Genomic DNA, 115,343 nt, shown 5'->3' with positions numbered 1-115,343 from the left:
ATGCCCGTACCGTCGAACAAAAAATTGAGAAGCACACGCAAAGGAACAGTCGTGGCCGTTCACAATAGTGAGATCGCTTCAACGGTACGTGAATACCTCACGCACTGGCCTGATGAGACGGAAGATCTGGCGCCCTTCACCGATGCGCTACAGGATGACGTATCGCTTTGCGGGCGGCACGCGTTCCAGGCAGGCGGGCACGTGACGTGTGGGGCAGCCGTGCTGAACACTTTTGGCGAAGTGCTGTTCATCCTCAATCGGCCGCTCGACAAGTGGCTGCTGCCGGGCGGTCACCTCGAACCCACCGACGCCTCTCTGCACGCCGCGGCGGTACGTGAGTTGGTCGAGGAGACCGGAATCCCGCAGAGCGCCATCGACGCGGAACTGAACCAACGGCGACCGCTGGACATCGGTCTTTACCATATTCCGGCGAACTCCAGGAAAGAGGAGCCGGCCCACTGGCACGCGGACTTCTGCTTCGGGTTCCTGGTGGACCGCCCCGAGCTCCATCTTCAAGTATCCGAAATCGGTGGCTTCGCATGGAAGAAGAGCTTCGACGACCTCATCCCGGGACTGACGCAGAAACTCAAAGCCATCGATCGATGACCGGCCTCACGTGAAGGACGTCATGAACCCACAGCAGCCCGCAGCATTAAGCGGCGATCCGAAGTCGGCGCGCTCCTTCGTCATCCGCAGCACAGGACACGACATTCAGGGGGCGCCTGTGGGCACCGCCTTCCCTCCCCTGCTGGACGTGATCATCGGGATCACACCGGGTGAGACGTCCGTGGAGACCGAGTTCGCGAAAGCCGAAGAGGCAGCGCGGCTCGGGGTCCGGATCGTCACGGACGTCTCGACATCCGGCGACGCCACACTGCGCCGTCAGATCGTGAAGTCGCTGCCGGTGGCCGTCCGGACGGTTCCGACCTACGACATCCACCGGGCGTTCAAAGCCGGTGAGGACGCCCGCACGGCAACGCTGCGCGTGGTGCGGGAGCACGTCAGGGACAGTGTCGACTGCATCACGATCCACGCCACCGGCACGAACGCGGGCGTGCGGGACGAGGAGGTCACCAGTCGGGTCATCCCCGTAACAAGCCGTGGCGGTGCCATGGTGAACGAGATCTCCATCCACACCGGACGGCCCAACTGCTACGAGGAGGTTTTCGACGAGATCCTGGACATCTGCGCGGAAGCACACGTCTCCATCAGCCTTGCGACGACCGCGCGACCGGGAAGCGTCGTGGACGCCCTCAGCGCGAGTCACGTCCACGAGATCCACCGGCAGGGAGAACTGGCGCGGCGCGCTCATCGGCGCGGAGTCGACGTCGTCGTCGAGCTCATGGGGCACGTACCGCTCCACCTCATAGCGGAGTACTGCGCGCTGGCGCGGACCGCGCTCGACGGCGCCCCCTTCGGCGCTCTGGGGCCCTGCGTCACCGACGTGGCCATGGGCCACGACGACGTGTCAGGAGCGATCGGCGCCGCGGTGGCCGCCATGCACGGTACGTCCTTCATCGCCTGCCTCACCGCCGGGGAACATTCACATCTGCCGACGCATGAGGAACTGTTGCAGTCGATCAGGTCATTCCAAGTGGCTCTGCACGCCGGGTGGATCGCCTTCAGCGGGGATCTTGCGCGCGACGCCGCCATGTCACGGGCCCGCAATGCCAACGACTGGCCGCGGATGGTGGAACTCTCCCTGCACCCAGAGGACTCCGAGCGCATCGTCGCCGCGGCCGGCTACCACGTCGGCCAGGTCTGCTCGATGTGCGGCAGCTCGTGCCCCATTGTCCGCACGGGCGCCGCCGTGCGCGAGCGAAGCTGAGATGCGGACCCCGCATGCCGAGAGTGTTCCATCGAATCCGCTGTAGCTCCTCCCTCATGGCCACGGGATGCGGTCAGCCGAAGTTCAGGTCACCGTTGATGATTCGGGCTTGGACCACCGGACCCTTTACCTCACCACCGCTGATGATGTTGTGCACGGAGCTCGTGTGATCAGCGGAGCGCTCTGTCAAGGCGCGCACCTGCTCAGCCATCGCCGGCTCGTGCTGCATCAGCACGAGTAGCCGTGCTTGCCACTGAGAGATGAGCTCGACGAGCCGCTCGTCGCCGCTTTGAACGGCAGCTGCGATGGCGTGCGTCTCGTCGAGCTGGGCCTCGATCGACTCCGTGCTGTTCGCCCTGCCGCTGAAGAGCGCCAGCACCCGAGCCTTGGCCGTGCTCCAGGCGTCCTGAGCCATCAGCTGCACGATTGTCGTGGCCCCTGATGCGGCCAACACTGCCAACTCTGCTTCCATGCCGCTCCCTCAACGCCGTCCGCACGCTCTGTTACCAGCAGACTACGCCGTGGGGACAGGGGATCAAGGCGGAGTCGTCAGCCCGCCTGAGGGTCGTCTCCGCCGAGAATCCCTCCGGTGAGCTGCTTGCCGCGAATGATCAGGGAGAGCGTCACGTAGAGGGCCATTCCGATGAGCAATCCGATGCTGTACCAGGCGAACATGGTGCCGTCCGCCGGGCCGTAGAGCGTCGTGACGACCCCGCCGCCGATGACACCGATCACGGTCGCCAGGTCGGTGATCGCAGCTTTGTCGGTGGTGCGCGCGAGCGTTCGGTAGGTGATGTAGCCGACGGCGACGCCGAAGCAGACCGTGCCTACCAAGACGATGGCGGACGGGTTCTGGATGGTGGTTATGGCGGTGATCATCGGTCCTCCTCGGAACTGGATGCGGTAGGCCTGAGGCGGAGGTTGGCCGAACAGTAGGCGGTGTAGGAGAACCCGAGAAGGTTGCCGCGGGCGAGGAGGCGCCAGCGCATTCGGCGGACTGCTTCTCCGACTCCACTTCCTGCCGAGAAGTCGGCAAGGAAGGATTCCATCGCGCAGGACGCAGCCTGCTGTTCGACGAGCGTCTCGGTGCCCACGACGCCGGCAGCACCTGCGGCCACGAAATTGGAGACGAAGCCCGCGATCGTGGTCTGTACGAGTTCTGCGGTGTAGCAGGCGTTGAGGACTACGAGTGGACGGCGTTCGTGCCAGTGGTCCTTCGGCCATACAGTGCGTGTCCACACCGAGATGTCGTCGCTGGTCAGGGGCTGGTCCGAGAAGATCAGAGCCGGCGTACGGAGGGTGGGTCCGGTCCGTTCGCAATGGCTGAGCACGTAGACGATATCCGTCGAGTCCGGTGAGAGGGCGTGGAGCAGTTCCCTGGCTTCTGGAAGCCGAACGGGCAGAGCAGGGCGGGCCGGTCGGGGCTCCCCATGGCCTGGTCGTGCTGGCCCTGGTGAGGGCAGAGGGCGGGCGGAGGCCAGGAGCCGTCGCCCCCTGGACCGTACTCGTCCACGGACGGACAGTACTGAAGTCGCTTGTCGGGGTTCTCCATCGGGAGCTCGTAGAGGACCTGCCAGGGGACCGCAAAGGGCCGTTGAACCGTTCGGGCGATCTGAATGATCGGGGCCGGTCGCGAACCCGTGCCTCGTGCTGGAGCAACGGTGTCAGTTGTCCCGACGCCGGCACCCGGACCTTCGAGGACCGACAACTCGACGATCTGTTTGTGCACGGCGGCAGCTCCGACGTAGATCAGCACCTCAAGGGTGATCAGCCCCGGGGTCGACTGGCCCGGGATCGTGAACTGCGCTAGATCGTGATGGCTGTCCGCGCAGGCTCGGTGGTCCAGGGAGCCCCAGCGGGTGTCGTCCGGTAGTTCGTCCGCGGCAGGGCATGTGAAGGCCGGTCCGCGTTCGGGGAGGTACAGGCGCCCGTGCTGGCGGTTCCGGCCCGGACGGTCGGCCGCCTCCACAAGGATGTCGAGCCGCCGGCCGCGTCGATCCAGCACCTCGTCGGGATAGGAGGCGTCACCTTCGAGGAGGCTGTCGGCTCTTCGTGGCCCGATCCCGATTCCGAGCCTGTGGCCGGTACCCGGTTCGAGCAATTCCCCGGACCTGACGGTCGCACCATCCCTGACGCGCTGGACGACTGTGTTGACACACCGCTGCGGGGTCTCGGCCGGCGAGGAGGTGTTGTCCAGCCCGAGAGGCAGGTCTTCGGCGTAGCGCACGTACCCGGTCTCGCCCAGTTGCACGTCGTCACTGGCGAGTGCGAGAACCCCAGGTGCGTTCCAGGTGTCGGCGATGGCAACGGCCCAGTCCCGGTCATCTGAACGCGACCCGGTTCGGCCTTCGATGACTACGACCTCCGGACTGTAGTAGTCGATATCGCGGCGTACTCGGTCGATGTCTGCGGGATCGAAGGAGCTGATCGGCTGGGTCATCACGGCACTACTCGGCAGGTGCAGACGGCCCTCAGGAACTCCGTGCTGGTTCGGTGCTGACCTGGAATCCCAGGTCAGCACCCCTCCCCACCCATGCGCGGGTTGGCTGAGCCGGGGGCTTCAGCCGGTCTGGGCGAACTCGTTCGCGAGGCGGGGGATGTAGTCGGCGAGGGCCGGGGCCCAGCAGGCGTAGGCGTGGTCGCCCTTGCAGGTGGGCGACAGGGCGGAGCCGTTGCCGTAGTTGACGAAGCGGTTCGGGATGCCCAGTTGGTTCAGGCGGTTCGCGACGTTGGTGGAGGCGACCGCCGTCTTGGCGTCGATCGGACCCTGGTCGCCGGTATAGAGGGTGACGCCGGTGTTGGCGAGCTTGCCCAGGTTGGCGAGCGAGGCGGGGTTGACCTCGTTCCAGATCCGGTCGTTGAAGATCGGGTACGGCGAGCCGAAGATCGCGTCGCTGTCCACCACCGGCCCGTAGCCGGTGCAGTTGCCGGTACCCGAGGTCGTGGAGGCGCACCAGGCGCCGGTCAGGTTGAGCTCCGTGGCCAGCACCGCGGCACGGACCTCCCACAGGCCGAAGTCGATGCCCCCGGACAAGGAGGCGACGCGCCCGAACAGGTCGGGGCGGGCCTGGGCGTAGTGCAGGGCCCCGAAGCCGCCCATGGACAGGCCGACGACCGCGCGGTGGCCGCGGTCGGGCAGGGTCCGCAGGTTGGCGTCGATGAAGGGGACCACCTGCAGGAGGTGGAAGGTCTCCCAGTTCGCGGCACCCTCGGCGGTGTTCTGCATGCGCCAGTTCGCGTACCAGCCCTTCAGGCCGCCGTCCGGTACGACGGTGATCATCCGGTCGTCCCGCAGGGCCGGGGCCGCGGCGGCGTCGTTCACGGTGCCGCCACCGCCGTGCAGGAAGTACGTCACCGGCCAGCGCTTGCCCGGCTCGGCGTAGTAGCCGCTCGGCAGGAAGACGCGTACCTTGTGCCGGCCGGAGAGCTGCGGCGTGGTGACGGTGAGGGTGAAGTCGGTCTCGGAGCGCACCTCGGTGGCTCCGGCGACCTGGATCAGACCCTGCCCGTCCGTGAAGGCCGGGATCGTGGGGGTGTCGCCGACGCCGACGGCGTGGGCCGCGGAGCCGGTGAGGGCGGTCGCCGCGACCGCCGCCACGGCGGCGGCGGTCAGCGCGGTGGCCCGGAGCGCGGCGCGGAGGCCGGCCGCGCCGGTGAGCAGGGATCGCACGGTGGTTCTCCTTTCTGTGAGGCTGGTCTTGTGGCGGCCTGGGGGCAGGGGCAGGGTCAGGACGGCGTCTCGCACAGGGCGCTGGTCAGGGTTTTGTACATCTGCGCGCCCGGGATGTTGGTGACGAGATGCGCGTTGGTCATGACGGAGGCGTGCCGCCCGTCCTCGGTCACGAGCGTCTGCGAGTAGTAGCCGGGGACGGCTCCGTCGTGTCCCCAGGCCGTGCCGCCGCAGGGCAGGGCGATCTTCAGCATCCCGAGGCCGTAGCCGTTCCCCGAGCCGGGCTGCCCGAGCTCGAAGGTCTTCTCCATCTCGGTGAGGTTCGCGGGCGAGAGCGCCGTGCCGTCGACGATCGCCTGGTAGAAGGCGGTCATGTCCCGCAGCGTGGAGATGACGGCGCCGGAGGCGTAGAAGGTGGACGGTTCGAACGCCGTCCCGTCCAACCAGAAGAAGAACGAGCCGATCCGGGTGCCCCGGTAGCCGTGGATCGCCGGGCTCGGCACGGCGCGGTCCGTGGGGGCGGGGAAGCGGGTGTGGGCCAGGCCGAGCGGCTGGATCACCTGCTGGGTGACGGCCTGGTGCACGGGCAGGCCGGTGATCTTCTCGATCAGCATGCCGAGGATCTCGTAGTTGGTGTTCGAGTACTGGAAGGCGGCGCCCGGCTGGGAGGCCGGGGCGAAGCGCAGCCCGTCCTTCACCAGGGCCGCGAGCGTGTACGAGCCGTCCGGGCGGGCCTGCGCGAGCGGGAGGCCGTTCACCGGTATGCCGCTGGTGTGCTGGAGGAGGTGCCGGATGGTGATCCGGTTCCCGTCGTAGCCGTTGACGGAGACCACGCCGGGCAGGTGCTGCTCGATGGGGTCGTCGAGGCCGATCCCGTTCGCCTCCGTGAGCTTCAGTACGGCGACGGCTGTGAAGGTCTTCGACTGGCTTCCGACGCGGTAGTACTCGTCCGGGCCGATCGGATCGTTGGTGTTGATGGTGGCCGTGCCGGTGGAGAGGTTCCACGAGGCGTCGCGGGTCCCCGCGTACACGCCCGCCCGGGACCGCCGCCCGCCTTCAGCTCGTTCAGGGCCGCGAGCGTGGCGGAGTGGTCCGCGGTCGCCTGGGCCTGGGCCGGGGTCTGCGCCTGGGCCCGTGCCTGTGCGGCCGTGGGCACCGCCAGGAGCGCACCGGCCACACCGAGGACGAGCGAGAACCGTAACGCGGTCAGCTTCAACTTCATCGAACCTGCTCCTCGTGGAGGGAATCGGCTGCCGGAATTACCGGAATTACCGGAACTACCGGAAGGGAAGGGGGGAAGGGGAAGGGGAAGAGGAAGGGCTTCGACGTACGTCGCCACCGGTCTCAGGACCAGCTCTGGTACGGAAGGCTGTTGCACGTCCAGGTACGGAGGCCCTGGGAGCTGTCGTCGATGCAGCGCGAGGTGTGCTGGTTCTGGAAGCGGACGGTGCCGTCGTCCCAGACCTTGATCCACCAGCTCTGCTCCGGGCTGGAGTTGCAGGCCGCGGTGTGGAAGCCGCTGTTGGTGTTCTCGATGCAGCGGCCGGTGTTGATGTTCATCAACTGGCGCGTCCCGTCACCCCAGACGTGCACGCTCCACCGCTGCGGATTCGAGCCGTTGCAGCTCCAGGCGCGGAAGCCGTTGTTGGTATCGTCCAGGCACAGGCCCGTGGCCTGGTTCTGGAAGGACTGGACGGCGTCGTACGTCCTCGCCTGGCCGGCCGGGCCGGAGGTGGCGGCCAGGGCGCCGGTCGCCGGGGTGAGGGAGGCGAGGGCGAGGGCCCCGCTGAGCAGAAGCGTTGTCGTGACGCGCATGTGATCCGTCGTCTCCTTCGTGTCCGTGGGACTGGATGGGCCACGAACAAACTAGGAGTCGAGGGAGGGGGCAGGGCACCCGGAACCATCCGGAGTGACAGGGCACCAGGGGTACCTACCGGCCGGCAGTGAACCGGAGCGCATGAAGCGAAGAGTGCGGGGCCGGAGCTACAGGCGCTGCCCCGGCCCCGCCGCCCACCACTGTCAGTTGATCGCGGGGCCGGGGCCGTTGAGCCACGCCCACTGGGCCCAGTCGGAGAAGCCGGTCTGCCAGGTGTGGTAGACGCCCGCATGGCTGGTCCCGAAGACCTCGATGCGGCCGTCGGCGTTGGTTGCGGCGGTGATGTCCGTGCCCCCGGTGCCGATGGTGACCCAGTCGCCGAAGGGGGCGTTGATCCCGCTCTGCCAAGCGTGGACGGCGATCTCATTGCTGATCGCGAAGACCTCCACCCGGCCGTCGGCGGTGCGCTCGCTGGTGAGCTTCGAGTTGGCCGGGCCGCCGGTTCTCACCCAGCCCGACCAGGATGTTGGGCTTTCCTGGTATCGGTGGAAAATGGCCTCCGGTCCGGAGGCGAATACCTCAAGACGCCCGTCGGCATTGTGGTCCACCGTCAGATCGTGGCCGCCCCCTCCGAAATGTTCCCACGCGGACCAGCCACCGTTGGGAGAGAGCTGGTACTGGTGCTCGAAAACCGTGCCGTTGAGAGCGAATACCTCGAGGCGCCCATCGGGGGACTTCGCCATTTCCAGACGGGCGTCGACGGGACCACCACCGGTGAACTCCCAGCCCGACCAGCCGGCGTTCGGCGCGGTCTGGTATCTGTGGTACACGCCCTTCGGGCCGGAGGCGAAGACCTCGATACGGCCGTCGGCATTCGTTCCGGCGGCGATATACCGACCACCGGTACCGAATCCCTGCCAGCCGGACCAGTCCCCGGACGGGCCGGTCTGATAGATGTGCTGGGCGGTATCGCCGTTGATCGCCAGCAGCTCCAGCCGACCGTCGGCGTTGGGCACGATCGCCATCTGCGCGTTCCGCGGACCGCCGAGCGGCCGCCAGGCCGACCAGCCGCCGTTCACCTCGGTCTGCCAGGCGTGGTACACCCCGTCAGCTCCGGCCGCGAAGGCCTCCAGCCGGCCGTCGGCCGACCGTGCCGAAACCACGCGGCCCGTCTCGGCCGGGCTGGCGGCGTGGTGGGAAGGAGCCTCGGCAACCCTCTTGTAGCGGTACGGAGCGGCGGTGAACAGGCCGCCGCTCGTGGTGTAGTTGATCGGCCGCTCATATCTGACGGACCCCGCCCCACCCATCTCCTCCATGGTGAAGAAGCGCGTGTGCTCGCGGTTGGCCCAGCCGGCGAACAGTACGACATGTCCCGCGTCGCCGCCGGTTCCCGGCCCGAGAGTGCCGACGGCGTCACCGGGCTTCAGATCCTCCCAGGCGATCAGGTCCAGGAACTCGGGCAGGGTGACCGTACTGGGGGACGAGGGCAAGTGCAGTGCCATGGAGACGAAGCCCGAGCAGTCGGTGCGGTAATGCCTGCCTTCCAGGTCCGGGTGGGAGTCGCCCTGGTTGTAGTAGACGTTCAGATCCACCCAGTTCTGGGCGCGGAGCAAGATCTCGTCGCGGGTGATCGGGCCGCCCACGTCCGACTGGACGGTCCGGGCGGAGCGGAGACCGATGCCGTTTCCGGCGGCACTGGCCCCGGATCCCGTCGCGAGGACGTTTGCGCCTGCGAGGGATATCGCAGCCGAAAGTCCACCGGCGGCTCTGAGAAGCGCTCTGCGGGAGGGATGGTGTGCGCTCACATCGGGCTCCTGGTCGGTAGCGGTACGAGGCACTTACGGAAATGGGGACCCGCCGCGGTCGCGCCGGGTCACAGCGTGATCGCGCCGAAAGCTACCGAGAGGGACACGGCCCGAGGATCCGGAGAATTACGGATGGTCACCCGCGGCCCCTCCCGCTAAGGCTCGCGACGCTTTGCCCCTCAGGCCCGCCGTATCTAGCGATCGGCAGCCACGGCTCGATGAACTTCCACTGAGCATCGGCGAGTTGCGGTCACGTCATCACACAGGCCCTAGAGGACGCGAGCTGGTTCTGTCAGTCCGTAAGGTTCCGGATACTCCTCCCGGGCGGGGCTCGCTAGCTTCCAAACCGCCGGTGCCGCTGGGGCGGCAGCCGGGTCACCAGCCAGCTCGCCCACAGGAGGTCACCTTGACCACGCAGGACCCCACCCGCAGGAGCATCCTCAAGTCCGCCGGCGGGCTCACCGCCGCGGTGGCCCTGGGAGCCGGCGGCGTTCTCGCGTCGGCGTCGGCGGCGTCGGCGGCCGACGACCTGCGCGTCACGGAACGCAACGAGCAGGATCACCGGATGTGGTACTACCGGTTCCAGACCTCCGCCATCGGCGGCTGGACCCCGGCCGTCAACGTGCTGCTCCCCGACGGCTACCACACCAGCGGGCGCCGCTACCCCGTCCTCTACCTGCTCCACGGTGGCCTGGAGGACTTCATCACCTTCGACGCGCACCACGACATCCGGGGTCTGACGGCCTGGAAGAACCTCATCGTCGTGATGCCCGACGGTGGGCGCGCCGGCTGGTACTCCAACGCTTTGAGCTCCAATATCGGCGCCCGGAACTGGGAGCACTTCCACATCGGGCAGCTGATCCCGTGGATCGACGCGAACTTCCGCACCTACGCCGAGTACGACGGCCGCGCCGTCTCCGGGTTCTCCATGGGCGGCTTCGGTGCCCTGAAGTACGCGGCCAAGTACTACGGGCACTTCGCCTCGGTCAGCGCCCACTCCGGCCCGGCCAACCTGCGCGGGGGCAATGGTGACCTGGTGACCCACTGGGCCAACGCCTCCTCCGCCGCTGTGGAACTGAACGGAGGGAGCATCTACGGCGTGCCCTTCTGGGACCAGGCCCGGGTCAGCGCGGACAACCCGTGCGAGCGCATCGAGAGCTACCGGCACAAGCGGGTCTTCCTGGTCGCCGGCACCAGCCCCCAGGACATCCAGGGTTACGCCAACGAGACCCTGGTGCTCGCCACCCAGCGGGAGTTCAAGTGGAACCTCGACCGCGCGGGCATCCCCTACGAGCAACACGAGGTGGACGGCGGCCACTGGGTGCGCCGGAATCTGCTGCAGGACGACATCAACGGCGTCATCGACCGCCTGCGCAAGGCGTGACGGGGGGACCTCGCGTGATGTCCGTGTCTACCCGAGGCACGTCCGGGCAGTTGCCCGGGCGGGTGCTCGGGATTCTTCTCGCGCTGACCGTGATCCTCGCACCGGGGCTCGCCGTCGCCTCACCGGCCGGGGCGCAGACCGCTTCCTCCCCGGTCCCGGCCGGGGCCGCCGGTTTCGCCGCCGCCTGCCCGGCCGCCGGTGACATCACCCAGTACTACAGCTGGGAGCACAACGGCATCGACATCGCCAACGACCGCGGCACCCCGATCTACGCGGTCGGTGACGGCGAGGTGACCATCTCGGGATACGAACCCGGCTACGGGCAGTGGATCCGCATCCTCCACCCCGACGGCACCATCACCGAGTACGGCCACATGTACCGGCGGGACGTCCAGGAGGGCGACCGTGTGAGCGCCGGGCAGCAGATCGCGCTGATGGGCAGCGAGGGCCAGTCCAGCGGGCCCCATCTCCACCTTCGGGTCTGGGGGAACGCGGGCGCGTCCGTGCGCGTCGACCCGATTCCCTACCTGGCGGAACGTGGCATCGACATGCCCTGCGTACCCGGCAACCCTCCTGGTCCTGCGCCGTTGGTGTATCCGGCGGAGTCGGGTCGTGTGGTGTCGGCGCGGTCGGTGGATGGGCGTCTTGAGGTGTTCGCGGCCGGGGCGGATGGTGTGCATCATGCCTGGCAGGAGAGCGCCAACGGTGCTTGGTCGGCGTGGGAGTTCATTGCGGGGCCCAAGGGTGCGGAGTTGGCGATCGGGCCGAACGCGGACGGCCGGCTTGAGCTGTTCGCGATCAATGGGCAGGTTCTTCAGCACCGTTATCAGAACCAGCCTTCGGGTGGTTGGTCGGGCTGGGAGAACTTCGGCGAGGGTGGTCGTGACGTCGCCGTGGGTTCCAATGGCGATGGGCGGCTTGAGGTCTTCGCTTCCGGTCCCGAGAACGTGTTCCACCGGTTCCAGACGGCCGCGAACGGTGGCTGGTCGGGCTGGGAGGGGACGGGCGTTGGCCCGGGGAAGAGCCGTATCGAGATGGCCAAGGCGCCGGACGGCCGGCTTGAGGTGTTCGCCCTGAACGGTGAGGTCTTCCGGCATCTGTACCAGGAGTCCGTGAATGGTGGTTGGTCGGCGTGGGAGGACTTCGGTATCGGTGGTCGTGATGTGACGGTCGATCACAATCTGGACGGGCGTCTTGAGGTGTTCGCTTCCGGGCCGGTCGGTGTCTTCCATCGGTATCAGACCGGCCCGACGAGTTGGTCGGGCTGGGAGGAGACCGGTGGTCTTGCGAACTCGCAGTTGACGAGTCAGCGCGCGGTGGACGGGCGGGTCGAGGTGTTCGCGATCAACGGGAGTGACGCCCAGCACATGTGGCAGACGGGGGTGAACGCCTCGTATCACCCGTGGGAGTCCTTCGGTGGTGGTGGCACGGAGATCACCGCCGTGGCCAACGCCGACGGCCGGATCGAGGTCTTCGGGACCAATCCCACCGGGGTCTACCACCGTTGGCAGACCGACTTCTCCACCTGGTCCCCGTGGGGCTGGCTCAAAGACACCGCCGGACCGGCAATCGACTGAGGAGACGGCAGATGAGAGCCACACAGTGCGCTCGAAGGAGAGCGCCCCACCGCGTCATTCTGTCCGCGTTCGTCTCCCTGTGCGTGGCGGCGGGAATCATGGGCGGCGTCACGCAGCCGGCCTCCGCCGCCGCCGCGAGCGATCTGTGTGCGGAGGTCGGGTACAACGCGGGCTTCCGGGGCGAGAGCCTGGTAACCGCCGTCGCCGTCGCCCTGGCGGAGTCCAGCTGCAATCCGCAGGCGTACAACGTCACGAACAACACGCCCCCGTCCACCGACCGTGGTCTGTGGCAGATCAACGACTACTGGCACGCCGAAGTCAGCGACGCCTGTGCCTACGACGCGCAGTGCAATGCGAACGAGACCTTCCGGATATCCTCCGGGGGCACGGACTGGAGCCCTTGGTCCACCTACAACCAGAGCCACCATCAGCGGCACATGGCCACGGCGCGCGCCGCCGTGGACCGTCTTGGTCACCCCGGGCCTGGTCCTGCGCCGTTGGTGTATCCCGCGGAGTCGGGTCGTGTGGTGTCGGCGCGGTCGGTGGACGGGCGTCTTGAGGTGTTCGCGGCGGGCATTGATGGTGTGCATCATGCTTGGCAGGAGAGCGTCAACGGTGCCTGGTCGGCTTGGGAGTTCATTGCGGGGCCCCAGGGCGCGGAGCTGGCGATCGGGCCGAATGCCGATGGCCGGCTGGAGGTGTTCGCGATCAACGGGCAGGTTCTTCAGCACCGTTATCAGAATCAGCCGTCGGGTGGTTGGTCGGGCTGGGAGAACTTCGGCGAGGGTGGTCGTGACGTCGCCGTGGGTTCCAATGGCGATGGGCGGCTTGAGGTCTTCGCTTCCGGTCCCGAGAACGTGTTCCACCGGTTCCAGACGGCTCCCAACGGTGGTTGGTCGGGCTGGGAGGGCACTGGCGGTGGCCCTGGGAAGAGCCGTATCGAGCTGGCGAAGGCGTCCGACGGCCGGCTTGAGGTGTTCGCTCTCAATGGCGAGGTCTTCCAGCATCTGTACCAGGAGTCCGTGAATGGTGGCTGGTCTGCCTGGGAGGACTTCGGTATCGGTGGTCATGACCTGACGGTGGATCACAACCTGGACGGCCGGCTCGAGGTGTTCGCTTCCGGGCCCGTCGGCGTCTTCCACAGATACCAGACCAGCCCGACCGGTTGGTCGGGTTGGGAGGACACCGGTGGTCTTGCGAACTCGCAGTTGACGAGTCAGCGCACGGTGGACGGACGGGTCGAGGTGTTCGCGATCAACGGCAGCGAGGCCCGGCACATGTGGCAGACCGGTGTGAACGCCCCTTACCACCCCTGGGAGTCCTTCGGCGGTGGTGGCACGGAGATCACCGCCGTGGCCAACGCCGACGGCCGGATCGAGGTCTTCGGGACCAATCCCACCGGGGTCTACCACCGTTGGCAGACCGACTTCTCCACCTGGTCCCCGTGGGGCTGGCTCAAAGACACCGCCGGACCGGCAATCAACTGACGGTAAACGTTCCATCTGGAGCCTTCTCGTGCATCCGTTCAGCAGGCGCCACCTGCTGCGCGCGGCCGGAGCGGGAGCCCTCGCGCTCCCGCTCTCGGGCCGTGCCGCAGCAGCGACCTCTGCCCCAGGGACGGCGTCCCAGTGGGTGGGCGCCGGTTCCTTCACCCACGTCTACGACCCCTCCACGCCCGGCCGGCGCCGCTACCTCAACGACCACACCCTGATCCGGGCGAACGGCCGGTGGCACCTGTTCAGCATCGTCGGCAACAGCGCGGCGCCCGGCGAGGCGCCGGACAGTGCCGCGGAGGTCTCCTTCGCGCACGCCTCCGCGCCCGCCCCGTACGGCCCCTGGACCACCCACGCCGACGCGCTGACCGTCGACCCGGGCTACCACGGCGAGGAGCACCTGTGGGCCCCGCATGTCATCGAGGCCGGCGGCAGGTTCTGGATGTTCTACGCGGGCGGCGGCGCGGACGGCGCCGCGATCAGCCTCGCCACGTCGGACGATCTGTTCACCTGGACGCGCGAGCCGTCCGGCCCGCTGTTCCGCGGGATCGCGGCCCGCGACCCGATGGTGCTGCGGGCCGGCGGCCAGTGGGTCATGTACTACACGGAACTTTCGAGCCCGGGCGGCCGGCACGTCGTGGCCCACAGGCGCTCCGCCGACCTGGTGCACTGGAGCGAGCCGGGCGTCGCCTTCACCGACACGACCACGTACGCGACCGTCTCGGTCACCGAGTCGCCGTACGTCGTCGAACGGGACGGCTGGTACTACCTGTTCATCGGCCCGAGGGGCGGCTACGAGGGTACGGACGTGCTGGCGTCCCGGGATCCCTTCCACTTCGACCTCACCGGGTACGCGGGCCACGTGGCCGGTCACGCCGTGGAGGTGATCGCCGACGGGGAGGCCTGGTACGCCTGCGCCGCGGGCTGGTTCCGCCACGGGTTGCACGTGGCGCCCCTCCAGTGGCGGGACACACCACCGCCGTGGCAGAGCGCGGACAACCCGGTGGCCGCACTCGACGCCGCCGGCCGCCTCACGGTGTTCGCGCTCGACGCCGCCGACCACTCGATGCTCCGGCGCGTCCAGCTCGACCCGGACACCGACACCTGGTCGCCGTGGGAGACGTTCGGCGGGCCGGCCGGTGCGGTGCCCACGCTCGGGCGCAACGCCGGCGGCGCGCTCGAGGTGTTCTCGCTCGCCCCGGAGGGTGCCAACCTGCACCACCGGGCCGAGCGGCCGGACGGCGGCTGGTACGACTGGGAGGAGTTCGGCGGGCCGGCCGGAGCCGCCCCCGCCGTCGCCCGCGACGCCGACGGCAGACTGGAGGCGTTCGCCCTGAGCCCCGGCGGCGCGTCCGTCGCCCGGCGGCGGCAAGCGGCGTCGGGGTCCCGGGCCTGGGACCCGTGGGAGGCGGGCTTCGGCGGCGCCGCGGGCGCGCCACCGGTGGTCGCGGCCAACGCCGACGGCCGGCTCGAGGTCTTCGCCCTCGCTCCCGGCGGCGCCGGGATCTTCCACCGGTGGCAGGAGACCCCGGGTGGCGCCTGGACCCCCGCGTGGCAGCGCTTCGGCACCGCGTCCGGTGCCGCGCCGCGCGTTGCCAGGGACGGTAGCGGCCGGCTCACCGTCGCCGCGATCGGACCGTCGGGCGTGGGAACCTTCAGCCGGCGGCAGTCCGTGCCGAACGGAGGCTGGGATGCATGGCTGCCGATGTTCGGCTGGAGCGCCGCCGCCCCGGCGTTCACCGCCAACGCCGACGGCCGCCTCGAGGCGTTCTCGCTGACGCCCGGAGGTGGCCGACTCGGCCACCGTTGGCAGACCACCCCCGGTGGAAGCTGGGATTCCGGCGGGGAGTTCGGGGAGCCCGGTATCGGGCTCGCCGCCACGCCCGCCGTCGCGTCCGACCCCACCGGGCGCACGCACGTCTTCGCCGTCACCACCGACGGCCGGATGCGCACCCGCGTCCAGGATCGGCCGAGCGGCGGGTGGCGGCCGTGGACGGCCTTCGGTGACCGGGCGGTCGCACCCGTCGTATCGGGCCGTCCCGCACTGTGAACCCGGAGTGCGGATCGCGCCAAGTGAAAGGGGCGAAAGGGCGGTTTCGTGGGGCCGCGACCCTGCGGGCACGGTGACCTTCCCCACCCCGGCAGGTCCCGTACGGGACGTCCGCTACGGGGGGCGCAAGGACGGGATCCCGTACGGCCGCCCGCGGTGGCGGTATGCCGCGCTCGCTCGCCGCGGCACGACAACTTCCCCCGAACCGCTCGTCAGAGAGTCGAAAACGACCCCAAACCGCCTTCGCCGCACGAGGATCGGAGTGACCGGGACCACAGGGGGAACCGCCCGCGAGGAGAGGGCCGGAGAGCCTCCCGGCAAGGGGCTCGAGGGGGCTCGAAGGGGCTCCCGGGGCAGCCGGTGCGGACTGTCCGACCCGGCGGGCCGTCCCGGCCGAAGTGGCTGAAGTGCGCCGATGAACTCCCTTGAGAGATGAGTATTGTTCAACTCGTCGGTCCGGCACGACGCGTGGAACGGGGGAGCGGTGAGCGGGGTGGTCGTCCATCTGCCGCAGGGGTGCAGTGGCGCCGACGGCGGCGAACCGTACGGCGATGCGGTGACGTTACGGCTCGGACCGGGCGAAGTCGCCCGCTTCGGACGCGGATCCGCGAAGATCCCCGTGGAGCTCCGCCTCGCCGACGCGGCGATCTCCCGCCTCGCCGGGGAGATCCGCGTCACCGACGACCACTGGCAGTTGACGAACCACAGCACCACCCACAGCTACCTCGTGGAGAACCCGGAGGGTGCCGGGGAGTACCTGAGGGTCCCGCCCCGCCGCGTCGGGGCACCCGTGCCGTTCGAGTTCTCGCGCGTCGTGCTGCCCACCCGCAGCGACGTCCCCGTCTCCTTCCAGGTGTTCGCTCCCGATCACGTCTACCTGGACCCGGAGGCCATGGGCGCCCCCTGGGGCCGCCTCACGGTCACCGCCTACTCGCTGGACGAGACGGCCACCTACTTCCTGGTACTCCTCGCGCTCTGCGAACCGCGCCTGCGCGACCAGTCCCGCGTCGCGGTCCCCACCACGCCTCAGATCGTCGAACGGCTCAGGGGCCACGCCGCCTGCGCCACCCTGACCGCGCGAGCGGTCAGCTCGCACATCGACTACCTCGCCGAGGAGAAGCTGCGCATCGGCGCCTCGGACCCGCGCGAACCCGGCAAGGGCGACCGCCGCAACGGCAAGCGGGAGGAGATCGTCGGGCTCGCCCTGCGGTTCGGGCTCGTGCGCGAGGAGCACCTGACGCTGCTGCCACCCCTGACGGGGGCCGGCGGGCGGGAGCGGCAGACCGCGCGATGACGACGCCCCACACCCTGCGCGACATCACGGACCGCGACGGTGCGGACGTGCTCCCGCCGGGCCACCGGGTGCGAGGCTGGACGATCACCGACCTGATCGGGGCCGGAGGCTGGTCCACGGTCTACTCCGCACGGCCTGCCGACCGGCAGCCGGACCGGACCGGCCGGGCCCCCGCGCACCCGTCCGCGGCACCCGCCGACATCGCTCTCAAAATCATGCCGACCGCCGGGTACGCCCCGCGCCAGACGCGCAGGATCGTGGAGTCCGCCCGCCGGGAGGTCGAACTGGGACGCAGAGCCGGGCATGCGCGGCTGATCCGCCTCCTGGACTCCTTCGTCCTCGAGGCACCGGACCGCCCCGCCCTGGACGGCGCGATCGTGCTGGTCATGGAGCGGGCCGCGGGCAGCCTGCGGGAACTCCTCGACGCCGGGGTGGCGGAGGCCGACCGCGCCCGGCTGATCGCGGGGATCTGCGAGGGACTCGCCCACCTCCACCGGTCGGGTTGGGTCCACGCCGACCTCAAGCCGGAGAACGTCCTGCTGGACGGCAGCCGCTGCGTGAAGCTCTCGGACTTCGGGCTCGCCACCCAGATGACGGGAACGCACGGGTACGCGCCCCCCATGGGCACCTTGGACTACCTTCCGCCCGAGCGCTGGCGGGCACCCCTCGGGGAGCTGGGCGTGGAGGTACGGCCGAGTGCCGACATCTGGGCCCTGGGCATCATCATCCACGAGGTGTTCGGCTCCGGCGCCTCCCCGTTCTCCGGCGCCACACCCATGGCGCGCGGCGCCGCCGTCCAGGAGTACGGCGAAGGGCGCGCGCCGCTGCGCATGGACCAGGCCGTGCCGCCGTTCTGGCGCGAGCTCGCCGCCGACTGCCTCGCCCCGACCCACGCGGCGCGTGCCCCGCACACCGCCGAGAGTCTGCTCGCCCGCATCACCGCCGAACAGGGGGCGCGCGGGAGGGGAGCGGGACGGCTGTGGGGCCGGGCCCGCGCCGCGATCCTCACCACCGCGTTCTGCGGGATCGCCGGTACGACCCTGTGGTCGGACGCGGCACGGGCGGGCTCCTCCGCACTGGACGGCCTGGAGGCCGCGGCGGCCGGCACGATCCGGGTGTTCAATGCGGAGAAGGGCTGCCAGGAGCGGGCCGACCGGGACCCGCAGTGCAGTCTGGGCCTGGCGATCGACCCGATGCGCCAGTACACCGCGGACAACGTCGTACCGTCCCGGGTGTGGCACGGCGACGTCCTCGCGGTGGACTGCCAGTTGCCCGACGGCCGGGCCGTCATCGACGAGGCGGACCTGCAGTCCACGCGCTGGTTCCACGTCCGCCTTCCGCCCGGCTCCACACCCGCCACAGCGTGGCTTCCCGCCGTCCGCACGAGGGACCGCCCGGCGCTGCAGGGGTGTCCGCACCCCGCGACCGGGCACTGACGCTCCCGGGAGCAGCCCATGGGCCGGCCCGTCTCGCAGGTTCCTACGGGGCCCCGAAGCGCATGGTGGTGCGCGATGTCCGGTCGTACCGGTCCCAGCGCGGCATGGCCGGGTGGTTGGGGTCGCCGGTGCGGATGAACGAGATCCATGCCCGGTGCACGGTACCGGCGAGTTCGTCCCTGATCCGGGTGTCCATCCCCGCCAGGAACGGCGCGTGCGACCACTTGTCGAAATTGTCGAAGACGAACGGCAGGTCCAGGCAGTGCGGGGCACCCAGGCGGCCCTCGTGCGCGGGGGTGGGGAGAGCGAACTCGTACGTCCAGACCGGGCGGCCCCGTACGGCCCGCGCTTCCGCGAACGCCAGGGTGGGTTTCTTGAACAGCTCGTCGGTGGTCAGGTCGATGAGGACGTCGATCGGCCGGCCGTCCGGACGGGCGGCCTCGTATGCCGCGTACGCTTCGGCCGCGCCGTCACCGAAGCTGTCCCGTGCCCGCCGGAGCACCTGTTCCTTGGTCGTCGACGCGTACGCCTCGCTCAGCGCGAAGACGAAGGCGGACTCTTCCGCGGTCCAGCCGATGAGTACGTCGATGTCCCTGCCAGGGCCGTCGAGCAGGTTCTCGACCGGTTGCCGCACCGCCGTCACGCCGTCGAGCACGGGCATGAAGGGCGCGGTCCAGTGTCCCCATTCCGCGGTGGCCGCGAGGAGTCCGGCGGTGGCCTCGACCAGTCGCGGCCACGGCACCGTGCGCAGCTCGTCCACGTCCTTCGCGCCGGCGATCTGCAGATAGGCGGCGGTGCGGGCCCGGGCCTCGGCCGGTGTGGCCAGCGGCATGGCGAGCGGGACGCTCTGGAGGATGGCCCGGCGGAAGAGCCGGTCGCCACCGGCGTGGCCCGCGAGCGCGGTTGCGGAGAGGGCGCCGGCGGACTGGCCGGCGACGGTGACGTGGGCGGGATCCCCGCCGAAGGCCGCGATGTTGTCCTGCACCCAACGCAGGGCCGCGAGTTGGTCGGTGAGCCAGACGTTGCCGCACTCCTCGCCGTCCTCCGAAGCGAAGGACAGCAGGCCGAGCGGTCCGAGCCGGTAGTTGAGGTTCACCACCACCAGGTCGCCGCTCCGCGCGAACGTCTCGCCCGAGTAGTTCGGCATCGCCCCGGACCCGGAGATGAAGGCGCCGCCGTGGATCCAGACCAGGACGGGACGTCGGGCGTCGTCGATGCCGGGCGTCCACACGTTGAGTGTCAGACAGTCTTCGTCGAAGGGGGCGAAGCCGTGGCCGCCGAGGATCGGGTCGCCCTCGCGGACGGCCTGCGGTGAACCGGGGCCGAAAGCCGTCGCGTCGAGGGTGCCGCTCCATCCCGGGTGCGGCTGAGCGGGCCGCCACCGTAGGGGCCCGACGGGCGGCGCCGCGTACGGCACGCCCTTGAACACGGCCAGGTCGTCTTCGGTGGCGCCGCGGATCGCGCCCGATCGCGTGTGCACGACGGGCGCGGTGCGGTTTTGGGCGAAACCCATCCAGTGCGTCCTTCCAGGCCGGTTTCGAGGGATCGAGGGATCGAGGTGTCCAGGGATCGAGGTGTCCAGGGACCGTGAGCCGACAGGTTATTGCGTATTTCTTGCGAGCGTCAATATTGTTCTATCTATCATCAAGTGGAGGTTCGCATGACGGCGTGGCGTATCGGTACGACGGTGATTCACAAGGTGCTGGAGGCGGAAGTCACCGTGTCTCTCGCGGGGGTCCTGCGGACGGACGACACCGCGCTCCTGAAGAGGTACCCGTGGCTCGCTCCCGACTTCGGCATGGCCGACGGCACCTTTGTCCTCTCGGTCCACGGGCTGGTCGTGGACACCGGTGCACGCCGGATCCTCGTGGACACGTGCGTGGGCAACGGCCGGGCGTCGGTGCCGTTCCTGCCCATGCTGGACTCGGCATGGCTCGAAGACCTCGCCGCCCTCGGCTACCCTCCGGAGTCGATCGACACGGTGGTGTGCACCCACCTCCACTTCGACCACATCGGGTGGAACACGCGCCGGGTCGACGGGAAGTGGGTGCCGACGTTCCCCCGTGCACGCCACCTCGTCACCCGGGCGGAATGGGACCACTGGGCCAGCGACGCGGACGCCGACCTCCACGACACGATGCAGCCCCTGCTCGATGAGGGGCTGGTCGACTTCGTGGGGAACGACCACCGCGTATGTGACGGCGTACGCCTGGAAGCCGCCCCCGGGCACACCCCGGGCCAGGTCGCGGTCGTGGTCGAATCCGGCGGCGAACGAGCCGTGATCACCGGTGACCTCGTGCACCATCCGGTGCAGTTCATCGAACCGGATGTAGCCGGCCTCGCCGACACCGACGCGGCGCGGGCCGCCGCCACTCGGCGGGCGTTCGTCGACCGGTACGCCGACACGGGAACCCTCGTGATCGGCACCCATTTCCCCGCCCCCACGGCCGGCCTGCTCCGGCGCGGCGGTGACGGGGGAGTGCGGTTCGTCGTGGACGGCCTGCGCTGACCGGCAGCCGGTCACCGGTGTTCCCGCCTCTCACGTGGCCAGTCTGAGGACTGCGTCGAGCAGGCATTTCCCGCCGAACATCAGGTCGGTGATCCGGGTGTGCTCGTCAGGCGCGTGGATGAGCCGCATGATGTCCGCGTCACTCGCGGAGGGAAAGAACCCGACGACCTTGGTGTCGGGGAAGGCGCGGGCATCCGTGGCGGCCGGATTGATGTACGGCAGCACCCGCGCACCCGGTTCGTGGGCTGCGACGGTATCGCCCAGGACGCGCAGGAGCTCTGGATCGTCGTGCACGCCGTGGCTCACTCTGCCGTGCAGCAGCGACACCTCGACACGGTCACCCACCGCCTTCTGGACCTGCGCCACCCACCGATCGGGCAGTTCTCCCGGCAGGAGACGACCGTCCAGCACCACGTCGGCTTCGACGGGCACCACGTTCTGGCGCTGCCCCGCGGACAGCATGGTCGGAGTCGCGGTGTTGTGGAGCCCGGCGACGACGAACTCCCGAAGGACGGGATCGATGGGCAGAGCGTGTGCCCGGTCCCAGGTCGGGTCCTTCAGCAGCTGCTCGATCGCCGCCGCGCCCGGGCCCGGATGCAGGTCCGCCAAGGTGGTGAGCATCCGCCGCGAGGCCGGATGCAGTACCGACTCCGGTGCGAACGCCCGCAGCCTCAGCAGGGCCTCGGCCAACGTGAAGACCGCCGACTCCGAGCGCGGGACGGAGGCGTGGCCGCCGGGCCCGCGCGCGGTGACCCGCATCCGGGCGCTGCCCTTCTCGGCCACCTGGACGGTGTAGACGGGGCCGCCGGGCGTCATGAAGCGCTGGCCGCCGCCTTCGTTGAACGCGAACTCGGCCTCGACGAGGCTGCGGTGGTTCTCCCACAGCCAGTACGCCCCCAGCCTGCTGCCGGCTTCCTCGTCGGCGGTGACCACCAGCAGCACGTCCCGACGGAGCGGGGTCCGGTGTGCGGCGAGGAGTTGCATGATCAGCAGGCTCGCGGCGACTTGGCCCTTCATGTCGAGTGCCCCGCGGCCCCACACGCAGCCGTCGGCGACCTCGCCCGAGAAGGGGGGACGGCTCCATCCGCCGGGTTGGGCGCCGACCACGTCGGCATGGCCCAGCAGCATGAGCGGCGGTTCCTGACCGGTCCCGGGCAGCCGGGCGACCAGGTTGGCCCGTCCGGGTTCGGACTCCAGGATCTTGTGCGCGATACCGGAGCCCGACAGCTCGCGGGAGAGGTGGCGTGCGACGGCGATCTCATGGCCCGGAGGGTTCGAGGTATCCAGGCGGATGAGCGCGGAAAGGTGGCTGACGAGGTGTCGTTCCTGTTCGGCCCAGGAGAAGGGCAGAGGCATCGGCCGAGGTGAGGTGGACATCTGGGCTTCGGAGCCTCCGTGGCTTGACGCTGAGTGTGCCGACGGAAAGATGATTACACGTGTAACTCCCTGAAGGTGTCCAGTCGAAGAAAATCCGTACGTTCACTCGGCGGGTGCAGGGCTGGCGTGCTCCCATGACGACCGCCAACGGCTATGAGAAGCGCATTGCGGAAGCCCAACAGGCGACCATGTCGGGCTGGGACTTCAGTTGGCTGAAGGGCCGGGCGGACGGCGAGGGCCCCTCGTGGGACTACGGACAACTCGCCCGAGGCTTGCTTCCGCGCGCGCGAAGCCTCCTGGACATCGACACCGGCGGCGGCGAACTCCTCGCCTCGCTCTCCCCGCTGCCACCGCAGAGCGTGGCCACCGAGAACTGGGCGCCCAACTTCCGCCTGGCGCGGCAACGTCTCGCACCGCTGGGCGTGGAGGTCCACCGGACATCGGGATCGAACCTGCCGCCCGGCCCCTTCGACTTGATCCTCAACCGACACGGATCGCTGGATGCGGCAGGCATCCGCACGGCCCTCGCGCCGGGTGGCCGGCTCCTCACCCAGCAGGTGGGCAGCCGAAACCAGTTGGAACTGAACGAAGCCCTCGGCATCCCCTCGCCGATCGACCCCGACGGTTGGACCCTGGGTGTCGCCGTACGGGCGCTGGAAGACGCGGGCCTTCACGTGACCGCAGCACGAGAGGAGATGAGCCCCTACACCTTCTACGACATCGGGTCGCTGGTCTTTCAAGTGCGCGCCATCCCATGGCAGTTCCCCGGATTCGTGCCCGCCGAGCATGAACCGGCACTACGCCGACTCGACCGGCACCTCGGAATCACAGGCGGATTCACCGTGCACGACCACCGGTTCCTGATCGAAGCGGCGCCGGCATCTTCCGGTCCGGCTCAAGGTTTTCCGCCGTGCCGCCCGCAAGGCCCGCTTCCAGGCCCCGATCCGCTTGGCACCGCGCACGCTCCCGGCCGAGCAGCTTCCACCTGAGCGGCCGGCTCCCACGTCCGGCCCGGATCCGCGTGTCTCATTTCACCGTCCGACAGCTGGACAGCAGGGTTCATCCTCGCGTGCGGCGGCCTAGTGTGTGCCTCGCAGCTGGTTCGCTCCCGTCCGCCAGGCGGGATGCGTCGTAAGAGGGAACCCGGTGGGAATCCGGGACTGCCCCGCAGCGGTGAGTGGGAACGACCGCCGTCATACGCACTGGGACCGGAACCGGTCCTGGGAAGCGACGGCCAGTAGGTGCGGGCCTTCGGGGTCCGCGTGCCCGCGAGTCCGAAGACCTGCCCGTTGCCCGTACGCGGACGATTCCGTGTGCGGAGATCCCGGTGACCTCGTGGGCGGGTCGGCGTACACATCGAGCGGCGCGAGCGGTCATTCCGCTGTGCGAGCCGTTCGTCGTGTCGTTCCTTCGCGTCCGCGTCCCGTTGCCGGGGCGTTCTGGACACATCTCGCGAAGGAGAGTTCCGTGACAGCGAAGCCCGCAGCCGCGGCCGCACGAGCCACCGTGTACGGCTACCCCCGTCAGGGGCAGAACCGTGAACTGAAGAAGGCCATCGAGGGCTTCTGGAAGGGCCGCGTCACCGCTGACGCCCTCCGGGAGACCGCGGCCGAACTGCGCCGCACGAACTGGCGGCAGCTGGCGGAGGCCGGCGTCCACGAGGTACCCACCGGTGACTTCTCGTACTACGACCACGTGCTGGACACCAGCGTCATGCTCGGAGCCGTCCCCGAGCGGCACCGGGAGGCCGTCGCCACCGACCCGCTCGACGGGTACTTCGCGATGGCGCGCGGCACGCAGGACGTGGCCCCGCTGGAGATGACCAAGTGGTTCGACACCAACTACCACCACCTGGTCCCGGAACTCGGCCCGGACACCGTCTTCACCGCGGACCCTTCCAAGCAGGTCGCCGAGGTGAAGGAAGCCCTCGCGCTCGGCCTCGTCGCCCGCCCCGTGCTCGTCGGCCCGATCACCTATCTCCTGCTGGCCAAGCCCGCCCCGGGCGTGGCGGCCGACTTCCAGCCGCTGACCCTTCTGGACCGGGTGCTCCCCGTCTACGCCGAGGTGCTCGCCGCCCTCAAGGCCGCCGGGGCCGAGTGGGTCCAACTCGACGAGCCGGCCCTGGTGCAGGACCGGACCCCGGCGGACCTGAACGCCGTGGCTCGGGCCTACCGCGACCTCGGCGCCCTGACCGACCGGTCAAAGCTGCTCGTCGCCTCGTACTTCGGCCGGCTCGGCGAAGCTCTCCAGGTCCTCGCCGCTGCGCCCGTCGAGGGCCTCGCACTCGACTTCACGGAGGCCGGCAGCGCGAATCTGAAGGACCTCGCGGCGGTCGGGGGTCTGCCCGGCAAGCGCCTGGTGGCCGGCGTCGTCAACGGCCGCAACATCTGGATCAACGACTACCAGAAGTCCCTCACCACCCTGGGCACGCTCCTCGGCCTCGCCGACCGGGTGGACGTGGCCGCCTCCTGCTCCCTGCTGCACGTCCCGATCGACGCCGCCGCCGAGCGGGACATCGACCCGCAGGTCCGCCGCTGGCTCGCCTTCGCCCGCCAGAAGACGCGGGAGATTTCCGTCTTGGCCCGAGGGCTGGCCCAGGGCACGGACTCCATCGCGCCCGAACTCGCCGCCAACCGGGCCGACCTGGCCTCCCGCGCCAACTCCGCGCTCACCCACGACCCGGCCGTCCGCACCCGCACCGCCGCCATCACCGGCACGGACGGCCGCCGCGCCCAGCCCTACGCGGAGCGCGCCGCCGCCCAGCGGGCGCATCTGGGCCTGCCGCTGCTGCCGACCACCACGATCGGGTCCTTCCCGCAGACCGACGAGCTGCGGGTCGCCCGCGCCGACCTGCGGGCCGGCCGGATCGACGTGGCCGGCTACGAGCAGCGGATCAAGGCGGAGATCGGCGAGGTGATCTCCTCCCAGGAGAAGACCGGCATCGACGTCCTGGTCCACGGCGAGCCCGAGCGCAACGACATGGTCCAGTACTTCGCGGAGCAACTGACCGGCTACCTCGCGACGCAGTACGGCTGGGTCCAGTCGTACGGAACCCGCTACGTGCGCCCGCCGGTCCTCGCCGGTGACATCTCGCGCCCTGAGCCGATGACGGTCCGCTGGACCTCGTACGCGCAGTCCCTGACCTCCAAGCCGGTCAAGGGGATGCTGACCGGGCCGGTCACCATGCTCGCCTGGTCCTTCGTACGCGACGACCGGCCCCTCGGCGACACCGCCCGTCAGGTGGCCCTGGCCCTGCGCGACGAGGTCAACGACCTCGAAGCAGCCGGCACTTCGGTGATCCAGGTCGACGAACCTGCCCTGCGCGAGACGCTCCCGCTGCGCGTCGACGACCATGCGGACTACCTGACGTGGGCCACCGAGTCCTTCCGGCTCACCGTCTCCGGGGTCCGGCCGGACACCCAGATCCACACCCACATGTGCTACGCGGAGTTCGGCGACATCGTCCAGGCCATCGACGACCTCGACGCCGACGTCATCAGCCTGGAAGCCGCCCGCTCCCACATGCAGGTCGCGCGCGAACTCGCCGCCCACCACTACCCGCGCGAGGCGGGCCCCGGCATCTGGGACATCCACTCGCCGCGCATCCCCTCCACACGAGAAGCGGCGTCCCTGCTCCGCAGGGGCCTGGACGCCATCCCGGCCGAGCGGCTCTGGGTCAACCCCGACTGCGGTCTGAAGACCCGCGGTTGGACCGAAACCCGCGCCTCCCTGGAGAACCTCGTCGCCGCCGCCCACGAGGTCCGCGCGGACCTGTCCGCCCACAACTCCTGACGCCCCCTGCTCCCCGGCCGACGGCCATCGAGGCCGTCGGTCCGGGAGCGCGAATCAGGGCCGGGCTCCGTACACCGTCGAGGCGGAAGCGTTCGCGGGAGCCCTTGAGGCCGGCCTGGACAGCGTACGGAAACTCGGTACGGCCGACATCATGGAGGTCAACGGCTACATCGCACTCGACGAGGACCTGCGGGGGCAGGCGGTCGAGCGGGCCCGTCGGGGGCTGCCCTCCTCCGTGGCGGCCCGCCAGGCCATCGACAGCTACGCCGCGGTCACCGGCTCGCTCGACGATCCCACCCTCGCGAAACGTGCGGCCGACGTGCGCCAGGTCGGCCGCCGGGTCCTGGCCCACCTGCACGGCGACAGAAGGTGTTCCTCTCCACGGAGGACGAGCAGTCCGTGGCCGCCAAGGCCGACTACGTCATGGACCAGGGCGCCGGTGGCACCATGATCTGGGAGCTCGCGGGCTCGCCGTCGTCCTCCCCGTCCTCGACGCCGGGCACCTGCACCGCGCCGAGCTGGAACGCCGACACCGTCTACCCGGACAAGGGCTTCCAGGTCTCCTGGAAGGGCCGGACCTACACGAACAGGTGGTGGAGCCTGAACGAGGACCCCTCCACCAGCGGCCCGGACGGAGTGTGGACCGACAACGGGCCCTGCTGATCCCACGCGCACGATCCCGGAAGTCCGGCTCGCATCCCGTGGGACGCAGGCCGGAGCCGGGAGCCAGGTGCGGTCGGCACTCCTCTAGACGGTCTAGCCGCGCGCCCGCCTGCGGCGCAGGAGGATGCCGACGGCCGCCCCGGCCAGGGCCGTTGCCGCCACTCCCGCCGTTGTCCACCAGACGGCGGGACCCGTGCCGGGTTCCGCCGGGGACTCGGAGGCCGTCGCAGGTGCCGGAATCGGGGTCTGAGCCTGCGTCCCGGTCGGCGTGGACGGCGTGGACGGCGCGGACGACGGGTCGGCGGGACGCGGATCCGGGGTGCCGGTGGTCGGGGCCGGGTCTACCACCGGTACGCCGACTTCGAGTTCGCCGTGGCCGAGGGCGGGGAAGCCCACGTCCACGCTGACCTTCCAGGCACCGGGCGGCAGGGACTCGACCGTGGTCCAGCCGGCCGGCGTCGCGGCGGGATCGCGCACCAGCCGCCAGGGCCCCAGCGTGCGGGCCCCGTCGGCGCTGACCGCGTTCACGGTGGCGGCGACCGCCTCTTCGACGGCGTCGCCGTCGTTCTCCCAGGTGACCTCCGCGGTGACGTGGCCTTCCCGCTGCCCGGTGACCACCACCTTCACGGTGTCGCCGTGGGCGTGCGCCACGGCCGGGGACAGGAGGATCAGACCGACGGCGGTCAGGGCGGCCTGGAAAGCGATTCGCATGCGCATCATGGCGTGCTCCGGGTGGGGTGAGGGGCCGGCGGACGGCCGCGCGACGCGGCCGTACGCCAGAGGGGACTTCAGAAGGCTGTCGGGGTCAGCCGACCTTCTGCACGGTCCAGACCTGCGGGGCCCGGCCGTCCGCGCGCTGGAGGTCGAGCAGCCAGTTCCCGTAGTAGGGACGGCTGCTCACGGTCAGCGCGAAGCCGCCGCTCGGGTCGGTGACGCTCACCGCGCCACCGCGGGTGGTCAGCTTCCAGCTCTGCGCACCGGCGCGGCCGCAGGGCTGCTGCGCGACCCACATGCCCGCGGCGGGAGTACCGCCCGGCTGCAGGCACTTGCCGGAGACCGCAGAGCGGATGCGGACCAGTCCGCTGCCCGCGTCGTCGAAGTACCACTGCTGCTGCGCGTACCCGTTGGCGCGCGCCCCGACGAGCACGGTGCCGTCGGCGCCGCGCCCGCCCCACACCTCGGCGGCCATGCCGGTGCTGCCGTTCCCGAGCAGGTACCGGGTCCCGGGGGTGGTCGCGCCGCCACCGGTGCCCTTGGTGCGGAAGGACGCGGCCTTGCCGGCTCCGCTGTCCCGGCCGGCGTTGTCGCGGACGGAGACGGCGACCGCGTAGGAGGTGTCGGGCCGGAGGTTGTAGACGCGCAGCACCGGGGACTGGACCCAGCCCAGGTGCTTGCCGTTCAACAGGACCTGGTACCAGGCTGCTCCCTCGACCTTGGGCCAGCTCACGACGGCGGAGTCCGACTGGATCTGGCCGACCGTCACGGCGGGTCCACCCGTGGGCTTCTTGGTCGGGCTGGGCGTCGGCTTCTTGGTCGGCGAGGGGCTCGGGTTCGGACCGGGGTCGGTGCCGCCGCCGCCCTTGTTCTTCATCAGGAACTGGTTGTCGGCGATGTTCCAGTGCGTGGCCAGGTAACTGCCGGCCTTGGGGCTGGTGTGGAAGTAGTCGTCGTGGTTGCAGTCCAGGATGTTCTCGGCGGCCTGGTTGGTGCAGATGTTGCGCATCTGCGGGTAGTACGGGGTGTCCGAATAGCACATGACGTCGAACTCGTCGGTGCAGTGCGCGCCGCGGCTGGTGTTCGGGGCGCTGTTGTTGACCGCGCCCAGGTTGTGGCCGAGTTCGTGCGCCGCGGTGTGGCCGCCCCAGCAGCCGGAGTCCGTACGCCCGTAGGAGGGACCGAAGTTGCTCAGGTTGGCCTGGCCGGGCCGCTCGTCGCCGTTGAAGGTGCCTATGCCGCAGTAGACCTGGGTGTCCGCGAAGATCATGTACTTGCGGTCGCGGCGGTCGAGCCCCTTGCCGGCGAGGGCGGCGTTGGTCGCGCTGAACTCCGCGAGCGCGGAGTCCGGGAGCTCGATGTTGAGCACGGCCGGGGTGCAGTCGGCGGCCGTCACGTAGCGGATGTGCCGGACGCCTCCGGTCTCTTGGGCGCTGGCGGAGTAGATGAGGTCGGCGTCGGCCGCCCATTTGCGGAACGAGGCCACGTACTGGGAGTAGCGGTCACGGCCGGGGCCGTGGACGTACACGACCTGGACGCGGTTGCCCGTGCTGCCGTCTCCGTCGCACTGGACGGTCTGGCCCGCGGGGCCGGCTGCGACGGCGGCGACGGACTGGCCGGCGGCGGAGGGCGCGGGCGCGGCGGACTTGTCGGCCGCGCGGTCGGCGTCGGCCGCGGGCGCGTCCTGAGGACGCCCGCCGCCTTCGCCGACCGCCGGGTCGTCGGCGGCGGGGCGGGCCGGATCGGCCGCCGGTGCCGAGGCCTTGACCGCGGGCGGGATGTCCTTCGTTATGTCGACGCCCTTGGGCGGGGCGTCGGGGCCGTGGGTACACAGACCCGCGCCGGTCCGGTAAACGCCGGCACACCGGTCGCCCTTCGGGGCGGGGGCCAGACCGTCGTAGACCATGCCGCGCGCGGTCTCGTTTGCGGGCGCGGCCGCGAGGGGTTCGGGCTCCTGGTCCCGGGCGGGCGCGGCGGCCGGTGCGGCGGCCTCCGTACCGGCTTGTACGGACACGGCCTGGGCACCATCACCCAGTCCGGAGTAGGCGATGCCGGCGGCGATCACCGCCGCCGAGGCCATGGCGGCGGTGAGGAGCATCAACCGCCGCGGTTTGCGGCGGTGTTCACGCCGTCTGCGTCGTTCTGTCATGGGCACCTCAAGTAAGCGTCGGATGAGTGGGTGCGCGGAAGCCTGCCAGACGAATACGGCGGAGAATTCGGACAAAGAGGGGTGCGGTTCGAGAAATCGTTCCGTTACCTGTCCGTCGGATCTGATGAACACTCAACAAGCAATAAAACAAGGCGAGTTACGCGCGTCAAGCGACATTGGTCCAGGCCTTATCAAGGTCAGTCGTTATCTAATCGAGATAACAAGTGGAGTCCTGTTGACGGGAATTCAGTCAAGGATTCACCTAATTACTACCTGTCGAATTCCCTTGGTCACGACCCGTGAGGAAGGCGCTGCCCGGTCGGCGCGGCGGAGCACGGAGGCGTGCTCCACGGCCCACTGACGGAGCGTCTGGCCCGCGGCGGCCCAGCGGCCGATGCGCGGGGCGGGATGAGCTCGGGCAAGGCGGCTGCCATCCCGCCGCACGGCAGGCGGGCGCCACGACCGCCGGTAGAGGTGTGGCTCCATGCGCGCATACCCATCGAGCCGCGCGCCCTGTGCCGTACGTCCGGCGGAGACGGCGGAACCAACGGAGACGGCGGAACCAACGGAGGCGGCGGAACCAACGGAGGGGGCGGGGCCGCCCGCCCGGAAGCACGGTCGAAGTGGACGAAGCCGCCCGTAGGAGGGGGCCGGCCGGGCGTGTCGGCAGCATGGCGTTGAGGGCGTGCCGCTCAGCTTGCGGGCACCGCTTCGGCGGATGCGGCGGCGCCACCGAGCAGGACTGCCGGGGGAGAGGGCTGGGCTACAGGGTGGGGCACCGCCGGCTTTGGCGAGGTGCTCACAGACCCCGGCACTGGACGGAGCCTGCGCGCCCACCTGATGGGCGCGCAGGCCTCCGTACCCATCCAGCCCCTCGTCCTGGCGGCGGCACCGGGCATCGACGCCGTCACCCTCGGACAGTCCTCGGGTACTGGAGCCATCCCGCGCTCACAGAGGTCGTGGAGAACGCACTCCTCGACCTCGGCTGTGACCCGGTGCCGGGAGAGTGTGCCTGCCGGTCGACAGTCCCGGCCACCCCGCCGGAGGCCGCGGAGCGCGACCCGCCGGGTCGGCGGCCCGGGCACGTGGCAAGGTGGCCGAATCGGTGGGGCGCCCGGCCTGGTCCGCTTCGGATACACGATGATGGCCGGACCATCGCCCTTCCTGGCTGGAGGCCCTCCGGCTGCCGCTGCTCGATGCCCGGCGATCCGCGATCGGATCAGCGGGTGGCGCCGAAGTCCTGTGTCCAGTACTGGCCGGGCTGCGCGAGGCCGATGCCGATCTCCTTGACGTTGCAGTCGAGGATGTTCCGCTTGTGGCCCGGGCTGTTCATCCAGCCCTCCATGACCTGGGCGGCGGTGGGGTAGCCGTACGCGACGTTCTCGGCGTACGTGCGCCACTGGTAGCCGGCCCGGGTGATCCGCTGGCCCGGGTCGGATCCGTCGGAGCCGGTGTGGGACATGTTGGAGTGGGCGGCCATGTCCTCACTGTGGTCCTGCGCGGCCTTCGTGAGCTTCTCGTTCACGGTGAGTACGGGGCACCCGACCGCGGCGCGCTCCTTGTTGACGAGCGCGAGGACCTCGGCCACGGCACCGGAGGGTGCCGCGGAGTCCGAGGGTTCGGGGGCTCCAGTCGGCTCGGCGGGCGGCTCCACCGGCTGCTGCGCCTCGGTCTGCGCGGGAGGCGCGTACTCGGCGGGCTGCTGGACGGGCGACTGCTCGACGATCACGGCGGGGGCGTCGGCCTGAACCGGGGCCTCCACGGGCTGCTGCACACCAGGGTCGCCGTGCCAGGGACGGCTGTCCCGCTCGGACACGACGGACCGCATCGGGCCGGTTCCCTGTGGGTCGAGGCAGGCACTAGCCGCGGTCGGTACGGCCACGAGGGCCAGTGCTCCGACAGCGACGGCTATTTTCCTGCGGTGCGTCTTCTTACGGTGCTTCTTCATGCGGGACCTCACTCGGTGATCGCGAAGCTCCCGGCGCCGGACCGCGAAGGCGCCGGAGGAATCGCCATTCTTAGAAGCCCTCCAGCGGCCTGGCAAGCCGCTGCCGCTCGGGCGCGCGGGGTGTTCGGGGCCGGGCTTGAAACGGCCGGAAGATCGTGCATCTCCGCGGCGCGGCCACGGCGGCGCCCACCTGGCCTGCCGCCAGAACCCAGCCCTGTCGGCCCTGTTGGAGCCGAGGGAAAGGGAGCGTCGAATTCCGTTTCCGGCGGAGTGAGGCATGTCAATCTCAAACAGGGACATGCGGTGAAATGTCCCAAGGCAATGGATCTCCACGGAGGGCCGCAGGGTGACATGCGGGCCGTGATGCATGTCACGGCCCGAAGGGGGAACCGGACGCCGTTCCCGTCGATCCGCGACGCTCGTCGAGCAGGCCGCCGGGGTTGCCCGGCGGCGCGCGACCGGGAGGGCCCTCGGGCCCGCCGAGTCGCGGACGGGCGAGTGCTTGCCTACGGGCCGGGCGAAGCCCCGGCGTCCCGAAGGCCCGCACGCTATCTGATCTTGAGGCCACGCCGAGACGGCCGCGTTCATGAATGTGGTCCATACCAAGCCCTTGACAGGGTTTTCGTTCACTACTTAAATCATTTTGTGATGGAAGGGTCCCCCGGGCTCGACTCCTCGCTCCCCATCCCTGTCGGTGCGACAACCGTGCGGGCCCCCACGCCCGGCGTTGTCATATGCATGCCATGGGGCGATATATCCGCCATGCTCCCTGGAAGGGAGAGTCATGCACCCCCCACACTTATCCCGACGCCTGCTGCTGTCTCTGGTCTCGGTCCTCACCCTCGCGTCGCTGTCCACCGGACTTGCGCAGGGTGCGCCCGCGCCGGCGCAGGCGCCGCGGACACCCGCGACTGCGGCCGCAGCAGCCGCTGTCACCTTCTCCGACGAATTCGACGGACCGGCGGGCTCCGCCGTGGACGGCGGGAAGTGGCAGATCGAGACGGGCGACAACGTCAACAACCACGAGCGGCAGTACTACACAGCGGGCAACCGCAACGCCGCCCTCGACGGCCAGGGCCACCTGGCCATCACCGCTCGCCGTGAGAACCCGGCCAACTACCAGTGTTGGTACGGAAGATGTGAGTACACCTCCGCACGGCTGAACACAGCCGACAAGTTCACGATGACGTACGGCCGCGTCGAGGCCCGGATGAAGATCCCGCGCGGACAGGGCATGTGGCCCGCGTTCTGGATGCTCGGCAGCGACATCGGCCAGGTCGGCTGGCCCAACTCCGGTGAGATCGACGTCATGGAGAACGTGGGCTTCGAACCGTCCACTGTCCACGGCACCCTGCACGGTCCCGGGTACTCCGGCGCCGGTGGAATCGGCGCCGGGTACGCCCTGCCCGGTGGGCAGGCGTTCGCCGACGCCTTCCACACCTTCGCCGTCGACTGGAGCCCCAACGCGATCACCTGGTCCGTCGACGGCACGGTCTACCAGCGCCGCACCCCCGCCGATCTCGGCGGAAAGCAATGGGTCTTCGACAAGCCCTTCTTCCTCATTCTCAACCTCGCGGTCGGCGGCTACTGGCCCGGAGACCCGGGCGGCAGCACGGTCTTCCCCCAGCAGCTCCTGGTCGACTACGTACGAGTCAGCACCGACAGCGCCCAGCCGGGCGGCGGCGGTCCCATCACCGGAACCGGCGGCAAGTGCGTGGACGTCGCGGCCGCCGGTACCGCCAACGGCACCCCCGTACAGCTCTACGACTGCAACGGCAGCGCCGCCCAGCGCTGGAGCGTGGGAACCGACGGCACCATCCGCGCACTCGGCAAGTGCCTGGACGTGGCCTCGGGAGGTACGGCCGACGGTACGCCGGTCCAGTTGTGGGAGTGCAACGGCAGCGCCGCCCAGCGGTGGGCGGTTCCCGCCGCTCAGGACATCGTCAACCCGCAGGCGAACAAGTGCCTGGACGCCTCGGGCGGCAGCTCGGCCAACGGCACCCGACTGCAGATATGGACCTGCACCGGGGCCGCCCATCAGAAGTGGACGGTGACCCGATGACCACGAGACTCCTGCGCAGGCCCACCGTGCGCGGTGTGCTGGGCACGGCGGCGGCGGCCGCCCTCGTCACCGGCCTGAGCGGCAATCCCGCGATCGGCGCGGCAGCGGCGACCGGCCGGATCACCGGCCTCGGCGGCAAGTGCGTCGACGTCGCCGGGGCGAGCGGCGCCAACGGAACCGCCGTACAGCTCTACGACTGCAACGGCACCACCGCACAGCAGTGGAACGTCGTCGGCGACGGCACGATCCGCGCGCTCGGCAAGTGCCTGGACGTGGCATCGGGCGGCGCCGCCGACGGAACCCGGATCCAGCTGTGGGACTGCAACGGCAGCGCCGCCCAGCAGTGGTCGGCCACCGCCGCCCGCGACATCGTCAACCCGCAGGCAGACAAGTGTCTGGACGCGACGGGCAACAGTCCGGCCAACGGCACCCGGCTGCAGATCTGGAGCTGCACCGGCGCCGCCAACCAGAAGTGGACGGCGCCGGGCGGCGGCGACACTCCGCCACCCGGGCCGGGGGCCATGGCCGTGGCGCCCTACCTGTACAACGGCTGGGGGAGCCCGCCGACCCCCACCACCGTGACGAACGCGACCGGCGTCAAGTGGTTCACGCTCGCCTTCGTCCTCAGCAACGGCTACTGCAACCCGCAGTGGGACGGTAGCCGACCGCTGACCGGAGGCGTCGATCAGCAGACGGTCAACACCGTGCGGACGAACGGCGGCGACGTCATCCCTTCCTTCGGCGGCTGGAGCGGCAACAAGCTGGAAAGCTCCTGCGGCAGCGCGGGCGAGCTTGCCGCGGCGTACCAGAAGGTCATCAACGCGTACGGGCTGAAGGCCATCGACATCGACATCGAGGCGGCGGCGTACGACAGCCCGACCGTCCAGCAGCGCACGGTCGACGCGCTGAAGACCGTCAAGGCCAACAACCCCGGCATCAAGCTGTACGTCACCTTCGGCACCGGGCAGAACGGCCCCGACAGCAGCCTGATCGGCAGGGCCGCCGCGTCAGGGCTGACCGTGGACAGTTGGACGATCATGCCGTTCAATTTCGGCGGCGCCGGCCAGAACATGGGCCGGCTCACCGTCCGTGCGGCCGAGGGCCTCAAGAACGCGGTCAAGAACGCCTACGGGTACTCGGACGACCTCGCCTACCGCCACACCGGCATCTCTTCGATGAACGGCATCACCGACAACGGCGAGACGGTGACCGTCGACGACTTCCGCACCATCCTCGGCTACGCCCAGCAGCGTCACCTCGCGCGGCTGACCTTCTGGTCGGTCAATCGTGACCGGCCCTGCACCGGCGGCGGAGCCGACACCTGCTCGGGCGTCGCCCAGCAGCCGTGGGACTTCACCCGCGTCTTCGCCCAGTACAACGGCTGACCCTTACAACGGCTGACCCTCCCGTCCCAGCCCACCCCCAACCCCCACCCCAACCCCCACCCCCACCCCCCACTCACGCCGTACAGCCGGCACAGGAGAGAACGTGCTCAGCTCCCCCCGCACGCCCCGAGCGGTTCGCCATGGCGCAAGCCGGGCCCGCGTCACACGGCCCTGGGTCGCGGCCTTCGTGGTCGCCGCCTCGGCCGCTTCGGTCCTCACCGCCCTTCATCCCAGCCAGGCCGCCACCCCACGGGCCGCCACCCCGAACGCCTCCGCGAAGGCGGCCGCCGATCTGCCGACGGGCTGGTCCACAGTCGTCAATGCCGGCAGCGGCAAGTGCCTGGACGCGCGGTCCGCCGCGACCGCGAACGGCACGGCGGTGCAGCAGTACTCCTGCAACAACAGCACCGCGCAGCAGTGGAGCTTCACGCCGACCAGCGACGGCTTCGTGCGGATCGGCAACCGCAACGCGAGCACCCAGGTCGTCGACGTGAGCGACACCTCCTCGGCCGACAACGCCGCCGTGCACCTCTGGGCGTACGGCGGGGGCAACAACCAGCAGTGGCAGGCCGTCGACGAGGGCGGCGGCGCGTACCACTTCGTCAGCCGCCACAGCGGCAAGTGCCTGGACGTCCCGGCGGCCTCGACGGCCGACAGCGTCCAGCTGGTGCAGTACACCTGCAACGGCACGGCGGCCCAGCGCTTCCAGGTGGCGCCCGTGAACACCGCGCCCGGGGATGTCGACCTCGGCCCGAACGTGGTCGTCTTCGACCCGTCCATGCCGTCGTCCACCATCCAGAGCCGGCTGAACTCCATCTTCCAGCAGCAGGAGACCAACCAGTTCGGCTCCCAGCGCTACGCCGTGATGTTCAAGCCGGGTACGTACGCCAACGATGTCAACGTCGGCTTCTACACCCAGGTCCTCGGCCTCGGCCAGTCGCCCGACTCGGTGACGATCAACGGCGCCGTGCACGTGGAGGCGGACTGGTTCCCGCCGCAGAACGCCACCCAGAACTTCTGGCGCGGTGCGGAGAACCTGTCGGTGAACCCGACCGGCGGCACCGACCGGTGGGCGGTCTCGCAGGCGTCCGGGTACCGGCGCATGCACGTCCGCGGCAACCTCGAGCTGAGCGACGGCGGCTGGTCCAGCGGCGGATTCATGGCCGACAGCAAGATCGACGGCCAGGTCCGGTCCGGCACCCAGCAGCAGTGGCTGACCCGCAACTCCCAGCTCGGCAGCTGGACCGGTTCCAACTGGAACATGGTGTTCGTCGGCAGCCAGGGCGTGCCGGGCAACACCTTCCCCAATCCGCCGTACACCACGGTGAACCAGACGCCGACGGTCCGGGAGAAGCCCTTCCTGTACGTGGACGGCGCGGGCGCGTACAAGGTGTTCGTACCGTCCCTGCGAACCAACTCCACGGCCACCAGCTGGGCGAACGGGAACGCGGCGGGCAGCTCGCTCGGCATGGAGCAGTTCTACATCGTCAAGTCCGGAGCAACGGCCGCACAGATCAACGCCGCACTGGCCGAGGGCAAGAACCTGCTGGTCACCCCCGGGGTCTACCACCTCAGCCAGACGTTGAAGGTGACCCGCCCCGACACCGTCGTCCTCGGTCTCGGCCTCGCCACTTTCATTCCTGACAACGGTGTCACCGCCATGACGGTCGCCGATGTCGACGGCGTGAAGGTCGCAGGTGTCCTCTTCGACGCCGGAACCACCAACTCCCAGACGCTGATGGAGATCGGCCCGGCCGGCGCTGCCGCGAACCACGCGGCGAACCCCACCTCCCTGCACGACGTCTACTTCCGGGTCGGGGGCGCCGCGGTCGGCAGGGCGACGACGAGCCTGGTGGTCAACAGTGATCACGTCATCGGCGACCACATGTGGATCTGGCGCGGCGACCACGGCAGCGGCATCGGCTGGAACAGCAATACGGCGGACACGGGTCTCGTCGTCAACGGCGACAACGTGACCATGTACGGCCTGTTCGTCGAGCACTACCAGAAGCACCAGACCATCTGGAACGGCAACGGCGGGCGGACGTACTTCTACCAGAACGAGATGCCGTACGACCCGCCGAACCAGGCCGCCTGGATGAACGGCTCCACCCAGGGCTACTCGGCGTACAAGGTCGCGAACTCGGTCACCAGCCACCAGGCCTACGGGCTCGGCAGCTACTGCTACTTCAACGTCAACCCGAGCGTGACCGCCGAGCGTGCCTTCGAGGCCCCCAACAACCCGAACGTGCGCTTCCAGAACATGGTGACCGTCTCGCTCGGCGGCACCGGGACCATCCGGCACGTCATCAACGATCGGGGCGGACCCTCCAACGCGTCCACCAACGTGGCCAACCTGGTGAGCCACCCGTGAGGCGGCTCGCAGCACGGCTGCTGATCCTGTTGGCCTTGGCACTGGGGCTGACCGCCCCGGCCCACGCCGGACTCAAGGCTTCCGCCGCACCCCAGGCCCCGGCCTTCAAGGTGATCGCCTTCTACAACGGCACCTGGGACGCCGCGCACATCGACTTCGTCAAGGAAGCCAACGAGTGGTTCCCGCGGACCGCCGCGCAGAACAACTTCACCTATACGCCGACCACGAACTGGGAACTGTTGGCGAACGGAGGGGTGAACGACTACCAGGTCGTCCTGTTCCTGGATGACGCACCCAAGACGGACGCCCAGCGGTCCGGCTTCGAGCGGTACGTGAGGGCCGGCGGCGGTTGGTTGGGCTTCCACTCCTCGGCGTTCACCACCAACGCCGGCTCATGGCCCTGGTACTACAACGGGTTCCTCGGCAGCGGGAACTTCAGGACCAACACCTGGGGGCCGACCACGGCGGTGCTGCGCACGGAGGACCGGACGCACACCTCGACCACCGGGCTGCCCGCGACGTTCACCTCGGCGGTCAGCGAGTGGTACGGCTGGTCGAACGACCTGCGCGCCAACGCGAACATCAAGGTCCTGGCATCGGTCGACCCGACGAGCTTCCCCCTGGGCACGGACCCGAACCAGTCCTGGTACAGCGGCTACTACCCGATACTCTGGACCAACACCCAGTACAAGATGCTGTACGCCAACTTCGGACACAACGCCATGGACTACGGCTCCAACACCCGGCTGTCCTCGACCTTCGCGAGCCCCACACAGAACCGCTTCCTGATCGACGGGCTCAAGTGGCTCGGCGGAGTGGCCGGCAGTCCCGCGCCGACCGACCCGATCTCGCAGACCGCGTGGTACTCACTGGCCGACAGCGCGAACGGCGCCTGCGTCGACGCGCGAGCGGCGGCCACGGCCAACGGCACGGCGATCCAGCAGTACACCTGCAACGGGACCACGGCCCAGCAGTTCCAGTTCCGCCCCACCGACGGCGGATACACCCGGATCGCGATCCGGGGCAATCCGCAGCAGGTCGTCGACGTCACAGGGGTCTCCACCGCCGACAACGCGCCGCTGCAGCTGTGGTCCTACGGCGGTGGCGGAAACCAGCAATGGCTGCCGGTACGGGAAGCCCCGGGCCGCTACCACTTCACCACGCGGCACAGCGGCAAGTGCCTGAGCACCACAGGTGGTGCGGCGAACGGCGTGCAACTGGTGCAGCGCGCCTGCGACAACTCCGTCGCCCAGAGCTTCCACCTGACCGCTCACCCCTGAGGCTCGGCCCCTCTTATATCCACGTTCGGAAGAACAGCCTGTACCGCCCGGGTCGTCCCCGGGCGGTACAGGTTCCGCCCTGCCTCCCGTGGCCGGCCGGGATCACGGGGGATGTCAATCGAGCGGTACGGCCGCGAGGCGGTCAACGGTCTGAGGGTAGAGCCGGCTGCCCCGCTGGACGACCAGCATGGAGACGTACGCACCCGGGTCGTGGGTCCACACCTTCTTCCCGGTCGACTCGTCGAAGGCCTGGAGCGCCCCGTCCGCGACGTACACCGTGCCGTTCACGCAGACGGGCGCGCTCAGCAGTTTCGTGCCCTCCGGCTCCAGCTTCCAGGCCACCGCGCCCGTCACCAGGTCCACCGCGGTGATCCGCTCCTCGAAGTCGAAGACGTGGCGGTCCGAGGCGACCGGGGGGTTGATGCCTCCCGACTGGTTGGGTGACGCCGCCTCCACGAGCTCCCAGGCCCCCGCAGCGAGCGAGGACGGTGACTGAGATGCCCCGGCATTTCGGCAACCCGCTCACCTCGCCGAGGCCGACCTCGTCATGGCCGTCGACGCAAACCGCACACCGGCGGACCTCAGGGCGCAGGGCGCCCTCCGCCGGGTCCGGTCCGCGGACGTGACCACCTAGGAGCCGGTCGTCCCGTCGAGCATCTCGCGCAGGATGTCCAGGTGGCCGTTGTGGCGGGCCGTCTCCTCGGTGAGGTGGAGGAGGATCCAGCGCAGGTCGACGTGGAGGCCGTTGCGGACGGCTCGTTCGGCCCGCTGGTCCAGGGCTGTCTTGGCGACCAGTTCGCGGTAGCGGGCGCTTTGCTCGGCGTATTCGTCGAGGAGCTGCGCGAGCGGGAAGTCGACGGCGACGCGCATCTCGCGGTCGGGGTCCTCGTCGGTCCAGGGGCCCTGGTCCTCCTCGCCGAGGAGGACCACCTGGAACCAGTAGTACTCGACCCAGCGCAGGTGGTTGATCAATCCGCTCAGGGTCATCAGCGGTGAGCCCGGCAGGAGCGCCTTGCGGGCGTTCTCATCGGAGACGCCCGCGCACTTGGAGAGGGCGGTGTCACGTGTGTAGTCGAGGAACGTGGTGAGCTGGGTGCGCTCGTCCCACGCGGGCGGTGTGTCGTTGATTCTGGTCATCCCGCGCAGCATCCCTGATCGGCGCGAGGGGTGTCGAGGCATTTACCGACGGGTCCGCACCGCTCCTCCTGGCTCGGTCCTCTTCCCTGCCGCGCCCGTCAGGGCTTCAGACCGGCCCGCCTGAGGGCGATCTCGGACAGGGCGGCGATGACGTGCCGGTCGCCGCGGCGCCAGGCATCGGCGAGGCCGCCCGCGGGGGTGGGGATCGTGGAGAGGGCGCCCGGAGGTCCGGTGAGGGCACGCAGGGCGAGCAGGTCGGCGCCTCCGGGTGCGTCGAGGAGGTCCCGGAGGGTGGCGCTGCGGCGGATCCAGCGCACGCGCAGGGGAAGCCACAGCAGCAGCACGAAGGCCACGGGGAGGATGATCAGGGCGAAGGTGGCCAGGGTGGCCACCTGGCTGACGACGTCCTGCAGCGATTGTCCCGCGTCGGCGAGTCCGGTGCCGGCGTCGGCCGCGGACCGGAACGGTTTCCTCAGGAGATCGCCGACGAGCGGCACGCCGGAGGCGGTGTCACCGGCTTCGGCGAGGGCGTGGGCGAGGCTTTCGCCGGAGCTCTCGACCTTGCGTCCGGGTTCGGCCAGCCGCATGATCGCGCCGCGGACGGTCAAGGCGAACTTCACCGTGGCGGCGATCAGCAGGACGGCGATCAGGTCCGCAAGGATCTGTCGGTTCCGCCGTGCTGGGGTCTGGGCGTAGAGAAGCATGGTCTGCTCCCGTTCCGGTGCTGGCGGCAGGGGTCGGCCGGTCACCCGACCGTATGCGGGACTCGGCCGTCACGTCGAAAGGCGCGAGCCCCGGGTCAGTCCTCGCCGGGAACGGCGGCGAACACCGGGCCGCCGACGGCCCGGGCCAGGCGGTATCGCCTGAGCGCCCGGTCGAAACGGGCGCGGCTGCCGGGCAGGACTCCGCGGAGGTCGGCGATCAGCGCGCCGTCCGGTACGCGGGCCGCGAGGCGGGCGACGACCGGGTCCGGGCTGCCGCGGAGTCCGGCTGCGGGGTGCAGCGGCAGATCGGGGCCGTCCAGCTGAAGGAGGTCCCAGAAGTCGTCGGCGTACGGCTGAACGCCCTCCTCGAAGCCGGTCTCCTCGACCAGTTCCTCGGCCGTGCCGATGATCCGGTCGAGCCAGTGCGGCAGCGAGTCGGCCTCGACGTGGAGGCCGCCCTCGCGGTACTGCATCAGGACCTGGCCCCACCGGCCGTCGGCCTCGATGTCGACCCAGGTGACGCCGCCGCCCCCGTCGTCGGTGACCAGCCAGTGGGGGTGCGGCAGGCCGTGGTCGCCGGACTGGCGGGGGTGGCCGGTCAGCGTGAATTCCACCGGCGGCACGGCGAAGCCGCCGATGCGGACCAGGAGTTCGCGGGCCTCGGCCGGCACCGGGACGGGCCAGCGGCCGAAGTCGGCAGCCGCGACGCCGGGTTGTACCGCGAGGTCGAACGGGACTCGGGCGGCCAGCTCCCGCAGCCGCTCGAGGAGGGTGTCACCGGAGATCACCCGGCCACGCTACCGGAGCGGCCACGGCTCCCGGCCGCAGGAGCCGGTGTGCCCGGCCCGCCCGTGTACGTACTCCCGACTTCAGCGGCGTCTTCCGCCGGTCGTCCCCACAGGCCCGGTGCGCCGGTGAGGCTTCACCCGGTCGGGCCAAGCGGGGGCGGGTGGCTGCCGCGAATGGCCCAGCATCGGGACACCGGGCAGGCCGTGCATCGGATGAGATGCCTAACGTCGCAGCCAGAGACATCGGTGCGCGCGGCTTGTGGAGGTGTCATGTCCCGTCGAACCGGCTTGCTGGCGGGCGTCTGCGCGACTGCGGTCGCCGTCGGCCTGCTCCTGACCGGGGGCGCCCGGGGCGGCCTGACCGCGCAGCCGCGGCAGGACTCCGGCAGGCATGCCGGGAGCGAGGTCGCGGTGGGTGCCTACCTGCACTACGGATCGCCCGGCGTCGAGCGGATGCAGGAGCTGTCGCGCTGGCTGGGGGGTACCGAGCTGCGCGCCGGGCACACCTACCTGCCGGGCGACACCTGGGCGAACATCGAGGGGGCACCCGATTCCTTGCGCACCTGGGCGCGGTGGCGCAACGCGAGTGCCGACCGGCTGTTCGTCCTGAACGTGCCCATGCAGGAGCGCAACGAGGCAGGCGTCCCCGACGCCAGGGTCGCCGAGCTGATCCGCACCGGTGCCCGGGGCACGTACGACCACCACTTCCGGCGGCTGGCCGAGCGGCTGGTCGCCCTCGACGTGCCGGACACGGTGATCGTGCTCGGCTGGGAGATGAACGGCTTCAACTACACGCACCGGTGCCGGCCCGACCCCGAGAACTGGAAGAAGTACTGGCGGCGCATCGTGGCCGCCATGCGCTCCGTGGAGGGGCAGGGCTTCCGTTTCGACTTCGCCCCCAACCGTGGCGGTGACGCGATCGCGTGGACCCGCTGCTACCCGGGTGATGACGTGGTCGATGTCGTCGGGATGGACTCGTACGACCAGGAACCCGGCCGGACCTTCGACGAGCAGGTCGCCCAGCCCTACGGATTGCAGCACCAGGTCGATTTCGCCAGGGACCACGGCAAGGAGACCTCGTACCCCGAGTGGGGGCTGTTCCGGCACGGCGACAACCCCGAGTACGTGCGGCGCATGCTGGCATGGATCGAGGAGCACCGGCCGCTCTACCACAGCATCACCGACTTCTGCCCGCACGGCGTATGGCAGTGCGGGCAGAATCCGCGCTCCTCGCGGGTGTTCCGGGACTTCTTTTCCGGCGGGCAGAGCCGTCGCTCGGCAGACCTTGCCCCAAGGGCCGGGCCGGAACATCGTGGTCGCCACCCAAGTGGCCGACTCACCCGCGCGGCGTTGCCGTGTCCTGCTCGCCCAGGTGGGTGTCCATGGCGGAGTTCAGGTCGGCCATGAACGAGTCGAACTCATCCAGGAGCTGCGGCGGGTAGTGCGACATCGCGGCGGCGAGGCGGTCGGCGAGCGGGCCGAAGAACTCGTCCGCTCGTGCCTGGATGTGCCCGCCACTGCGCAGGGTGATGACGCGCAGGTCGGAGTGTTCGCGGACGCGGGTGATGTGCCCCGCCGCTTCGAGACGGTTCAGGAGCGCGGTGGTGGCCCCCGTGGACAGGGGGATGCGCTCGCTCAGCCGCGCCGGAGACAGTGGGGTGCCGCGCTCTTCGGCGGCGGCGATCTCCGGTACGGCGGTCGCGTCGGTGGCTGATCCTGGTGGTGATGCTCGTCGCGGAGATCATGGATCTCCTGGACGCCTCGATCGTCAACGTCGCCGGTCCGGACCTGGAGAGGTCCCTCGGGGCCGGCTCCGTCGGCCTGCAGTGGGTGATCGGCGGCTACGCGCTCACCCTGGGCGCCGGGCTCGTGCTGGGCGGCCGGCTCGGCGACCGGTACGGGCGGCGCCGCATGTTCCTGCTCGGCCTGACCGCCTTCACCGTCACCTCGCTGCTGTGCGCGCTCGCGCCGAACATCGGGTCGCTGATCGCCTTCCGGCTGCTGCAGGGCGCCGCCGGGGCGATGCTCCCGCCCCAGGGGCTCGGCCTGCTGCGGGAGAACTTCTCCGGTCGCGAGCTCACGAAGGTCTTCGGGATCTTCGGGCCCGTACTGGGGCTCGGCGGCATCATCGGCCCGGTCCTCGGCGGCTTCCTCATCGAGGGCGACTTCTTCGGCCTGGGCTGGCGGTCGGTGTTCCTGGTCAACCTGCCCATCGGCATCGCGGCCCTGATCGTCGCCGCGAAGTGCGTGCCGAAGAAGCCCGGTGACCGGACGGTGAGCATCGACCTGGCCGGTGCGGCGCTGGTCGTGATGGCCTGCACGTTCCTGGTCCTGCCGCTGAACCAGGGGCAGGAGGCCGGCTGGCCGCTGTGGACCTGGCTGTCCATGGCCGCCTCGGCCATCGGGTTCGCCCTGTTCGCGCTGCGGCAGCGCCGTACGGCCGCGGCGGGCCGCGAGCCGCTGGTCACCCCCGGCCTGCTGCGCAAGCCCGCCTTCACCGTCGGGCTCGGCGCCATCGCCCTGTTCTTCGCCGGGCTCGTCGGCACGCAACTCGTGCTGACCCTCTACCTCCAGATCGGCCGCCACTTCACCGCCGGCGACGCGGGACTCGGCAACCTGCCGCTCGCGGTGGGCACGGCCATCGGCGGGGCGGTCAGCGGCGCCGTCCTCGCCGACAGGATCGGCCGCAAGGTCCTCCAGATCGGCCCGCTCGTCCAGCTCGCCGGCGCGACCCTGCTCTGGTTCGAACTCGACGGCCTGACCGACGCCTCGTTCTCGATCCGGGACATCGCCCCCGGCGTGGCCGTCTCGGGCATCGGCGCGGGCATGGTCATCGCCGCCCTGTTCAGTTTCATCCTGGCCGCCGTGGACGACGACGAGATCGGCTCCGCCTCCGGAGTCCTGTCCGCGGTCCAGTCCATCGGGGGCTCCATCGGTGTCGCCGTGTTCGGCTCCGTGTTCTTCGACCGGGCCAAGGCCGGCGAGTTCACCAGCGGCTTCCACCACGCCCTGGTCGTCCAGGCATGCCTGCTGGCCGCGTTCCTCGCCGTCACCTTCCTGCTGCCCCGGCAGGGACGCCCCGAGGAGGAGCACCACGGCGTCACCGCCGACACCCCGCAGGTCGCCGTGTGAAGGCGGGGACGATGAAGTCGGTCGTACGCGTTCGTGAGCGCTCAGCCCTCGGGGCGGAGCGGGCCGCGCTCGTACGCCTTCGTGCGTAGCCGGGGCGGGTGGAGCTCGCGCTCGTGGCTCTACCGGCTGCCGCCGTACGGCAGCAGGGCCATTTCGCGGGCGTTCGTCAGGAGGCGGGGGCGAGGAGCGAGTCGAAGGCGGCCGGCAGTCTCCGCCACTCCTCGGGCCCCGAGGCGTACTCGGCGTCGTTGAGCAGGCAGGACTCCAGGAGTCGCTCCAGCCCGTCGCGGTCGAGGCCGGGAGAGGTGAAGACGAGGTGCTGGCAGCAGTCGCCGTGCTCCGGATGCCAGTCGAGCGAGGCGGCCGCCCTGCGCATCGGCGGCACCATCTCCCAGGCGGCGTCCGGGAGGGAGGCCAGCCAGGGCCCCGCGTTTTCCACGCACAGAGCTCCGCCCGCGGCGTCCCAGGCCAGCAAGGTGTCGGGGCGGTCGGCGAGCCAGAACCGGCCGCGGCTGCGGGCGGCGGCGCAGCAGAGGTCCTCCAGGGCCTCGTAGAGCCGCTCGGGGTGGAAGGGGCGGCTGCGATGCCAGACGAAGGTGGCGACTCCCGCTTCCTCCGCCTCCTGCGGCAGCAAGGCGCAGGCCGGGTGCTGGGCGGCGGCCGCGGTCTCCACGTCGAAGCCGGCGAAGGCCGCCTGGGCCAGTTCCCCGGATCCGGCGGACACCCGGCGGGCGGTCGGATGGAGTTGGGCCAAGAGGGCAAGGTCGGTCTCGTCGGCGTCGATGGCGTCGTTGCCGTCCACGAGGGCCAGTACGGGGGCGTACTCCAGCTGCCGGGCCCAGGTGTCCCCGACCGTGCGCCGGTCCGAGGCGGCCGCCGCGAGGCCCACGTCCGCCAGATCGTCGCCGTTGACGAGATAGGGCAGGACGAGCGCGGGGTCCACGGCGGTGATCACGCCGGTGAGATCGAGTACGCCGCCGCCGTGCCCGGCGACGACCTCGGCCATCGCCTTGGGCTCGACGGAGTCCCACAGCTCGACGACGGCCAGGCGCGTCAATCCGCTGCCGGCCAGCCGTTCGAGCTCGGGAACCAGGTCCTCGCGGAGCGCGCAGCAGGCGCAGTCGTTGAAGAGCGGCGCCTCGCCTCGGGACAGTTCGCCCGAAGCGTCGCGCACGACGCGCAGCACGGTACCGGCGGGCGCTGTGGCCAGGTCGTGGTGGAGCGCGACGCTGCCCGGAACGGACCGGAGCAGCCGGTCCACGACTTCTTTGCGGGCGTCGCGGTGCAGCCCGCCGACGATGACGACGGGCAGTCTCACTTGCCGCCCCCGTAGCGGCGCTCGAAGCGCTCGACGCGGCCGGCGGTGTCCAGGACACGGGCGGTGCCGGTGTAGAAGGGGTGGCTCTGTGACGAGATCTCGACGTCGATGACGGGGTAGGTCGTGCCGTCCTCCCACTCCACCGTCTTGTCGCTGGTGGCGGTCGAGCGGGTGAGGAAGGCGAAGTCGGCGGCCTTGTCGCGGAAGACGACGGGTCCGTAGGCGGGGTGGATTCCAGGCTTCACGGCGTGTCCTTCAGGCAGGGGGAGCGGGGAGCGGGAGACGGGGTCAGCGTTCTTCGCGGAAGTCGACGTGCCGGAGGACCACCGGGTCGAACTTGCGCAGCACCATCCGATCGGGATCGTTCCGCCGGTTCTTGCGGGTGACGTAGGTGTAGCCGGTGCCCGCGGTGGAGCGGAGCTTGACGATCGGGCGTACTTCGTTGCGTGCCATGGGGCTACTATACGGGAATGGAAATCATTTCCAATAGTGATCCCCGTCCAGAGAGGCAGGTAACCCCTTGTCCGCCCACTGCCAGCTGACCGGCGCCCAGCCGGGCTTCGGCAACGCCATCTCCCACTCGCACCGGCGCACTTCCCGCCGCTTCGACCCCAACATCCAGAGCAAGCGGTACTGGCTTCCCGGTGAGGGGCGCCACGTCCGCCTCAAGCTGAGCGCCAAGGCGATCAAGACCGTCGACGCGATCGGTGTCGAGGCCGCGGTGGCACGCATCCGCGCCCGGGGGGTGAAGGTCTGATGGCGAAGCAGAGCAAGATCGCGCAGAACGAGAAGCGCAAGGCGATCGTCGAGCGCTACGCCACCCGGCGGGCGGGGCTGAAGGAGATCATCCGAAGGCCGTCGTCGACCGACGCCGAACGGGGAGCGGCCGTCGCCGAGCTGCGCGAGCAGCCGCGCGACGCGAGCGCGACCAGGGTGCGCAACCGGGACCGTGTCGACGGGCGGCCCCGCGGACACCTGCGGAAGTTCGGACTGTCCCGCGTGCGGATGCGTGAACAGGCGCACGCCGGTTTCCTGCCCGGAGTCACGAAGTCGTCCTGGTAGGGCCTGCGCGGCCGGCGGAAGCGAACGGGCCCACGTCTGCGGCGGGGTGTGGGCCCGCGTGGCTGCCGGACATCCCGTTGACGTTTCGACGGGTGCCCGGCAACCCTTCGGGCTCCGGCGGCAACTGAGGGGTGAACGGTGCACCTCGTCCCAAGGAGCCACCCCCATGCCCACTTCCCCCCACCGCCGCCCCGTCGGGCGCCGAAGGCTTGCCCTGGCCGGCGCGGCCACCCTGGTCGCCGCCGGTCTCGGCGCCGTACCGCTCGTCGTGAAGGCCGACGCCGTGGCACCCGCCGACCTCGCCCACGGTGTGCTGCCCGCCCGGGACGGTTGGGCCGCGAGCGGCTCGGGCACCACGGGCGGCCGGGCCGCGGCCGCGGCACGGGTCTTCACCGTCTCCACCCGCGCCGAACTGGCGAAGGCCCTGGCCGCGGGCCCGGCCGGCGCCCCGCGGATCGTCCGCGTCAAGGGCCTGATCGACGCGAGCACCGACGACAGCGGGAAGCGCCAGACCTGCGCCGACTACGCCGCGGGCACCGGCTATTCGCTCGACTCGTACCTCAAGGCCTACGATCCCGCCGTCTGGGGCCGTACCGAACTGCCGTCCGGAGCTCAGGAGAACGCCCGCAGGGCGGCCCAGGCCAAGCAGGCCGCCCGCATGGTGTTCACGGTCCCGGCGCGGACCACGGTCATCGGCGTGCCCGGCACCGGAGCGGGCATCCGGGGCGGCGGCCTGGTGGTGAAGAACGCCGACAACGTGATCATCCGCAACCTCTCGCTCACCGACGTCCGGGACTGCTTCCCGCAGTGGGATCCGACCGACGGTTCCACCGGCAACTGGAACTCCGCCTACGACGCCGTCAGCCTGCGCGGCGCGACCCACGTCTGGGTGGACCACAACAGCTTCTCCGACACCCCGCACCCGGACTCCGCCGAGCCGGTCCGCTTCGGCCGCCACTACCAGGTGCACGACGGCGCCCTCGACATCACCAACGCCTCCGACCTGGTGACCGTCGGGTACAACAGGTTCAGCAACCACGACAAGACGATGCTGATCGGCGGCAGCGACCAGGACACCAAACTCCGGGTGACGCTCCACCACAACGTCTTCCAGGGCGTGGTCCAGCGCGCCCCGCTCGCCCGGGTGGGCCGGATCCACCTGTACGACAACTACTACGACACCACGGCGTCCGAGGGCTACGCGCACAGCTACAGCGTCAACTCCCGCGCCGGAGCGCAGGTCGTCGCGCAGAACAACCACTGGAAGCTCTCCTCCGACCGGAAGGCCTCCCAGCTGTTCAGCGGCGACGGCACCGGAGCGATCGCCGGCAGCGGAAACCTCGTCGGCGGCGCCCCCGTGGACCTGGTCGCCGCCCACAACGCCGCCAACCCCGGCAAGAAGATCAAGACCACGGTCGACTGGAAGCCCACCCTCACCGCCGGACTGGAACCCGCCGCCGGACTGCCGACGAAACTCGCGGTGCAGGCGGGCGCGGGGGTCCTCACCGAGACCGGAGGCAAGGGGTCCGCCCCGTCCGCTCCCACTCCGTCCCCAACTGCCCCGTCCCGTCCCGCCGGCGGCCGTGCGCTGACGGTCGCCGCCGACGGCTCCGCCGCCCACCGTTCCGTGCAGGCCGCCATCGACGCCGCCACCGCGGGCGACACCGTCCTCGTGGCGCGCGGCACCTACCGGGAGACGGTGAACGTCCCCGCCTCCAAGCACGGACTGACGCTCAAGGGCGCCACCGGCAATGCCGAGGACGTCGTCATCAGCTACGACAACGCCTCCGGCACGCCGAAGCCGGGAGGCGGTACGTACGGAACCGCGGGCAGTGCCACCGCGACCTTCTCGGCGAACGACATCACCGTCACCGGTGTCACGGTCGAGAACACCTGGGAAAGGTCGGCGCACCCGGGCGTCAAGGACACCCAGGCGGTGGCTCTCAACGCGTCCGGCGACCGCCAGCAGTACCTCAACTCGCGTTTCATCGGGCACCAGGACACCGTCCTGAACTGGGCTCCCTCGGCCACCGGCCAGTACCGCCAGTACTTCCGCCACTGCTTCGTCACGGGCGACGTCGACTTCGTCTTCGGCAACGCCACCGCCGTCTATGACCACGTCAACATCACCCTGCGGGACCGGGGCGCCGCGGCCGGCGGTCACAACGGTTACCTCGCCGCACCGAACACCGACTCGGCCAAGCCGTACGGGATCCTCATCACCGACAGCACGATCAGCAGCCCCGCCCGGCCCCGGACCTACTACCTCGGCCGCCCCTGGCACCCCGGCGCGAGCGCGGTCGGCCGGCTGGTCGTCCGCAACACGAGCCTGCCCGCGGCCGTGAAGACGGACGGACCGTGGACCGACATGGGGGGCTTCTCCTGGAAGTCGGCCCGGTTCGCCGAGTACGCCAACACGGGCCCCGGCGCCGGAACCGGAGCCAACCGGCCCCAGCTCGGCCCGGACCAGGCGGCACGCCACACCGCCCGCACCTACCTGGCCGGTACCGACGGCTGGAACCCGACGGGCTGATGGGCGCCACCGTCCGTACCGAGGCCGTGTGGGGCGGGCTCGCGTAGAACGCGGGGACGGGTGACGGGTGTGTGCACACCACACCCGTCGCCGTGGTGTCACTCCTACTGGAGCCGCGATACGTCGACCGAGTCGGCGGGGGCGGGGGGCTTGGCCGGGACGGGCTCGTCGAAGGCGGAGAAGGATGCCTCGACCCGTTTGTCGGGCGCTTCGGTGCCCTGGAGCCGCAGGAGGTACGGCTTGTCCTCGGTGGAGACCTGGTAGGTGCCCGTTTCGTCGTCGTGCCGGCTCGTGACCGAGATGGCCGGGCGGCCGTCGACGGTGGTGCGCGAACCCTTGGCCAGCTGTTCGTTCACCGGTTTCGACGAGAACTCCTTCTTGAAGAAGTCCAGGTCGCACAATTCGGCGAAGTCCCGCAACAGGACGCTGTCCGTAGTGCCGTGCAGGTAACGGCCGTTGACGAGCGCGATGGCGTCCTCGGCCGCGGGGCCCGGTACCTGAGCGCGCAGAAGGGCGTCGTCGAGCTTCATCCAGACGTCCTCGCCGCGTTTGATGATGTCGGCCGTGCCCGAACTGCCGGGAGGCGTGACGGTGCCGACGCAGTCGCCCCGTTCGTCGAATCGGAGGTCCAGGGCGGTGGTGCCCGACTTGTCGGTCACCTCGGCGACCATGCGCATGGACGTGACGCCGGACATGGCCTCACGCGAGGCGTCCGCGATGGCCTGGGCGCTCTTGTCGGCGATGCCGTTGTCGTCGGCCCTGGCGGCTCCCGCGCCCACGAGGATCAACGAGGAGACGGCTCCGGCGGCCGCGCAGCGGACCACGACTGCCCGGGATGCGGACATCCGGCCTCACCTCCTTGCGGCCGGCTCCGACACGGCCGTCACCTGATCAGCGTAGGTCCGCGCCGCGGCGGGCGCAGTCCGGATGAGCCTCCGGGAGGCCCTGGCGGCTTCCGCGAGGCAGGCTGTTCCCATGAGGTCACATCCTCGGTCGCGCGTTCGGTCAGGAGCGTCCTCGCGGCCGGGAGCGGGCGGTCACGGCGAGGCTCTGTTCACGCTGGGGCGGGTTGTGCCCTTCGCGATCGCGCTGGGCGTGCTGGGGATCGAGCTCTCGCCCGCACACGACCTGGTCACCGGTCCCGTCCTCACCACGACGCCGGCGCTGGCCGCGCTGACGATGGGCCCGGTGGGCACGCTGTCCGTGGCAGCCCTCGCCGCGGGGGTGAACGCGACCTCCGCGACCTACAACCAGTCGTGGGGAACCCAGACCCAGCTGATCATCGGCAACTTCCTGGGGATCATCGTGGTGTCCGTGGCCAGTGTCATCCTGAGTAACGCCGTGCGCACGCGCAGGCAGAGCGAGCTCGACCAGGTCCGCCGGATCGCGGTGGCGGCCCAGGAGGTCGTCCTGCGGCCCGTCCCCGAGCTCCTGGGCCCGGTACGTGCGGCCAGTCTCTGCCTCGCGGCCGGGACGGGGGCACTGGTGGGCGGCGATCTGTACGAGGCCGTGCAGACGCGGTACGGCGTCCGGCTGATCGTGGGGGACGTCCGGGGGAAGGGCCTGTCCGCCATACGTGCGGTGGCGGTGGCCCTGGGCGCGTTCCGTGAGGCCGTTCACTACGAGGATGAAGTGCAGGAGGTCATGAACCACTGCGCGGCCGCGCTGCGGCGAGAAGCCGCGGTGCAGGGGACCTACTCCCAGGCAGAACTTCCGGAAGTCCTCATGGAGGGATTCACCACCGCCCTCATCGCCCAGGTGCCGGACGAACCGGTGGTGCACCTGGTCAACCGCGGCCATCCGCCCGCGCTGGTGCTGCGCGAGGGCAGGGTTCAGACCCTGATGCCCGCCTCGCCACTGCCACCGCTCGGTCTCGAAGACCTCTTCAGCGGCCCTCCTGCGCGGCCCGAGAGTTACCCGTTCCTGCCCGGCGACCGGCTCCTGCTCTACACCGACGGCGTCATCGAAGCCCGCAACCGTGACAACGACTTCCTCCCGCTGCCGGAGATCATGGAGCGGATACCCGCCGGTACCTCTCCGCAGGAGTTTCTGGAAGAAGTGCACAAGGCGTTGATCCGGCACACCGAGGGCCGCTTGACGGACGACGTGGCGATGATCCTCATCGACCGGTTCGCATGAGGCGGGAGCGTTGTCACTTCCCTTCCCCCCGCCTTCGCACCCCGATCCTGACGGCGCCGAAGAGCACTTTGGCGATCACTCCCACCACGATCAGGTCGGCGATCATCTGCACGGTGGTCAAGGCGCGGCCGACCTCGGTGGTGGGGGCGATGTCCCCGAAGCCCACGGTCGCGAACACGGTCACCGTGAAGTACAGCGCGTCGGTCCGGCTCAGGGGCTCCGAGAACGATTGGGGTACCTCCTCGGCGAGCAGGAAGTACGACACGGCGAAGAGGACCAGGAACAGCGGCACGGCGGTGGCCAGTGCCTCGATGGCGCGCAGTCTCGGGTACGCCGCACGGGTGATGGCGGTGACCTGCCAGGCGACCAGACCGCCGAACAGTGCGAGGCCGAGGACGAGGAGCGTGACGGTGAGGACGCCGAACCCGCGCTCCAGGGGGACCAGATAGAACAGGGCGGTCAGCAGGACGGCCGATGCGGTCGAGCGGAACAGGCACTCGGCCAGTACGCGGCGGCGCTGTCGCGGTGGGAGCCCGCCCCCCTCGTCGTCGCTCATCACCACTCCTCGCACCGGACCGGGATCCGCCCGGGCATCCCTTCGTGGGCAGAGATCCGCAGCCATTGCAGCACCGGTCGCGGCGGCCTGCATCTCAGGCATCCCCCGCATGCCCTGCGTGCCCGGCATCTCCCGCCGCGGTGCTCGCCGTAGAGGTCGGACATCCACCCTTTCGTCCCTTCTCGTGGAAGGGTGGTCGCAGCCGTCGCGAACCGTTCCTCGTGAGGAGTTCACCGTGTCCGAACCAGAGGGCAGGCCGCGCTGGCTCACCGTGCCCGGCTGGATGCGCAGGCACACGCCGTTCCTGGGCCGGATCCTCGAACAGCTCGCCGCGGTCAACGTCCTGGACTGTGCGACCAGGCTGGCGGCACAGGCGTTTCTCGGTGCGCTGCCCGCCCTCTTCGTCATCGGCTCACTCGCCCCCGACTCGCTCCGGGAGCAGGTGGTCTCGTCCCTCCGTACGACACTGGGGCTCCAGGGCGCCGCGCTGGACCAGGTGCGGTCGGTGTACGCCGCCACCGGCGACACGGTCTCGGTGAGCGGGGTGGGGATCGCGGTGACGCTGCTGTCGGCGACCGCGTGGAGCCGGGCCATGCAGATGACGTGCGAGCGGTCCTGGCACCTGCCCAAGGCCAAGGCCAGGCTCGCCGCCTGGCGGTGGCTGGCCTGGCTCACCGTATGCCTGGGTGTGGTGCTGTTCCAGGGGACGTTGCAGGACGCCTTCGGCGCCGGTCTGGCCGGGGGCTTCTTCCTCGCGCTGGCCGGCAACACGCTGCTGTGGTGGTGGACCCAGCACCTGCTGCTCGGCGCCCGGGTTCCATGGTTGCCGCTGCTGCCCGGTGCCCTGCTCGTCGCGTCCGGGGCGCAGTTGCTGTCCTGGGGGTCGAGGATCTACATGCCCCATGCCGTGGAGCGCAGCCTGCAGCAGTTCGGAGGTCTCGGCTCGGTCTTCGTCCTGCTGTCCTGGCTGATCGTCTACTTCATCGTCGCCACGGCCGCCATCGCCATCGGATACGTGGTGGCCCGCGAGCCCCTGCCGACGCGCTGGCTCCGCACGCCCGTCAGCTCCCCGGCAAGGTGACGGAGGGCGGCCGCGGAGCGGCCGGGACCGGCTGCCCCCGCGGCCCCACGGGTGGCCGGCTCCTTCCACCGTAGGCGCAACCGAACGCGCGGAACCGCGGTGTGGCGTGTCCAATGGCCCAGAACCGGTCCTCTTTCGTCTCTGTCCCCAGGGAGCTCCATGGGTGTGCCGCCCGAACCGTCAGATGGGTCACCCGCACTGGGCCGGAAGGGCGGAGGGCGTGCCCGGCGGATCGTGACGAGCGCGGTTTCGGCAGTACTGATCACGATGACGTGCGTCTTCGTACCGGTCTCGCTCCTCACGGTCTGGGTGCACGACATCGTGCTGGACACCGACCGCTACGTGGCCACGGTCGCCCGCCTCGCTTCCGACCCGGCGATCGAAGCGGCCGCGGTGCACCGCATCTCCGAGGTGGCCGACGTCCGTCACCGCCAACCGTGCCGCGCACTCGTCCGTGGTGCGGGCGCTGACCGGTGAGGGCCGGGGCCCGGTGGAGGTCGAGGGCGGCACCGTCACGCTCGACATCGGCGATGCCGTGGAGACCCTCAAGCAGGACCTCGTGAAGGCGGGGCTCGAACCTGCCGAGAAGATCCCCGAGGTCGACAAGCAGATGGTGCTCTTCCAGTCCGACAAGCTTGCGAAGATCAGAGGAGCCGTCCACCTCCTCGACGTCCTCGGCAACTGGCTTCCCGTGCTCACCGTGGTCCTCGGCACCATCGGTGTGCTGGTCGCCCGGCGCCGGCGCCGGGCGCTGGTCACCACCGTGCTGTGCGCGGCCGCCGCTTGCCTGATCCTCGCCATCGGCCTCGCCGTCGCCCGCCGCTACTACCTCGACCACCTTCCGGAGCAGGTCCAGTCGCCCGCGGCCGCGGTGGCGATCTTCGACACGCTCGTGCGGTTCCTGAGGGTCAGCCTCCGCACCGCGATGGTCCTCGGGATCGTGGTGGCCCTCGGCGCCTGGCTGTCCGGTGCCGGCCGACTGCCCCGTGGTGTGCGGGGCACGGCGGAGCGCGCGGCAGACTCCGCAGCGGGCTGGAGCGCCGCCCACGGAGTGCACACCGGCCGCGTCGGCACGTGGGTGCAAGCCCACCGGCGCCTGCTCACCGCCGGAGTGCTGCTGGTCCTCGCCCTCGTGTTCGCCCTGTGGAACCACCCCACGGTGCTCACGGTCCTGCTCCTGGCCCTCATCCTGCTCGCCGTGCTCGCCGTACTGGCACTGCTGGCGGCCGGTGGCCGGGTGGGCGCGAGGACGGACGGTCCGGGGGACGGCAGCCTGCCTCCCTCACCCTCCCGGTAGGCCGGTGCGGAGCCGGCGTCATGGGGTCACGGAGTGTGTCGAGGCGGCCGCGGGTGGTGCCCGGAGCGGGGTCGAGGACGTGCAGGACCTGCCGTCGGACGTTCCCGCGATCGGGTTCGGCCCGCGCAGTGATGCGCCGGTGCCGAACGACGGGCGGCCGGGAATGCTACAACTGATTTGTGACCTCTCCTTGTAACCCGTACCGGGGACGTCGGTGCGGTCACTGAAGGGCAATCGCCCGCGCAGCGTCGCCCGGCAGGTGTTCGTCCTGCAGGTGGCGGTCGTGGTGCTGCTCGCCGCAGGTGCGGTGCTGGCACTGGTGCTCCAGTCGCGCCACGACATCGACCGCGAGGCCCGCAGCCGGTCCGTGGCGGTCGCCGAGACCTTCGCCCGCTCGCTCGGGCTGCAAGAGGCCCTCCGTTCCCCCGATCCCTCCGCGATCCTCCAGCCGCTCGCGGAGTCGACGCGCAAGGCCACCGGGGTGGACTTCATCGTGGTGATGGACACCGAGGGGATCCGCTACACCCACCCTCTGCCCGACCGCATCGGCAAGCGGTTCGTGGGGACGATCGCGCCCTCGCTCGCCGGCCGCGTCTACACGGAGAGCGTCGACGGTCCGCTGGGCAACGAGATCCAGGCCGTGGTGCCGGTGGTCGACGGCGACGGCCGGGTCGTCGCACTGGTCTCGGCCGGCCTCACCGTGAAGAGCGTCACCGGAGTGGTCCACCGGCAACTCCCCGTGATCCTCGGCGTCAGCGCGGCCGGCCTCGCCCTGGCCACCGGGGGCGCGGCACTGATCAGCAGACGCCTCCGGCGCCAGACCCACGGCCTCGGCCCGCTGGAGATGACACGGATGTACGAGCACCACGACGCGGTGCTGCACGCCGTACGCGAGGGGGTGCTGATCACCGACGGCGCGGGGCGGCTCCTGCTCGCGAACGACGAGGCGAAGCGGCTCCTGCGGCTCGCCCCCGATGCCGAAGGGGCCCTCATCCGGGACCTGCCCGGCCTCGATCGGCAGGTGTCCGAACTCCTGCTGTCCCGTCGGGAGGCCACCGACGAGGTGCACGAGGCCGGCGACCGGCTGCTGGTGATCAGCCAGAGGCCCACCCGGCCCGGCGGCGGGCCCGAGGGAGCGGCCGTCACCATCCGGGACTCCACCGAAATGCGCGTGCTCAGCGCACGGGCCGACGCGGCCCACAGACGGCTGAAGCTGCTGTACGACGCCGGCACCGGCATCGGCACCACCCTCGACGTGGAGCGGACGGCCCAGGAACTCGCCGACGTCGCCGTGCCGCGCTTCGCGGACTTCGTGACCGTGGACCTGGCCGAGAGCGTGCTGCACGGGGACGAGCCCACCCCGGACGCGGAGCTGCGCCGGACCGGGGTGAGCGGCATCCGCGACGATGCGCCCCTCTATCCGCGCGGCAGGCTGATCGACTTCCTGCCGTCCACACCGCAGGCCCGCGGCTTCACCAGCGGCCGGGCCGAGGTGGTGCCCGACCTCGCCGACGCGCCCGGCTGGCAGGCCCAGGACCCGCAGCGGACCCGGAAGATCGTCGAGTTCGGGATCCACTCCCTGATCACCGCCCCCCTCACGGCCCGCGGGGTCACGCTCGGCGTGGCCAACTTCTGGCGCTCGCGGAAACCGGAACCCTTCAATGACGAGGACCTCTCGCTCGCCGAAGAGCTCGTGGCACGGGCCGGCGTCACCATCGACAACGCCCGCCGCTACACCCGTGAGCACGCCCTGGCCGTGACGCTCCAGCACAGCCTGCTGCCGCGCGAGCTGCCCGAGCAGACCGCCGTGGAGGTGGCGCACTACTATCTGCCCGCCCACTCCGGCGTCGGCGGCGACTGGTTCGACGTGATCCCGCTTCCCGGCAGCCGGGTCGCCCTGGTCGTGGGTGACGTCGTCGGCCACGGACTGCGCGCCGCGGCGACCATGGGCCAGCTGCGTACGGCCGTGCTCAACTTCTCGTCCCTGGACCTTCCTCCCGACGAGCTGCTGGCGCGCCTGGACGACCTCGTCCAGTACATCGACCAGAGCGGGGAGGGCGTCGGCACCGACGGCGAATTGATCGGAGCGACCTGCCTGTACGCCGTGTACGACGCGGTGACACAGCGGTGCACGATGGCCCGCGCGGGGCACGTGCCACCGTTCGTGGTGCGTCCCGACGGATCGGCGCAGATGCCCGACCTGCCCCCGGGCGCACCGTTGGGGCTCGGCGGATTCCCCTTCGAGTCGGCGGAGCTGGACCTGAGCGAGGGCTCGCAGCTGGTGCTGTACACCGACGGCCTGATCGAGACCCCGGGCCGTGACATCGACGAGGGGCTCGAGCTGCTCCGCTCGGCACTCTCCCACGCGGGTCCGGGGCCCCACGAGACCTGCCGGGCCGTCCTGAAGGGGGTGATGCCGGTACGCCCGAAGGACGACGTGGCCGTCCTCATCGCGCAGACGCACGCGCTGGCCGCGGACCGCATCGCCGACTGGGAGGTGCCGTTCGAGCCGACCGCCGTGGGGGGCGTGCGGGCCCGCGCCGTGGAGAAGCTCGAGGAATGGGGCCTCTCCGAGCTCGCCTTCGGCACGGAACTCGTACTGAGCGAGCTCGTCACGAACGCCATCCGGCACGGCGGCGCACCGGTCCGTGTACGGCTGCTCAACGACGGCAGGCTGCTGACCTGCGAAGTCTCCGACGGCAGCAGCACCTCACCCCACCTGCGGTACGCCGCGACCATGGACGAAGGGGGTCGTGGGCTCTTCCTGGTGGCTCAGATCAGCGGCCGATGGGGCACCCGTTACACGCGCACCGGGAAGATCATCTGGTCCGAGCAGCCGCTGCCGGAACACTGAGCGGGGCCGGTGGGCATGGCCTTCGCCGGCGCCGCCCTCAGGGCTCGCACAGACGTACGGCGAGGGCGGCGACGTCGTCGTCGAGGCGTCCCCTGCTGTAGCGCAGGAGATCGCGGTGAAGCGCGGTGAGCAGTTCGCGGGGCGGTGTCGGCGGCTGCCGGCGCATCCAGGCTGCCAGGGGGAAGAACTCGCCGTCTCGGGCGCGGGCCTCGGCGATCCCGTCGGTATAGAGGAGCAGCAGGTCGCCAGGGTCGAAATCGTAGGTCTCGACGTTGTAGTGATCGCCGACCAGCTCCGCGAGGCTGATCAGCGGTGAGGGAGTGGCGGACTCCAGGACGCGAAGTCTCCTGCGGTTCAGGAGCATCGGCGGAGGGTGTCCGCAGTTGAGGATGTCGATCCGTCCGCCCCCGTGCGGGATCTGGACGAGAAGGGCTGTGGCGAAGCGCTCCGCCCCGTCGGAGGGGAAGGCGGAGTTGTAACGGGTGCTGCTGGCGTCCAGTCTGCGTGCGACGTCGACCATGGCGGCCTCGCCGAAGGCGGCCTCCCGGAAGGCGTTGACGATCGCGGCGGCCGCTCCCACGGCCGGCAGGCCCTTGCCGCGCACGTCACCGATGAGCAGTCTGATCCCGAAAGGCGTGTCGACCACCTCGTAGAAATCCCCGCCGATGCGGGCCTCCGCCGCAGCCGCGAGGTACAGCGACTCGATCTCGATGTTGCCCAAGCGGCGCGGCATGGGGCTCAGCACCACCTGCTGCGCGGCGTCGGCGACGAGCCTCACCTGGAAGAGGGTGCGCTCGCGCTGGAGCCGGACGTGGCTTCCGTACGCGGCGGCCACGGTGACCGCGATGATGCCCGAGGCCGTCCACCACGTGCCCAGATCGGGGAAAACGAGGCTGAGGCCGATCATCAGAAGGAGGCAGACCGTCCCGAGCAGGACGGTGGGGAGGACCGGCCACATCGCGGCGGCCAGGGCCGGCGCCGCGGGAAGGAGGCGGCTGAAGGCCATGTCCGGCGGCGTGGTGTAGGCCAGGCTGGCAATGACGACGGTCAGGATGACCGGCGACAGCCGTACAAGGCTTCCCGGGCCTGGGCGCCTACGGTGCCGTGGCGGTCCAGACTCGATCACAATGTCCAGAGTATCCACCTCATGGAGGCACGGCACTCCGGCGAACCGACCCGGCGAACCGACCGGGGGCCCGCCCCGGGTCGCCGGACCCGATCGCCGGCCCGCGGGACGGGGCGGGAACCGCCTCGGCGGGCGGCAGGGACCTGCCCGCCCGTGACCGGTCGGCCGCTGGGCATGATCATGTCCGGCCACCACTGACCTCGGGCCACCACTGACCTCGGGCCACCACTGACCTCGGGCCACCACTGACCTCGGGCCACCCCGACCTCCGGCCACCCCTGACCTCCGCCCGCCGGTCGGGGCCGCACCCCGGCGGAGCGGTCACCGGATGGCCGGTGTTTAGGCTGCGGCCATGACAAGACCCTCCGCCCCGTTCACGATCCCGCGCCTTCAGCTCCTGGCCCAGATCGCGGATGTGGTCTACGCGCTGGGGTCGCTGGGGATCTCCGCCGCCATGCTTCACAACTGGCCCGACCCCAACGGGTACTGGCGCGACAACGACCTGTGGTCCTACGGCCTGCTGTGCGCCGTCTACCTCCCTCTCGCCGTCCGCCGCCGGTTCCCCGTCCCCGTCCTGGTCTGGGTCGCGCTGTGCGACGTGGTCTACCTGAGCCTGGCCCACTATCCCGCCGTGACCGTATGCGGGCTCGGCCTGGCCTGCTACACCGTCGCCTCCCGTCGGGTCCGTACCGTCTCCGTGCCCGCCGCAGTGGTCACCTGGCTCGTACTCCTGTGGGGAACCCGTCTGCTGGAGCCCGGGATCGGAGGCCTCGGCGTCGCCTTCGTCACGTCCACCGCCGCGGTCACCTGGGTCACCGGTGACGTCTCCCGCCGCTTCGCGGAACGCGGCGAACGCCTGGCCGCCCTCACACGGCAACTGAGGGACGAACAGGAGGAGAGGACGCGCCGCGCGGTCACCGACGAGTGCATGCGCATCGCCCGCGAACTCCACGACGTCATCGCCCACCACGTCTCCGTCATCTCCATCCAGGCGGGGGTGGCCGACTACGTCTTCACCTCCGACCCGCCCGCCGCACGCCAGGCCCTGCACACGGCCGCGGACAGCGCCCGCGAGGCCGGCGACGAGATGCGGCGCATGCTGACCGTCCTGCGGCACGGCACCGAACGGGCCGGCTCTCGTCCCGGCGAGGACGACGTACAACCGCGGGGACTGGCCGCGCTCCCGCCCCTGATCGAACGCGTCAACGCGGCCGGAGTCGCCGTACGGGTCGTGGGAGAGGTCCCCACCCGCCTTCCCGCGGGCATCGACATGTGCGTCTACCGGATCGTCCAAGAGGCCCTCACCAACGTTCTCAAACACGCTCACCACGCCGCCGTCGAGATGACCTTCCGCCACGACACCTCGGGCCTCAGCGTGCGCATCACAGATGACGGAACCGGCCAATCCTTGCCCGCACAGCGAGATTTCCCAGGTCACGGCTTGATGGGCATGAGGGAGCGGGCCACAATCTACGGCGGTAGCGTCGCTGCCGGCCCCCGCCCCCAGGGCGGATACCAGGTCGACCTCACCCTGCCGATACCGAACCACCAGTGATCGCGGCCGCCGGTCACTGCTGCCGTGCCCCGGGGGAAATCCAGCTCATGCCCACGATCCTCGTCGTCGACGACCAGATCCTCGTCCGATCCGGACTGGTCGCGCTCCTGAAAGCCGCGCCCGGCATCACGGTCGTCGGCGAGGCCGAAAGCGGCGAAACGGCCATCGTCGCCGCGGCCGAACTCCGCCCCGAGGTCATCCTCATGGACATCCGCATGCCGGGCATCGGAGGCATCGCCGCCACCCGGCACATCCTGGAGAACGCCCCCTGGAACCCGCCCAAGATCATCATCCTGACCACCTTCGACCTGGACACCTACGTCCTCCAGGCCCTGCGCTCGGGAGCCGGCGGGTACCTCCTCAAGAACACCCCGCCCGACCGCCTGATCGCCGCCATCCACACCGTCCACGCAGGCGACACCCTCCTGAGTCCCGCCGCCCTCCAGGAACTCCTCGCCCTCTGCGCCGTCCGGCCCGCGGTGCCGCCGGCGACCTCACACCCGGCCGATGCCCTCACCCCGAGGGAGCGGGAAGTCCTCACCCTCGTCGGCGCCGGCATGTCGAACGCCGAGATCGCCGTCCGGCTCGTCCTGAGCCCGGCGACCATCAAGACCCACGTCCACCGCTGCATGACCAAACTCGCCCTCACCAGCCGCGCGCAGGCCGTCGTGTTCGCCTACGAAGCGGGGCTCGTGACGACGTGACGTACCCGGGGCCGTCAGGGGAAGTGCAGGGTGACGGTGAGTCCGCCCTCCGGGCCGGGACGGGCGGCCAGCGTGGCGTGGTGGGCCTGGGCGATGGAGGCCGCGATCGACAGGCCCAGACCGTGGCCCGAGGTGGCCGTACGGTCGCCGTCGAGGCGGCGGAAGGGCTCGAACAGGTCGGGGACGCGGTCGGCGGGGACGCGGGGGCCGGAGTTGGTCACCGACACGGTGGAGGCCCCGGCTCGCACGAGGACGTGGCCGCCGGGGTGGTTGTACTGGATGGCATTGCGGATCACGTTCGTCAGGAGGTGCCGTAGCAGGACGGGGTCACCGGGGAGGACCATCGGGGAGCGTGCGTCGGTCTCGAGGCGCAGCCCGGACTCGGCTGCGAGGGGGGCGAGTTCGGCGACCACGAGCCGGGCGGTCGTCGTGAGGTCCACGGGCTCGGTCTGCTCCAGTCCGCGGTCGCTGCGGGCCAGGAGCAGGAGGGCGTTGATGAGCTGTTCCGCTTCCCGATTGGCGTTGAGCAGGTCTTCGCGGACTTCGGTGAGGCCGTCGGGCAGGGGGTCGGCCAGGCCGACCTGGAGGGTGGTGCGCTGAACCGCGAGCGGCGTTTTGAGCTCGTGGGAGGCGTTGGCGACGAAGCGGCGCTGGCTCTCGAAGGATTTCTCCAGCCGGTCGAGCATGGTGTCGAAGGTGTCGGCGAGGCGGTGGAGTTCGTCGTCGGGTCCGGTGAGCGCGAGGCGTTGGTGCAGGTTCTGTTCGCTGATGCGGCGGGCGGCTTCGGTCATGGAGGCGACGGGGCGCAGTGCCCGTCCGGCGAGCCACCACCCGAGGAATCCGGCGAGGAGGGCCATGACGAGGAGGCCGACGGCCGACCAGAGCACCATCTGGCGCAGTGCCGTGTCCTGGACGGCCCGCACGGTCCGGTCGATCTTCTGGATCATGGCGACATCGCTCGGGGGATCGAGCGTGGGGTCCGGGCGGGTGGGGTGTACGGGCCCGAAGGGGGTGGCTGTGCCGGTCGGCAGGTCGCCGCCGTAGGTGACCGAGATGCCCTGGACCTGTTGGGACGTTCCGTAGCGTGCGAGCACCACCACGAAGGCGAGGAGGAGGATGCCGGCGAGGAGGAACAGCCCCGAGAAGGCCATGGCGAGGCGGGCGCGGAAGGGCAGCCTCGTGAGCAGTGCCCGGGGGTTCAGCCGCACAGCCGGTACCCCTCTCCCTTGGCCGTGAGGATCGGGCAGGAGTCGCCGAGCTTGGCGCGCAGCCGGCTGATGGTGGTGCGGACGGCGCTGGTGCCCGGGTCGAGGTGTTCGTCCCAGACGGTGCGGACGATCTCGTCGTGGGCCACCGGTGCCCCACCGGCCCGCATCAGCAGGCGCAGGACCGCGGTCTCCTTCGGGGAGAGCTCCAGCGGGTTTCCGTCCACGGACACTTCGCGACGCGTCTCGTCGAGGGTGATGTTGCCGAAACTCAGCACGGTGTGGGGCGGCTTGGGGGTGCGGCGGCTCAGGGCCCTGATCCGGGCGACGAGTTCGGTGAAGTCGAAGGGCTTGGCCAGGTAGTCGTCGGCGCCGAGCGAGGTGAGGCCGTAGACCTTGTCGGTGAGCTCGCCCGCCGCGGTCAGCATCAGGATCCGTGGCGGGTCGGTGAGCTCGCGCAGCCGTCTGCAGACCTCGTCGCCGCTCATGACCGGCAGGTCGCGGTCGAGGACCAGTACGTCGTAGGAGGTGAGCAAGCACATCCGCTCGGCCTCGACGCCCGTGGTGGCGATGTCGACGGCCATCGCCTGACGGCGCAGGCCGGTGGCGATGGTGCGGGCGAGAACGCGGTGATCCTCCGCTACCAGGACTCTCATGACTACAGGGAACCAAGATCACGATTGCAGCCGGATAAGGACGCGCACGCGTGGGGTGCGGTGATCGGCACCTGAAGGGCCGGACGTGTGCGGCGCCGTGTGAGGCGCGTCCTTATCTCCCTGCAACACGCTTATCCCGCAGCAAACAGCAGACTGCTTTGGTCGTGGCCATGAACTTCGTCAAGCGCGCCGGCATGAGCCTGGGGAGCAGGAGATCCAAGACCGCGGCCCTGCTGGCGATCTTCCTCGTCATCTGCGCCCTGCTCCTCGGCGGCCTTCTGCTGGAGGATGCCGCCGCCCGCCGGGAAAGCGACGCGCGGCGTTCCATCGGCGTCGACGTGACCGTCCGGAAGGACGGTCTCACCCGGGCTCAGGCCGACCGGCTCGCCGCCCCGGGCCTGGTCCACCGCTACAACGCGGAGATGCGGGTGCGGGCCGCCGCGCAGGGGTTCACGCCGTTGACGCCGAGATTTCCGGAGCCGGGCGGTACCGCGACCGAGGACGGGGCGAAGAGCGAGCTGGCCGTGAACGGTGTGCGTGACACGGGGATGCTCCTGCCCTTCTCGTACGGCTCGACGAAGGTCACGGCAGGTCGCGGCATCACCCCTGAAGACGAGGGGCGCGACGTCGCGGTGATCGAGCAGCGCCTGGCCGACGCGAACCATCTGAAGGCGGGCGACACCGTACGGGTGCGGTCGCCGGACGGCGCGCGCACGATGCCCGTGACGGTCGTCGGCATCTTCCGGGACCCGGCACGGGATCCGGCGATGTGGACGGCGCCGCACGAACTGCCCGGCAACACGCTGTACGTCCCGGTGGGCACCACGGAGAAGCTCACCGCCGGTACCGCGACGGTCAGCGAGGCGGTCTTCAAGATCGGCTCGCCGGACCGGGCCCGGCGACTGCACGCCGAGACCGAAAGGCTCCTGGGCAAGGGCGGCTTCGACTTCCGCGTCAACGACAAGGCCTACAAGGACCAGGTCCTGCCCATCGAGCGGGTCGGCACGTTCGCGGGACTGATGGTCCGGGTGATCGCCCTGGCCGGAGCGCTGATCCTCGGCCTCGTCGTGGCCCTGCAGATCCGCGAACGGCGCACGGAGCTCGGAGTGCTGCTCGCGATGGGCGAGAAGAAGTGGAAGCTCATCGGCCAGCACGCCGTCGAAGTGGCGGCCGTGGCCCTGCCCGCCGTCGCCCTCGCCGCTCTGGCCGGTTCGTTCGCCGGGCAGCCCGCCGGGGAGGCGTTCCTCGGCCACCAGGGCCACAAGCCGGTCTCGTCCGGCAGTACCCCGGACGCCGAGATCGCTTCGCCCACGGTACGGGTCGAGGCGGCCGATGTCGGCAAGGTCGCCGGAATCGCGCTCGGCATGTCCCTGGTCTCCACGGTCATCCCGGGCCTCGGGATCCTGCGCCTGCATCCCCGTTCCCTCCTCACCGACAGCGAATAGCCGCCCCACCCCCACGAACACTCACCCGCCGAAACGGACCGAGAGAGCAGCGGATCCCCTTGAACTTCGTCACACGTGCAGGGCTCAGCCTGTGGGCCCGCAAGGGCCACACCCTGATCACCCTCGCCACCTTCCTCGTCATCTCCGTGATGGTGCTGGCCGGCGTCCTGATCAACGGTGCGACGGCCCGCGCCGAACAGGACGCCACACGCTCGGTGGGCGCCGAGGTCAACCTCGACGTGGACATGAGCCGGATGGGCACAACGGCACAGCTCCAGGCACCGAGCATCGACGCCGCGACCGTCGACAGGCTCGGGACCCTGCCCCAGGTGCAGAAGTACACGTACTCGACGTGGGACCGCGCCCTCCTGACGGGCAAGAACAAGCTGGTCGACGGCGGGCCGAAAGAGCCCATGGGCCCCGGTGGAACCGCGGCCATGGGCGTCCTCGACTCCTCGCTGCTACCGGACTTCCGCAGCGGCCGGCTTCAAGCTGGACGCCAATGACAAGGCCGTCCGGCAGATGACGGGCCCGCTCAAGAGCATCCGCTCCACGGCCACCGTCGCCATGTGGCTGATGGGCCTCGCCGGTGCGGCCGTCCTGGCCCTCCTGGTCAACCTCGCCGTCAAACGGCGCCGCACCGAGTACGGCGTCCTGCTGGCGATGGGCGAGAAGAAGTGGAAGCTCATCGGCCAGCAGGCCCTGGAGATCGTCGCCGTCGCCGTCATCGCGATGGGTGTGAGCTCGCTCTTCGCCCCGGAGCTGACCCAGCGTGCCGGTCAGGCACTGCTCGGCGAGGAAGCCTCCGCCGCCGAGCGGAAGATCGGCTCCTGGAAGCCGCCGGCCCCGGGCAGCACCGGAATCGACCAGGGCCTCGACCCGAACGACAGGCCCGTCGAGAACGCCGACCCCATCGACGAGATCACGGTGGCACTCGACCCGGCGGACCTCGCCACCCTCGGCGGGGTCGGCCTCGCCATCGGCCTCCTCGCCACCGCCGTCCCGGCCGCGTCCGTACTGCGGCTGAGCCCCCGCACCATCCTCACGAAGGGCAAGTGACCCGCCATGACCACCGCCACCCCGGCCCCGCCCGTCCTGCGTCTCACCGGCATCAGCCACACCTACTCCGGCCGGCGCCGCAGGACCACCGTCCTCAAGGACATCGACTACGCCTTCGAACGAGGCACCTTCTACACCATCCTGGGCCCCTCAGGCAGCGGCAAGACCACCCTGCTCTCCCTCGCCAGCGGCCTCGACACCCCCACCAAGGGCACGATCAGCTTCGACGGGCAGGACCTCACCGAGCTCGGCCTCGGCCGCTACCGCAACAAGCACGCCGCCACGATCTTCCAGCAGTACAACCTCCTCACCTACATGAGCGCACTCCAGAACGTCACCACCGCCATGGAGATCACCGGCGCGAAACCCGGCACCGGCAGCCGCAAGGCCCGCGCCCTGCAACTCCTCGAGCACATCGGCCTGGACAAGACGATGGCCACCCGGAACGTCATGCGGCTCTCCGGCGGCCAGCAACAGCGCGTCGCCATCGCCCGCGCCCTCGCCTGCGACGTCGACATCCTCTTCGCCGACGAACCCACCGGAAACCTCGACGAGGACACCGCCCAGGGCGTCATCGACACCTTCCGCGACCTCGCTCACGAGCGGAACACGTGCGTGGTCGTCGTCACCCACTCCCGGCAACTGGCCGCACGGTCCGACCGCATCCTCAGCCTGCGCAAGGGAAAACTCACCGAACAGGTGCGAACCCGATGAGCGGTCACTCGGTGTCCGGCGGCCACGTGGCGCGGTCTCGGACGTGGTGGAACTGCGGCAGCTCGGAGGCGAGGACGTCGAAGTGCGGGAGCGGGGCCCACAGGCTGCGCTCGCCGATGACGTACAGGCGGCGTTTGGCACGGCTCGCGGCGACGTTGAGGAGATGCGGGGTGCCGGCCGCCCACTCACGGGCGCCGGGGCGCCCGCCGCCGAGCACGAGGACGACGACATCGGCCTCTTTGCCCTGGGCCCGGTGGACGGTGGCGCAGCGCTCCTCGATCAGCTCGGACGTCCAGCCCTCACGACTGCGGCAGACCCTCTGGCATTCGGCGACGAGGGCCCGGAAGGGGGCGATGACGCGCACGCGCTCGACCTCGACGCCGTGCCGGCGCAGACCGTCGAGGACGAACTCGAAGGCCCGGCGGTCACGTTCGCCCCACGGGGCGTCGGAGGGGCGGGCCGGGTCGTCGGTGTTGAGCCAGCGGCTGGGGAGCAGGCCGCCGCGTTCCGCGTCGGGGAACGCCTTGGGTTCGGTGCCGTAGACCATGAGGCCTCCGTAGGCGACCTCGTTGCTGACCGTGAACATCGGATCTTCGCAGCGGCGGTGCACGCGGAGCGGCGAACCCACCCAGACGTGCTCGTCGTCGGTGTCCGGGGACGGGAGGTAGGTGCCGTAGCGGTTGGTCCGGTCGGCGACGGCCTGGGCCGAGGTGGCCGAGGGAAGCCAGTGCTCGTCGACGCCGTGGGCGCGCAGCAGCCGGCGCTGCAGGGCCGTGGGCATGGTGACGACGGGTTCGAGCTGGAGCGGATCGCCGACCAGGACGGCGCGGCGGGCGCGCCACAGCGCACCGACGGCGGCCTGCGGGGTGGCCTGTCCGGCCTCGTCGACGAGGACCCAGCCGATCGACTCCCGACCGAGGCGGGCGAACATGCTGCCGACCGAGGAGAACGTGGTGGAGACGACGGGCACCAGGAGGAAGAGGGTCTGCCAGGCACGCTCGACCTCCTCGTCGGGAACGGGCCCGTTGGTACCGGCCATCAGCTCCATGAGGAGCTGGAGGTTGCCACGGATCTTCTTCGCGGCCCCGGCGGCGAAGGCGCGGTGCAGGTCGAGGGCGCGCAGGAACAGGTCGCTGCGCGCGGTCGACCAGGCCTCGTCGGACCAGGGCGCGCCCAGCTCCTGGTCGGCCTCGTCGAGGTGGGCCCAGCCGAGCGGCAGTGAGGTCAGGGTCCGTGCGGCCTCCCGCAGTTCGCGGTGGCGGCCGTCGAGTTCGGCCACGGCGCCCCGCAGGTCGCGGCGGGACGAGTCGGCGGCCTGCCGGGCCTGCCGCAGAGCGGTGGCCGCCGTGGCCTCCCGCGCGCTCGCGGCCCGTTCGTACGCGAGGGCGGTGGTGACACCGGCGGCGGCCTCGTCGACGTCGGCGCCGGACCGGTCCTCCCGGGTGGCGGCCAGCGACTCGGTGCGCGCGGCTGCGGCGACCCGCTCCAGGGAGTCCTCGAGCGCGGTGCGCTGCTGGACGAGCAAGTACCCGATCTCGGCCTGGGTGTGCTCCTGCTGCCGTTCGGCGGCCTGCCGGTCGGCGGAGCTCTGCAGCAGCCGGCGCAGTCCGCCGCGCAGGCCCCGCTCGGTGGCCGGGGGTGCGTCGTGGCGGGCCGTGAGCGCGCTCACGTACTCACGCTGCCGCGCGGCCAGTTCACGGGCGGCCGACAGGTCCGCGCGGGCGGTGGCCAGCTCCTGGCGGGCCCGCGGTACGTGCTCGCAGGCCGCCCGGTGTCCGGCCTCGGCCCTCGCGGTGGCGGTCCGGGCGGCGGCGCCGGTGGCGGCGGCCCGGTCCAGGACGGCCGTGGCGGCGGCGACCTGCCCGTCGGCCCTGGACACGGCCGCCTCCAGGTCCGCGATCCGCTGCCCGGCCGACGGGGACTCGACGGCGGACAGGGCCGCGGCCAGCCGGGCGCGCCCGGAGCGCAGCCGCTCGACCTCGGCCTGGGCGGCCCGGAACGCGGCGACGGCCCCGGTCCATGACGGCACGGGCAGGGCGGGGCCGACGACCGCGGCCTGGGCCTGCTGCTCCGGGGTCACGGGACTCCGGCCGCCGGGTGTGGGATTCGGCCCAATCCAGTCGCTCAGGACATCCCGCATGCCCCGCAGCGGCGGCAGACCGGCGGCGGAGCGGGCATCGGTCTCCTTCTCGGGGAGCCTGCCCCACCAGAACCGTTCCCCGAACTCCCTGCGGTTGGACTTGTTGCCGAGCACCGCCGCGACCAGCCCCCAGGCCGGCCCGCCGAGGAGCGCGGAGGCAAGGTCGGAGAAGTGGTCGGGGCCGCCCCGCCAGTGCTCGCCGAGCGCGCCGATGCCGGGCAGTTCCGCGGTGATGTTCTCCACGGCGCCGTTGTTGGAGGAGGTGACCACGATCTCGAACCCGGTCAGCCGCGGGTCGAGCCGCGACACGAAGCGGGGGTGGCGACCCTGGCGGTCCCGGCCACGCCACGGGGGACCGGTGAACGCCTGACCGGGCCGGTCGAAGGTGGCCAGCACCGCCGCTCGCTCCACGACCAGGGCGGCGACCAGGTCGCGCAGCATCGTGGTCTTGCCCGTGCCCGGCGGGCCGTTCACGGAGAACATCCCGCCCTCGCTCCCCGCTCGGTCGGCGAGCATGCGGTCGACCGCGAACTGCTGGCTCAGGGCGAGCGGGAACCGCGCCGCTGCGGGCCAGCGGCCGGCCGGAACAAGGTCCGGAGCGACCCCGTCCAGGACGACCCCGCGCTCTTGGCGGACATCCGTCCGCGCCCCCACGGCGACGGAGTCGAGCTCGGTCAGGTACGCCGCCAGTGCCGGGCCGATGCCCTTGCCGACCGCCGCGGACACCCGGGCGAGGTCGGGTGGGAGCAGACTGTTCAGGAACGGGGCCGCGACGGCGGCCTTCTTCCGCGGGTCCGCCGGCCGGCGGACCAGCCTGCTGCGCACCCGGACCACCTGCGGCCGCAGCTGGTCCCGTACCCCGCACAGGTCGGCGATCTGCGCGGTCAGGGCGACGAGATCGGCGAACCCGAGCGCACGGGGGCCGGCGTCGGCGCTCGTCCCGGACTCCGCCGACGTGCCAGGACCGTCGGCCGGCGCAGTCTCGGGGACGCCCGCGGTGCCCTCGGGCCGCCCGGACTCCCCTTGTTCCTCGGCAGGACGGCGGGCCGCGGCCCAGTCCGCGGCGCGCCGCACCAGGGGCTCCGCCGCGCCCTGCAACGCGGCGCCGGCGACCTCGCCGAACAGGGCCCCGACCGCGCCGACGGCAGCGCCGCCCAGGATCTCGGCGAGCAGCCGCTGCCAGTTTCCGGTGCCGGCCCCCGGCCCACCCCCGGAGCCGGGCCGGCGCTCGTACGTCGCACCGGCGGCCGGTGCGGTGGGACCGTAGGGGATCGCGGTGGTGGTGAGCTCGTCGATGGCAGTGCCGAACGCGTCGTTGAGCTCCTCGAAGCCGTCCAGCCACCCGGCGGCGGACGGTCCCGGATCGAACAGACGCCCCGTAGCCCAGCCGCACGCGGAGATCACGGACGTGTCCTCGAGCGGTCGGCCCTCGTCGTCCAGGACCAGCGCGAACATCGCGCTCTGGCCCGACAGCACCAGCTCGCTCTGCGGCACGCCGGGGTCCGGATCGGTCCCCGCGGGCAGTACCGCGATCATCGCCTGGCGGAGCAACTCCAGCTCGAAGACACCGCAGTAGACCTCGTGCCGCCACATCCAACGGTGCGGTGCCCGCCGCGCCCCCGTCTGCGGGTGGTCCGCGGCCCACGGCAGGAGCGGCGGCACCCGGCCCGGCTCCGGGGTGAGGTCGACGATGTACTCGTCCCTCCCCGCGGAGCGTGCGGCGGGGCGCCGCCGGGGCAGCGCCGGGATGGTCGGCGGACTGAACAGCTCGATCGCGCGCCAGCACTCGAGCAGGGCCCTCCGCCGATGGTTCTGCGCGTCACCGCTCCGCACTCACTGCCCCCGTGTCGCACGCGCGGCACCCGCCGCTCCCCTGAAGATCAGCTGTGTCACCGAATCTACCGGACCGTCAGCAGGCCGCGCTCCCGTCGGCGGATCCGACCGGTGCCCGAACGCCGCTGCTCGCACGGCTGGTTCGGCCGTCCCGGGCGCGGCGAGGGTGGCGGCCGGTCGGGCCGCCCCCGGGCTGCCGGGTCACGGCGTGTGCAGGGCGAGGGCCGCGCAGTGGCCGGCCGGAACCAGGACGTCGGTCAGGGTCCACCCCGGCAGGCGGGCCGGCGCGGCGCCCGAACCGACGTAGTCCGCGGCCGGGTTCTCCGACAGCCCGACCCCCAGGCCCTTGAGGTAGGCCTCCTTGCGGGTCCAGACCCGGGTGAAGGCCGCCGAGCGTTCCCCGGGCGAGAGGGCCGCCAGTTCGGCGGCTTCCCGCGGGTGCAGGACGTCGGCCAGTTCCGGGATGGTCCGGGGTGCCACCAGCTCCTCCACGTCCACCCCGACCGGGGCGGTCGCGAACGCCAGCAGGCTGATGTCGGTGCAGTGCGAGAGCGAGAAGTGCAGGGCTCCGCCCGGGAGTACGGGGCGTCCGTGCGGCTCGTCGCAGTGTGCGCACGGAGCCCGCTCGACGGTGACCTCGCGCGGGACGATGCCCAGGTACGCGCCGAGCAGCCGCCGCAGTGCGACGTGCGCGCAGACGTACGCGTCCCGGTCGGCGGCCTGGACGAACTCGGCCGCGCGGGCCAGCTCTTGGGCGTCCAGGGTGCCGGGGGCGTGCCGGGCGGCGTGCACCCGGTAGTTCGTGGTGTCCACGAGCCACAGCTGCGGGCTCGCGGCCACCAGGACGGCCTGCGCCGGACCGGGGTCCGACAGCCTTTCCGGGACCAGGAGTTGCCGGGTCAGTACGGACATGGGGGGACCTCCTCAGGCGGCCGCGGGGACGGGGATCTGCTCCACCGGCGCCGGCTCCTCGGCCCGCGCGGGGTGGCGCAGTGCGAGTACCGCCGCCACCGGGGAGACGAAGGCGATCGCGCCGCACAACAGCCACGTGGTCTGGATGCCGAGGACGAGCGAGAGCGAGCTGAAGACGGCGATGGAGATGGGGGCGGTGCCGATACCGGCCAGGGCGAGGGTGGACATCGCCGCTCCCATCCGGTCCTCGGGGGCCGCCTGCTGGTACAGGGTGACGATCGCGGGGCCGTTGAGACCGGACAGCAGTCCGACCCCGGCGGCGACGGCGGTGAGCGAGACCACGGACGGCATCAGGGCCATCACGAGGATTCCGGCGGCGAGGCCGGCGCCGGTGACGACGAGGCGCACGAACATCGGGATGCGGTGCGCCATCGCGGCGCCCACCGCGCTGGAGCCGAGCGCGCCCACGCTGAAGGCCGCCAGCACCACGCCCACGGCGCTGACGCCCCAGCCGCGCTCGGAGACCAGCAGCGGCAGCGCCACCTCCGCGGGCCAGCTGAAGGCGAGGTCGAGGCAGAGGGCGGCGACGAACATCCAGCGCAGCCGGGGGTGGGCGGCAAGCAGCCGGAAACCGTCGCCGGAGCGCTTGACCAGGGAGACGCCGGGCTCCGGCTTCGGGCGGACGAAGCCGTGGGTGACGTGCAGCAGGCAGCCGAGCCAGATGGCTCCGGTGACGGCGCCGACCAGCATCGCCAGCCACAGTTCTCCGACGGTGATCAGGAGTGCTCCGGCCGGGGCGCCGAGGATGGGGGCGACGCGCAGCACCATCGCGTAGAGGGAGTTCGCGCGGGCCAGCTGGTCGCCGCGGGCGAACATCGGCAGCAGGACGCCGGACGCCGGTCCGGCCAGGCCCAGGAGGATCCCCTCGACCAGCGCGATCACCACCAGCGGCCACAGCTGGTGGGCGGTGGCGGTGACCACGGCGCCCGCGGCGAGCAAGACGACGCGGGCGGCCGTGGTGCGCAGGAGGATGAAACGCGGTCCGAGGGTGTCGGCCACCGCCCCGCCGAAGATCAGCATGAGGGCGCGGGGCACGGTCGCGGCGAGCATCAGCAGGGTGACCGCACGGGTGCCGCCCAGCTCGACGGCGGTCCAGTTCATGGCGATGAGCAGGGCGAAGCTGCCGAGCTGCACGGAGGCCTGGCCGCCGACGAGGGAGCCGACCCGGCCCCACTGGACCGGTTGGGAGGGCTGCGGAACCTGCTGTACGGGGGTGTCCATGGTGCACCTGTTCTCTGTGTGGGCTGAGGGAGGGGTGGGGTGGTTCATCGCCGGTCACCGTGGCGGTGCGGGCCGGCGAGGGCGACGGCCACGGCCCGCCGTGCGGCGCGCGCCAGGTCGGAGCCGCGGGGGGCGCCGCCGTACGTCCGCAGTTCCAGGCGGCCCCCGAGGTGTCCGAGGCCCGCCGCTCCGAGCGCCCGGTACGCGGCCGTGGCCGCGGCGGCGGTGGCGGCCGGGCCCGCCGCGGGGACGGCGGCCGCACTGACCCCCGGTACTTCCGAGAGCCGGAACCGTCCGCGGACGCACGCCGCACGCCGACGGCGCCCGGGCGGCCCCGCGAGCCGGCCGCCCGGCACGGGCCTCGGGAGGGCCCGCCCGGGCACCGGGCCGGCGACGGCGGGAACGGCGGGCCGGGCCGGGCCGGGCGCCCTCATGACGGGCTCCCGAGCGCGACGGCCGGCACGGCTCCCGGCACCGGGGTGTCCGGGGACCACAGGTCCGCCGGGTCCAGATCGGCGACGCGGTACTTCCCGAGGGCGCTGACCAGCAGCCGCAGCTCCAGCGCCAGGGCCTCGACGAGCCGGATCAGGCCCGCCTCGGGGTCCTCGTCCACCGCCAGCAGCGCGGCCCGGCCCAGGCCCACCGCGGTCGCGCCCAGCGCCAGGGCCCGTGCCGCCCGGCCGCCCTCCCAGATCCGGCCCGTCGCGAGCAGGTCCCCGGCCGGGCGGCCGATCCGGCGCAGGCACTCCCCGAGCGGCAGCCCCACCTGGTCGAGGAACACCCGCGGTGCCCAGCCGGTGCCGCCCTCGGCGCCGTCCACCGTGACCGCGTCCGCGCCCGCCGCCCAGGCGGTGGCGGTGGCCGCCGCGATGTCCCGGCCCGGGTGGAACTTCACCCAGGTGCGGGCCAGCGGGAAGTTGTTCCGCATGAACCGCAGCTGCTGGCGGACGATCTCCTCGGTGAAGGTGCCGGGCGTCGCACACCGCAGCCGCCTGCCGTCGGCGGCGCCCAGGAGGTCCCGAACGGCGAACTGCCCGGCCAGCCGGCCGGCTTCCTCCGCGCCCACCACCGTCATCCCGCCGAGTCCGGGCTTGGCGCCCTGGCCCACCTTGAGTTCGAAGCCGAGCCGGCCCGAATCGCGCAGCGGCCGGGTCCCCGGGTCGCTGTAGAGCAGGTTCCAGACCTCGGAGTCGGCGTCCTCGGTGGACTGCTGGACGACGACGCCGCCGACCCCGTCCGGGACGGACTCCGCGTAGGCGGCCACCCGTTCCAGCAGGGCCGAGCGGGTGGCCCCGCCGTCACCGCCGCGGGCGTAGCCGTGCACCGGCACCATGTTCTCGCCGATCACCATCGGGATCCCGAGCCGCGCCGCCTGCCGCCCGGCCGCCACCCCGAGGTCGCCGCTGCCGGCCCGGGTGGAGCCGAACGCCGAGAGGTACAGCGGCAGTCGGGCCGTGAAACCGCCGATCGACGTGTCCAGGTCCACGTCCTCGTACGAGGGCTCGCGGCCCAGGTCGATCAGCTTCTCCAGCCGCCGCGGCATGAAGACCGGCGGCGCGATCCGCAGCGCGTCCAAGGCGTCGGGGGCGGCTCCCGGGGACCAGGCCCCGTACCCGTACGAGCCGTTCCCGTACGAGCCGTTCCCGTACCCGTCGTTCCCGTAGCCGTCGGTCCCGTACCCGCCGGCCGCCGACCCGAAGAGTTCCGCCCCGTAGGCGTCCGCCGCCGGGAACACCTCGGCCGTGCCCGCCCGGGCCCTGGCCCGTACCGCCCGCTCCGGGAAGCCCGGCGCACCCAGTGAGCTCACGGCGCGATCACCCCCGGCAGCTTCGGGTAGGCGCTGACCTGCCAGAGGGCGTCGAGCCCGGTCAGGTACCGCACCAGGCGCTGCAGCCCCATGCCGAAGCCGGCGCTGGGCTCGATGCCCTCGCGGGCCAGCTCCAGGTACCAGGCGTACTTGGCCGGGTTCTCGCCGCTCTCGCGCATCCGGGTCACGATCGCCGCGTAGCCCGACTCCCGCTCGCTTCCGCTGACCAGCTCGCCGAACCCGCCGTGCGCGATCAGGTCGAAGTTGCGCAGCACGCCCGGGCGCTCGGGGTCCTCGCGGTCGTAGAAGCCGCGCGAACCCTTCGGGTAGTCGTCGATGAAGAACGGCCGGTCGGCCTCCAGGGAGAGCACCTTCTCGCCCTCCCAGTCGATCTCCGCGTCCGGACTCTGCGGGTGGCCCCGCCCGATCAGCCGGGCCACCGCCTCCTCGTGCGTGCAGGAGTCGAACTTCCCGGACCGCAGCTCGGCGAAGTCCAGCTCGTCCCGGCCCAGTTCACGGAGCACCTCGGGGACGGCCGTCCACACGTGGTCGACCACGCTGGTCAGCAGGCCGGCCGCGATCTCCTGGGCGTCGGCCCGGCTGCCGCCCGCCATCTCCACGTCGATCTGGTGGAACTCCACCAGGTGGCGGCCCGTGCCCGCGGTCTCGGGGGGCTCCACCCGGACGTTCGGGGCGATGTAGAAGAGGCGCGGAAAGCCCTTCAGGGAAGCCTGCTTGTAGAGGATCGCGCTCGTCATCAGCTTGTACGGCTGTCCGTAGTAGTCGACGTCCAGCGCCTTCGCGCCGCGCCCGCCCGGGTCGGTGACCGGGCCCACCAGGGGCGGCAGCAGCTCCACGAAGCCCTCGCCGCGCAGGAACTGCCGCGCCGCGTGGAGGGCTTCCTGCTGGACGAGCATCGCGGACCGGAGCTGCGGCGAGCGCAGGTGCTCACCCAGCGGGGGAGGGGTCGAGAAGTCCATGTCGGGTCCTGTTCCTTTTCCTGTTCGTGGTCGTGGTGTACCGGTGTGCGCGTGACGGGGACCGGGCCCGGGCGTGCCGTCGTCGGAGCGGTTCACGCGGGGGCCCGGGCCGCTCGAGCCCCGGCCCGGGCTCCGCCCGCGCCCCCGGAACCGGGCGCCGGCGGGCCGTCGTACTGCGAGGCCACCCGGCCCAGCGCCGCCAGCAACCCGTCCGAGGTCATCGACCGGACGGACCCCGGCACCCGCCCGCCGCGCACCGGGTGGGGGGCGACGGGCATCGCGCCCGTCTCGGACCAGCGCAGCCGTCCCCCCGCGTCGACGAAGCTGCGCGAGCGCCCGGCGTTGTCGGGGTGCAGGCAGTACGGGACGTCCAGGACTCCCCGCGCGAAAGCGGTGCGCAGGGCCTTCCCGAGGTCCTCGCCGAGTTCGAGGACGGCCTCCACGAAGGCCCGGGCCTCCCGGTACACCTCGCTGTCCGCCGACTGAGCCGCCTCGCGCGTCGGCCCGGTCAGCGCGGCCGTCGCCGCGGCCGTCTCCAGGGCGCGGACGTTCTCCAGCACGGTGGGGATCCGGTGCGCCTCGGCGGCCGTCTTGACGATCAGCCGCTGTGCCCCCGAGGTCACGGCCAGCCGTGCCGAGGCCTCCAGCAGTCGGGTGGCGCCGCGCTCGGTGTGCGGGAAGACGCCCATGTAGGTGTAGAGGACGACGTGTTGGTCCACGTCCGGAGGCAGGAACTCCGAGGCCAGCCGGCGCAGTGCCCGTACCGCCTCCGCGTCCTGCCCGGGGTCGGTCTGCTGCGCGTAGCTGAGGGACACGCTGCGGATGCCGTGCCGGACGAAGAACAGGCCCTCCAGCAGGCTGATGGCGACCAGCAGCCCGGGCGGGCAGAGCTGGCCGAGCATGCAGCCGCCGAAGCTCTCCACGTGCGCCGTCCGCGGCGCCTGGACGAGCGAGGCGAGCAGTTCGCAGCAGTGCGCCCAGTTCTTCACGGACTCGGCGAGCGGGGTGCGCCCGTAGGGCAGGCAGTACGAGACCGGTCCCCCCTCCGTGGCGTCCAGCCCGGCGGCGGCCAGCGCCCGGACGATCGCCTCCGGCCGCGAGGAGCCGTGCCGTACCTGGACGGGGAACCCGGCGTCGAGCACGCCCGCGAGGAGGTTCCGGGTGAGCTCGGCGGAGTGGGTGGCGATCGGGTAGCCGTTGAGCGGGGTGCCCTCGGCGAGGGCGTCGCGTGCCGCGGCGTGGTCGCCGACCCGGGTGTAGCTGTCGATGGTGAGGGTGCCGACGGTGGTGGCCACGGCGGCCTTGGTGCGTTCCAGACCGGCCCGCATCCGGCGCGGATCGCCGAAACCCATCCGCGGCTGGACGACCAGCTGACCGGAGGCGGCGGCGTCCGCGACGAACGCGCCGAAGGAAGCCGTGGAAGCCGTGGAAGTCGGGGAAGCCGTGGAAGCCGTGGAGGCGGACGGGGCGGCCACGTTCGGTGCGGCGAGCGTGGCGGCGGTCATGCGACGGCCTGCCGGGCGGTGGCCGGCCCGGCGCCGGCCCGTGCCGCGCTCGGCGCGACGGCCCGCGGGGTGGCAAGCGGGGTGGCCCGCGGCACGACGTGCCGGCCGGTCGGCGAGGTCGCGCCGAGGGCGGCGACGAAGGACTTCAGGGCGGTGACGTCACCGTCGTCGAAGACGGCGTCGCAGCCCGCGTCGAGGAGCCGTGCGCGCTGCTCCGGGTCGGCCGCGCCGGCCACGCCGAGCTTGCCGCCGATGACGACGGGAAGGGTCAGGCCGGCCCGGCGCACGGCGCGCACGGCGCTCAGCCCGTCCCGGTAGCCGTGCCCGTTGACACTGCTGATGACCACGAGGCCGGGCTGCTCGGCCGTGCAGGCCGTCGTCAGGAGCTCGTCCGTCACACAGGGACCCAGAGTGCAGACCGGGTGCCCGAGCTCCTCCAGGAGCAGCTGCAGATAGACCAGGTTCCATGTGTGGGAATCCGAAGCCGTACCCGTGAGAAGGATTTTCACATTCCGTCGTCGCATACGGACGAATATAGGAAGAGGCGGCCCGCTCGAGGGGAAGTTGGACCGGCAGTATCCGGGGCGGTGGAAACTCCGGGAGGGATGCGTTCGGTGAAAACGGAAAACCGTGCCCCGCAGTGCGGGACACGGTTTTCCTGAACGGTTGGAAAGGGGTCAGGCGTACTGGGCGACCAGGCTCTTGGGGCGGATGTCCGTCCAGTTCCGCTCCACGTAGGCGAGCGCGTCCGCCCGTGTGCCGGCAGCCAAGACAACGTCCCAGCCTGCGGGAACATCGGCGAAGACGGGCCACAGGGCGTGCTGCCCCTCGGCGTTGACCACGACGTGGAACGTGCCCTCGGTGTCGTCGAAAGGATTGGTCATGACAGGCTCCTCAATTTCTCGGAAAGAATACGGCCGATCAGGGCAAGCGGTTCGGGTTCACCCATTCTGGTGTGCGGGACCCCGATGATGTGATTCTCGACGCTGCCTTCCACATAGGGAATCCAGTGCTGCGCGAGAGTGTTTTCCGTTTCCCCGTCCTCGATGGCCGCCAGGAACAGCATGTCGGTGGCGACCGGGCGCGGGGCGTACAGGTTCATGATTTCGGCGTGGTTGATGGAGGCTCCGATGACGGAGCGGATCTCCCCGTCCGAGAAGGCCCCGAGCACCGGGTCCTTCAGCCGGACCAGGCCGATCAGCGCGTCCACGTCGAACGGCGCGTCGGCCGGCTCGTCGGAGGCGTCGCCGACCAGCATGTCCCGCTTCTGCGCCGGGGTCATCCGCCGTCGCACCGGCTCGGTGGGCAGCAGGTGGACGTCCATCATCGCCAGCAGCTCGGTGCGCTCCCCGAGCTCGGCCAGACGCACGGCGAGGGCGTGGGCGACCGTGCCGCCGAAGGACCAGCCCAGGAAGCGGTACGGGCCGTGCGGCTGGACCTCCCGGATCAGCGGGAGGTAGTCCGCGACCATCTCCTCCACCGATGCGGGGGAGTGGCCCAGCTCGCTCAGTGCCCGCGCCTGGATCGCGTACAGCGGCTGGTCCGGCCCCAGGTGCTGGGCCAGGCCCGCGTACGGCCAGCCGACCCCGGTACCGGGGTGGACGCAGAACAGCGGCGGCCGCGCCCCGCCGGTGCTCAGCGGGAGCACCACGCCCATCGGGTCGAAGTCGCTGGGCTCGTCGCCCAGGAGGCCCGCGACCGTCGGAGTGCGGAACAGGTCGCGCACCCCGCGCTCCAGCCCGAGCACGGTCCGCATCCGGCTCACCAGACGCACCCCGAGCAGCGAATGACCGCCCAGGCCGAAGAAGTTGTCGTCGATGCCCACCCCCTCCACACCCAGCACCTCGGCGAACAGGCCGCACAGGATCTCCTCGCGCGGATTGCGCGGGGGCCGCCCCGAGGGGCGTGCGGAGAGTGCGGGGGCCGGCAGGGCCTTGCGGTCGGGCTTGCCGTTGACGGTCAGCGGGATGGAGTCGAGCAGTACGGCCGCCGACGGCACCATGTGTTCGGGGAGTTCGCCCGCCGCCCAGCGCAACAGCCCCTCGTCCGTGAGGCCGTGGCCCGCGCGCGGCACGGCGTACGCGACGAGTCGCTTGCCGCCGGGGCCGTCCTCGAAGACGACCACCGCGACCTGCCCGACGCCGGGGTGGCGGGCCAGCGTCGACTCGATCTCCCCGGGCTCGATCCGGAAGCCGCGCAGCTTGATCTGGCCGTCCGCCCGCCCCACGAACCGCAGTTCGCCCTGGGGGGTCCAGTGCACGAGGTCGCCCGTGCGGTACATCCGGCCGCCGTCGGCGCCGAACGGGTCGGCGACGAACCGCTCGGCCGTCAGCCCCGGCCGGCCCAGGTACCCGCGGGCCACCTGGGTGCCGGCGATGTACATCTCGCCGGCCACCCCGATGGGGACCGGCCGCAGCCGCTCGTCGAGGACGTGGACCCGGGTGTTGTCCAGGGCCGCCCCCAGGAACACGCCGGGGAGGGTGCCCCGTCCCGCCGGGATCCGCTGCTGGTGCGAGGCGAAGGTGGTCTCGGTCGGGCCGTAGGAGTGGACGAGCACGGTCTCCGGGCAGTGCTCCAGAACCCGCTGGAGGGCGCTCGGGGAGGCCACGTCACCGCCGGTCCAGACCTCGTCGAGGAGCTTGAGGGTGTCCAGGCCCTCGTCAGCCATGATGTGGAAGAGGCCCATGGTGAAGTAGGCCGCGGTCACGCCGTGGGTACGGACGGTGTGGTCGAGCTCGGCGACGTCGGTGCCGTCGCCGGGGGCGATGACCAGCTGCCCTCCGTTCAGCAGCGGAACCCACAGCTCGTAGGTCGAGGCGTCGAAGCCGATGGCCGAATGGACCAGCATCCGGCGGTGGTTGGCCCGGTTCCAGCAGCGGTCGGTGACCAGTTCCACCACGTTGCGGTGGGTGACGCCGACGCCCTTGGGGCGGCCGGTCGAGCCGGAGGTGAACATCACGTACATCAGGGCGTCCTCGCCCACGGCGATCCCCGGATCGGACGCGTCCGCCCCGGCCGGGGCCCCCGCGCCCGCCCCGGACCCGCCGCCTTCCGGCGACGGGGCGGCGGTCATCACCCGGACCCCGGCCGCCGCCTCCTGGAGCACGGCGGGCCGTTCGCGGTGCGACTCCTGTGTCAGGAGCACCCGCGCCGCCACGTCCTCCATGACCATGCGCACCCGGGTGTCGGGCAGCCGCGGGTCCAGCGGCACGTAGGCGGCCCCGCACTTGAGTACGGCGAGCGCCGCCACCAGCAGGTCCGGCGTACGGTCCATCAGGACGCCGACGGCCCCGTCCCGGGCCACGCCGGCCGCCAGCAGCCGGTGCGCGAGGACGTTGGCGCGGGCGTCGAGGGCCGCGTAGGTCAGCGTCTCCTCCTCGTACGAGACCGCGATCCGGTCCGGGGTGCGGCGGGCCTGGGCGGCGAACCGCTCGTGGACCAGTCCGCAGGCCTCCCGCGGGGTCGCCGTGTCGTTGTACTCGGTGACCAGGCGGAACTCCTCCTCGGCGGAGAGGAGGGCGATGTCCCCGATGCGCTGCCCGGGGTCCTCGGCAACCGCCCGCAGCGTGCGGGCCAGGTGCGCGGCCAGCTGGGCCGCCGTCCCCTCGTCGTAGAGGTCCGTCGCGTACTCCAGTACGCCCTCCAGCCCGTCCGGGGCGCCGTCCGCCGTGCGCGTCTCGCGCAGCGACACGGTCAGGTCGAACTTGGTGAACCCGGAGGCCGTCCCCAGCGGGGTCCCGGCCAGCGCCGCGTCCGCCGGAGCCGGTGGTTCCGCGGGATGGACCTGCACCACGACCTGGACCAGGGGGTGATGGGCGGTGGACCGCGCCGGGTTGAGCTGCTCCACCACCAGGTCGAAGGGGAGGTCCTGGTGGGCGTACGCGGCGAGGTCGGTGTCCTTGACCCGCTCGAGGAGGTCCGCGAACCGGGGATCGCCGGAGGTGTCGCAGCGCAGCACCAGCGTGTTGACGAAGAAGCCGACCAGGTCGTTCAGGGCCTCGTCGTCACGCCCCGCCACGACCGTGCCCAGCGGCAGGTCGGTGCCGGCGCCGTGCCGGGTCAGCGTCGCCGCCAGGGCCGCCTGGACCACCATGAACACGGAGGCCCCGTGGTCCAGGGCGAGGCGCTCCAGCCGGGCGTGCACATCGGCGTCCAGGGCGAGCGGGGTCGCCGCGCCCCGGTGCGTGGCCTCCGCGGGCCGGGTACGGGCCGCCGTCAGCTCCAGGACCGGGGGCGCGCCGGCCAGGGCCTGCTTCCAGTGGGCGACGTGCCCGGCGGCGGCCCCGCCGTCGAGGGCCGCCCGCTCCCACAGGGTGTAGTCCGTGTACTGCACGGGGAGCGGCCGCCAGCCGGGGGCCCGCCCCTCCTGCCGGGCCCCGTACGCGGCGGCCAGGTCGGCCAGCAGCGGGCCGGTCGACCAGCCGTCGGCGGCGATGTGGTGCACGAGCAGCACCAGCACCTGTCCGCTTCCGTCGCCGGCCCTGTCACCGTCCTCGTCCCCGTGTCCGTCCCCGTCTCCGTCCCGGTCTCCGTCTCCGTCCGCGGGGTCGATCAGCGCGGCGCGGAAGGGAAGTTCGGCCGCCAGGTCGAAGACGTGCCCGGCCGCCGCGTCGATGGCCGCCTCCAGTCCGCCGGCCGGCGCCGCGATCCGTTCCAGCACCGGCCGCGCCGACTCCCGTACGTGCTGGTACGGCTGCCCGTCCACCGCCGGGTACACGGTCCGCAGCACCTCGTGCCGCCCGGCCACGTCGGCGAGGGCGTCGGCCAGCACGGCCGGGTCCAGCGGCCGGTCCAGGCGCAGGGCGAACGGGATGGTGTAGGAGCGGCTCGGGCCCTCCAACTGGTCGACGAACCACAGCCGGCGCTGCGCGTACGACAGCGGTACCCGCTCCGGCCGGTCGGCCTCCGCCACCGGGACCAGCGGCGCCCGTCCGGTGCCCGTGCCGTCCCGGGTGAGGCGCAGCGCCAGCCCGGCCGGGGTCGGCGCGAGGAACAGGTCGCGGATCCGGGCCTCCAGGCCGAGCACGGCGCGGATCCGGTTCACCAGCCGCACGCCCATCATGGAATGGCCGCCGACCGAGAAGAAGTTGTCGTCCGGTGCCACCCGGTCGATGCCGATGACCTCGGCGAACAGCGAGCAGAGCACCCCTTCGGCGGCCGAGTCCCCGATGGGCGCGGCCTGCGCCGCGCACACCGCCTGGGCCTGGGCCTGCGCCGCGCGGGCGAGGGCCACGCGGGCCCGGCGCTCGGCGAGGCCCCGCAGCTCCGCCTCGTCGAGCAGCGGGCTCGCGGAGGGCGGCCCGCCGGGGTCTGCCGCGGCCCGGGCCAGGGCCCGTACGAACACGTCCAGCAGCAGCCGCGCCGTCTCCTCGTCGAAGAGGTCCGCCGCGTACTGCCACCACACCTCCAGAGTGCCGTCGGGCGCGGCGACGCAGGCGGCGCTGAGGTCGAACTTTGCTGCCTCCAGGCCCGGTTCCACGAACCGGCCGGTGAGTGCGCCGGCCGGCTCCGGGGTCTGCGCGTCCTGCGCGTCCTGCTGCTGGGCCGTCAGCATCACCTGGAAGAACGGGTTGACGGCGAGCGAGCGGTCCGGGGCGAGGTGTTCCACCAGCAGGTCGAAAGGCAGTTCCTGGTGGGCGTAGGCGGCCAGGTCGGCGTCCCGGGCCCGGTCCACGAGCTCCGCGTACGGGACGTCTCCCGAGACGTCCGTGCGCAGCACCAGGGTGTTCACGAAGAAGCCCACGAGGCCGTCGAGGGCCTCGTCGCCGCGGCCCGCGACCGGGGTTCCGATCGGGATGTCCGTTCCCGCGCCGACGGCGGCCAGCGCCTGGGCCAGGGCCGGCTGGAGGACCATCAGGAGGCTGGCGCCCCGCTCCTCGCCGAGCGCGGCGAGCCGCCGGAACGCGTCGGCGTCCAGCCGCGCGGTGAGCCCGCCGCCCCGCCCGGTGGGCTCGGCGGGCCGCGGCCGGTCGGCGGGCAGGTCCAGTACGGTCGGCATCCCGTCCAGGGCGGCCCGCCAGTGGTCCAGCAGCCCGGCCGGATCCTCCAGGAGCTCGTGCTGCCACAGGGTGTAGTCGGCGTACTGCACCGGCAGCGGCTCCCAGCCGGGTGCGGCGCCGGTCAGCCGCGCCGCGTACGCCTCGCCCAGGTCGTGCAGCAGCGGGCCCACCGACCAGCCGTCGGTGGCGATGTGGTGGGTCAGCAGCGCGAGGGTGGACCCGCCGTCACCCGTGATGAACAGCCGCACACGGATGGGGAGTTCGCAGGACAGGTCGAAGGTGCCGGCGGTGAACCGCGCGACCAGCGCGTCGAGTTCGCCCGGCGAGCACTCCGTCACCGCCAGCGGGACCGGAAGCGGTTCCAGGACGTGCTGGTACGGCTCGGAGTCGACGGCCGGGTACACCGTGCGCAGCACCTCGTGGCGCTCCACGACGTCGGCGAGGGCCGCGGTCAGCGCGTCCCGGTCGGGGACGGCGTCCAGCCGCAGCACCAGCGGGAGGTTGTAGGTCGTGGAGGGGCCCTCGAGCCCGGCCAGGAACCACAGCCGGCGCTGCGCGAAGGACAGCGGGATCCGCTCCTCGGCGGGCAGGACCGCCCCGTCGAACACCGACGCGACGGCAGCCCGGTCCCCTGCGGGCGCGGTACGCAGCAGCTTGCGGTCGATCTTGCCGGAGGAGGTACGGGGCAGGGCCTCCACCAGCGTGATGACCGACGGCACGGCGGCGGGGGGCAGGTGGGCCCGCGCCCGGGCGCGCAGCGCGTCGGCGTCCACCTCCGGATCCGCGACGACGAAGGCGGCCAGCCGCTTCACTCCGTCCGCGGTCTCCTGCGGCACCACGGCGGCCTCGCGGACCCCCGGGTGGGCGGTGAGCACCGACTCGACGGACGCCGGGTCCACCCGGTGACCGTTGATCTTTACTTCGTCGTCGGCGCGCCCCCGGAAGCCGAGCTGCCCGTCCTCCCGGACGAACACCACGTCACCGGTCCGGTACGCGCGCTCGGCGCCCAGCGCCGCGAAGCGCCGTTCGGTCAGCTCCGGCCGGCCGAGATAGCCGAGGGCCAGACCTCCGCCGAGCAACCACAGCTCGTCGTCCACGACGGCCGCGCGCACGCCCGGCAGCGGCTCTCCGATCGGGACCGGACCGCCCGGGTGCCGGGAGAGGTCGGCGACGGTGGCGACGACGGTGGCCTCGGTCGGGCCGTACGTGTTCAGCAGCCGCACCCGGTCCGGGTCCACGGCCCGGCACCACTGAGCCACCCGCTCGGGCAGCGCGGCCTCGCCGCCGATGACCACCGTGCTGATGGTGGAGGGGAGTTCGGCGATTCCGGCGGCGAGGGCGTGGGCCAGCTCGTGCCAGTAGGCCGTGGGGAGGTCCAGTACGGTCACGCCGTGCGCGGCGCACCCGGCCAGCAGCCCGGGTACGTCCAGCATCTCCTCGTCGCGCAGGACGAGCGTGGCGCCGGCGCCCAGGGTCAGGAACACCTCCTCGACGCTCGCGTCGAAGTGCAGCGGCGCGAACTGCAGGACCCGGTCCTCGGCGGTGATGCCGTAGCGGACGGTGGCCCCGGCCGTGAAGTGGGCCAGGGCGTCCTGCCCGACCACCACCCCGTTGGGGGTTCCGGTCGAGCCGGAGGTGTAGATCACGTACGCGGCGTCCTGCGGGACGCCGGGGCCGGGGAGGACGGACTCGCCCTCCGCCGGGCGGACGTCCTGCCCGGCGCAGTCCGCCAGGATGGCGGCCGTACGGGCGGCCGGTGCGGCGGGGTCCAGCGGCAGGTAGGCGGCGCCGGTCCGCAGGGCGGCCAGCAGCCCCACGACCGCGTCGATCCCGCGCGGCCGGTGCACGGCCACCAGCCGGCCGGGCCCGGCGCCCTCGGTGGCGAGCTCCTCGGCGCGGAACGCCACGGCGAGGGCGAGCTGCCCGTACGTCATCCGGCGCTCGCCGTGCACCAGGGCGAGCCGCTCGGCGCCGTCGGCGACCCGGGCGTCGATCCGGTCGAGCACGCGGGGCGCCGGGGTGATCGCCGGTCCGCCGTCCAGGACGGCGGAGGCGGTGGGGGCGGTCGAGGGCATCGCGGAGCCTCCAGGCGGGGGATGGGATGCGGAGCGGAGTCCGTGCCCCCACGCTAGGCACCGCGCCCCGCCCCGCCGGGCAGTCCCCGCGGCAGCTCCCCGCTCCCCTTACTGCCGCCCCGAACTGCCGGTCACCCGGGGCCCGGCCGGTCACCCGGAGCGCGCATCCCCGACGAGCCGTGCCCTGCGCGTGGTAACTCGGTTGCGAGGGGCTCGGTCACCTGGGCGACGATGCCTGCGTGACCCAAGAGACGGATGAGGTACGCGAAGCGATCGCGGGCGAGCTGCGCCTGATGGACCCCTGCGTGCGGGCATCACGCTCGCTTGCCCGACAGCTGCTGGACCCGGAGTTCGTGGAGGTCGGTGCGTCGGGGCGGCGGTGGACGCACGACGAGATGCTCGCCGCGCTGCCCGAGCTGGACGGCGCGGCAGAAGGCGGCCCGCGCCACGAGCCCGCGGACTTCACCGGTGTCCTGCTCGCACCCGGGCTGGTGCACCTCACCTACGAGACCACCCTGGACGGAAAGCGGGTACGGCGGAGTTCGCTCTGGCGCAGGCAGGGCGCCGCCACGACGTGGCGGATGTACTACCACCAGGCCACACCCGTCCCGCCCGACAGCATGTGACCCCCCACGGAGAGGCCCTCCCCGGCAGGCTGTCGGGGAGGGCCTCACGTGCGGTTTCCGGGGAGATAGGGGGGAGAGGAGGGGCGTGCCGCGTCGCCGCTACGGCTGGCGGACCCGGGAGCCCGCGCGGGTGCGGCGGCGCAGGGCCGGCGGCGGGGTCGGCGGGACCGGGGGCGCCGACGCGAGCAGCGCCGCCAGCCGGGCCGGCGTAGGGTGCCGGAACACCTCGCGCAGGGTCAGCTCCCGGCCCAGCTCCGCCTTGATCCGGTTGACCAGCCGCACCGCCAGCAGGGAATGCCCGCCGGACTTGAAGAAGTTGTCGTCGGGGCCGAGCTGCCCACGCTCCAGCACCTCCGCGAACAGCCGCAGCAGCGCCGGAGCCAGCCGGTCGTCGCCGCGCCGGTCGTCGCCGCCGTCCGCAGCGGGCGCCCGGCTCGTGGCCCCGGTCGGGTCCTGGACCCGGCCCGAAGCCCCGGTCGAGTCCTGGACCCGGCCCGAAGCGTGCGCCGCGGACCCGGCTGAAGCCTGCGCCGTGGACTCGCCCGCCGCCTGAGCCGCGGACCCCGTTGTGGACCCCGTCGCGGGTCGCGCCGCGGGTCGCGACGGCCCCTGGTCCGGTGCCGCCCTCGCGAGGAGGCGCACCGCCGAAGGGACCGCGTACTCCGGCAGCCGCTCCGCCGCCCACTCCTGCAGGGCCGCCTCCGTCAGCGGGCCGCCCGGGCCCTCACGGTCCAGCACTTCCGCGACCAGCCGGTCCTCCAGCACGCGGACCCGCGCCCCGGCCACCGCCGGGTGCTCCGCGAGGACCGCCGCGACGTGTTCCACGTCGATCCGGTAGCCGCCGGCCACCGGCCGGGCACCCCGTCGGTCGGCCGGCGCCGGGAGGTCGCCGACCCGGCGGCCCGGGTCGGCACCGAACAGCTCCAGCGCCGCCACGAGCAGCCCGGCCAGGCGCTCGGCGCCCTCCTCCCCGTACAGGTCGGTGGCGTACTCCAGCACGCCCGACAGGCCCCCGTCGGGGCGTTCCGTCAGGGCGAACGTCAGGTCGGACTTCGCGGTCGCCGACCCGTACGGCAGCTCCACTCCCGCCAGCGGGCCCCCGGCGGCGGCGTCCGTGCCCCCGTCCGCCCGGTTGACCTGGAGCATCACCTGCACCAGCGGGTGATGGGCCGCGGACCGGTGCGGGTTCAGGTGCTCCACCAGCAGGTCGAAGGGGAGGTCCTGGTGCGCGTACGCGGCCAGGCCCGCCTCCCGGACCCGGCCGAGCAGCTCCTCGAAGGTCGGGTCGCCGCCCGTGTCGGTGCGCAGGACCAGGGTGTTCACGAAGAAGCCGACCAGACCCGACAGGGCGTCGTCGCCGCGCCCGGCCACCGTCGTGCCGAGCGCGAGGTCCGTGCCCGCGCCGAGCCGGGTCAGGGCCGCGGCGAGCGCCGCCTGCACCACCATGAAGAGCGTGGCGCCCTGGGCGTGGGCGAGGCGGGTCAGGCGGGCGTGGGTGTCGGCGGACACCGCGAAGGCGGTGAGCGCTCCGCGCCCGGAGGGCTCGGCCGGCCGGTGCCGGTCGGCCGGCAGATCGATCAGCGGGGGCAGACCGGTCAAGGCCCGCTGCCAGAAGTCCAGTTCGGACCGGGCTTCGGCGAGCAGTTCCCGCTGCCACAGCGTGTAGTCGGCGTACTGCACCGGAAGCGGCTGGGCTCCGGGGGCCCGCCCGGCCAGCCGTGCCTCGTACGCCGCTGCCAGATCCGCGAGCAGCGGCCCCGTGGACCAGCCGTCGGCCGCGATGTGGTGCAGCAGCAGGACCAGCGTCTGCGGGCCCTCCCCGTCCGGCAGGAACAGCCAGGCCCGCAGCGGCAGATCGCGGGTCAGGTCGAAGACGTGCCCCGCCGCCTCGTCCACGGCGGCCGAGACGTCCTGCGGTCGCGCCAGCTCCAGTTGAGGCCGGGCCCGCTCCAGCACCCGCTGGTACGGTTCGCCGCCCTCGGCCCCGTACACCGTGCGGAGCACCTCGTGCCGGGCCGCCACATCGGCCAGGGCGTCGGCGAGCGCCGCCGGGTCCAGCGGCCGGTCCAGCCGGCGCACCAGGGCGATGTTGTAGGCGGGGGAGGGGCCCTCCAGCTGGTCGGTGAACCACAGCCGGCGCTGCGCGTACGACAGCGGAAGCCGCTCGGGCCGCCTCACGGCGGGTACCAGAGCCGGCCGGGAGCCCGCCGGGCCCGCCGCGGCCAGCCGCCGGTGCAGGGCCGTGGCCGTCGGGGCCAGGAACAGGTCCCGGATGCCCGCCTCCACCCCGAGCACCGCCCGGATCCGGTTGACGAGCTTGCTGGCCAGCAGCGAATGCCCGCCCGACTTGAAGAAGTTGGCGTCGGCGGCGATCTCCTCGCGGCCCAGCACCTCGGCGAACAGCCCGCAGAGGATCTCCTCCCGGGGCGAGAGCGCCACGGGCGCGGCCACCGCCGGCCCCTTCGCCGCCAGGGCGGCCAAGGCGGCCGCGGCGAGGCGCTCACGGCGCCGGACGAGACCCGCCCCCTCCTCGGCCGTCACCAGCTCCAGCGCGCCCAGCCGGGTCTCCGCGGACGCCGCGAACGCGCGCAGCGCCCGTAGGTACACCTCCAGCAGCAGCCGCGCCGTTTCCCCGTCGAAGAGGTCCTCGGCGTACTGCACGTGCACGTCCAGTCCGTCCGGTGCGCCGTCCGCGCCGCGCCGGGCGGCGCAGTGGAAGGCGAGGTCGAACTTCGCGGCGCCGAGGTCGGTGCTCGTCGCCCGCCCCCGGACGCCGCCGAGCCGCACCGTGTCGTCCGCGGCCTCCTGCACCGTCAGCATCACCTGGAAGAAGGGGTGTTCGCCCAAGGCGCGCCCCGGTTCGGCCAGCTGTTCCACCAGTACGTCGAAGGGCAGGTCCTGGTGGTCGAAGGCGGCCAGGTCGGCGTCCCGCACCCGCTCGACGAACGCCCCGACCGCCGGGTCCCCGGACAGATCGGTGCGCAGCACCAGGGAGTTGACGAAGCAGCCCACCAGGTCGTGCAGGTCCTGGTCGGGCCGGCCCGCCACCGGAGTGCCGATCGCCAGGTCCTCCCCGGCCCCGGCCGCCGACAGCGCCGCCGCCAGTGCGGCGCGGGCCACCATGAACAGGCTGGCCCGGCGCCCGCGTGCCAGGGAGAGCAGCGCCCGGTGCGCCACGGGGTCCAGCTCCGCCGAGACCGTCACCGCCCGCCCGGAAGGCTCGGCCGGCCGGGGCCGGTCCACGGGCAGGACGGTCCGGGCCGGCATGCCGTCCAGCGCCGCCTTCCAGAAGCCGAGCAGCCCCGCCGGATCCGCCAGCAGCTCGCGCTGCCACAGGGCGTAGTCGGCGTACTGCACCGGCAGCGCCCGCCACGCGGGGGCCCGGCCCGCGCGCCGCGCCTCGTACGCCTCGCCCAGGTCCCGCAGCAGCGGGGCGATCGACCACCCGTCCGTCGCGATGTGGTGCACCAGCAGCACCAGGACCGAGGTACCGTCCCCCGGCAGGAACAGCCGGGCCCGCAGCGGCGGCCGCAGCGCGAGGTCGAAGGGCTCGCGGCCGAAGCCGGCGACCAGCCCCTCCAGCGCCTGCGGGGCGCACCGCGCCACCTCCAGGCAGGTCGACTCCCTCCCCGTCCCGTCCCTGTCCGTCACCCGCTGGTACGGGTCGCCGCCCTCGGAGCCGTACACGGTGCGCAGCACCTCGTGCCGTCCCACCACGTCACCCAGCGCGGCCGCGAGAGCCGCCCGGTCCGGGACCTCCGCCAGGCGCAGCACCAGCGGCGCGTTGTAGGTCGCGGAGGGCCCTTCGATCCGGTCCAGCAGCCACAGCGCCCGCTGCGCCGCCGACAGAGGGAGCCGCTGCGGCCGGTCGGCCGCGGCCGTCAGGGACGGCCTGCTCGTGGCCGCGCCGCCCAGTTCGACGAGGCGGCGGTGCAGCGCGGTCGGGGTCGGAGCCAGGAACAGGTCGCGGATGCCGAGCTCCAGGCCGAGCGCGCCCCTGATCCGGTTGACCAGCTTGCTCGCCAGCAGCGAATGCCCTCCCGATTTGAAGAAGTTGGCGTCGGCGTCCAGCGCCTCGCGGCCCAGCACCTCCGCGAACAGTCCGCACAGGATTTCCTCGCGCGGCGACAGGACGTCGCGGCGCACCGGCCCGGCCGGAGCCGGAGCGGCCGCGTCCGGGACGGCCGCCGCGTGCCGGGCGGCCAGCGCCCGCGATTCCGCGGCCGTCACCAGGTCCAGCTCGCCGAGGAGCCGGTCCGGGTCCTGCGCCGAGGCGGCGAACGCGCCCAGGGCCCGGACGTACACCTCGAGCAGCAGCCGCGCCGTGTCCTCGTCGAAGAGGTCGGCCGCGTACTGGAGGGCGACGTCGATCCCGTCGGGGGCCCCGTCCGCCGTGTGCCGCTCCGCGCAGTACCAGGTGAGGTCGAACTTGGCCGCGTCCAGGCCGACGTCCTCCAGTCGGCCGCGGATCCCGCCGGCCAGCTCCACCGGCGCGGACGAACCGGCGCCCGCGTCCACCGTCAGCATCACCTGGAAGAACGGGTGGTGGCCCAGGGCCCGTTCCGGTGCGAGCTGTTCCACCAGCAGGTCGAAGGGCAGCTCTTGGTGCTCGTAGGCCGCCAGGTCGGCGTCCCGCACCCGGCCCAGCAGCTCGCCGACCGAGGGGGCGCCCGACAGATCCGTGCGCAGGGCAAGGGAGTTGACGAAGAAGCCCACCAGGTCGTACAGGTCCTCGTCGGGCCGGCCCGCGACGGGCGCCCCGATCACGACGTCCTCGCCCGCCCCGGTGGCCGACAGCGCCGCCGCCAGCGCGGCGCGCGCCGCCATCGTCAGGCTCGTCCGGTGGCCGCGGGTCAGGGCGAGCAGCCCGCGGTGGCCGGCCGCGTCCAGCCCGGAGGTCACGGTGGCCCCCCGGCCCGACGGTTCCGCCGGGCGCGGCCGGTCGGCGGGCAGGGCGATGACCTGCGGGGCACCGGCCAGGACCTCCCGCCAGTGCGCCACCTGCTCGTGGGCGAGGCTGTCCGGGTCGATGGGGTCGCCGAGCAGCTCGTGCTGCCACTGGCTGTAGTCCGTGTACTGGACCGGCAGCGGCTCCCGGTCCGGTTCCCGGCCCGCGAGGCGGGCCCCGTACGCCTCGGACAGGTCGCGCAGCAGGGGGCGTACGGACCATCCGTCGGTGGCCACGTGGTGGATGAGCAGGACGAGTACCGAGGTCCCGTCGCCCGGGAGCAACAGCCGGGCGCGCAGCGGCGGTTCGGCGGTGATGTCGATCGCCTGCCGGGTGAACGCGGCGACGGCGGCGTCCAGGCCGCCGGGCGTGCACTCCGCGGTGGTGAGCCCCGGTACGGCGGCCGTCTCCAGCACCCGCTGGAACGGCTCCGCGTCGGCCCCGGCCGGCAGTACGGTCCGCAGCACCTCGTGCCGCTCCACCACGTCGGCCAGTGCCGCGCCGAGGGCCGCGGTGTCGGGCACCGCGTCCAGGCGGACGACCACGGGGGCGTTGTAGGCGGCGGACGGTCCGTGCAGCCGGCCCAGGAACCACAGCCGGCGCTGGGCGAACGACAACGGGATCTCGGTCATGTCCTGACTGTCCTAACTGTCCTGGCGCGCGGCGGTCGTGCCGGCGGCCGCGTCGGCAGCCGCGTCGGCGGTCGCCGCGACGAGCGTGTCGAGGTGGGAGGCGAGGTCCCGCAGGCGGGGGTTGGCGTAGACCGCCTTCACCGGCAGGGCGACGCCCAGCTCGGCCCGGACCCGCGACACCAGCTTGATCGCGAGGAGCGAATGCCCGCCCAGCTTGAAGAAGTTGTCGTCGGGCCCGATGCGGGAGGCGCCGAGCACCGCGGCCCAGACGCCCGCGATCAGTTCCTGCGAGCGGGTCAGGCCCTCGGCGGCCGGGGCCTGCTCCGGGGAGGCGGCGGCCGGGGCGGGCAGTGCGGCCCGGTCCAGCTTGCCGTTCGTGGTGGTGGGGAAGCGGTCCAGGGCGACGAAGGCCGCCGGGAGCATGTAGGCGGGCAGCGCCGCCCCCAGGTGCTCGCGCAGTGCTCCCTCGGTGACCTCGGTGGCACCGTCTGGCGTGGTGCGGTAGTACGCCACCAGCCCGGGCGCCCCGTGCACCTCGTCGAGGAGCAGGACGGCCGCCTCCGCGACCCCCTCGACGGCGGTCAATGCGGTCTCGATCTCCGGGAGTTCGATGCGGTGCCCGCGCAGCTTGACCTGTCCGTCGGCCCGGCCCAGATAGCCGAGCCGGCCGTCCGGCAGCAGCCGCACCAGGTCGCCGGTGCGGTACATCCGCCCGCCGTACGCGGAGTCCCCGCCGGAGTCGGCGGTGAACCGTTCAGCCGTCAGGGCGGGCCGTCGCCGGTAGCCCCGGCCCACGCGGGGGCCCGCCAGGTACAGCTCCCCGCTGCCGCCCTCGGCGACCGGGTTCAGCTTCTCGTCGAGGACCCGCATGCGCAGTCCGGGCAGCACGCTACCGATGTGCGGCTCGTCGGCGCCGTCGATCCAGCCCGCCGTGGAGTCCACCGTGCATTCGGTGGGCCCGTACAGGTTCACCGTGCGCAGGACGCCCTGCGCCCCCTTCTCCGCGAGGCGCCGCCACAGCTCCGGGCCGACCGCCTCGCCGCCGATGAGGAGCGTCAGCGGGCGGGGCCCGCCGTCCGCGCTCAGCAGGTCCAGCAGCGGCTCGGCGTGCGAGGGGGTGATGTCCAGGTCGGTCAGCGCCTGTTCGTCGACGAAGCGGGCCAGCAGCGCCGGGTCGGCGCGGGTCTCCTCGTCGATCATCGCCAGGGTGTCGCCGCGGCAGACGCGCACCCACTGCTGCACGGAGGCGTCGAAGGAAGGGGAGGCGTTCCAGCCGACCCGGCCCCCGTCGGTGGCCGCGATCTGTGCGCCCTCCAGCTCGGCGAGCAGCGCGGAGGCGGCGGCCCGGCCGATCTCCACCCCCTTGGGGCGGCCGGTCGAGCCGGAGGTGTAGATCACGTAGGCGAGGGTGTCGGCGGACACGGCCACCGGGGCGTACACCGGGTCCGACGCCCCGTCCGGCGCGGCCAGTTCGGCGAGGGACACGTGCTCGGTACCGGCGGCCGGCGGCGCGCCGAGCGGCTCGGGGTCCCGGCCGGCCGTCACGACGAGGTCGGCGCCGGAGTCCTCGATCAGGTAGCGGCGCCGGTCGGCGGGCAGTTTCGGGTCAACCGGAAGGTAGGCGGCGCCCGCGGTCAGGGTGCCGATCAGCGCGGCCACGAGGCCGGCGCCGCGCGGCAGCGCGAGGGCGACCACGCTCTCGGGCCCGATGCCGCGGGCCGCGAGGCGGGAGGCGATCCGCATGGCCTCGGCGCGCAGTGCGCCGAAGGTCAGCTCGCGGTCCGCCGCGACGACGGCGGTCCGCGCGGCGGGGACCAGCGCGAGCCGGTCCAGCAGGTCGGCCACGGCGCGCGGGGCGTCGCCCGGGACGGACTCGGAGGTACGGGAACGCTCGGGAAGCACGGCGGTCATGGTGGTCACTCCCCGGCGAAGACGGTGGTGGACGGCTGAGTGGCGGGGGCGCAGTCGGCCAGGGCGACCGGCTCTCCCATGGCGACCAGGATCTTGCGGTCGCCCTTGTAGGCCTCGCGGCCGTGGGCGCACAGGATGTTGTCGACGAGCATCAGGTCGCCCTGCTGCCAGGTCTCGCGGACCGTGACCCGGTCGTACACGTCGTTGATCGCGTCGACCTCGGCGTCGGTCAGGCGGGTCCCGTCGCCCAGGTAGGTGTTGAAGGGGAGGCCGTCCTCGCCGTACGTCTCCACGAGCACCTCGCGGACGTCGGGGTCCAGGGTGCGGCTGTTCCAGAAGGCGAAGTGGTTGAACCAGGTCTGTTCGCCGGTGGCGGGGTGGGTGACGATCGCCGACCGGCGCTGCCGGGTGATCATCGAGTCGTCCTCCTCGACCCACTCGTAGCCCACCGTGTTCTCCTCGCAGTAGGCCTCCGCGACGGCCTTGTCCTCGGTCGCGAACGTCTTGTACCAGGGCAGGCCCGCGAGCTCCGAGTAGTTGCGCACGAGCAGCCAGCCGGCCCGGGCGAACCGCTCCACGAGCTCCGGCGGCAGCAGGCGCAGCGCCTCCCGCATGTCCCCGACCGTGGTGGCGCCGCCCTCCTCGGGGGCGATCACGCAGCCGAACAGCAGCACGCCGGGGAAGTCGAGGGTGTAGCTGTTCTCGTTGTGGAGCCGGATCGGCTGGACGGCCGGCAGGTCGGTGGAGGAGAAGACGCCCTCGCCGAAGTCGGTGCGCGGGGTCGCCTTCTCCTTGTAGCCGGCGCGCTCCTGGATCAGCGCGTCGCGGGCGGCGGCGAAGCTCGCCGCGTCCGAAACGGGCAGCCCGCGCAGCAGGACGGCGCCCGAGCGGTGCAACTCGGCCTGGATGTCGCCGCGGTGGGCGTTCAGCCAGGCGACTGCCGTCTCCAGGTCGGCGCCGGCCGGGGTCCGGACGACGACGGGCTTGCCGGCCTCGCGGAGCGGGCGGATCCCGGTCTCGGCGGGGGCGTCTGCGAACGTGGTCATGGAAGGTCCTTAAGAGGGTGCGGAGGCGAGAAGAAGGGGAGCGCGGGAGGTCAGGCGGCGGAGCCGGCCGTGGCCCGGCCGCCGACGGCGGAGTCGAGGACGGGGCCGAGGACGGAGCCGAGGACGGCGAAGAACTCGAACAGCTGCTGCTGGAAGTAGAAGTGGCCGCCGGGCAGTACGAACGAGGCGAAGGGATGGTCGGTGAGCTGCGCCCAGCGGTCCAGCGAGGCGGCCGGCGCGACCGGGTCGGCGTCCCCGCCGATCACGGTCAGCGGGCAGTCCACGCGGGCCTCGGACTCCTCGCAGCGGTAGACATCGTCGATCGCGAAGTCGGCGCGGATGGACGGGATGATGATCTCCCGCAGCTCCGGTTCGTCGAGGATGCCGTCGTCGGTTCCCCCGCGCTCCTTGATGGCGGCGACCAGTTCGTCGTCGTCCAGGAGTTCGGGGTGCACCGCGCACGGGTTGGCGAGGAAGGGGGCCCGGCAGGCCGAGGCGACCAGGGCCCGCGGGGTCCGGCCCGCCGCCTGCAGGGCGCGTACCACCTCGAAGGCGACCAGCGAGCCCATGCTGTGCCCGAGCACCACGAGGTCGTCCGTGGTCCCCGCCGGCAGCGAGGCCACGACCGGGCCGGCCAGGTCGGCGATCGTGCGGGGCAAGTCCTCCGCGAAGCGGGCTCCCCGGCCCGGGTACTGGCCGATCAGCAGCCGGACGTCGGCGGGCAGGTACTGGCGCCATTCGGCGTACGCGTGGGCATTGCCGCCGGCGTGCGGCAGGACCAGCAGTGAGGTCCGCTGCGGGCCGTCGCCCGGCAGGTCCCACACCACGTCGTCGGGCGCGGGCGTGAAGTCCGGGTACGTGTCGTTGCTCATGAGGAACTCCGTTCCTGGTCGGGGGTGCGGCGGCGCAGCGCGGGCCGGGCCCGGCGGGGCGCCGCCGGGGCGGACCGGCGCAGGTTTTCGATGCGCTGCGCGAGGGTGGCGGGCGTCGGGTGCTGGAAGACGTCGCGGAGGGTGAGGGTGACGCCGAGGTCGGCGCCGATCCGGTTGGTGAGGCGGGCGGCCAGCAGGGAATGGCCGCCGAGGTCGAAGAAGCCGTCGTCGATGGAGAGCGGCGCCGTCGTGTTCAGGGCGTCGGCGAAGTGTGCGAGGACCGATGCCTCCAGCTCGGTGCGCGGAGCGCGCCCGCCGGCCGTGGCGGCCGCCTCGGGGACGGGCAGGGCCCGCTTGTCGATCTTCCCGTTCGGGGTGAGCGGCAGCCGGTCCAGCAGGACCACGAAGGCCGGAATCATGTGGTCCGGCAGCAGCGTGCGCAACCAGAGCCGGACGTCCTGCCCCGAGAGGCCGGGCGAGGTCGCGACGAGGTAGGCCGTCAGCTGGGGCGTGTTGTGGTGGTCGGGGTGGGTCGAGAGGGTGGCCTGGGCGATCTCCGGATGGGTGGTGAGGACGGTCTCGATCTCCGTCGTCTCCACGCGGAAGCCGCGGATCTTGATCTGGGTGTCGGTGCGGCCGGTGTAGTGGAGGTTTCCTTCGGTGTCCCAGTGGGCTTGGTCGCCGGTGCGGTAGAGGCGGGAGCCGGGTGGGCCGTAGGGGTTGGGGACGAAGCTCGTGGCGGTGGTGGCGGGCTGGGCGAGGTAGCCGTGGGCCAGTCCGTCGCCGGCCAGGTAGAGCTCGCCCGTGGCACCGGGCGGTGTGGGGCGCAGGTGGGTGTCCAGGACGTAGACGTGCTTGTTCGTGAGCGGCCGGCCGATGGACACGGTGGGAGTCGGACGGTCGGAGACCGGGATGGGGTGGGTGGTGGTGAAGCCCATCGATTCGGCGGGGCCGTAGCCGTTGGTGATGGTGAGGGCCGGATGCAGGGTGTGGAGGCGGTGGACGTGGGTGGGGGAGGCGGGTTCGCCGCCCGTGTAGACGATCCGGGTGGTCGCGAAGGCGTCCGGGTGTTCGTCGGTGAGGTAGTTGAAGAGGCTGGAGGAGAGCTGGAGCATGGTCACGGCGTGACGCCGCGACAGTGCGGCGATGGCCGCGGGTTCGGGTCGCTGTCCGGGTTGGAGGATGGTGGTGCCGCCGTGGAGGAGGGCGCCCCAGAATTCGAGGCTGAAGGCGTCCCAGGAGATGGGGGAGCACTGGAGGAAGACTTCGTCCGGACCGAAGTTCGCGTAGGTCTGGGCGGTGACGGTGGAGACGAGGTTGCGGTGGGAGGAGAGGATGCCCTTGGGGCGTCCGGTCGAGCCGGAGGTGAACATCACGCACGCGGCGTCGGCGGGCGTCAGGACGACGCCCGGGCCGGTGGCGGACCGCCTGCCGATGGCCTCGGCCTCGCAGTCGACCAGCACGGAGGTCCACGGTCCGGCCACCCGGGCGTGGTGCCGGGAGTCCGTGACGAGGACGCCCACCCCCGCGTCCCGCGCGGTCCCCGCGAGCCGTTCGTCGGGGAACTCGGGGTCCAGGAGGGCGTATCCGGCGCCGGTCTTGAGGACGGCGAGGAGGGCCGTGGCGAAGTCGGTGCCGCGGTCGAGGAGGACGCCGGCGAGGCCGCCGCGGCCCAGGCCGTGTTGGGCGAGGTGGTGGGCGAGCCGGTTGGCGCGGGCGTCGAGTTGGGCGTAGGTGAGTTCCTCGTCGCCGAAGACGAGGGCGAGGGCATCGGGGCGGGTGCGGGCCTGCTCCTCGAAGCGGTCGACGAGGGTTTCCTCACCGATCTCGGCGCGGCGGCCGGTCCACTCCTCCAGCACCTGACGCCGCTCGGCCTCACCCAGCAACTCCAGCTCCGACAAAGGAACGTCGGGAGCGGCCACGACGTGCTCCAGGGTGCGCCGCAGCATGTCCGCCAGCCGTTCCACGGTGGCGCGCTCGTAGAGGTCCGAGCTGAACAGCACCGCGCCCGTCAGCGGTCCGTCCGGCTCGGCCCGCAGCAGGAACTCCAGGTCGAACTTGACCGCCCCCGTCACCAGCGGCTCCGCGGCCCCGGCCCGCAGGCCCGGGAAGTCCGGGGTGACCGCCGGGCCCGACTCCAGGGCCAGGCAGATCTGGAACAGCGGGTGGCGGGCCAGCGAACGCGTCGGGTTGACGGCCTCCAGCACCAGGTCGAAGGGGGCGTCCTGATGGGCGAAGGCGTCCAGGTCGGCGGCCCGCACCCGGGCCAGCAGCTCCCGGAAGGCAGGATCGCCCGACGTGTCGGTCCGCAGCACGAGGGTGTTGACGAAGAACCCCACCAGGTCCGACAGGGCCTCGTCCGTACGTCCGGCGACCGGTGACCCGAGGGGGATGTCCGTCCCCGCGCCCAGCCGGGTCAGCAGCGCGGCCAGCGAGGCCTGCACCACCATGAACGGCGTGCACCGCTCGGCGCGCGCCAGCTCGACGATCCGCTTGTGCAGCCGGCGCCCGAAGTCGACGCGCACCGCCCCGCCGCGCTGCCCCGCCACGGCCGGCCGGGGCCGGTCGGGGATCAGCCCGAGCTCCTCCGGCAGCCCGGCCAGCGCGGATTTCCAGTACGCCAGCTGCCCTTCCAGTACCGCGCCGTCCGCTTGCGCGGCGCGCTGCCAGAGCGCGTAGTCGGCGTAGTCCGCGGGCAGCGGGGCCCAGTCGGGCGCGCGGTCCTCCCGGCGGGCGGCGTAGGCGGCCGACAGGTCCTCGAAGAGCGGGCGCAGTGACTGGCCGTCGGTGGCGATGTGGTGCATCAGGACGAGCAGGGTGGACCCGGCCTCCCCGGTCCGCAGCAGGGTCGCCCGCAGCGGATGCTCGGCGGCCAGGTCGAAGGAGTGCCGGGCGGCCGAAAGCAGTTCGGCGTCCAGGTCGTGCGGGGCCACCGTGCGGACCTCGAAGACGGCCGGCCCTGCCGGGTCGACGACCTGCCGGGGGTCGCCGTCCACGGTGGTGAACCTGGTCCGCAGCGGCTCGTGCCGGCCGGCGAGGTCACCGAAGGCGGCTCGCAGCGCCGCCACGTCCACGGCGCCGTCCAGCCGGACCGCCATCGGCACGTTGTACGAGGTCCCCTGCTCCTCGAGCCCCGACACCAGCCAGAGGCGCTGCTGGGCGAAGGACAGGGGCAGCCGCTCCGGCCGCACGGCGGCCCGGGTCAGCGGCGGCAGCACGGGCCGGCCCGATGCGGCCGTCACCTGGCGGGCCAGCGCCGCCGGGGTGGGGTGCTGGAAGACGTCGCGCAGGGTGAGGGTGACGCCGAGGGTGGCGCCGATCCGGTTGACCAGCCGGGCGGCGAGCAGCGAGTGGCCGCCGTGGTCGAAGAAGCCGTCGTCGATGGAGAGCGGGGCGGGGGAGCCGAGGACCTCGCTGACGAGGGTCCGGACGATCTCCTCCAGTTCGGTACGGGGCTGGCGGCCGCCGGCGGGCAGCGGAAGCTCGACGGCCGGCAGCGCCCGCTTGTCGATCTTCCCGTTCGCGGTGAGCGGCAGCCGGTCCAGTACGGCGAACTGCGCCGGGACCATGTGCTCCGGCAGCCGCTCGCGCAGCCAGCCCTTCAGCTCGGCCGGGCCCAACTGCAGGCCCAGCTCCGGGCCCAGCTCCGGGCCGGGGACGAGGGTGACGTAGGCCGTCAGGTGGGTGGTGTGCACCAGGGTGGCCTGGGCGATCCGCGGGTGCCCGGTCAGCACGGTCTCGATCTCGGTGGGTTCCACGCGGAAGCCGCGGATCTTGATCTGGGTGTCGGTGCGGCCGGTGTAGTGGAGGTTTCCTTCGGTGTCCCAGTGGGCTTGGTCGCCGGTGCGGTAGAGGCGGGAGCCGGGTGGGCCGTAGGGGTTGGGGACGAAGCTCGTGGCGGTGGTGGCGGGCTGGGCGAGGTAGCCGTGGGCCAGGCCGTCGCCGGTCAGGTACAGCTCGCCGGTCGTCCCGGGAGGGGAGGGGCACAGCCGTGCGTCGAGGACGTAGGCGTGCTTGTTGGTGAGCGGCCGGCCGATGGACACCGTGGCCGCCACCTCGTCCGTGACCGCTATCGGGTGGGTGGAGGTGAAGCCCATGGACTCGGCGGGGCCGTAGCCGTTGGTGATGGTGAGCGAGGGGTACCGGGCGTGGAGGCGGTGCACGTGGGTGGGGGAGGCGGGTTCGCCGCCCGTGTAGACGATCCGAGTGGTCGCGAAGGACTCGGGGTGTTCGTCGGTCAGGAAGTTGAAGAGACTGGAGGACAGTTGGAGCATCGTGACGCCCCGGCTCGGGGCCAGCGCGGCGATGGCCGCGGGTTCGGGTCGCTGTCCGGGTTGGAGGATGGTGGTGCCGCCGTGGAGGAGGGCGCCCCAGAATTCGAGGCTGAAGGCGTCCCAGGAGACGGGGGAGCACTGGAGGAAGACTTCGTCCGGTCCGAAGTTCGCGTAGGTCTGGGCGGTGACGGTGGAGACGAGGTTGCGGTGGGAGGAGAGGATGCCCTTGGGGCGTCCGGTCGAGCCGGAGGTGAACATCACGCACGCCGTGTCGGCGGGCGTCAGCCGGATGCCGAGGGGGCCGGACGGCCGGCGGCCGATGATCTCCGCCCCGGAGTCCACCAGTACGGTCGTCCAGGGCCCGCCGCCCACCCGTGCATGGTGCGTCCCGTCGCTCACCAGCACCCGCAGACCGGCCTCGGCAGCCGTACCGGCGAGCCGTTCGTCGGGGAACTCGGGGTCCAGGAGGGCGTATCCGGCGCCGGTCTTGAGGACGGCGAGGAGGGCCGTGGCGAAGTCGGTGCCGCGGTCGAGGAGGACCCCGGCGAGGTCGCCGCGGCCCAGGCCGTGTTGGGCGAGGTGGTGGGCGAGCCGGTTGGCGCGGGCGTCGAGTTGGGCGTAGGTGAGTTCCTCGTCGCCGAAGACGAGGGCGAGGGCATCGGGGCGGGTGCGGGCCTGCTCCTCGAAGCGGTCGACGAGGGTTTCCTCACCGATCTCGGCGCGGCGGCCGGTCCACTCCTCCAGCACCTGACGCCGCTCGGCCTCACCCAGCAACTCCAGCTCCGACAAAGGGACTTCGAGCACCGAGTCCAGTGCGGCCGTCACGAACCGCAGGAACCGGTCCTGGTGCCCGGCCACCGCGGCGAGGTCGCAGACCTGCGGCGCCGCATCGAAGTCGATCCGCAGGCCGCCCTCGGGCCCCAGGTCGTAGACACCGACCGCCAGGTCCTCCACGGGACCGTTGCTCAGGTTGTGCTGGGTCGTCGGGAAGCCGCAGAATCGCATCCCCGGGGTGAAGGCCATGATGTTGACCAGCGGCGCCGTGATCCGCCGTTCCGACTCGCCGACACCCAGGTCCCGGCACATGTCCTCGTACCGCGTGCGCTGGTGCGCGAGGCCCTGCCGCGTCTCCTTGACCACGGCCGCCAACAGCTCGGCGAGCGTCCCGCCGGGAGCCACCGGCACCCGCAGCGGCACCACGTTCGACATCATCCCCGGTGTGCACCGCGCCAGTTCGGTCCGCCGCCCCGTCACCGGAAGCCCGAGCACCGGCTCGGTGCTTCCGCTCACCCGGTGCACGTAGGCCGCGACGAGCGCGATCACCAGCATCGTCCACGGCGCCCGCCGGTCCCGCGCCACCGCCCGCAGCCGGTCCGCCCGGTCCGGCGGCAGCACCACGGTGCGCCGTACGAAGGGCAGTGCGCCCGGCGCCGGTCCGCCGCTGCGGCCTTCGCCGAGCCGCGGGGTCTGCGGCAGCCCCGAGAGGTGCCCGGCCCAGTGCGCCCGGTCCGCCGCCGCCTCCGGCGAGGTCCGGTACCGCGCGTCCTCGGCGAACAGGGCCTCCAGCGTCCCGAACGGGCTCGGCCCCCAGGGCTCCCCGGCCGCGCCCCGCTCGTACAGCTCCACCAGCCGCTGGTCCATCAGGGCGACGCCCAGGCCGTCGACGGCCAGGTGGTGGAAGGCGTGGAAGTAGAACCAGCGCCGTTCGCCGCCGGGCGCGGTGCCCGCGTCGATCAGGACGTGCCGGGTCAGCCAGCCGTCCACCAGGTCGAAGGGCCGGGCCAGCTCCGCGTCCATCCGGTCCCGGGCCGCCCCCGCGGGGTCCGCCTCGCCGCTCACGTCCAGCAACTCCAGCCGCCGGTCGCCCGGTTCGGCCCGCACCAGCTGCCACAGACCGCCGTCCTCGTCCGCACCGGTCCCGCGGATGCGCAGCGCGTCCGCCTCGCGGGCCAGTTGGTACCAGGCCCGGGAGAGGAGCTGCGGATCGAGGTCGCCCAGGATCTCGCGGTACTCCCCGATGTTGTAGCGGCAGCCCGAGGCGTCCAGCCCGTGGGCCATCCAGATGTCGCGTTGCGCCGCCGACAGCGGCAGCCGCGCAGCGACCGGCCCGTGCGCGGTGCTGCTCGGTTCAGCGGGCTTGGGGGACATGCCGGGGCTCCTCAAAATGGTCTCCGTGGCGGGCGGTCGAGCGGGGTCCGGACACCGGTCCGGGTTCTGCCGTGCGGTCCGGCCGTACGCCATCCAACCGGCGGGCCCCCGGGGCCTGCGGCAGTTGCTCCGGCACTCGGCCAGCAGTTCAGGCGGCAGTGGCGGCAGGCGTACGGGACTCCGGGGCGGCAGCCGTACGGTGCTCCGGGGCGGCAGCCGTACGGTGCTCCGGCGCGGCCGCCCGGCACGCGGCCCGGACCAAACCCAGGACCCGGAAGCGGGAGCTGCCGCCCTCGTGCGCGGCCCGCACCACACCGCTGATCAGCAGCTCGCGCAGCAGCCGGCCGGACTCCGCCAGGCCGCCGCCGGTGAGGGCGGTGATCCCGGCCAGCTCGAACTCTTCCCCGGCCCCGCCGCACAGGGCCCCCAGCAGGTCCCGCGCGGCGGGCGAGAGCCGGTCCAGCCGGTGGCGCAGCACACCGCGGAAGCCGTCGGCCCCCGGCCGGCCGCCCAGGTGGTCGAGCAGGGCCACCGGATCCTCGCGGAGGCTGTCGCACAGCGCGGGCAGATCGCACACGACCAGCCAGGAGGCGGCCGCGGCCAGCGCCCCCGGATGCCCGTCCAGCCACCGGCAGACCCATACCGCCCGGTCCGCGTCGGCCGCCGTCGGGGCGAACTCCGGGCGCACCCGCCGGACGTGGTCGAGGAACACCCTCACCGCGGGGGCCGAGGTGTCCACCGCGCCGGCGGCGGGCACCTCCAGCGGGGCCAGCAGGAAGATCCGCTCACCGGGCACCTCCCACGGCTGGTCGGAGGTCACCAGCAGTCGTAGCCCCGGGCAGGCGCGCAGCAGGCCCGTCAGCCGGTCGCACCGGGCCGCACCCGCCGCAACGCCGTCGAGCACCAGCAACACGGGCTGATCGCCCAGCAGTTCCGCCAGGGAGTCCACCGCACCAGGTGAGCCCGCGGCGGCTGCGGTACCGCCGCCGGGACCGCTCCCCGGGTGACGCTCCCCGTCCGCCGGCGCGAGCAGTTCGGTGACCGCCGCCGCGACCCGGGCCGCGGGCTCGCCGTCCGCGCAGCCCAGGTGGTCGGCCGCCGCACCGGGGAAGGTGTGCCAGAGCACCGGCATCCCGGCCGCGTGCAGCCGCTCGGCCACCGCCAGCGCCAGCCGCGTCTTGCCCACACCGGCCAGCCCCACCAGGTGGACCAGCCGCTCCGCGCCCGAGGAGAGCTCCCGCTCCAGCCCCGCCAGCTCCGCTTCCCGGCCCACCATCGGGTGCAGGGCCGTCGGTGGGGCGGGCGGCTGCTCCCAGCCCGCACCGGTCGCCCGCCCCCGCTGGACCGCCGCCTCGAGCGAGGCCCGGGCCCGCGGGCCCAGCCGCAGCGCGTCGGCCATCAGGCGCAGGGTCTCGGGACGGGGCCGTCTCGCCTTGCCCTGCTCCAGATCGCGGATGGCGCGGACGCTGATGGTGGACAGATCGGCCAGCTCCCGCTGGGTGAGCCCGATCCGCAGCCGGTGGGCGCGGATCAGGACTCCCAGTCGGGTGGCCTCCTGTGCGAGGGGGACTGCTGCGGCGACGGCCGTGCTGTGCATGTGCGCTCCCGGCGGTGGTGGTGGGGAACGACTGGGCCTGGGGTGACGCGGCCCGGTTCCTGACTCCCATCGTCGGCAGCGCGCTATCGCCCCGGCATCCCCGGACGAACCGCCTCCGGTGGGCCCGCCTATCACCGCGCGGGCCCGCCGGCACCGCCCCCGCCGCCGCTGCGGGCAGGCGGACCGGTGGCTATCACCGTCCGTGGAGATCCGTGATAGCGCGGGGATAGGGCCGGGGACGGTGCGGAGATTCCGGCTCTTCCTAATGTCTGTCCCAGAACGAAGGAAGCGCCCCGGAAGACCCGGAGCGCACCGACGAAGGGACTCAGAAATGACGCTCGCCACCGCCTTCCGCACCGCCCTCGTCACCGTCGCCATCGCCGGCACCGCGGTGTTCGGCGCCCAGGTCGCCCAGGCCGACGGCCCGGTCGCCCCCGCCACCACGGCGGGCAACCCGGCCCCGCAGGCCACCCCGTCGCCGAGCACCACCACGGACACCAACCCGTGGGACTGACGTTCCCGCACGGCCTTTGCGACAGCCCCCACCCCGCGACGGACCTCCCGCGACAGACCCTCGACGTCAGCCCTCCGCGTCAGCCCCCGGCGTCGGACCTCCGCATCAGCCCCCCGGGTCAGACCCCGGCAGCCGCCCCGCTCGCCGGTGCGTGAGGAACCCCCGGAACCAGAGCCGTCCTCAGGGCCGGGTCCGCGTGAACACCACCGATGACCTGGCCCGCCGCCTGGACCACGACCGGCCGGGCCGGCAGCGCGGCCGAACCCAGCAGCCGCATCGCCTCGGCGAGTTCGGAGTCCATCCGCCGATCGCGGAAGACCCGTACCGAACTCTCCAGCAGCTCCCGCGACCGCGAGCGCTCACCGGTGCCCCCGCTCGCCACCAGCAGCCTCGCCAGATCCAGCCGCACCAGCGCGGCCCCGCCCTGGTCCATGATCTGTTCGCGGACCGACAGCGCCTGCGCGTAGAAGCCCCGGGCGGCCTCACCCCGGCCGAGTTCGGCGTGCGCGTGGCCCAGGTCCCGCAGCAGGTGCCCCTCGCCGATCACGTCCCCGGTGTCCCGGCACAGCTCCAGCACCTCGGTGAACGTCCGGACCGCGCGCTCGTGCTCGCCGCGGGCCTGCGACAACTGGCCCGCCCTCCGCAGGGTTCTGGCCTGCCCGCCGGTGTACCCCACCGAACGGTAGATGCCGAGCGCTTCGTCCAGCCGGTCCTGCGCGGCGGAGAGCTGGCCGCGCACCATCCAGATCTGTGCGCTCTGCGTCAGGACGATGGCCCGGCCCACCACGTCACCGACTTGGTCGAAATCCCGCAGCGCCCGGTCGTACAGCGTGAGCGCGCGGTCCTCGTTGCCCCGCATCCGCTCCAGCAGGGCCAGATCGCGGTGGCACAGTGCCAGCCCGTGGGCGTCGTCCAGCTCCTGGAACAGCCCGAGCGCCGAGGTCAGCGCCGCCCGGGACTCCTCCTTCTGGCTGCGGCCGAGGTACAGCACGCCCAGTGACCCGAGCAGGGCCGCGGTGCCGCGCTTGTTGCCCGCCGCCCGGACGGCCTCCAGCGCCAGCTGGTGCGTGCGCTCCCAGTCGTCGAAGTAGCCCCGGCCCTCGAACAGGGTCGTCAGCGTCGTCGCCAGGTCCCAGCACAGCTCGTCCATCTGCGCCGCCGCCGCGTGCTCGACGGCCTGGACCAGGTTCGCGTGCTCGCTGTCGAGCCACTCCAGCGGATCCACGAGCAGTTCGTCCACGCACGGAGCGGACGGCTCCCAGCGCGGTGCGCTCCCGTGGAGCACGGTGAAGTCCCCGCCGTAGATGCGCCGGTGGGCCTGTTCGGCCAGCGACAGCCAGCCGCCCAGCATCCGCCCGAGCGCCGCCGACTGCGCGGCCGGCTCGTCGTGCGCGGCGAGCTGCTCCCGCGCGAACACCCGGATGATCTCGTGGAAGCGGTAGCGGAAGCCGCCGGTGGACTCGACCCCGACGACATCCAGCATCTGTACGTCGACGAGTGGTTCGAGGAGGTCGGAGGGGAAGGGGCGGTCGTCGTCCAGCAGCGCCCCGGCCAGCCAGCCCGGGAGGGTCGGACCCTTCGCGAGGCTCAGCAGCCGCAGCAGTCGGCGGTCCGCCGCGGCCAGCCCGTCGTGCGTGAGCGAGAGGCTCGCCCGCATCGTCATCTCGCCGTGGGTCAGTTCGTCGAGGCGGTGCCGTTCATTGGCGAGGCGGTGCACCATCGAGGCCAGCGTCCAGTGCGGCCGGGCCGCCAGCCTGGCGGCGACGATGCGCAGGGCCAGCGGCAGTCCGCCCACCGTGCGGATCAGTGCCTCGGCGGCGACCCCTTCGCGCCTCACCCGGTCCTCGCCGATCACCCGTACCAGCAGTTCCAGCGCGTGGTCGGTGCTCATCACGTCGAGCTCCACGCGGTGCGCGCCCGGCAGGCCGGTCAGCCGGACCCGGCTGGTGACGAGCACGGCGCAGCTGCAACTTCCGGGCAGCAACGGGCGGATCTGGCTCTCCGACGCCGCGTCGTCGAGCACCACCAGAACCCGTCGCGACGCCATCAGGGTGCGGTACATCTCGGCGCGCTCGTCCTGCGACTCGGGGATCACCGCCCCGGGGATGCCGAGTGCGCGCAGGAACCGGCCGAGTACCTCGGAGGAGGTCGCGGGAGTGCCGGTGCCGCGCAGGTCGCAGTACAACTGGCCGTCGGGGAAGCCGTCTTCGCTCAGCCGGTGCGCGATGTGCGTCGCCAGCGTGGACTTGCCGGTGCCCGGCTTGCCGACGACCACGGCGAGCCCGACCGCCCGGCCGCCCTCTCCGAGCAGCGTCCGCTCGATCCGGCCGATCTGTGCCTCGTCCCCGACGAAATCGGAGGTGTCGGCGGGGAGTTGGCGCGGGATCTCCTCCCGGTACGAGGCGGCTGCGGGTACGGGCGGGAGCGCGGGCGGCAGTGGGGTGGGCCGTTCCGCCCCGGGCGCGTCGGCAGCCGCGACGGCGGCCGTGACCGCGGGGGTCGGGACAGGCACCGCTACGGGGGGAGCGGCGGAGGCCGGAGCGGCACCCGTACCCGTACCCCTACCCGCATGTGCACCCGTACCCGTGCCCGGGTCCGCGCTCTCGGCGCCGTAGCCGCCGGCCGCGGGCCGGGACGGCGGGGCGACCTCGCCCGCGAGGATGGCTGATTCCAGCGCCCGCAGTTCGGATCCCGGCTCCAGGCCGAGCTCCTCCACCAGCAGTTCGCGCCCGACCCGGTAGCTCTCCAAGGCCTCGGCCTGTCGCCCCGAGCGGTACAGGGCGAGCATCAGCTGGCCGCGCAGCCGCTCCCGCAGCGGGTGGACCCGTACGAGCAACTGGATCTCGCCGACGAGCTGGTGGTGTCGGCCCAGTTCCAGTTCCAGCCCGATCCGGGTCTCGGCCACCGTGAGGCGTTCCTCGTCCAACTGCAGGGCCTTGCTGCGAAGGGTCTCGCTGGACACCCCGCTGAGGCAGTCGCCCTGCCACAACTCGCCTGCTGTACGCAGAAGTTCTGCCGCACCGCCCAGTGCGCCCTGCTTGGCCAGCGCGCGCGCCTCGGCGACGGTGCGGGCGAACAGCGCGGCGTCGACGAGGTCGCCCTCCGTCTTGAGGACGTACCCCGGCGGCCGGGTGGTGATCGCGGCCGGGATCACCGCCGTGCTGAACAGCTTGCGCAGCCGCGACACGCAGATCTGCACCTGGGTGCGGGCCGTGTCCGGGGGTTCGTCGTCCCAGATCAGGTCGACGAGATAGTCGGTGCTCACCACCCGGTTCGCCTCGAGCAGCAGCGCGGCCAGGATGACCTCCTGCCGGCCGGGTGGAACGCGTACCGGACCGCCGAGACCGGTCACCTGTAACGGCCCGAGGAGCCGGAACACCACCGAGTCAGGGGTTGGCGGAACGCCGCCGGGCGAAACGGTCATGAGACTCCCAGCTGGGGCATGCCTGATCCCGCTCGCACCGCATGCACGACGCGGTCGAGCCGGGAGGGAAGACGGGTGGAGCGGAGGTCAGTCTTCCCGAACACGTCTGCGGTTGTCCATGGTGTGGAGATTTCGTGGCGATGAACGGGACCGTGCAGTTCAGGCCATCGCGGCCCGGGCGGCGCCGCAGGGCAGGGCCCCGGTGATAGGGCGGGGATAGCCCCGAGTTGCACGACTGGAGGACGGTGTACCTGCCACCCCCGGAGGGGAGGCGGCCGTACGAAAGGACCCTCATGACCAGCCGGCACCCGAGGCGGATCCCGCCCAGCCCCGTCATCACCGACTCCGGGGTCGACCACGTCCGCCTCGCGTACCACTACCTCGACTGCGGGGACGTCGACGGCTACGGGTCCCTCCTGCACGCGGGCAGCCTCGGACCCGACCTGGAAGCCCCCTGCGGCGATGGGGCGCGGCACCACATCACCCGGATCGTCGCCGAGGGGGACTGCGTGGTCGCGATGGGCCGCATCGCCCCGCAACAGCGGGACTTCGTCGACGTGTTCACCCTCTCCGACGAGGGAATGCTCCGCGCCTGCCGGCGCTACTACTCCACCCAGCCGCGCTGACCACGACCCGCCGGGGCAGAACCCGACGGGCGTCCCACCACCTTCGTCCCCACCGCCTCGGCCAACGGCTACCGGGCCTTGCGGGCATGCAGGACGTACGCCTCCAAGGGGAGGGGGGTGTGGTCGAGCAGCTCCAGTCCGGCGTCGGCGAGCAGGCGGGCGTAGTGCTCGCCGCGGCGTTCGCGACCGCCGACGTTGCACATCATGTGGAGGTCCCAGGCCGTGGCCAGCGAGGGGGAACCGTCGGCGGGCAGCAGCCTTTCGATGATCAGCAGGTCGGCGTGGGCGGGCATCGCGCGGGCGCAGTGGCGCAGGATCTCCCGGCACCGGTCGTCGTCCCAGTCGTGCAGGATGCGGGAGAGGACGTACACGTCGCCGCCGTGCGGTACGTCTGCGAAGTCGCCGCTGCGGTAGTCACAGCGGGCGCCGCAGCCCGCGGCGTCGAGCGAGCGGCGGGCGGCCTCGACGGCGTGCGGGCGCTCCAGGAGCGTGCCCCGCAGGCCCGGGTGTGCGGTCAGGATGCGCCCGAGGAGTTCGCCGTTGCCACCGGCGACGTCGACGACGGTCCGCGGGGTGGATGCCCGGGCCGCGCTGGTGATCACGGGGTGGGCGGGGAGCGGATGGAACATCCGCGAACTGGCGGCCATGGAACGGTCGAAGAGGTCGGCGAGCTCGGGGTCGCGTGCGAAGTGGTCGAAGTGGTTCTCGCCGAAGAGGTGGTCGAAGGCCGGCTGTCCGGTCCGTACGGTGTGGTCGAGGGCGGCGAAGGACCGGTAGAAGGGACCCGCGTACATCAGGGCCAGCGGGCGCATCGTGTCCGGCGAGTCGGCACGGAGCAGGGCTCCGAGCGGGGTGAGACGGAAGCTTTCCTCTGCGGCGGCGTCCTCGGTCTCCGCGGTGCTTGCCGCCACGACGTCGAGCATGGTGAGGTACCGCAGGAGCGTGGCGAGGTTCTCGGGCCGGGTGGCGGTACGGCGGGCGAGTTCCCGGGCGCTGGTCGCCGCGTGCGGGTCCATGGCCTCGGGCAGGTCCAGGCGTGCGAACGCGGCGAGTGCCTGGGTGGTCCATGCTCCGGTGAGGAGGCGCAGGAGCGTCTCGGCGGGCGGCCCCGCGTCCGGGCGCTCCCGGGCGTACGCGCAGAGGTGGTCGTCGAGGGCGTCTCGGTGGTCGCCGGGCGTGTAGAGCTCCAGGCGCCGGTAGCCCGACGCCCCGGCCGTGGGGGTGGTGAAGTAGAGGACGGTGCCGTCCTCGTGCGGGTTGTACCCGCCGCCGTCGGGGCGGGCGCCGTGTCGGGCGAGCACCGCGCACAGCCCGCGCAGCACCAGGGGATCCGGGTGCTCCAGTTCGAGGGCCAGGTGGGCCTCGTGGCCCCGGGCGCGTTCGTGCGCGGCGATCGCTTCCAGGTCCGAGTGCGCGGGCACCGTGAGGGCGAACACCTCCACCGCGCGGCGCTCTCGGGCCGGGCCGTGGACGCGGGGTCGCAGGATCCGGACGTCGAGGTCGGCCAGGTCACGGTGGTGGCGCCGGGCGAGCCGTTCCCGTACGACGACGCTGGGCCGGGACGGCGTGTCGACGGCGAGCCCGCAGGCGGCGAGTTGGCGGCGCAGGTCCTGCGGGTCGGTGGGGAAGAGCAGCAGGCCGGCGTGGGCGAAGCGGCAGTGTGGGGCCAGGGACTGCAGTTCGGGGCCGTGCAGGCCGGGCAGCAGGAGGGGCAACAGGGTGGCGGTGTCGTGTTCCCGCACGAAGGAGACGGCCGCACGCAGGCGGGCCGTGTCGTCGGGAGGCATGGTTTCGCCTCGAAGCGGCGATCCGGCGGGGCGCGTCGCTTCGGCGGGGAGGGTCGTCGTCATCGCGGAGGTTCCTCGGGTGGTGCCGGGGCGGGTGCTCCGGGGGGAGCGGGGCATGGTGGATCGGCTGTGCGGTGATCGGGGAAGGGGGGCGGCGCGGGGGAAAGCGGTGGTCACATGCCGACGTAGTTCTCGGCGAACCAGTCCTGGTGGGCGCGGGAGGTGCGCAGGGAGTCGAGGCGGGCGCGCCGCAGGGAAGCCTGGAAGAACGATCCCTCTGACTGGTCCCGGGCCGGGATCGCGTGCAGCAGCCCGGTCATCCACTGGGTGAACTCCTGCGCGCGCCAGATGTGCGCCAGGCACTGCGCCGAGTAGCGGTCGAGGGCCGCGCCGTCCCCTCCGGCGAGGGTCTCGGTGAGGGCCCCGGCCAGGATCTCCGCCCCCAGTACGGCGAGGTTCGCGCCCTTCGCGGCGGCCGGCGCGGTCAGGCTCGCGGCGTCGCCGGCGAGCAGGAGCGAGCCGTGGCGCAGCGGTTCGACCACGTCGCACGCGAGGTCGACCACGCCGCGCTCGATGATCGGCCCCCTGAGCAGCGGACCGTGCTCCGCAGCGCGCATCCGCAGGTCGAGTTCGTCCCAGATCCGCTCCTCGGACCAGGCGTCGGCGGGGGCACCGCGCCGGTACTGGAGGTAGTATCGCGTGACCTGCGGACTGCGCGCCATGTGGCCGGCGAAGCCGCGGTCGTGGACGGCGTAGCCGACGGCGTCGAGGCTGGGCGGAGCCTCGGCGAGCAGACCGAGCCAGCTCACTCCGTGGTCGTGGTGGTGGCGGAGCGCCTCGGGCGGCAGCGAGCGGCGGGACGCTCCGTGGCGGCCGTCGCAGCCGGCGACGTACCGGGCGTCCCATCGGGTGGGGCGGCCGTCCGCTTCCCGGGTGGTGACGTACGGCCGGGCGCCGTCGGCGTCGTGGACCGCCAGTGCCTCGGTCGCGAAGTGGATCCTGCCACCGGCATCGAGGTAGTGCGTCAGGAGGTCCGTGACCAGGTTCTGCTGTGGGTAGACGGTGTGCGGCTCGCCCCGGCCGAGGGAGCCGTAGTCGAGGCGGAAGCTGCCGTCCCCGGTACGGAACTCGCACGTACCGTGGGTGCGCCCGTGCCGGTGCAGCCCGTCGGCGAGGCCGTGGCGGTCCAGGATCCTTACGGTGTTCGGAGCGAGGAAGCCGGCCCGGGCCCGGGTCTCGACGTGTGAGCGCTCGGCGCGCTCGAGAACGACGCAGTCGGTCCCGGCGGCGAGCAGGAGGTTGGCGAGCACCAGGCCCGCGGGTCCGGCGCCGAGCACGACCACATCGGCCGAGGCGCGTAACCCTCGAAAATTCTGACTTTCTGTCATAGCGCCGGAATCATAAGCACGGAAAATCCCGACGAAGATCACCAGTCACCCACATGCAGCAATAGAATGAAAATTACCGGATTGCCTGCCACCGGAATTCGGCCGCCGGGATTCGTCAACTCCTGCCGCAATTGCGGCGGTCCACCAGTTGCGAGGGTGCGCCGACCGAAGCATCCGGGCGACGTTTCGTGCCATCCGGGAGTAACTGGCTGCCCGGATGGGGGAGAAGTGCCCGCCGTTTCCCTTTCTGGGGGCCGGTTGCGGCTGCGCGAGGGTCGTAGAGCGTCCGTTCGGGTGGCGTTGTCCCTTCGCCGGTGGTAAGTGCGCCTGGAATTCGGACGGTCCGTGCTGTGCTGTGGCCACGACCGGAAGACGGTCGTACGCGGGCCCGCCCGCTGTTCGCGGCAGGTTCGGCCCCAACAGCGAAGGAGGACTGATGTCGCGCTACCGAAAGGACCGGCGAAGCCGGAACAGGATCGGTCAACTGCTCGTCCTGATCGCGGTGTTGGCTATCCCGCTCGTGGACGTCTCCGGGGCTCATGCCGCCGCGGTCCACTCCAAACAGGGCCCCGACTGGGATGCCATCGCCCGGTGTGAATCCGGAGGGAACTGGCGGGCGAACACCGGCAACGGCCATTACGGCGGATTGCAGTTCACCCAGTCGAGCTGGAAGGCGGCAGGGGGCCGCAAGTACGCACCGCGCGCCGACCTCGCCACGAAGTCGGAGCAGATCGCCACGGCGAGGAGGCTCGCCAAGATCCAGGGAATGGGGGCCTGGACCTGCGCCCGCCGCAGCTGACGGGCGCGATCCAACAGGGCTGCGCAATATCCCTGTTGGATCCGCCTCGACCGAGGATCCGGAAGAGCGGCGGTTGTTGGCGCCCGCCGCTCGTCGGATGGCGAGGCCGTCGACCAGTTCGACATCGGGGAGTTCGGTGAACGGCATCCCGGGCGCGATGAGCTTCCCGCGGCGGCGCCCGCTGCCGATCAACACGTACGGCATGTCGCGGACGGCCGTGTCCACCAGCAGTGGCCAGTCGTCCGGAAGCCCGAGTGGGGTGATACCGCCGTCCTCCATGCCCGTCAGCGGCGGTGTCGGCGATGGCCGGGTCGGTGTCGACGTAAATGATCTGTGCGGCGGGTAAGTCTCCCCGCCGGCCGCCGACCGCTCGCGCCACGGGCGCGGTGAGCTCGGCGAGACAATCGGGGGCCGGCACGGCGTTGTCGAAAGCACCGTGCCCGCAAGCGCCGGCCGGCCCCACGACCCTCTGCGGCCGGCCCGGTCGACCGGGCCGGCCGCATGCGGGCGCAGACCGGGCGTGCATCCCCGCTGACCTGCGGTTTCATCCGGAATGCCGGTGGGTCGGGGGTGTGGCGTGCGGATGCGGGCCCGGGGGGCCTGTGTCAGGTTGGTACGAGTGGGGGCTGGACCGGGGGGCGTCTTCCCCGAAGGGGTGCATCACAGATGAACCGACTTCTCGCCACGGCCGTGAGCACGGCCGCCGCAGCGCTTCTCGTGGCCGGCGGGGCCGCCTCGGCCTTCGCCGCCGCGCCCACCGACGACGCGACCACGCAGCTGTGCAGCAGTCTGACCGAACTCAAGGCCGACAACGCGAAGTTGCGGACGCTCGACCCGGCGACAGCCACCAAGGACCAGATCAAGGACGCGCACAAGGCCGTCCAGGACGACTGGAAGACCGTCGCCGAGTCCACCGCGCAGTTCAACGCCGCCCAGAAGGACGCCGTGAAGTACGCCGCGGACAGTGTGAAGAAGACGTACGAGGACCTGCCCGGCGACACCACCGGCGCCGAGGCCCTCACCAAGCTCACCCCGGACCTGCAGAAGCTCGACACGGCCGTCGTGAGCGCCCAGTCCGGCCTGCAGTGCTCTTGACCCGACAAGGACGCACCGCCGAGCGGGGCGCGGTACGGGCGCCCCGCTCCGGCCCGGCCGGAGGCCACCTCCTCAGCCGGTGGCAGCCCAGCGGGCCGTGATCAGCATGGCTTGTTCCTGAAGAGCCGAGACCAGCTCCTGGGCGCTGCCGGCCGACGTCGAGCGGAGTACCGCCACGCTGATCTCGCGGGCGAGCTCGGGGCCGGCCGGCGGGCGTACGACCAGGTCGGCGCGGGGGGACCCCAGAGCGAGTCGCGGGATGAGGGCCACGCCCGTGTCGGCGGCCACGAGCCCTCGGACGACCGCGGACGTGGCGCGGGCACTCGACCGGACGCCGGACGCGGCGGCCGTCTGCATCGTCTCCCCGAGCTCCTTCGGCGCGGTCGCCGACGTACGTGCCATCGCGGACGCCGCCCACGCCGCCGGGGTGCCCCTCATCGTCGACGAGGCGTGGGCTCGCACCTCGGTTTCCATCCCGCGCTACCCGCCGGCGCGCTCTCCCTCGGCGCGGACCTCGTCACGTCGAGTACGCACAAACTCGCCGGGAACCGGTCGGCAGACACCCGGGCGGCGTACCCGCCCGGGATCCCGAACCCACTGCCGGGCGAGGTCATCGCCGCCGAGACAAGCTCGACAAGGTCCCGGGTCCGGCGGACACTCCGCCGGCCGGGTCCGACCGGAGCCGGGAGCGGGTCAGCCGCAGGCGGCGGTCAGCGCGGCGGTGAACTCCGCCGCCAGTTCGGTGATGACGGGGAGGTCAAAGGCCAGCGCGTTGTACTGCAACCAGCACCGCAGGCCGCCGTCCGGCTGCTCGACCACGGTCAGTTCGGGCACGCCCCTGTCGCCGCCCGGCAGCGGCCAGGGGACGGTGCTGCCGCGCGGCAGCTCCCAGGGCGCGCAGGCCAGGCCGGGCAGTTGGGCGGGCGCGGCCCACGCCTCGTAGCGGAGCCAGGCCGCGAACGGCACGGACGGACTGAACTCGGCGAACGGGTACAGCTGGTGGTCCAGTGCCCCGCTGTAGACCGTCCGCAGGCGGTCCACCAGCTCGGCGAAACCAGGTCCCCCGCTCGCGTCGACCCGCAGCAGCAGCGACTGGACGAAGCAGCCCACCGTCCGCTCGGCTTCCGGGCGCGGGCGGCCGGGCACCGGGGTCATCACCACCAGGTCGGGACGGCCGCTGCGGCTCGCCAGCAGTCCGGTCCAGGCCGCCGTGACGGCCAGGAAGGGCGTGGCGCCCAGCTCGGCCGCCCGGGCCCGCAATGCTTCCGCCAACGGCGCCGACACCTCGAACTCGTGGGCCTGGGTGAGTACTTCCTCCACCGCCCGGCGGCCGGCGAACTGCTCCACGGCCTCCGGTGCCCCGGCCAGCGCGGACCCGAAGTGAGTCCGCGACGCCGGCCAGTGCGCGTTCGCCCAGTCCACCAACTCCTGGTAGCCCGGACCCGTACGGGCAGGCGGGGCCGACCGCCCGCGCCGCAGCGCCGAGTAGAACACCCCGAGGTCGGCCAGGAGCACACCGATCGACCAGCCGTCGGAGACCATGTGGTGCACCGCTACCAGCACCACGTGGTCGGTCTCCGACCGGCTGACCACCAGGAGGCGCGCCATCGGGTCCCGGGCCAGGTCGGTGAGACGGTCGCGCTCGGCCAGCAGCAGCGCGTCCACCTCCGCGTCCGTGGCCCCAGGGGCCGGGGTCAGGGTGATCCGCACCCGGGGCTCCTCGTCCAGCACCGCCCGTACGACCCCTTCCCCCGCCGCCTCGAACCGCGTCCGCAGCGCCGGATGGCGCCGGACCACTTCGGTGAGCGCCAGGCCCAGGGTCTGCGGTTCCAGCCGGTCGGTCACCCGGAACAGCGCCGTCACCGCGCCGGCGTCCCGCCCGGGTGCCTCGGCCATCCAGCGGAAGAAGTTCTCCTGCTGCGAGGTGAGCGCGACGGCGTGCGGCTGCGCACGGAGCGCGGCCAGGTAGGGGGTGACGGTCGTCTCCGTCCCGGCGGACAGCTGGGCGGACATCTCGGCGGACGGCTCGGCGGACATCCCGTCGGCAGGCCTCTGCAGCCGGTCGGGGTGGTCCACCCAAGCGGCCTGGGACCGCAGCGAGGGCCGCTCGAAGACCATGGCGGTGCTCGCCCGGACCCCGAACTCGCCGCTGATGGCGGTGGCGAGCTGGACGGCTCGGAACGAGTCACCGCCGAGCGCGAAGAACTCGGCGGCCACGTCGGTGACCGGCCGGCCGAGCAGGCGCCGCCAGAGTCCGGCCAACCGTAGTTCCGTCGGGGAGGTCGGCGCGTCCGCGGGCCCCGCGGACTCGGCGGGCGCGTCGAACAGCGGGCGGAGCCGGTGCTTGACCACCTTGCCGCTCGGGTTCCTGGGCAGGCCGTCGGCGAGCAGGATCCGGACCGGCAGTTCGGGCCGGCTCAACCGGGCGCTCAGGAACAGCCGGAGCTCGTCCAGGTCCAGGCCGCCGGGCCCGGCCACCACGACCGCCACCGGCACGGCGCCCATCACGGGGTGCGGCAGGCCGAGCGCGGCCGCGTCGCAGACCCCGGGGTGCTCGTGCAGCACTTCCTCGATCCGCAGCGTGGAGACCTTCAGCGCACCGCTCTTGATGACATCGCTCTCCCGGTCGACCAAGTAGAGGTAGCCGTCCGGATCGAGGCGGCCGACATCGCCCATCCGTACCCAGCCGTCGCGGAACACCCGGGCGCTCTCCCCGGCGGCCCCCAGGTAGCCGCGGGGCGGTCCGGGCTGGCGCAGCCAGACCTCGCCGGCCTGCCCGGCGGGCAGCGGCAGCCCGTCCGCGTCGAGGATCCGGACGTCACGGGGGTCCGCCGGGCGGCCCAGTGAGCCGGGGCGGCGGGTGTCGACCACGGTGGAGATCTGCGCGGGCGAGGCCTCGGCGGAGGTGTAGGTGTTGACCAGCGTCGCGCCGGGAAGCGCCGCGGCCAGCGCGGCCGCCACCGGTACGGGAAGTGCGGCGGCTGAGGAGTTGACCAGGCGCAGACTGCTCAGGTCGTACCGCCCGGCGGTGCCGGCGTTGACCAGTTCGATCGCCATCGAGGGCACCAGGAAGGCGGTGCCGATCCCGAACTTCTCGACCGTGATGCCGAACCGGTCCGCGTCGAAGCGCGGCAGGCTGAGCGTGGTGGGCGCGGCGGTCAGTGCGCCCAGCAGCATCACCTGGCCCGCGTTGGTCCCGATCGGGAAGGCGTGCAGGGCGTGCCGCGAATGCGCGTAGGCGCGGCGGCGGGGGTGGGTGACGAGGCCCGCGGTCAGGTTTCCGTGCGCGGCGAGCACGCCCTTGGGCGCGCCCGTGGTGCCGGAGGTGCCGATCACCTGGGCCGGGTCTGCCGGGCCGACCCGGTGCGGCGGGCCTGCCGGCACCTCGGGGTGCGCCGCCAGCAGGACGTCCAGCCGCAGGTCCACCAGTCCCGGGATGGTGGACAGGTCACC

The 115,343-nt window shown here is 72.1% G+C and carries 85 protein-coding genes, 3 pseudogenes and 1 riboswitch (2 of these 89 only partly in view); of the genes and pseudogenes, 40 read left to right on the top strand and 48 right to left on the bottom strand.

Translation table 11 applies throughout. The features are described from left to right. The 3 genes in view from OG247_RS04355 to OG247_RS04345 are tightly spaced (at most 22 nt apart) and all read left to right on the top strand, a layout consistent with a single transcriptional unit that may run on beyond the window. Nucleotides 1-68, top strand: partial view of an ATP-binding protein gene (locus OG247_RS04355; protein WP_327250938.1) — the end only. Its footprint begins 2,068 nt before the window's first position; only the last 68 of its 2,136 coding nucleotides appear in the window; the start codon falls outside the window, past its left edge; its stop codon occupies nt 66-68. Beyond that, nucleotides 52-606, top strand: coding sequence for an NUDIX hydrolase (locus OG247_RS04350; RefSeq protein ID WP_327250937.1), 555 nt, complete (start codon nt 52-54; stop codon nt 604-606). Before OG247_RS04355 ends, OG247_RS04350 begins: the two co-directional genes overlap by 17 nt. 22 nt (nt 607-628) lie before the next feature. Next, nucleotides 629-1,828 carry a phosphomethylpyrimidine synthase ThiC gene (locus OG247_RS04345; RefSeq protein ID WP_327250936.1) on the top strand — a complete coding sequence of 400 codons (1,200 nt, stop codon included), beginning with the start codon at nt 629-631 and terminating at the stop codon, nt 1,826-1,828. Nucleotides 1,829-1,901: 73 nt separating this feature from the next. On the opposite strand, the gene OG247_RS04340 is transcribed toward OG247_RS04345, so the two are convergent. From OG247_RS04340 to OG247_RS04305, 8 genes are all read right to left on the bottom strand, one after another. Next, nucleotides 1,902-2,300 (bottom strand): hypothetical protein, encoded by a 399-nt coding sequence (locus OG247_RS04340; protein WP_327250935.1) that lies wholly within the window; start codon nt 2,298-2,300, stop codon nt 1,902-1,904. A 77-nt stretch (nt 2,301-2,377) separates the two neighbouring features. Next, nucleotides 2,378-2,707: a hypothetical protein gene (locus OG247_RS04335; RefSeq protein WP_327250934.1), complete on the bottom strand. Its 330-nt coding sequence runs from the start codon at nt 2,705-2,707 to the stop codon at nt 2,378-2,380. Then, entirely contained in the window at nt 2,704-3,159 is a 456-nt protein-coding gene (locus OG247_RS04330; RefSeq protein ID WP_327250933.1) for a CHAT domain-containing protein, read from the bottom strand. Before OG247_RS04330 ends, OG247_RS04335 begins: the two co-directional genes overlap by 4 nt. After that, nucleotides 3,108-4,268 (bottom strand): hypothetical protein, encoded by a 1,161-nt coding sequence (locus OG247_RS04325; protein WP_327250932.1) that lies wholly within the window; start codon nt 4,266-4,268, stop codon nt 3,108-3,110. The genes OG247_RS04330 and OG247_RS04325 overlap by 52 nt, the downstream gene beginning before the upstream one ends. Nucleotides 4,269-4,388: 120 nt before the next feature. Then, complete coding sequence (locus tag OG247_RS04320) at nt 4,389-5,498, bottom strand: alpha/beta hydrolase (protein ID WP_327250931.1); 1,110 nt, start codon at nt 5,496-5,498, stop codon at nt 4,389-4,391. Nucleotides 5,499-5,554: 56 nt separating this feature from the next. Continuing rightward, the gene (locus OG247_RS04315; protein WP_327250930.1) at nt 5,555-6,529 is read right to left on the bottom strand and encodes a serine hydrolase domain-containing protein; all 975 of its coding nucleotides are present in this window, start codon (nt 6,527-6,529) and stop codon (nt 5,555-5,557) included. 313 nt (nt 6,530-6,842) lie between these two features. Next, entirely contained in the window at nt 6,843-7,313 is a 471-nt protein-coding gene (locus OG247_RS04310) for an RICIN domain-containing protein (protein ID WP_327250929.1), read from the bottom strand. A 204-nt stretch (nt 7,314-7,517) separates the two neighbouring features. Continuing rightward, nucleotides 7,518-8,957 (bottom strand): hypothetical protein, encoded by a 1,440-nt coding sequence (locus tag OG247_RS04305; RefSeq protein WP_327250928.1) that lies wholly within the window; start codon nt 8,955-8,957, stop codon nt 7,518-7,520. 568 nt (nt 8,958-9,525) lie between these two features. Here OG247_RS04305 and OG247_RS04300 point away from each other — a divergent pair. The 6 genes from OG247_RS04300 to OG247_RS04275 all read left to right on the top strand — a co-directional run bounded on the left by OG247_RS04300 (nt 9,526) and on the right by OG247_RS04275 (nt 18,353). After that, nucleotides 9,526-10,503, top strand: a complete 978-nt coding sequence (locus OG247_RS04300; RefSeq protein WP_327250927.1) for an alpha/beta hydrolase-fold protein — start codon at nt 9,526-9,528, stop codon at nt 10,501-10,503. 23 nt (nt 10,504-10,526) lie between these two features. Further along, nucleotides 10,527-12,080 carry a peptidoglycan DD-metalloendopeptidase family protein gene (locus OG247_RS04295; RefSeq protein WP_327250926.1) on the top strand — a complete coding sequence of 518 codons (1,554 nt, stop codon included), beginning with the start codon at nt 10,527-10,529 and terminating at the stop codon, nt 12,078-12,080. A gap of 98 nt (nt 12,081-12,178) precedes the next feature. Next, nucleotides 12,179-13,567: a hypothetical protein gene (locus OG247_RS04290; protein WP_327250925.1), complete on the top strand. Its 1,389-nt coding sequence runs from the start codon at nt 12,179-12,181 to the stop codon at nt 13,565-13,567. Nucleotides 13,568-13,595: 28 nt separating this feature from the next. After that, entirely contained in the window at nt 13,596-15,623 is a 2,028-nt protein-coding gene (locus tag OG247_RS04285) for a family 43 glycosylhydrolase (RefSeq protein ID WP_327250924.1), read from the top strand. 484 nt (nt 15,624-16,107) lie between these two features. Beyond that, a complete protein-coding gene (locus OG247_RS04280) occupies nt 16,108-16,917 on the top strand; it encodes a serine/threonine protein kinase (protein ID WP_327250923.1) in 810 nt (269 codons plus the stop codon). Continuing rightward, on the top strand, nt 16,914-18,353 hold the full coding sequence (locus OG247_RS04275) for a serine/threonine-protein kinase (RefSeq protein ID WP_327250922.1): 1,440 nt from the start codon (nt 16,914-16,916) through the stop codon (nt 18,351-18,353). The genes OG247_RS04280 and OG247_RS04275 overlap by 4 nt, the downstream gene beginning before the upstream one ends. Before the next feature lie 43 nt (nt 18,354-18,396). Here OG247_RS04275 and OG247_RS04270 read toward each other — a convergent pair whose 3' ends face one another. After that, nucleotides 18,397-19,866: a carboxylesterase/lipase family protein gene (locus OG247_RS04270; RefSeq protein ID WP_327250921.1), complete on the bottom strand. Its 1,470-nt coding sequence runs from the start codon at nt 19,864-19,866 to the stop codon at nt 18,397-18,399. A gap of 147 nt (nt 19,867-20,013) precedes the next feature. Between OG247_RS04270 and OG247_RS04265 the strand changes: the two genes are divergently transcribed. After that, nucleotides 20,014-20,862 (top strand): MBL fold metallo-hydrolase, encoded by an 849-nt coding sequence (locus OG247_RS04265; protein ID WP_327250920.1) that lies wholly within the window; start codon nt 20,014-20,016, stop codon nt 20,860-20,862. A gap of 30 nt (nt 20,863-20,892) precedes the next feature. Here OG247_RS04265 and OG247_RS04260 read toward each other — a convergent pair whose 3' ends face one another. Continuing rightward, complete coding sequence (locus OG247_RS04260) at nt 20,893-22,218, bottom strand: M20/M25/M40 family metallo-hydrolase (protein WP_327250919.1); 1,326 nt, start codon at nt 22,216-22,218, stop codon at nt 20,893-20,895. Nucleotides 22,219-22,373: 155 nt separating this feature from the next. Between OG247_RS04260 and OG247_RS04255 the strand changes: the two genes are divergently transcribed. From OG247_RS04255 to OG247_RS04245, 4 genes and pseudogenes are all read left to right on the top strand, one after another. Next, the gene (locus OG247_RS04255) at nt 22,374-23,228 is read left to right on the top strand and encodes a class I SAM-dependent methyltransferase (protein ID WP_327250918.1); all 855 of its coding nucleotides are present in this window, start codon (nt 22,374-22,376) and stop codon (nt 23,226-23,228) included. A 92-nt stretch (nt 23,229-23,320) separates the two neighbouring features. Further along, nucleotides 23,321-23,543: riboswitch (cobalamin riboswitch) on the top strand. 163 nt (nt 23,544-23,706) lie between these two features. Beyond that, nucleotides 23,707-26,031, top strand: coding sequence for a 5-methyltetrahydropteroyltriglutamate--homocysteine S-methyltransferase (metE, locus tag OG247_RS04250; protein ID WP_327250917.1), 2,325 nt, complete (start codon nt 23,707-23,709; stop codon nt 26,029-26,031). A 91-nt stretch (nt 26,032-26,122) separates the two neighbouring features. Further along, nucleotides 26,123-26,329 (top strand): annotated as a pseudogene (locus tag OG247_RS44735) (hypothetical protein); the annotation flags it as partial. A gap of 71 nt (nt 26,330-26,400) precedes the next feature. Beyond that, entirely contained in the window at nt 26,401-26,694 is a 294-nt protein-coding gene (locus OG247_RS04245) for a hypothetical protein (RefSeq protein ID WP_327250916.1), read from the top strand. A 93-nt stretch (nt 26,695-26,787) separates the two neighbouring features. On the opposite strand, the gene OG247_RS04240 is transcribed toward OG247_RS04245, so the two are convergent. From OG247_RS04240 to OG247_RS04230, 3 genes are all read right to left on the bottom strand, one after another. Next, nucleotides 26,788-27,414 carry a hypothetical protein gene (locus OG247_RS04240; protein ID WP_327250915.1) on the bottom strand — a complete coding sequence of 209 codons (627 nt, stop codon included), beginning with the start codon at nt 27,412-27,414 and terminating at the stop codon, nt 26,788-26,790. An 85-nt stretch (nt 27,415-27,499) separates the two neighbouring features. Further along, complete coding sequence (locus OG247_RS04235) at nt 27,500-29,557, bottom strand: RICIN domain-containing protein (protein ID WP_327250914.1); 2,058 nt, start codon at nt 29,555-29,557, stop codon at nt 27,500-27,502. A gap of 1,219 nt (nt 29,558-30,776) precedes the next feature. Continuing rightward, on the bottom strand, nt 30,777-31,505 hold the full coding sequence (locus OG247_RS04230; RefSeq protein WP_327250913.1) for a CAP domain-containing protein: 729 nt from the start codon (nt 31,503-31,505) through the stop codon (nt 30,777-30,779). Nucleotides 31,506-32,289: 784 nt separating this feature from the next. Here OG247_RS04230 and OG247_RS04225 point away from each other — a divergent pair. From OG247_RS04225 to OG247_RS04210, 4 genes are all read left to right on the top strand, one after another. Beyond that, nucleotides 32,290-33,567 carry a lectin gene (locus OG247_RS04225; protein WP_327250912.1) on the top strand — a complete coding sequence of 426 codons (1,278 nt, stop codon included), beginning with the start codon at nt 32,290-32,292 and terminating at the stop codon, nt 33,565-33,567. After that, nucleotides 33,564-34,952 carry a ricin-type beta-trefoil lectin domain protein gene (locus OG247_RS04220; RefSeq protein ID WP_327250911.1) on the top strand — a complete coding sequence of 463 codons (1,389 nt, stop codon included), beginning with the start codon at nt 33,564-33,566 and terminating at the stop codon, nt 34,950-34,952. Before OG247_RS04225 ends, OG247_RS04220 begins: the two co-directional genes overlap by 4 nt. Nucleotides 34,953-35,139: 187 nt before the next feature. Next, nucleotides 35,140-37,326 (top strand): RICIN domain-containing protein, encoded by a 2,187-nt coding sequence (locus OG247_RS04215; protein WP_327257340.1) that lies wholly within the window; start codon nt 35,140-35,142, stop codon nt 37,324-37,326. After that, the gene (locus tag OG247_RS04210) at nt 37,323-38,606 is read left to right on the top strand and encodes a ThuA domain-containing protein (RefSeq protein ID WP_327250910.1); all 1,284 of its coding nucleotides are present in this window, start codon (nt 37,323-37,325) and stop codon (nt 38,604-38,606) included. The genes OG247_RS04215 and OG247_RS04210 overlap by 4 nt, the downstream gene beginning before the upstream one ends. A gap of 114 nt (nt 38,607-38,720) precedes the next feature. Here OG247_RS04210 and OG247_RS04205 read toward each other — a convergent pair whose 3' ends face one another. The 4 genes from OG247_RS04205 to OG247_RS04190 all read right to left on the bottom strand — a co-directional run bounded on the left by OG247_RS04205 (nt 38,721) and on the right by OG247_RS04190 (nt 41,235). After that, nucleotides 38,721-39,062: an outer membrane protein assembly factor BamB family protein gene (locus OG247_RS04205; RefSeq protein WP_327250909.1), complete on the bottom strand. Its 342-nt coding sequence runs from the start codon at nt 39,060-39,062 to the stop codon at nt 38,721-38,723. 174 nt (nt 39,063-39,236) lie between these two features. After that, the gene (locus OG247_RS04200) at nt 39,237-39,743 is read right to left on the bottom strand and encodes a DinB family protein (RefSeq protein WP_327250908.1); all 507 of its coding nucleotides are present in this window, start codon (nt 39,741-39,743) and stop codon (nt 39,237-39,239) included. Nucleotides 39,744-39,841: 98 nt separating this feature from the next. Next, on the bottom strand, nt 39,842-40,447 hold the full coding sequence (locus tag OG247_RS04195) for a hypothetical protein (RefSeq protein WP_327250907.1): 606 nt from the start codon (nt 40,445-40,447) through the stop codon (nt 39,842-39,844). A gap of 95 nt (nt 40,448-40,542) precedes the next feature. Beyond that, nucleotides 40,543-41,235, bottom strand: coding sequence for a hypothetical protein (locus tag OG247_RS04190; protein ID WP_327250906.1), 693 nt, complete (start codon nt 41,233-41,235; stop codon nt 40,543-40,545). A gap of 270 nt (nt 41,236-41,505) precedes the next feature. On the opposite strand from OG247_RS04190, the gene OG247_RS04185 reads away from it, so the two are divergent. Further along, the gene (locus OG247_RS04185; protein ID WP_327250905.1) at nt 41,506-42,642 is read left to right on the top strand and encodes a glycosyl hydrolase; all 1,137 of its coding nucleotides are present in this window, start codon (nt 41,506-41,508) and stop codon (nt 42,640-42,642) included. On the opposite strand, the gene OG247_RS04180 is transcribed toward OG247_RS04185, so the two are convergent. After that, nucleotides 42,572-42,889: a MarR family transcriptional regulator gene (locus OG247_RS04180; RefSeq protein ID WP_327257339.1), complete on the bottom strand. Its 318-nt coding sequence runs from the start codon at nt 42,887-42,889 to the stop codon at nt 42,572-42,574. The genes OG247_RS04185 and OG247_RS04180 overlap by 71 nt on opposite strands. Before the next feature lie 71 nt (nt 42,890-42,960). Here OG247_RS04180 and OG247_RS04175 point away from each other — a divergent pair, with 71 nt between their 5' ends. Further along, nucleotides 42,961-44,367 (top strand): MFS transporter, encoded by a 1,407-nt coding sequence (locus OG247_RS04175; protein ID WP_327250904.1) that lies wholly within the window; start codon nt 42,961-42,963, stop codon nt 44,365-44,367. 166 nt (nt 44,368-44,533) lie between these two features. Here OG247_RS04175 and OG247_RS04170 read toward each other — a convergent pair whose 3' ends face one another. The 3 genes from OG247_RS04170 to rpmG are packed head-to-tail and all read right to left on the bottom strand — an operon-like array spanning nt 44,534 to nt 46,138. Beyond that, the gene (locus OG247_RS04170; RefSeq protein WP_327250903.1) at nt 44,534-45,685 is read right to left on the bottom strand and encodes a CobW family GTP-binding protein; all 1,152 of its coding nucleotides are present in this window, start codon (nt 45,683-45,685) and stop codon (nt 44,534-44,536) included. Then, complete coding sequence (locus OG247_RS04165; RefSeq protein WP_327250902.1) at nt 45,682-45,930, bottom strand: type B 50S ribosomal protein L31; 249 nt, start codon at nt 45,928-45,930, stop codon at nt 45,682-45,684. Before OG247_RS04165 ends, OG247_RS04170 begins: the two co-directional genes overlap by 4 nt. A 43-nt stretch (nt 45,931-45,973) precedes the next feature. After that, nucleotides 45,974-46,138 carry a 50S ribosomal protein L33 gene (gene rpmG / locus OG247_RS04160; RefSeq protein WP_327250901.1) on the bottom strand — a complete coding sequence of 55 codons (165 nt, stop codon included), beginning with the start codon at nt 46,136-46,138 and terminating at the stop codon, nt 45,974-45,976. A gap of 67 nt (nt 46,139-46,205) precedes the next feature. Here rpmG and rpmB point away from each other — a divergent pair, with 67 nt between their 5' ends. The 4 genes and pseudogenes from rpmB to OG247_RS44725 all read left to right on the top strand — a co-directional run bounded on the left by rpmB (nt 46,206) and on the right by OG247_RS44725 (nt 49,280). Next, on the top strand, nt 46,206-46,442 hold the full coding sequence (rpmB, locus tag OG247_RS04155; protein ID WP_327250900.1) for a 50S ribosomal protein L28: 237 nt from the start codon (nt 46,206-46,208) through the stop codon (nt 46,440-46,442). Next, on the top strand, nt 46,442-46,747 hold the full coding sequence (rpsN, locus tag OG247_RS04150; protein WP_327250899.1) for a 30S ribosomal protein S14: 306 nt from the start codon (nt 46,442-46,444) through the stop codon (nt 46,745-46,747). The genes rpmB and rpsN overlap by 1 nt, the downstream gene beginning before the upstream one ends. Nucleotides 46,748-46,913: 166 nt before the next feature. Continuing rightward, nucleotides 46,914-48,254: pseudogene (locus OG247_RS44730) on the top strand (pectate lyase family protein); the annotation flags it as partial. Continuing rightward, complete coding sequence (locus tag OG247_RS44725; RefSeq protein WP_442813580.1) at nt 48,228-49,280, top strand: pectinesterase family protein; 1,053 nt, start codon at nt 48,228-48,230, stop codon at nt 49,278-49,280. The pseudogene OG247_RS44730 and the gene OG247_RS44725, both read left to right, overlap by 27 nt. Nucleotides 49,281-49,384: 104 nt before the next feature. On the opposite strand, the gene OG247_RS04140 is transcribed toward OG247_RS44725, so the two are convergent. After that, nucleotides 49,385-50,125 (bottom strand): hypothetical protein, encoded by a 741-nt coding sequence (locus OG247_RS04140; protein ID WP_327250897.1) that lies wholly within the window; start codon nt 50,123-50,125, stop codon nt 49,385-49,387. Between the two features lie 226 nt (nt 50,126-50,351). Between OG247_RS04140 and OG247_RS04135 the strand changes: the two genes are divergently transcribed. Next, the gene (locus OG247_RS04135) at nt 50,352-51,419 is read left to right on the top strand and encodes a PP2C family protein-serine/threonine phosphatase (protein WP_327250896.1); all 1,068 of its coding nucleotides are present in this window, start codon (nt 50,352-50,354) and stop codon (nt 51,417-51,419) included. Between the two features lie 13 nt (nt 51,420-51,432). Here the strand turns inward: OG247_RS04135 and OG247_RS04130 are convergent, their stop codons facing one another. Continuing rightward, the gene (locus OG247_RS04130) at nt 51,433-51,975 is read right to left on the bottom strand and encodes a potassium channel family protein (protein ID WP_327250895.1); all 543 of its coding nucleotides are present in this window, start codon (nt 51,973-51,975) and stop codon (nt 51,433-51,435) included. A gap of 235 nt (nt 51,976-52,210) precedes the next feature. Here OG247_RS04130 and OG247_RS04125 point away from each other — a divergent pair, with 235 nt between their 5' ends. The 4 genes from OG247_RS04125 (at nt 52,211) to OG247_RS04110 (ending at nt 57,207) form a co-directional block, all read left to right on the top strand. Further along, nucleotides 52,211-53,056, top strand: a complete 846-nt coding sequence (locus tag OG247_RS04125) for a YhjD/YihY/BrkB family envelope integrity protein (protein ID WP_327250894.1) — start codon at nt 52,211-52,213, stop codon at nt 53,054-53,056. 234 nt (nt 53,057-53,290) lie between these two features. Then, a complete protein-coding gene (locus tag OG247_RS04120; protein ID WP_327250893.1) occupies nt 53,291-53,533 on the top strand; it encodes a hypothetical protein in 243 nt (80 codons plus the stop codon). Next, complete coding sequence (locus OG247_RS04115; protein WP_327250892.1) at nt 53,514-54,353, top strand: hypothetical protein; 840 nt, start codon at nt 53,514-53,516, stop codon at nt 54,351-54,353. Before OG247_RS04120 ends, OG247_RS04115 begins: the two co-directional genes overlap by 20 nt. A gap of 214 nt (nt 54,354-54,567) precedes the next feature. Next, nucleotides 54,568-57,207: a SpoIIE family protein phosphatase gene (locus OG247_RS04110; protein WP_327250891.1), complete on the top strand. Its 2,640-nt coding sequence runs from the start codon at nt 54,568-54,570 to the stop codon at nt 57,205-57,207. A 37-nt stretch (nt 57,208-57,244) separates the two neighbouring features. On the opposite strand, the gene OG247_RS04105 is transcribed toward OG247_RS04110, so the two are convergent. Beyond that, nucleotides 57,245-58,213 carry a PP2C family protein-serine/threonine phosphatase gene (locus OG247_RS04105; RefSeq protein ID WP_327250890.1) on the bottom strand — a complete coding sequence of 323 codons (969 nt, stop codon included), beginning with the start codon at nt 58,211-58,213 and terminating at the stop codon, nt 57,245-57,247. Between the two features lie 472 nt (nt 58,214-58,685). Between OG247_RS04105 and OG247_RS04100 the strand changes: the two genes are divergently transcribed. Both OG247_RS04100 and OG247_RS04095 read left to right on the top strand, forming a co-directional pair. Further along, nucleotides 58,686-59,888: a sensor histidine kinase gene (locus OG247_RS04100; protein WP_327250889.1), complete on the top strand. Its 1,203-nt coding sequence runs from the start codon at nt 58,686-58,688 to the stop codon at nt 59,886-59,888. Nucleotides 59,889-59,935: 47 nt separating this feature from the next. Beyond that, nucleotides 59,936-60,592: a response regulator transcription factor gene (locus tag OG247_RS04095; protein WP_327250888.1), complete on the top strand. Its 657-nt coding sequence runs from the start codon at nt 59,936-59,938 to the stop codon at nt 60,590-60,592. 14 nt (nt 60,593-60,606) lie between these two features. Here OG247_RS04095 and OG247_RS04090 read toward each other — a convergent pair whose 3' ends face one another. Beyond that, on the bottom strand, nt 60,607-61,800 hold the full coding sequence (locus tag OG247_RS04090) for a sensor histidine kinase (protein WP_327250887.1): 1,194 nt from the start codon (nt 61,798-61,800) through the stop codon (nt 60,607-60,609). Beyond that, a complete protein-coding gene (locus tag OG247_RS04085) occupies nt 61,791-62,453 on the bottom strand; it encodes a response regulator transcription factor (RefSeq protein ID WP_327250886.1) in 663 nt (220 codons plus the stop codon). The genes OG247_RS04090 and OG247_RS04085 overlap by 10 nt, the downstream gene beginning before the upstream one ends. Before the next feature lie 170 nt (nt 62,454-62,623). Between OG247_RS04085 and OG247_RS04080 the strand changes: the two genes are divergently transcribed. Genes OG247_RS04080 through OG247_RS04065 form a run of 4 tightly spaced genes read left to right on the top strand, consistent with a single transcriptional unit; the run spans nt 62,624 to nt 65,671 of the window. Further along, nucleotides 62,624-63,898, top strand: a complete 1,275-nt coding sequence (locus OG247_RS04080; protein WP_327250885.1) for an ABC transporter permease — start codon at nt 62,624-62,626, stop codon at nt 63,896-63,898. A 59-nt stretch (nt 63,899-63,957) separates the two neighbouring features. After that, complete coding sequence (locus OG247_RS04075) at nt 63,958-64,404, top strand: hypothetical protein (protein WP_327250884.1); 447 nt, start codon at nt 63,958-63,960, stop codon at nt 64,402-64,404. Between the two features lie 16 nt (nt 64,405-64,420). After that, complete coding sequence (locus OG247_RS04070) at nt 64,421-64,957, top strand: ABC transporter permease (protein WP_327250883.1); 537 nt, start codon at nt 64,421-64,423, stop codon at nt 64,955-64,957. 6 nt (nt 64,958-64,963) lie between these two features. Further along, nucleotides 64,964-65,671 carry an ABC transporter ATP-binding protein gene (locus OG247_RS04065; protein WP_327250882.1) on the top strand — a complete coding sequence of 236 codons (708 nt, stop codon included), beginning with the start codon at nt 64,964-64,966 and terminating at the stop codon, nt 65,669-65,671. A 4-nt stretch (nt 65,672-65,675) separates the two neighbouring features. Here the strand turns inward: OG247_RS04065 and OG247_RS04060 are convergent, their stop codons facing one another. The 10 genes from OG247_RS04060 to OG247_RS04015 form a co-directional block, all read right to left on the bottom strand. Continuing rightward, a complete protein-coding gene (locus OG247_RS04060) occupies nt 65,676-69,644 on the bottom strand; it encodes an AAA domain-containing protein (protein WP_327250881.1) in 3,969 nt (1,322 codons plus the stop codon). Between the two features lie 201 nt (nt 69,645-69,845). Next, on the bottom strand, nt 69,846-70,556 hold the full coding sequence (locus OG247_RS04055) for a 4'-phosphopantetheinyl transferase family protein (RefSeq protein WP_327250880.1): 711 nt from the start codon (nt 70,554-70,556) through the stop codon (nt 69,846-69,848). Nucleotides 70,557-70,568: 12 nt separating this feature from the next. Then, nucleotides 70,569-71,837, bottom strand: a complete 1,269-nt coding sequence (locus tag OG247_RS04050; protein ID WP_327250879.1) for an MFS transporter — start codon at nt 71,835-71,837, stop codon at nt 70,569-70,571. 44 nt (nt 71,838-71,881) lie between these two features. Continuing rightward, entirely contained in the window at nt 71,882-72,271 is a 390-nt protein-coding gene (locus OG247_RS04045; RefSeq protein WP_327250878.1) for a hypothetical protein, read from the bottom strand. Continuing rightward, entirely contained in the window at nt 72,268-73,644 is a 1,377-nt protein-coding gene (locus OG247_RS04040; protein ID WP_327250877.1) for a glutamate synthase-related protein, read from the bottom strand. The genes OG247_RS04045 and OG247_RS04040 overlap by 4 nt, the downstream gene beginning before the upstream one ends. After that, the gene (locus tag OG247_RS04035) at nt 73,641-74,624 is read right to left on the bottom strand and encodes an asparagine synthetase A (protein WP_327250876.1); all 984 of its coding nucleotides are present in this window, start codon (nt 74,622-74,624) and stop codon (nt 73,641-73,643) included. Before OG247_RS04035 ends, OG247_RS04040 begins: the two co-directional genes overlap by 4 nt. Nucleotides 74,625-74,716: 92 nt before the next feature. Further along, nucleotides 74,717-76,129: a methylaspartate mutase gene (locus OG247_RS04030; protein WP_327250875.1), complete on the bottom strand. Its 1,413-nt coding sequence runs from the start codon at nt 76,127-76,129 to the stop codon at nt 74,717-74,719. After that, nucleotides 76,126-76,653 carry a cobalamin B12-binding domain-containing protein gene (locus OG247_RS04025; protein WP_327250874.1) on the bottom strand — a complete coding sequence of 176 codons (528 nt, stop codon included), beginning with the start codon at nt 76,651-76,653 and terminating at the stop codon, nt 76,126-76,128. The genes OG247_RS04030 and OG247_RS04025 overlap by 4 nt, the downstream gene beginning before the upstream one ends. A 153-nt stretch (nt 76,654-76,806) precedes the next feature. Next, on the bottom strand, nt 76,807-77,013 hold the full coding sequence (locus OG247_RS04020; RefSeq protein ID WP_327250873.1) for an MbtH family protein: 207 nt from the start codon (nt 77,011-77,013) through the stop codon (nt 76,807-76,809). Beyond that, nucleotides 77,010-84,203, bottom strand: coding sequence for a non-ribosomal peptide synthetase (locus tag OG247_RS04015; RefSeq protein ID WP_327250872.1), 7,194 nt, complete (start codon nt 84,201-84,203; stop codon nt 77,010-77,012). Before OG247_RS04015 ends, OG247_RS04020 begins: the two co-directional genes overlap by 4 nt. 293 nt (nt 84,204-84,496) lie before the next feature. On the opposite strand from OG247_RS04015, the gene OG247_RS04010 reads away from it, so the two are divergent. After that, nucleotides 84,497-84,829 carry a nuclear transport factor 2 family protein gene (locus OG247_RS04010; protein WP_442813578.1) on the top strand — a complete coding sequence of 111 codons (333 nt, stop codon included), beginning with the start codon at nt 84,497-84,499 and terminating at the stop codon, nt 84,827-84,829. A 99-nt stretch (nt 84,830-84,928) separates the two neighbouring features. On the opposite strand, the gene OG247_RS04005 is transcribed toward OG247_RS04010, so the two are convergent. The 6 genes from OG247_RS04005 to OG247_RS03980 form a co-directional block, all read right to left on the bottom strand. After that, nucleotides 84,929-90,409, bottom strand: a complete 5,481-nt coding sequence (locus OG247_RS04005; RefSeq protein WP_327250870.1) for a condensation domain-containing protein — start codon at nt 90,407-90,409, stop codon at nt 84,929-84,931. A gap of 12 nt (nt 90,410-90,421) precedes the next feature. Next, entirely contained in the window at nt 90,422-92,320 is a 1,899-nt protein-coding gene (locus OG247_RS04000; RefSeq protein WP_327250869.1) for a non-ribosomal peptide synthetase, read from the bottom strand. Nucleotides 92,321-92,325: 5 nt separating this feature from the next. Then, nucleotides 92,326-93,366, bottom strand: a complete 1,041-nt coding sequence (locus OG247_RS03995; RefSeq protein ID WP_327250868.1) for a TauD/TfdA family dioxygenase — start codon at nt 93,364-93,366, stop codon at nt 92,326-92,328. Between the two features lie 50 nt (nt 93,367-93,416). Then, nucleotides 93,417-94,238 (bottom strand): thioesterase II family protein, encoded by an 822-nt coding sequence (locus OG247_RS03990; protein WP_327250867.1) that lies wholly within the window; start codon nt 94,236-94,238, stop codon nt 93,417-93,419. Beyond that, nucleotides 94,235-100,660, bottom strand: coding sequence for a non-ribosomal peptide synthetase (locus tag OG247_RS03985; protein ID WP_327250866.1), 6,426 nt, complete (start codon nt 100,658-100,660; stop codon nt 94,235-94,237). Before OG247_RS03985 ends, OG247_RS03990 begins: the two co-directional genes overlap by 4 nt. Nucleotides 100,661-100,808: 148 nt before the next feature. Then, nucleotides 100,809-102,257 carry a helix-turn-helix domain-containing protein gene (locus tag OG247_RS03980; protein ID WP_327250865.1) on the bottom strand — a complete coding sequence of 483 codons (1,449 nt, stop codon included), beginning with the start codon at nt 102,255-102,257 and terminating at the stop codon, nt 100,809-100,811. Between the two features lie 331 nt (nt 102,258-102,588). Here OG247_RS03980 and OG247_RS03975 point away from each other — a divergent pair, with 331 nt between their 5' ends. Continuing rightward, nucleotides 102,589-102,771, top strand: coding sequence for a hypothetical protein (locus OG247_RS03975; protein ID WP_327250864.1), 183 nt, complete (start codon nt 102,589-102,591; stop codon nt 102,769-102,771). A 118-nt stretch (nt 102,772-102,889) separates the two neighbouring features. Here OG247_RS03975 and OG247_RS03970 read toward each other — a convergent pair whose 3' ends face one another. After that, nucleotides 102,890-106,195 (bottom strand): AfsR/SARP family transcriptional regulator, encoded by a 3,306-nt coding sequence (locus OG247_RS03970; protein ID WP_327250863.1) that lies wholly within the window; start codon nt 106,193-106,195, stop codon nt 102,890-102,892. Nucleotides 106,196-106,488: 293 nt separating this feature from the next. Here OG247_RS03970 and OG247_RS03965 point away from each other — a divergent pair, with 293 nt between their 5' ends. Beyond that, the gene (locus OG247_RS03965) at nt 106,489-106,821 is read left to right on the top strand and encodes a nuclear transport factor 2 family protein (protein ID WP_327250862.1); all 333 of its coding nucleotides are present in this window, start codon (nt 106,489-106,491) and stop codon (nt 106,819-106,821) included. A gap of 68 nt (nt 106,822-106,889) precedes the next feature. Here OG247_RS03965 and OG247_RS03960 read toward each other — a convergent pair whose 3' ends face one another. Both OG247_RS03960 and OG247_RS03955 read right to left on the bottom strand, forming a co-directional pair. Then, nucleotides 106,890-108,671: a methyltransferase gene (locus OG247_RS03960; protein WP_442813217.1), complete on the bottom strand. Its 1,782-nt coding sequence runs from the start codon at nt 108,669-108,671 to the stop codon at nt 106,890-106,892. Nucleotides 108,672-108,781: 110 nt separating this feature from the next. Continuing rightward, on the bottom strand, nt 108,782-109,951 hold the full coding sequence (locus OG247_RS03955; RefSeq protein ID WP_327250861.1) for a 4-hydroxybenzoate 3-monooxygenase: 1,170 nt from the start codon (nt 109,949-109,951) through the stop codon (nt 108,782-108,784). A 481-nt stretch (nt 109,952-110,432) separates the two neighbouring features. Here OG247_RS03955 and OG247_RS03950 point away from each other — a divergent pair, with 481 nt between their 5' ends. Beyond that, complete coding sequence (locus OG247_RS03950) at nt 110,433-110,795, top strand: transglycosylase family protein (RefSeq protein ID WP_327250860.1); 363 nt, start codon at nt 110,433-110,435, stop codon at nt 110,793-110,795. A 96-nt stretch (nt 110,796-110,891) separates the two neighbouring features. On the opposite strand, the pseudogene OG247_RS03945 reads toward OG247_RS03950, so the two are convergent. Next, a pseudogene (locus OG247_RS03945) lies at nt 110,892-111,321 on the bottom strand (YbaK/EbsC family protein); the annotation flags it as partial. A gap of 140 nt (nt 111,322-111,461) precedes the next feature. On the opposite strand from OG247_RS03945, the gene OG247_RS03940 reads away from it, so the two are divergent. After that, nucleotides 111,462-111,890, top strand: a complete 429-nt coding sequence (locus OG247_RS03940; RefSeq protein WP_327250859.1) for a hypothetical protein — start codon at nt 111,462-111,464, stop codon at nt 111,888-111,890. 72 nt (nt 111,891-111,962) lie between these two features. Here the strand turns inward: OG247_RS03940 and OG247_RS03935 are convergent, their stop codons facing one another. After that, nucleotides 111,963-112,292: a hypothetical protein gene (locus OG247_RS03935; protein WP_327250858.1), complete on the bottom strand. Its 330-nt coding sequence runs from the start codon at nt 112,290-112,292 to the stop codon at nt 111,963-111,965. Between the two features lie 291 nt (nt 112,293-112,583). Then, nucleotides 112,584-115,343, bottom strand: partial view of an AMP-binding protein gene (locus tag OG247_RS03930; RefSeq protein WP_327250857.1) — the 3' portion only. It continues 375 nt past the right edge of the window; the window shows 2,760 of its 3,135 coding nt (coding positions 376-3,135); the start codon falls outside the window, past its right edge; the stop codon is at nt 112,584-112,586.

It is taken from the genome of Streptomyces sp. NBC_01244 (genome assembly GCF_035987325.1).
Classification (GTDB): Bacteria; Actinomycetota; Actinomycetes; order Streptomycetales; family Streptomycetaceae; genus Streptomyces.
Note: the sequence above shows the minus strand (reverse complement) of the source record. Positions and strands in the feature narration are given on the sequence as shown.

Bases quoted from the DNA above. Each gene is read 5' to 3' on its own strand.
- OG247_RS04345 (WP_327250936.1), top strand. From the start codon at position 629: ATGAACCCACAGCAGCCCGCAGCATTAAGCGGCGATCCGAAGTCGGCG.
- OG247_RS04340 (WP_327250935.1), bottom strand. From the start codon at position 2,300: ATGGAAGCAGAGTTGGCAGTGTTGGCCGCATCAGGGGCCACGACAATC.
- OG247_RS04335 (WP_327250934.1), bottom strand. From the start codon at position 2,707: ATGATCACCGCCATAACCACCATCCAGAACCCGTCCGCCATCGTCTTG.
- OG247_RS04325 (WP_327250932.1), bottom strand. From the start codon at position 4,268: ATGACCCAGCCGATCAGCTCCTTCGATCCCGCAGACATCGACCGAGTA.
- OG247_RS04310 (WP_327250929.1), bottom strand. From the start codon at position 7,313: ATGCGCGTCACGACAACGCTTCTGCTCAGCGGGGCCCTCGCCCTCGCC.
- OG247_RS04290 (WP_327250925.1), top strand. From the start codon at position 12,179: ATGGGCGGCGTCACGCAGCCGGCCTCCGCCGCCGCCGCGAGCGATCTG.
- OG247_RS04275 (WP_327250922.1), top strand. From the start codon at position 16,914: ATGACGACGCCCCACACCCTGCGCGACATCACGGACCGCGACGGTGCG.
- OG247_RS04270 (WP_327250921.1), bottom strand. From the start codon at position 19,866: ATGGGTTTCGCCCAAAACCGCACCGCGCCCGTCGTGCACACGCGATCG.
- OG247_RS04265 (WP_327250920.1), top strand. From the start codon at position 20,014: ATGACGGCGTGGCGTATCGGTACGACGGTGATTCACAAGGTGCTGGAG.
- OG247_RS04260 (WP_327250919.1), bottom strand. From the start codon at position 22,218: ATGCCTCTGCCCTTCTCCTGGGCCGAACAGGAACGACACCTCGTCAGC.
- OG247_RS04255 (WP_327250918.1), top strand. From the start codon at position 22,374: ATGACGACCGCCAACGGCTATGAGAAGCGCATTGCGGAAGCCCAACAG.
- OG247_RS04240 (WP_327250915.1), bottom strand. From the start codon at position 27,414: ATGATGCGCATGCGAATCGCTTTCCAGGCCGCCCTGACCGCCGTCGGT.
- OG247_RS04235 (WP_327250914.1), bottom strand. From the start codon at position 29,557: ATGACAGAACGACGCAGACGGCGTGAACACCGCCGCAAACCGCGGCGG.
- OG247_RS04230 (WP_327250913.1), bottom strand. From the start codon at position 31,505: ATGAAGAAGCACCGTAAGAAGACGCACCGCAGGAAAATAGCCGTCGCT.
- OG247_RS04225 (WP_327250912.1), top strand. From the start codon at position 32,290: ATGCACCCCCCACACTTATCCCGACGCCTGCTGCTGTCTCTGGTCTCG.
- OG247_RS04220 (WP_327250911.1), top strand. From the start codon at position 33,564: ATGACCACGAGACTCCTGCGCAGGCCCACCGTGCGCGGTGTGCTGGGC.
- OG247_RS04200 (WP_327250908.1), bottom strand. From the start codon at position 39,743: ATGACCAGAATCAACGACACACCGCCCGCGTGGGACGAGCGCACCCAG.
- OG247_RS04195 (WP_327250907.1), bottom strand. From the start codon at position 40,447: ATGCTTCTCTACGCCCAGACCCCAGCACGGCGGAACCGACAGATCCTT.
- OG247_RS04185 (WP_327250905.1), top strand. From the start codon at position 41,506: ATGTCCCGTCGAACCGGCTTGCTGGCGGGCGTCTGCGCGACTGCGGTC.
- OG247_RS04175 (WP_327250904.1), top strand. From the start codon at position 42,961: ATGCTCGTCGCGGAGATCATGGATCTCCTGGACGCCTCGATCGTCAAC.
- rpmG (WP_327250901.1), bottom strand. From the start codon at position 46,138: ATGGCACGCAACGAAGTACGCCCGATCGTCAAGCTCCGCTCCACCGCG.
- rpsN (WP_327250899.1), top strand. From the start codon at position 46,442: ATGGCGAAGCAGAGCAAGATCGCGCAGAACGAGAAGCGCAAGGCGATC.
- OG247_RS04140 (WP_327250897.1), bottom strand. From the start codon at position 50,125: ATGTCCGCATCCCGGGCAGTCGTGGTCCGCTGCGCGGCCGCCGGAGCC.
- OG247_RS04130 (WP_327250895.1), bottom strand. From the start codon at position 51,975: ATGAGCGACGACGAGGGGGGCGGGCTCCCACCGCGACAGCGCCGCCGC.
- OG247_RS04105 (WP_327250890.1), bottom strand. From the start codon at position 58,213: ATGGCCTTCAGCCGCCTCCTTCCCGCGGCGCCGGCCCTGGCCGCCGCG.
- OG247_RS04100 (WP_327250889.1), top strand. From the start codon at position 58,686: ATGACAAGACCCTCCGCCCCGTTCACGATCCCGCGCCTTCAGCTCCTG.
- OG247_RS04095 (WP_327250888.1), top strand. From the start codon at position 59,936: ATGCCCACGATCCTCGTCGTCGACGACCAGATCCTCGTCCGATCCGGA.
- OG247_RS04085 (WP_327250886.1), bottom strand. From the start codon at position 62,453: ATGAGAGTCCTGGTAGCGGAGGATCACCGCGTTCTCGCCCGCACCATC.
- OG247_RS04080 (WP_327250885.1), top strand. From the start codon at position 62,624: ATGAACTTCGTCAAGCGCGCCGGCATGAGCCTGGGGAGCAGGAGATCC.
- OG247_RS04070 (WP_327250883.1), top strand. From the start codon at position 64,421: ATGACGGGCCCGCTCAAGAGCATCCGCTCCACGGCCACCGTCGCCATG.
- OG247_RS04065 (WP_327250882.1), top strand. From the start codon at position 64,964: ATGACCACCGCCACCCCGGCCCCGCCCGTCCTGCGTCTCACCGGCATC.
- OG247_RS04055 (WP_327250880.1), bottom strand. From the start codon at position 70,556: ATGTCCGTACTGACCCGGCAACTCCTGGTCCCGGAAAGGCTGTCGGAC.
- OG247_RS04050 (WP_327250879.1), bottom strand. From the start codon at position 71,837: ATGGACACCCCCGTACAGCAGGTTCCGCAGCCCTCCCAACCGGTCCAG.
- OG247_RS04045 (WP_327250878.1), bottom strand. From the start codon at position 72,271: ATGAGGGCGCCCGGCCCGGCCCGGCCCGCCGTTCCCGCCGTCGCCGGC.
- OG247_RS04035 (WP_327250876.1), bottom strand. From the start codon at position 74,624: ATGGACTTCTCGACCCCTCCCCCGCTGGGTGAGCACCTGCGCTCGCCG.
- OG247_RS04030 (WP_327250875.1), bottom strand. From the start codon at position 76,129: ATGACCGCCGCCACGCTCGCCGCACCGAACGTGGCCGCCCCGTCCGCC.
- OG247_RS04025 (WP_327250874.1), bottom strand. From the start codon at position 76,653: ATGCGACGACGGAATGTGAAAATCCTTCTCACGGGTACGGCTTCGGAT.
- OG247_RS04020 (WP_327250873.1), bottom strand. From the start codon at position 77,013: ATGACCAATCCTTTCGACGACACCGAGGGCACGTTCCACGTCGTGGTC.
- OG247_RS04015 (WP_327250872.1), bottom strand. From the start codon at position 84,203: ATGCCCTCGACCGCCCCCACCGCCTCCGCCGTCCTGGACGGCGGACCG.
- OG247_RS04010 (WP_442813578.1), top strand. From the start codon at position 84,497: ATGGACCCCTGCGTGCGGGCATCACGCTCGCTTGCCCGACAGCTGCTG.
- OG247_RS04005 (WP_327250870.1), bottom strand. From the start codon at position 90,409: ATGACCGAGATCCCGTTGTCGTTCGCCCAGCGCCGGCTGTGGTTCCTG.
- OG247_RS04000 (WP_327250869.1), bottom strand. From the start codon at position 92,320: ATGACCGCCGTGCTTCCCGAGCGTTCCCGTACCTCCGAGTCCGTCCCG.
- OG247_RS03995 (WP_327250868.1), bottom strand. From the start codon at position 93,366: ATGACCACGTTCGCAGACGCCCCCGCCGAGACCGGGATCCGCCCGCTC.
- OG247_RS03990 (WP_327250867.1), bottom strand. From the start codon at position 94,238: ATGAGCAACGACACGTACCCGGACTTCACGCCCGCGCCCGACGACGTG.
- OG247_RS03985 (WP_327250866.1), bottom strand. From the start codon at position 100,660: ATGTCCCCCAAGCCCGCTGAACCGAGCAGCACCGCGCACGGGCCGGTC.
- OG247_RS03980 (WP_327250865.1), bottom strand. From the start codon at position 102,257: ATGCACAGCACGGCCGTCGCCGCAGCAGTCCCCCTCGCACAGGAGGCC.
- OG247_RS03975 (WP_327250864.1), top strand. From the start codon at position 102,589: ATGACGCTCGCCACCGCCTTCCGCACCGCCCTCGTCACCGTCGCCATC.
- OG247_RS03970 (WP_327250863.1), bottom strand. From the start codon at position 106,195: ATGACCGTTTCGCCCGGCGGCGTTCCGCCAACCCCTGACTCGGTGGTG.
- OG247_RS03965 (WP_327250862.1), top strand. From the start codon at position 106,489: ATGACCAGCCGGCACCCGAGGCGGATCCCGCCCAGCCCCGTCATCACC.
- OG247_RS03960 (WP_442813217.1), bottom strand. From the start codon at position 108,671: ATGACGACGACCCTCCCCGCCGAAGCGACGCGCCCCGCCGGATCGCCG.
- OG247_RS03950 (WP_327250860.1), top strand. From the start codon at position 110,433: ATGTCGCGCTACCGAAAGGACCGGCGAAGCCGGAACAGGATCGGTCAA.
- OG247_RS03940 (WP_327250859.1), top strand. From the start codon at position 111,462: ATGAACCGACTTCTCGCCACGGCCGTGAGCACGGCCGCCGCAGCGCTT.
- OG247_RS03935 (WP_327250858.1), bottom strand. From the start codon at position 112,292: ATGGCACGTACGTCGGCGACCGCGCCGAAGGAGCTCGGGGAGACGATG.